Raw genomic sequence first — 89,235 nt, 5'->3', positions numbered from 1 at the left:
GGATGCCGTTTTCCTCTTGGACTACGGGGGTCTGCAATGGTTTTTAATTGATCTATGAGGGTCATGGGTTGATGGTTGAATATGGTTTATCAACCCATCCTCATTTTTCTCTGTTGACATTGAAACCACCCTGCCCGGAATTCGGGGGGTTGGGGGTATCTGTATTACAAGGGACGATAAACTCGATAGTTAATTTCGGGGAAGATGTTGTCAATTTCCTCGACTTTTTCTAACCACCCGCTGTCGATTTTACCGATGTTGATGTCATCGTAGAGCTTGTTGAAGCGCATGAGATGCGATCGCGTTCTTCGCACCGCATACGGTACCATCGTCCCAGTACGCATAATAAACGCCCAGTCAGAAGATTGCGCCAGCAGCAATTCTCGCGCCGCTTGATTCAGCGCTTTCCACTCCAGTTCATCAGCAGGTTCTCGCCGTCCTAACTCAATCATCCGTTCTGCTGCTTTGTGCAAATGCGGATAAATCCAAGCATTAGTCTCATTCAACCAATACTCATGGAAACCTTTGTAACCCCAACTCGACTGAGAAGGACGACAGACTTGCTGCGTCGGGTTGGCGCGTAAATAATCTGCCAAATGCGTCATCTGATACGTACTTTGGTCATACCAAGACTTGCGGAACAGATAATCTATAAACCAGGGGCCTTCATACCACCAGTGGCCAAATAACTCTGCATCGTAGGGCGAGACGATAATTGGCGGACGCTCCATAATGTGGTGCAAGTGTTCAACTTGCCGCTCCCGATTATACGTAAAGTTGGCGGCGTGTTCAGCAGCCTTTTCCCGCGCCCAGTAAGGGTCATAAAGTTGCTTATCGCCCAACCCTAAACCACGCCCGGTAATCTTGTGATATTTGATGCCCGTATTCTTCCGCTGGCCATTGGGCATGATGTAGGGCTTGATGTATTCATATTCTGCTTCCCAGCCCAAATCCTTGTAAAATTCCCGATATTCCGCCGCACCGGGATAGCCTACTTCCGAAGACCAAACCTGCTGGGAAGACTCATGATCTCGACCGAAGGCAGCAACTCCGGTTTCTGTAAAGATGGGGGCGTAGGAGCCAAAGCGGGGGCGAGGACGGGCGTAGAGAATGCCATGCCCATCAGTGAGGAAGTAGCGCAAGCCCGCATCGGCTAACATCCGCTCTAATCCTTCATAGTAGGCGCATTCTGGCAACCAAATCCCTTTGGGAGGACGGCCAAAGGTTTGCTCGTAGTGTTCTACCGCTACCTGAATTTGCGCCCAGACTGCTTGGGGATACATCTTCATCAGCGGCATATACCCGTGAGTTGCGCCGCAGGTGATGATTTCCAAGTTGTTACTATCTAAGAATTGTTTAAACGCCGTCACTAAGTCCCGGTCGTGGCGTTCCCATGTCTGACGAATGGTGTGAAATTCACTCGTGTAGTGTTCCGCGAGGTAGCGGATATGACCGTTATTCTTGTTATGCTCAACTTCTAGTTGAGCTAGTTCTTCCAGTTGGGCTAAGTGTTCGTCGTAGCGCTCTTGTAGCAGAGGATCGCGTAGCATTGACACCAAAGGCGGTGTCATACTCATGGTGATTTTGAAGTCAATGCCGTCCCGCTTTAAGCCCTCAAATACGTGCAGCAGAGGAATATAGGTTTCGGTGATGGCCTCAAACAGCCACTCTTCTTCCAGAACATAGTCACTTTCAGGATGGCGGACGAAGGGCAGGTGAGCGTGGAGGACTAGGGCGAGGTAGCCGATGGGCATAATAACTTTGGGGGTTTGGGATAGATGTGGAATCGAGGCAGAGACGAATTTTAAATTATTTTAAGATTTTACGGCTAAAGGTAATAAGTATAAGGGCGGTTTAGTTTATTAGGGGCTAGAAGCTAAAAGGCATAACGATAAAAGGCAAAATATAAGAGGCAAGAAATAGGTAATGGAAGACTGAGGGCTTGGGGCAAGATATTTCATAGCAACCGTTGCCAGCAATCTGGTGAAACGGGATCTGGAGCATCGTCTAGATCGCTTTTGGCTGTCTATCCTGATAAATAAGGATCAACCAAGTGAGAGCAAATGCCCAAAAATCCTTTGAGTTTATGTTTGTTGACCAGCACCCTTTGGTTTGGTGCTTCGATTGCTACTATTGCCCAAGCGCCTATCCCAGAACCAGCCCAAGAAGCACCTGCTCAAGCGCCTACTCCAGCGCCAGCGTCGTCTAATATAAAATTGACGCTGGAAGATTTGCCTGCTGGCTTCCAAGAATTACCGCCAGAAGTAGCAGCTGCTATTGCCTCAAATTTAGAAGTTCTTAGACAACAGCTGACTCAGGCGAACATCAAGCCGGAGAATTTCTTTGCTTTTGTCAATCAAGAGAACTTCCAAATCGTCTTGGGATTCACGGGAAATATGCCCTCAGAGCCGGATCGGGCAAAATTTGATGCTAGTCTGCAAGAAATGCAGAACCCGGAAGCACAGCAAAAAATGTTGAGCCTACTGCGGGAAAGACTAAAAGGATACCAGGGACTAGAGGTTGTGGAATACAAATCGCTTCCAGAACTGAATAGCCTGGGGAATGCCTCCTCCGGCATGAGCTTGGCTCTTAAGCTGCAACAGCAGCCTGTGCGGATGGATGTAGCGGCTTTTCGCCGCAATCAGGTAGGGGCATTAACAGCGGTGATTTATACAAATGGTAAACAACCATTAGTGCCAGTGGGGGATGTGGTTCGCAAGTTAGACGGGCGAATTTTGCAAGTGTCTCCTGCTGCTAATCTTCCGGGTTCAGTGAGGTAGAAAAAGCGATCGCGCTCAAATTAATTGAGGCTGATGTGCGATGTTAAACTCAATTTATTAATTCTCAAAGGTTGTGGTGGGCTTTTGCCCACCCTACCTAATTAATCTGATGATTGCTTAAATTTAACAACTTGACTTAACTTCGCTATGACCTAATGGAGATTGTCAGGAGTGAAGAAAGGGCGATCGCGTTTTAGTTTGTTTGAGTTATGCGATCGCTCACCTACATCCACTTTGCGTTAGGGAAGCTTACCCAAGGTATCGCGCCTTGAAGTAACAAGATTTAAGCCCTATAAACACTCAATAAACCAAGGTAACTTTAGAATAGGGGACTGTAAGCTCTATCCATAGGTTGCCTATGCCTGCCCTAGACATCTATCACGATGCTGTGAAGAATGCACTCGTCAAAGATGGTTGGACAATTTCTCATGATCCGTTTCATTTGCGATGGGGCAAAAAGGATATGTATGTCGATCTTGGCGCACGGCAACTTTTGGCAGCAGAACGGGAGGAACGCAAAATTGCAGTAGAGATCAAGAGCTTTGTCGGTGCTTCCGAATTGGAAGACCTTAAAAATGCAGTCGGTCAGTTTGTTCTTTACCGGGCTGTAATGCGTCAAACCAATCCAAATTGGATTTTATATCTGGCAGTTCGCGACATAACGTTTAACTCTCTTTTTGAGGAACCAATTGGTCAACTCTTGATTGCTGATGAAAATCTGAACCTAATCGTATTTGAAGCTCAGAAGGAGGTAATTGTGCAATGGATACCTTAGAGAACTATCGAAAGATTATTAAGAGTGTTCTTGAACCCTACACTAAAATTCCATACGCGCATGGAGAACTTACTTGTAAAGCAGTTTTTGATGAAGTAGCTGATAGCTATTTATTGATTACTCTCGGTTGGGATGCGGCAAGGCGTGTTCATGGAGGTCTTGTTCATCTTGATATTATTGAGGGCAAGGTTTGGGTGCAACGAGATGATACAGAAGATGGCGTAACTCAGGAACTGGTTGCTGCGGGAATTCCTAAAGATAAAATAGTTTTGGGGTTTCATCCACCAGATGTGAGGCAGTACACAGGATATGCTGTTGCTTAGCGATCGCGTTTTAGTCTGTTTGAGTTATGCGATCGCTTTCAATGTGTTTATCAAGGATAATTTCTAGCTTCCTTCTACCGATGCGGAAGAAAGATGATTGTAAGAAGAAAGCATATGTAATACACTATAATACAATAGGTTTAATGAAACTACAGCTAGTTATGGATAGTAACCAAGTTAGAGATTTTGCCGAGCGTGTTAAAAATTTTTATTACTACAGAGCTTTGCTTTGTGAGAAATTAATTAACAGTGAGGTAATCATAAGAGGAAATATCCTAGATATGCCTTCTCCAGAGTTTAACCCTTTTCAAAATCTTTCTGTTGAAGCTTACGTGGTAGGCGTTGCCGCTCTCGATGGTTTATCGTCTGTATGGCAGGCACTCAGCACACCAACAACAGAAACAATCCGCAACCAACAAAGATTTGTCTCTTTTTTGCTGAATGTAAAGGCAGAGAAGTATTTAGATCGTGTGAGTACCCCTTTCCTGAATTACTTTTTGAAAATAGATAAAATTGAGGAACCTTTCAGGCAAGAAATTCAAAATAAATGGGTCAACAACAGAAAGCAGAATGAATCCCATAGAGTTTACTGCGATCCTACAATTGATCAACTTAAGGATTTATATATAAACTGCCATAAACACAACACTATTCCTCGCGAACAAATGATCAAGGATATAGATGCTGTACTTACCAAGTTTACATATGCCGCGCTTATATACAAATTATATCGATGTCCATTTGTTCATGAATTCCGCGCCTCTCAATATGCTGCTTGTTTCAACCGAGGACAGCACATCTCTGTTAGAGAGTTTGAATCTGACATATTACCATCTGGAAAAGCGATCCCTCGTGATGAGGTTAAACCTCAGTTAGATGTTGGTATTGGTGTCTTAACAGAAAGTATTAAGAAAGGTGCAGATATTGTCTATGACCTGATAGTAGAAAAACAGTTAACAGATATTCCCTACGGCTCTAGTGATGAGATTGGGATAACAAAAAAAGTTAAGAGGTCGAAGGGCGAGCGCCCTTAGCATATTCATTGCCAAAAATACGCTCACCCTTCGCATAAGATACATTAGATCCACCTTAAGATACCCAAGGTAGTCAATCCCTCAATTCTTTATAGAATGAAGAGCTTTAAATGGTGCTGTTAAAATTCCTAAAATCTGACTTATTTCATTAATAAAATAGTCTCTTTTATCAATCCAGATGGTTTTATCAGTCAACTTAAGAAACTTCCAATCCGTTCCCGTAGTTACGGCTCCATAGATACTTTCGATTGGGTCTGCATTTCGTTGATTAAATAATTGGGCTGCAAACATTTCAGCAATACACTGTCCTAAGCCAGATTTAATACTTTCATTTTTAGCCTCTGTCAAGGTTACAACTGGAGTCCGAATTTCATAGGATTCTTTTGAAGCAGTAAGAATATAATCGCAATATCCGCTCAAACCTGCCTGCAAATCGACATTAAACTCGGAGCCAGAGAAAAACCCGATTTGAAAATTAAGTATTCGCCTAACCTCTAATAAAACCGGGGCAATAATTAACTCCGCACGCGCCTTTTCTGTATTAATTGCAGTTGCTAAAAAGACATTCTCATTTAATGTGGTCTGAAGATAAGAACTTGGCAAAATTTCTGGAGTACCAGTAAATAAATCAATAGATTCTTCTACGGTTAACCCAAAGGCTTCTCTGACTTTAGTTAAGGTTGTAAAATCACTATATGCCATAAGCTAGAACTCTATAAATTAAATTAATTACAATAGGGAAAGTTTATCAGTATAGCGATCGCTGTACTCGTTAAATATAAAAAACACTCTAATTCTTATAGCCATCAGAAATAAGGAAAGAGTAATTAGCTGGAAGGAGCAGCTAGGGCGCGATCGCGCATGGCGAATCTAACGCGGTTTATTTTCTGCTGCTACCGCAAGCGATCGCATACTTTTTACAGTTTATTAGTTAGGGCTTACTAACCAATTACTTATTACCAAACTTAAAAAATTACTATATATGAGCGCACAGATTCCCATTATATAAATATACCAATTAAACCAATAGTTGTCTAGTACCAATGGCGAAAATTTTAGAGTTATTTAATTAAACTAAAGGTGCGTTAAGGGAAATTACTAACGTACCGATAAATTCGCCTTACTTTTGTGATGTAGGATTGCCGTATTTGATGAGAAGCGCGATCGCTATACTCACCGCAAAAATCAACACCATACTCAAAGACGAGCCAAATCCCCAGTTTTGAGTTGCGCCTAAAAACTGGTTATAAATTAAGCGAGATACCGTCATACTAGAAGCACCGCCCAGCAATTCCGGATCTACAAAATCTCCCAAAGTGCTAATAAATACCAGCAAAGAACCAGCGGCAATTCCTGGCATAGTTTGGGGGACAGTTACCTTCCAAAAAGTTTCAATCGGATTCGCGCCTAAATCAGCAGATGCTTCCAACAAACGGCGATCGAGTTTTTCTACAGAAGCGTAGAGAATCAAAACCATGTAGGGCAAAAAGCTGTAACCCATGCCAATAAAAACTGCTGAACTTTGGTTAAGCAACTCCAAAGCAGGTAGCCCTAAAGTAGTTAACACCGTGTTGAGAACACCCGTAGGACGCAAAATCGTAATCCAGGCGTAGGAACGCAGCAGCGATGATGTCCACAAAGGTAAGACAAAGCCCAATAGCAGGAGGTTTCGCCACTTTGGGGGTGCCATTTGACCAATCCAGTAGGCAACGGGGAATCCTAGCAAAAGACAAACTATTGTAGTGCCAAAGGCAAAGAATAGCGATCGCGCTATCACCTGCAAGTAAACTGGCTGAAATACTAAAGCATAATTATCAAGGCCGCTGGGATTAACGACATCCCCTGGTCGAATTCCTGGGACTAAACTCAGCTCAAAAATCACCAAAGTTGGCAGCACCAGCAACAAAGCTAACCAGATACCAGATGGCAAAAGCAACGCCACTGGTTCCAACCAATTTAAGCCTGGGCGTGTTTTGCTGCCCATCAGAACTGGCGATTCCGGAACTCCATCAGATGGAGTGGGATTGGGGATAGAAGAAGGGGAAGTTGGGGTAGACACAATCTGATTTTGGATTTTGGATTGAATAGTGAAATAATATTTTGGATTTTAGATTTTTATAAATTTAAGCATTGCACTGTTAAAACCAAATACTATAGCAATCCTATACTTTTAAAGGAACCGCCGAGGCGCAACCGGAGCAGGAAAGAAATAAGTTCATTAATGAGTTGGGATTGCTATATCAGAAGTACAACGTGCCTGACTAGACTAATAACTCTTTAATCCAAAATATAAAATTGGTTACGCACTTGTTAATCGAGTCCAGTAGGCTTCATAAACTTCGGCAACTTTTCCAATAGGTGCTACACCTTCGCAATTTTCTAGCCGCGATTCTGGGGGAAACAAAATCGGATTATTGCGGACTTCTTCTGGTAAGAGGTCGATAGCAGCTTGATTGGGTGTTGCGAAGCTTAAGCGTTCGCAAATTTGGGCGGCAACATCGGGTTGTAACAAAAAGTTCATCCAGGCATAAGCGCCTTCTGGATTGGGCGCTGTGACGGGAATTACTAACGTATCCGTCCACAGTGAAGAACCACTTTTGGGAATTACATATTCTAAGTTTTTGTTTTCTGGGATGACTTCATTAGCATCTGCCGAAAAACACATGGCTAGGAGCAAATCATTTGTTAAAATTTGAGTTTTCCAAGCATCAGTCGTGAAGGAAGCGATCGCAGGTTTCAGAATTACTAATTTTTCATAGGCCTGTTTAATCTGCTGAGGGTCTGTTGAGTTGTAAGGATATCCCATCATTTTCAAGACAGCACCCATCACTTCCCGAACATCAGAAAGTAACGTCATTCGATTTGAGAGTGTCTGCTTGTTGTCCCAGAGATAGTTCCAATCTTCAGGTGGCTGCTTCAACTTCTGTGTATTGTAAATCAGTCCCGTTGTTCCCCAGCTCAAAGGTATGCTGTAACGGTTTCCTGGGTCATAAATTGGATTCTGGAATCGGGGAACAAGCCGATCTAGACCAACTAAACGCGATCGCTCTAATTCCTTGAGCAAACCCAAATCCACCATCTTCCTCACCGTATAGTCAGATGGGTAAATAATGCTATATTCCCCACCTCCCAACGCCTGAAGTCTGGCTAACATCGCTTCGTTGGAATCAAAGACATCTGCAATGACCTTGATTCCCGTCTCCTTAGTAAAGCGATTTAGCAAATTATCATCTGTGTAACCAGCCCAAGTGTAGATATACAACAACTTGCTGGAACCTTCTGAATTAGCTGGTGCTGAGCGCACTTTGGCAAGCGTCCAGCCGCAACCGGACAAGCCTAGTCCGAGGCTAGCAGCAGCCGAGGTCTGTAAAAATTTCCGTCGTGTTATACCATTTTGAATTTGGATTTTGAAGCGATTTTTGGGGAGATTAATTCTTCCCAAATCGCGTAATTTCGGATTCTGGATTTTAAAAGCCTTGGCAATCACTCGCTTTAAAGATCCATGTGTCGAAAACATTTTCCAAAAAGGTTTTAGTTGCCTTGGAAATTTTGGTAGAGCAGTTGGAGGCACAGGAGTTAATAGCAAAAAGGAACAATAAAGAAACGGGAATGAAGCAATTTTTAATTTTTAATTACTGCATTCATTGCCAAACAATCTGTAGTAGACCAGTGGGCATAAACAGGAGTGTTGAGGGCAACTTCGGCTCCTACTGTGTTCGGTTGCCTTACCGTCAAGCAATCGCCTGACAATAATTCCACCACATAATGAACGTGAGTTCCCATGTACATCATGTGCTTCAGCCGCCCTTCAAAGCAATTGCCCAGACTAGCTGGAGGATACAGACTTAGCTGAATCTTCTCTGGACGCACGCTTACCACAACCTCCTGATGCGTACCACTGGTATTCCAAGGCTCAGGAGGCTGCACTACAATCTTCTGTCCACTGTTAGTCACAATATTGATGGTCGAATAATCAGACGCTTCGATGCGCCCCTCAAACAGATTTGTATCGCCAATGAAATCTGCCACAAACGGTGTCCGGGGACACTCGTAAATTTCGCTAGGGCTGCCAATTTGCTCAACCTTACCCCCGCGCATCACAGCAATCCGGTCAGAAAGGCTCAACGCCTCCTCTTGGTCGTGCGTCACCATTACAAAAGTTAAGCCCAAGTCTTGATGTAAATTGGACAACTCCACCTGCATTTGTTTACGCAGCTTCAAATCGAGTGCGCCCAAAGGTTCATCCAGCAAAATCACCGCCGGACGATTCACCAACGCCCGCGCTAAAGCTACTCGTTGCTGCTGTCCGCCAGACATTTGTCCTGGGTAACGGTTAGCGTAGGATTCCATTTTTACTAGCTTGAGAGCTTCTTGAACGCGGTCGGCAATTTCTGCTTTTGACAGCTTTTTAATCCGCAACCCAAAGGCGATATTTTCCCAAACATTCAAATGGCTAAACAGGGCATAGCTTTGAAAAACAGTGTTCACCGGACGACGGTAGGGCGGTACGTGATTCATTGACTGTCCCTGAATCAGCACCTCTCCCGCCGAGGGAGTCTCAAACCCAGCCATTAAGCGCAAGGTTGTAGTTTTTCCACAGCCAGAGGGGCCGAGAATACTAAAAAATTCTCCCCGGTGGATGTCTAAGTCAACTCCACGAACTGCTGTTTCTCCATTGAATACCTTAAAAACCTTGCGGAGTTCGACATCCAGTTCATCTGTAGTCTCCGGAGAGCGTTGTTCTTTGACAGAAGTTTGAGACATAGTAATGTTTCCCAGCAGCGAGGTTCCACAGAGTTTGCAGTTTTGTGAAGGCTTTGATTAGGGATGCTCAATTGAAAATAGAGCTATGACTTTGGTTTATTTTAGCTGTCGCGCCATGCCGATCAGCTATTAGATTCAAATTTTGCTATTCTGCTCACCGGGTAGTGGGGATTAGGGAGGGGAGGAGGGGATTGAGTGTGAGTGAAAAAAATTCTCCCTTGTCGCCTTTTGCCCGCCTGCGCCGTCTCGTTTAGTAAGGCGTGGCGATAAACTATGTAGAGGCGATCGCTACTGGAAACTACTCCAAACTACAATAATTCATTCGTTTCCCTTTTAAAGTTAATAAACTGACATCTTGCTGCTATGACCTTAATCCAGCCTTCCTCAATTGGGCGTCAATCAACCACCCGTTCTGTGGGCAGACAATTTCAGTCTGTCATTATTATGCTGTTCGTTACCACGCTCTTAGCGGGTGGAATTGGCTCTCGTTTGGTGTATTTGCAGATGGTTGAGGGCGATCGCAATCGCGCCCTGGCAGAAAACAACCGGATTCGTCTGATTCCCAAACAGCCAGCACGGGGAACGATTTTCGACCGCAAGGGTAGAATCTTGGCAAGTAGCCGACTGTCTCACTCAGTTTTTCTGTGGCCTATTGCCCAAAAAGAGAAACCGTGGACTGAGAGCCGCAAGAGGCTCTCCGAGCTTTTAAATATTCCTGAGAGCGAAATTCAAAAGCAGGTGGAAAAAGCAGGCTATAACTCTACCTCACTGCTACGGATTGCCCGCGACATCAATCCGGCACAAATCACAGCCCTAGAAGAGTACAGAAGCACACTACAGGGGGTAGAGGTGGATATTGAAGGGGTACGGAACTACCCCAACAAGGAAGTAGCCGCTCACATCTTAGGCTACACGGGTGAAATGAACGATGAAGAACTGCAAGGGCGCAGAGATGAAGGCTATCGCCTGGGTGATGTGATTGGTCAGATGGGCGTGGAGGCGGCTTTTGAGAAAGAGCTGCGAGGAGAATGGGGCGGCCAGCAGGTTGAGGTGGATGGTGCGGGTCATGTACAGCGGATTTTGGGGCAGAAAAAAGCCAAAGCTGGGAAGGATGTGCAGTTAACGCTGGATCTGGATGTTCAGAAGGCAGCTGAGAAGGCGCTAGGCGATCGCAAAGGCGCGATCGTAGCAATGGACCCGAACAATGGTGCTATCTTGGCGATGGTCAGCCGCCCAGCCTTCGACCCCAATGTTTTCTCTAAGCGGATCACGCCTGAGACGTGGAAGAAAGTGCAAAGTAGGGGCAACCCCTTCGTTAACCGCGCTTTACGAGTCTTTCCCCCAGCAAGTACCTTCAAGATTGTCACGGCTACTGCTGCTATCGAATCGGGCAAGTATTCTCCAAATACAGTATTGGCAACCTATCCTTACCTAACCGTTGGCGGGATTCGGTTTGGTGAATGGAACCATGCCGGATTTGGCCCATTGGGATTTGTCGGCGCACTTGCCATGAGTAGCGATACCTTCTTTTACCAGATTGGCAAAGGTATAGGCGGCCCAACCTTGATTGACTGGACTCGGCAGTATGGCTTTGGTGAAAAAACCGGGATTGAGTTAGGGACAGAAGAATTACCGGGACTGGTTGCGGATGATACCTGGAAGCAGAAGCGATTAAAGCAGGAATGGACAATTGGAGACACGGTGAATATGTCTATCGGTCAGGGGTTCTTGCAAACGACACCGCTACAAGTTGCTGTGATGTTTGCCGTTCCTGCTAATGGTGGTTATCGGGTTAAGCCTCACGTCCTCAAGGATAATGAAGAGTCCAAAAATTGGCGAAAATCTTTGAACATGAAACCCGAAACGCTGCGGGTACTACGTCAAGGACTGCGGCAGGTGGTAACTAGCGGCACTGGTAAAGGAGTGAATGTGCCAGAACTTCCCCCAATTGCGGGTAAGAGTGGTACAGCAGAGGCTCCACCGGGATTGTCTCATGCTTGGTTTGGTGCCTATGGGCCTGCGGACAAGCCGACTATTTTGGTTGTTGCCTTTGCAGAACACTCTGGCGGCGGCGGCGGCAAGGTGGCAGCCCCGATGGTACGACAAGTTTTAGAGGCTTATTTCAAGGTGAAGAAGCCAAAGAAGTAGGGATTGGGGATTGGGGATTGGGGATTGGGGATTGGGAATTGGGGATTGGAAGGACTCTTACCCAGCCCCTAACTCGTAGCCCCCAGCCCCTAGTCACCAGTCCCCAGTTCCCAGCCTCCAGCCCCTATTCTCGAAATTGTTCCACTTCAACGATACCGTTGGGTTTAAATACCACCTGGAATTGGGCCAGAGGTTCTTGGGTGAGGGTTGCGGCGCTTTGGTTGGGGTTGACTAAGTTAGGGAGCGGAGTTTGCTTGACATAATCATAGCCAGGCTGATTGTACGGTTCGTAGTCAGCGATCGCGCCGTCTTTGTTCACAGCAACTCGATAGACTAAGTTACGCGGAAAGGCGACACTTTCTTTCTTCCAGTTGCCGTTGATTTGACTTTCTAGCTGAGTTTTTAAACTCTCCAGTTGGGTCGGATCGGTAATTTGTGGCCCTAAGCTGGGTTCGCCTGTGTAGCCACGCCAAGGACTGACTTGCAGAACGCCTGTTCTGGTAAACACAACTTTGAACTGACCGATAGGATCGCTGCTTGTCGTGCTTCCTCCGGCTGGGATGTAAAGCAATTCTGGCAGTGGCGTGTCAGAAGCGCGATCGCGTGCTGCTACATTGACTGGTTTATAACCGACAATCGCTCCATCTTGTCCCACGCCGACGCGATAAATTAACTGTTCGCTAAATCGGCGGCGCTTGCCAGACCACGTCTGGGCAATTTTGTCATACAGTCTCCGTTCCAAAGCCCGCAGCTGGGTAGGATCGGTAATTTCTGGCACTGATGTCAGCAGAGATTCCAGATTAGTCGCATCAGCGCTTACTGGTGTCGGACTTATAGTGGGCTTCTGCGAAGCTAAGGGACTAGCAGGCGTTGTGGCGCTGGCATTCGACTGGAGGGAGGGATCTTTAGGTGGCTCGACGTTGGGAGGCGGTATCACAAAGAATGCGATCGCTGCCACCCCCAAAATCGATACCCCTACTGCTGCTGGTGCCGCGCGTTGTGCCACTGGCACTTCCGCCTTAGCATACCGCTTAGGAACAGGCGCAATTGACAGGTTTATGTCTGGTAGTGTCCTGCTATCCGCCAAGAACTGATCTACCGCATCCACCAAATCAAACAGCTGCACCGTGGTCAAATCTACTTGCCTTGCCGAGTTAGGAGTTGAGACACCTGCTGTGTTCGAGTCGCCAGCACTTCCTGGCATCTCAACACTTAACCTGTGCAGATGGTCATTAACTCTATGCAACTGCACTGTTGTCGGCTTGTCCTGAAGGTTGTGCCAGTGAGGAACCCCACTCAAAAATTCTTGTGCATAGTTACTCACTGCAATCACCAAACTTTCAAAAAAGTCGCGTCCCCCGGTTAACGGCTTCTCCTGACCAGCAAAACGGCACTCAGCATTAACCAGGATAGACATTAATGGTCGGGCATCCACCTGACCGGATGTGCTATCGCTCAACCCTTCTAGGATTAGCGTGCAGTTAGGCAGACTGTACGGACGTCGAATAGTCATCTTTAGTTGTTAGTTGTTAGTTAAAGTATTGCTAATTGTTCAATATCCATTAGCCATTAGCCATTAGCCATTAGCTAATGACTAATGGCTAATCACACTTCGCCATCAAACAGACTGCTCCAAAAGCGTTGCATTCCAGACGTTCCCGTACAGAATAGCAGTTCGCTCAACAGCTCCATTGCCAACTCGTTCAACTTGTCATCAGAATTGTAAATGGCAACAGCAGCACGCCGCGGATTCATCCGACTCCGGAAGTGGGCGCGGAACCGTTCCAGATACTCAGACAAGCGATAATGATGTTCCAAGGGCAGCTGCTTTTCCCGGAGTTGTTGATAGGCAAATAGCATCTGTCGGATCAAGACGGTCAACCGCCGCGCCAAGTGGCAGGCAATGACTACCAACGCCTTAGCTTCAACAAACGTCAGCAAACGTCGAGTATAAGAGCGTCGCAGGGGGTTGGTGCTACGCAATCGCCAGAGGTTCACCCGATTTTGGATAACTCTCTGGAGTTCCAGATCCTGGGATATTTTTAGCATTGCTTCAGAACCCCCCAGTTCCAGGGCTTCTATTGCCAGTAAAATCAGGTCAATCTTAGTCCTTGTTCGACGCGGACACACACTAGACGCGATTGGTGGGTCAGGGAGACTTTCCAGAATCAGTGGCATTGACTCTTGCAAAGGACTATTTAATGGCATTACGCTCACAGAACGATTCATTCCAAATAGCAGGGCTGTTGAACTGGTTGATGGCTTGCACCAATCTAAAACAAATTGGACGCTTGAACTCAATGACTTCTAGCTGTTAAGTTTGTGTCCATCGGCTACCCAGTAATTCATATGCACAGCCCAATTTTACAGAAATCAGGATCTCTTAATCCTAAATTTGGAGTCACCGGGTCGGGCCGTTGGATGGCTGTCTTTGGCTGTAATTGAATCAAACAGCTACCACTGAGAAACTCAATAACTGCCGCAAGCGTGTTTTGAGTGTTAAAAATGCTCCGAAACCGTGCAACCTTCTAGTGTACGATTTTCCAGGTAGATAGTTGCACATCCTGGATATAGTTTCTCTGGGAATGGCAACGATGACGAAAGTTACCCACACCCTTTTTTTAGAGCTGCTATGGATCTCAAGTCTCTGATTCGCGACATTCCAGATTTTCCCAAGCCAGGAATTTTGTTTCGAGATATAACTACGCTGCTGCGAGATCCGGAGGGATTGCGCTTTACTATTGACTCTTTAACGGAAAAGTGCGCCCAGTTTTCCCCGGATTATATCGTTGGGATGGAGTCGCGGGGTTTCATTTTTGGCGCACCTTTAGCATACAAACTGGGAGCTGGGTTTATCCCTGTCCGAAAGCGGGGGAAGCTACCTGCTGCTGTTCATGCGATTGAGTATGAATTGGAATATGGGATGGATCGCTTGGAGGTGCATCAAGATGCGCTTTTACCTGGAAGCCGGGTTTTGATTGTGGACGATCTGATGGCGACTGGTGGAACTGCGAGTGCTACGGCCGAATTGGTGCAGAAAACGGGCTGCACGTTGGTGGGATTTGGCTTTATCATCGAGCTAAGGGATTTGAATGGGCGGCAACGACTTCCTGATGCGCCAATTGTGACGTTGGTTGAATATTAGTAATTAGCTGATTGAAGTATTGCTAATTGTTTAAAAGCCATTAGCCATTAGCCAAACTTGGTGTTACATGACTTCTACTAGAGATTCTTCAAGAGAAAATAGGTTGCATGCTAGTTTAAATTGGCTCAAAAGGCTGCTTGCTGGTGAAACTTTTCTCTACGTGGTGAAGCGGCTGTTACAGGCACTTTTGACTTTGTTGCTGGCATCAGCTTTAAGTTTTGCAATTATTCAGCTGGCTCCTGGGGATTATTTAGATACTCTGAGGCAAAATCCCAAAATTTCGCCAGAACGAATTGAGGAATTAAGACAACAGTTTGGTTTGGATAAACCAGCAATTGAGCAGTATCGGCGTTGGTTGTGGCAAATTGTGCGCTATGGAAATTTTGGCACCAGTTTTGTCTATCAGCGTTCGGTAGCATCGCTGTTGTGGGAACGCATCCAAGCGACTTTGGAGTTGGCGATCGCTTCTGTAATTTTGACATGGGCGATCGCTATCCCTCTGGGGATCGTCGGCGCTGTTAACCAAAATCGGACAAGCGATCGCATTCTGCAAGTCCTCAGCTACGCCGGACAGGGATTTCCCAGCTTCATCACTGCTTTGTTGCTGCTGCTTCTGGCGCAGTACACTTCCCCCCTCTTCCCTGTCGGTGGTAGAACCAGCATCAATCACGCTGACTTGTCCTGGTTTGGCAAAATTTTAGATATCGGCTGGCACATGATTTTACCGACTTTGGCGCTCTCTATCACCAGCTTTGCTGGTTTGCAGCGAATTACCAGAGGGGAATTACTCGATGTTCTTCGCCAAGATTACATCCAAACGGCTCGCGCTAAAGGACTCCCCGAAAATCGAGTCATTTATGTTCACGCCCTCCGCAATGCTATTAATCCTTTGGTAACACTATTGGGATTTGAATTTGCCGGTTTGTTAAGCGGTGCTTTTATTGCGGAATTTTTCTTCAACTGGCCTGGATTAGGGCGTTTGATTTTGTCAGCAGTTACCGCCCAAGACCTCTATTTAGTAATGGCAAGTTTGATTATGGGCGCTTTTATGCTCATTATTGGCAACTTGTTCGCTGACTTGCTGCTCAAAGCCGTTGATCCCCGAATCAAGTTGGAAAATCTTAAATAAGCTAATGGCTAATTGTTGATGACTATTAACAATTAGCCATTAGCAATTAGCCATTAGCAATTGATATGTTTTCCCAAATTTATTACCTAATCCGTTCCAAAGTTGACGGGCAATATATTGCCGCCAAACCAGATCAAACTGCAACTGGAGCGGGTTACTTGTTGATGTTTAACGAAGACTTTGACGCTTTAAGCTATCTCAACACCCACGCTCCGGATGTGGCAAATCGTTTCGCTATCGAATCAATCTCTGGAAGTCAGATAAAAGGTTTACTCCAACGGTGGGGTTTTACTGGAATTGGTGTAGTGGAAGATCCTTTATTACCCAAAATTCAGTTTTTATTGCCGAGTTGAAGGTGAATATTGCCTTTGATTGCCTTTTATAAAGATTTATTGCATCTATACCTACCTATAGATGTCAAAAGCTCCATAATTTGAGCAAATAATAGATGGCGTTCAGGCAGTTACTTCGTCTGAACTGGTTAACAACCTTAATGCTTGCTAATTTCAACAAATTGGGAGAGAGGTACTGTATGAAATCGATCCGCTTCAACCTATCTGCCTGGGTACGTCCAGTGCGTTTGGTAATAGCTGCCGTTGCGTGCGCGTTTCTAGTATTTTCCTATGCGACACCAGCTTTGTGCGCCACCAAGAATAACCCGCCTACCGGAATCAGTGGCACCCAAAGTAAACCCTCAGATGGAGAAGCAAATCTGCTGGACATTGAGCTGAAATCTCAAGAGGCGGTTCTGTCAAAACCCTACTCGCTGGAAGAAACCCAGAAGGAAGCAAGTAAGGGTCTGAATGAAATTCAAGGGGACTCTGATATTGAGAATATGAAGCGCCCTGAAAATACCCAAGGCGTTGACTCAATTGAACAAAAGATCGAGAAAGCTCTGGAAGCCGTTACGGGCAAAAACTAGAGTTAGAATCACGACTCGGTGCGCTAGTATCCGTTGAGTGCGGGTGTGTGGCGTTATAACGAGGATACTTACTCAAGGCTTGTTGTTAATTTGTTATATCAAGTCTGTGGAATTACCCATAAGAAAAGGGCCTCTAGCGAGATTTTGACTTCCCCAAAGTCGCCTCTTCCCTATTTGGGGTGAGGTTCCTTTGCTATAGGGGTAATTTACCGGACATGATAAAAAGAGGCAGATTTTTATATCCGCCTCTTTTTGTACATCAATTGATTAGATGGTAGCGATCGCGCCCACTATACCCTGAGCTAATGGGAAAAGCGCGATCGCTCTTGAGCCGCTAAAATACTGTCGTTTTTTTCCACCGACAACTCAAAAAGCGGGTAGCGAGAATCGAACTCGCATCATCAGCTTGGAAGGCTGAGGTTTTACCACTAAACTACACCCGCAAAAGATGTATGTTGCCATACTTAAACTAGATTACCATAAATTCTCGGTAGTTGCGCGAACAATTCAACATTTTTTCATCTAGAGAGAGGGGAAACTCTGATAGACACATCCAATAAGCTTTGGACGGGTTGACCCTCGGAGATAGCGGGGTTAAATTTCCAATCTTGGATTATACCTCTAACAAACTGGTCAGCGGCGAAATTTCCGCTACCTTGCACAACGTTCGTGGATATAACTTCCGCTTGTCCGTTCTCAGAAATTAACAATCTTACTTCCAAGACTAAAGGCTCCCTTGGAGTCTGTCCAGTTGCCGGATAATTCAGATCAGAAAACTGTTTTTGCGATCGCTGTGGCTCAGCTAGCTGGCTAGGCTCATCCCTGCCACCGTTACCAGAACGGACGTTGATAAAGGAGGCAACAACGCCTGCACCTTGGCTGGACTCCCCAGGCGACGAGTTGCCTGGGTTAGGTGGGGGTGGTGCTGATGGTATAGGATTTGGTGAAGCGGGGGCTGGAGGACTTGTGGAGGCAGGAGCCGGGGGCGGTGTTGTTCTTTCTGGCGGTTGGGGGGCGGGAACAGGCGATTGTTGCTCGTTCGCCGGATATGGCGTACTTCTGGGTGCTGGCGTTGTTGTTGCGACTGGACGATCGGCGGGGAATGGCGATCGCTGCTGGGGTTCCACATTAGGGTTCCGTGTAGGTTCTATCGGTCTGGTGCTGACATCAGGACGAACCACATCCTGCTGTCTTTGCTGGCTAGAAGGCACAGCAGCGTCGGAATTTTGAGTTGGTGGAGAATCTAAAGGCGGGTTTTGCTCGGTAGCGGTATTTGAGGGGGCGGATGGAGAACGATTAGCTGTTAGGCGACGCTGGCGCTGGCGTAGTGGGCGGCGATCGGCTTGTGGCTGCAAGGAAGCTTCAGAAGCTGTTATTAACTCAATGGGAATAGGCGCTTTACTCACCTCAAAAAATGCAGATAGCGCCGTCATCCGCTGCAATATCCAGATTGCCAGCACATGAACAAAAATAGAACCCAGGATGAAATTTACCCACAACATTAGTGGTTCGGAGTGCTGCCGATTGTTCGTCTGAGTAGGAGTATTAGGGTTGATTGGTTGTGCCATTCTCAAAAGCAGAACTGTATTTTTAGAATCATGGGCAAAACAATTATTACCCTGCGATCGCACCAAAAACGCCCGAAGGGAGGAGCGAGCCTCCGCCACAGAGAAAAATCACAGAGAATGTGAGGCTTCCGCCTGACGCGATCGCATTCCGAAGCTCAGCTGGGGAACGAGAAAAACTTCTACCTCGCCTCCTAACTTTTGACTCCTAACTTAACACTGACAACTCTAAGCCTCAGGACTTTTTTGCGGATTGACGGCAAAGCTGAGAACAGTTTCATCAATGCCTTTGAGGGTGAGTGGACTTTGCTTGGTCATTTCATCTTCGTCTAGGTAATCAGCAACGGCGGCAGAAACCAGGATGCTATTGGGTTGGGCGGCTTCTTGAAGGCGAGAGGCGATATTGACACTAGGGCCAACAGCAGTGTAGTCGGATCGTTCGGCACCGCCAAACATTCCTACCACTGCGGTTCCCTGGTGGATGCCGCAGCGAAACTGTACAGGGTTGCGTCCGTTAGTGCCAACCAGACCATCTTCGATCCATTTTTGGTTAAGCACCTCTAGAGAAGCGTGCATTTGTCGTGCAGATGCGATCGCTCGTCGTACCTGTTCGTTGGGTGTTAGTTCCTCTGGCGCTCCAAACAAAGCTAACACGGCATCTCCGACAAACTTATCTACTGTGCCGCCGTTATCAAATACAGCTTTGGTCATAGCTTCCAGATACTCATTGAGCAATTCTGCCACCTTGCGCGATCGCAAGTTGTTTGCCAGCTGAGTAAAGCCCACAATGTCACTAAACAAAACGGTAATCAATTTGGGTTCCGGACTCAAATCCAGCTTTAGTTCCCCTTTTGCCGCCTTCTGCACCATTGATGGTGGTAAAAAGCGCTTCAATACCGACTCTGTTAAGTAACTATTTAGCTCTAAAACCCGGCGCTCATTTTCCTTGAGAGCCAGTAAATTGCGTACCGAGGATAACAATTCCCGGTCATTAAACGGCTTGGCTAGATAGGCATCTGCCCCTCTACTGGTGCCTTCGATTCGAGTTTCTTCGTCCACCTTAGCGGTGAGCAAGATAATCGGTGTCCCTTTCAATTCCTCCTGTTCGCGGATCATCCGAATCATATCCAGACCCGACACCAAAGGCATCATCAAATCCGTCACAATCAGGTCAGGACGACGATTTCTAGTTACGGTGAATCCTTCGTCCCCGTTGCGTGCTGTCCAGACTTGATAGCCTTCATTTAGCAGAATGCGAGATACATAGGTTCGCAGATCCGGATTGTCGTCCACCACCAAAATAGAGGAGATGTGGGAGGAGTGATGAGTTAGGAGTGATAAGTTAGGAGTTGAAGATTCTTTTAACTCCTCAGCGTTAACTATTAACTCCTCACTCTCAAGAGCTTCTTCTTCTATCTCTAGGTCGGCTAATTCTACCGCAGCGCGATTGAACTGCACTTCGGTTGGCACTTCCAACACTTGATCTAAAGGTAGGTGAGCTGTACCAGTTTGCAACCAAACGGTAAAGGTGCTGCCTTGTGTGTAAACTGAGCCTATGGAAATTTGACCGCCGTGCAGTTCTACCAGTTCTTTTACCAGCGCCAAACCTAAACCACTGCCTTCGTAGGATCGGTTAACTGACCCTTCCGCCTGCCGAAATCGCTCAAAAAGATGGGGAATTTGCTCTGGGCGAATGCCAATGCCAGTGTCTGCAATCTGTACTCGGACGTGATCCCCAGCAGATTCAACCGTGACGGTAATTGTACCCCCCACGGGAGTAAATTTCATGGCGTTGGACAGAAGGTTGTAAAGTACCTTGTCAAATCTTTCTAAATCTAAGTAAACCGGAAGACATGGACTGGTGTAGGTTAGCAGATTCAAGCCTTTTTTCTCGCAGTAGGGGCGAAAGGCTTCGACAATTGTCTCGACAAATTCCACCAAGTTACAGGGGCGGAAACTAGCTTGCATCTTTCCGGCATCAAGTCTTTGGATGTCAAGCAGTTGATTTACCAGTCGCAGCAGGCGGCGGGAGTTGCGGAGAGCGATCGCAGCTTGATCGTAAGGTAAATCTTGATGCTGGTTGACAGCTGACTCCAAGGGCCCCAACATCAGAGTTAGAGGTGTCCGGAACTCGTGAGAAACGTTTTGGAAAAATTCGGTTTTCTGACGGTCTAATTCCAATAATCGCTCTGCCTGTTGCCTAGTTTTTTGGTAGAGTCGGGACTGTTGAACTGCGATCGCTGCCTGCGCTGCCACAGCTTGAGCTAATTCAATCTCCGATGCGTGCCACCGTCTCGGTTTGTGCGTTTGGCGCAGCGTAATACTGCCAATAATCCGGCCATCCGAGAGTAACGGCACCACCAACAGCGCCCGCGCCGGACTCCGCAAAGGCAGATCAAACCCATTCATTTCTGGTTGTTGACCCAAATCGTCAATTACCACTGGTTGTTGCGTAGAGAGTAGTTGCTGCAAAACCGGATTACCAGCAATGGGTACCACTGACTGGGGTAATTGAGAATTCTTAGCTTCATGTTTTGAGTTTTGATTTGTCGAGGCAGCGCCTGTGAAAAGCTTTGAATTATAAGTTAAAAATTCTGGCTTTTGAAGCTCGATAACCGACTCCGCGCCCATAGCGTCGTCCATCACACGGATCTCTGCTCCGTCATACAAGCCGACGCACTGGACAAACTCATCTTCCTCCCTCCAAAGAGACAAAGCACAACCATCTACCTGCAAAGCTTGTCCCAGCTGTTGAGTAATCGCCGCAAAAATATCCTGCGGGTCAAGACTGGAGCGGATAGCCGTGGTAATGGTATTGACAAGCGCCTCTCGACGTGCTAAGTAGGAAACTTGCTCATAAGCCCGCGCCTGAGAAAGAGCTAAAGCGGCTTGATCCGCCACCATTACCACCAGCTGAATTTCATCATCCTGCCATGCACGCGGCTCCCCACACTGATGTAGTGCCATCACTGCCATCAATTCCAGTTGGCAATACAGCGGCACCACCAGGCTAGAGTGAATGTCCTGCTTTCGCATAGCCTCAAGCCGTTGCCTAATTTCCGGGGTATGAGCGCTTAATCGCTCATCAGTTTCAACATCATTAATTACTTCCACATCCTGCGTTTCCCACACCAACTGACCTAGACCTGAGTTGGTGTCTTCGTCTTGCTGCTCTCTATGTGAATCTAGAGAAGAAAAGGACGCAGGTATGAGGACAGAGGACGCACTGGTGTATTCTTCCAGCGTCCTAGCTCCTAAATCCTCACTTTTGCCTTGTGCCTCAGTTTTTAATCCAGAAGTCAACAGTCCTGATAATCGCCCTTTTCCGTTTGCCTCTTGCCTTTCATAAATAAACCCTTCATCTGCCATCTGGTTTTCTTGGAAGGGACGCAGAATACAAACACTCACCTCCAACATATGACCGACTGTTTCTACAATCGTCTGGAGGACTTGCCGCAGAGGGGAACCACCCCCGCCTCGGTACTGGGCATTGCGAATTGTGTTGGTGACTGTATTCAGCAGCGATTCTCGGCGCAGCGTCCGGCAAAGTTCCTCAGTGCGAACCTTCAGGACGTTGTGGGTATCCATTGCCTGCTGCACCAGCGCTTTTAGCTCAGCAGCGTCCCAAGGTTTTGTGACGTATTTGAAGACCTTGCCAGCGTTGATGGCTTCCACCAAGTCTTCGACATCGGTGTAACCTGTCAAAATAATTCGGATAATGTCTGGGTACTGAGTAGCAGTGAGGCTCAAAAACTCAGTACCGCTCATTAAAGGCATACGCTGATCCGAGATGATCACCGCAACATCGCCCTCGGATGCCAGAATTTCCAGGGCAGCTGGGCCGTTGTCTGCCCTGAGTACCTTATAGTCTCGATGGAATGTTCGGTAAAGCAGGTCGAGGTTGTCTGGTTCGTCATCGACAACCAGAATTTTCGGCTTTTTGCTGCCTTGGGATTTCATGCCCCGCTCTCCTGCTGTTGTAGCGCGTAGCTCGTACATACGCCCATGCGGTTTAAAAATAGTATCCTCATGCACAGATTCTTCCAGGGATCAAGATGGCTTACGGACGTAAGAGGAAGACGAATTATATATATATAAAGCTACTATCCCCATATGACTGTTTCCGCCTCCGGAAGCTGTGGCCAAGCCAGGCGATGCACCCCAATTGATCTTAAGTTTTTAGGTTCACTTTTGCCGCGTCCTCGGCTGTTCTGAGAAAAACACCCTAATGCTACCTTATGCTCCCCGATATTATATTGGGCGTAGGCGACACTAGCGTATATGCCCTTAGGCGCTAGATTTTGAAAAGTCGCTTCTCTAACACCGATGCTTGTTGCGGTAGGGCAATAGCTGTTCTCTGTCGTCAGGCAACTGGCAACTAAGGTGTCCCACTCAATTAATTTAATTATTTTTAGGGGAGAAAATGCACTTCTCACTTGCTTTCTATTTAAGATACTCGCTCTGGATCAGTTTCTTTAATTTTTGTGCGGGAACCTCAGTTATAACTGGTTTAACCCACACTTTCATTATCCGGACACCAAATTGTCAGACAACAGGCTATTAGCGGAATACCTCCAAGAACGCTGCTGCTCCGGATATAAGCCTACTCTGCCTAGTCTATGACGCTGCCTGTACTCCACGCGGTCAATGCACTCCTTGTACAATAGTATCCTTGCTGGAATAAAAGCTGCTCTTGAAAGTCAAGACGTTTCGGTAGGGCAGGTGGTTGCCAAGAAAAACGCTTGTTGGAATAGGTAAAGCTTAAGGGATGGGCGGCTTTTGGCATTTAGTCGTTGCCAAAAGCGGGAATGGCGGCGAAAAAAGCTACGCTCAAGTAAGGGCTATTTACCTCTGATGACCAATATTGAACCGCGAAAATTTGTACAAAATGATCTACGATGAAACCTGCTAGAGATCCAACTGGGCTAGCTCCTCACCACTGCTTTCCTTTAGTTTTGCACCGCCAACCCGAAAAAGACGTACAACCCAAAATTGTCTCTCACTTTATTATCCGGACGGCCCGCCAAAGCGATCTAACAGGTCTGACTGAGATCCTGGCGGATAGCTTTCACCCGCGCAATGGGATTTGGAACTGGTTCTATCCTCTTTTTCGATTAGGAATTTATGAAGATTTGCGGAATCGACTCCGCTCGGCTCCTGAGAATTACATTTGTTTAGTCGCTCTTGAGCCTGTTGGTGGCACTAATCAGGGAAATAGCGATCGCATCTACTCCCAACCCTCAGAGTTTGAACACGCTGACGATTCTGTGGTAGGCACCGTAGAAATGGCGCTCCGTCCCTCTTCCTGGCAACCTTGGGGTTCTCAATATCCTTATATCTCCAATTTGGCTGTCTACAAGGCTTGTCGGCGGCGCGGCGCAGCGCTGCAATTATTGCGCTACTGCGAGCGAATAGCTCTAGAGTGGGGTTTTGAAGATATCTACCTCCACGTTCTCGAAAACAATCATCAAGCTAGGCAGCTTTATCTGAAGGCGGGATATGAACTGCACAAGGTTGATCCCAGCTGGAGCGACTTGCTGTTTATGCGTCCCCGAAGGCTGTTTTTGCACAAACACTTGACTCCTAAGCTCCAAAACCACAACTCCTGAAAAAAGCGTGAGATTGGAAAACAATTTTCATCCCTTGAATGCGTAGGGACACGGCATTGCCGTGTCCCTACTTTGCTGATGGCTGTTGGGTGCTACTTACTTTTGTATTTCCTGACGTTGGGCCATATGCCATAAAATAAAACTGCGAGATTGCAGATTGGTAACTTATACTTACTGATGTCAAATGTTTTGTTAATGTAACTATTATTTATATAACAGATGTCTAACTGACTCTTAAGCGCTTCCTCCATCCAGAAATCACAGAATTGAAGCAAGTTTATGTGCTTCCAATTCGGATATATTTTTACCGGAAAAATCTATCAGTAAAAGTTGACATGGATAGCACAAACGAACAGAGCTACCAGGCTGCTATATACAAAGCTGATGCTAATCAAAGCCCTACCGGTGTTATTCGCGATCGTCTCTCTAATGACATGACAAACGCCACCCCGAACCCTGACGAGGAAAATTCTGAGATTCTCACTCAGATGCGTAATAAACATCTGTTGATCGTTAATAGTCGCCGTCGCAATGGCTTGATCCTCTATAAGAGCTACCATGCAGAGTTTGCAGGGCCTGGATCGGCTGTGGGTGGCTTGTTTGATGTGGATTGTAAGCAGGTGCTGCCAGTGGGCAATCTGTCGTTGGTGAGTCCTGAATCTGCCCAGGAACGACAAAATGCTTATTTGATTCGGCGGCAGTGGATTCGACTTACTAGACAAATAACGGATAATCCAGTGCCGCTGCAACGAGCGCAGAAGATAATTGAGCAGTTTAAGCAGTTTTTTGGTATAGAGACAATTGCCCAAATACCTGATGATGCTTTGGCGCTTTTGGTAGGTGTTTTGCCAGACACTATCAGCAGGGCGCGTGAGATCGATGATTGAGAATTAAAAATTAAAAAAGTTACTTTTAATTTTTAATTCTTCCTCCTTAAGAAATAGTTTTTAAGGCTGCTAGGAGATGTTGGCGCGATCGCTGATTTTCTTGTTCAGTACCTACCGTAAGACGGATGCCGCCGCCAGTGTGTCGCACCAACGTTCCCAGCTGTTTGAGTTGGTGGGCTAAGTTGGTAAGGGCTTCATCTGTAGGGGTACGCAGGTAAATAAAGTTAGAGTCGCTGTGCCAAAGTTGTAAGTTTGGTTGCTGTTTGAGAAAATCGAGTAACTTTTCGCGTTCGGTGAGAATTTCGGGAATGCAACCGAGTAGCAGTTGGCGATGGGAAAGGGCCAGCAATGCAGCGGCTTGGGTGAAGCTGGGGAGGTTGTAGGGGAGACGGACTTTTTCCAGGGCGAGGATAATTTCCGGATGTGCGATCGCGTAACCCATTCTTAAAGCTGCCAGTCGAAAGGCTTTGGAAAATGTTCGCAACACCACCCAGTTCGGACGCTGCTGTAATTCTCCGACAACAGTTGTCTGGCTAAATTCAAAATAAGCTTCGTCAATTACTACCAAAATCTCCTCTGGCAAACTCCGCAGCCATTCCAACTCAGCAGCGGTTAGGGCGTTGGCGGTAGGGGAGTTGGGATGAACCACGAACACCACCCGGATTGGCGGATTGGAGGTTTGTTCAATAGCTTTTTGGGCGGCGGTCAGGTCAATTTCAAAATTTGCTTGTTTACGCCCCACGCTGACTACAGGGATGCCCAGCGTTTTAGCGAGAATGGCGTACATGGAGAAGGTGGGATCAGCTACCAAAATCGACCCTTCTCCTCCTAAACAGGTGGCAATCAACAGAGAACGAATTAGTTCATCTGAACCGTTGCCTAGAGAAATATTAGCTGGGCTAATTAAACTTTCGCCTGCGTCCCCCTGGGTTAATACAGGGGAAATCGATTCATTGACGTATTGCGCGATCGCGTCTTTCAGTTCAGCATGACTGCCATCAGGATAGCGATTTGTCTCAATCAGCTGCTGATAAGTCCAAGCCAGCTTTTCTTTTAACTCCTTGGGCAAATCAAACGGGCATTCATTGGTATCCAGGCGGTCAATAGGAATGTCTGAGGCAACTGGACTCCCTGATGTGCCGCCTGGGTGCGGTGTATAGGCGCGTAGCCCAGATAAATCTGACCGAATGAAGGAGAACATAGATTCTTTATCTAACAACTAACAACTATTTTTAAGTAGAACAGTGCTGAGTATCTTTTAACTCAGGACTTCTAAAGCCGAGGAACTCAGCCTTACTGACTTACCAAAGTAATTGCCGTAACTTCTGGCGGACAAAACAATCGTCCCGGAAAATAGGTTCCCAATCCACGATTTACATACATCTGATTTTTTCCCACCTGATGCCATCCGGAAGCCCATTCCCAATGCTGCACGACTTTATTACATTCCTTCATAAAAGGCACCAAAGCTTGCATCGGCTGGGGAATAATGTCGCGCAGGTGTTGCAGCAATCTAGCCGCCGGGCCAAACCCTGGAATCACCACTTGACCGCCGTGAGTATGACCTGAGAGTTGCAAATCAACCCGCCATTGTTGCAAAATTTCGGCGGTATCTGGGTTATGAGATAAGACGATACGGGGGGTATTCGGGTCGAGTTGATTCATTACGGGGGCGGGGTTAAATTCCCGCGACCAAAAATCAGCGAGTCCGACTATAGGTAATGCTTTGCCCAGTGGATAAGCGATTTCGTTCTCAAGGACGCGAATGCCGATGCTAGTCAGGGCATTTTGCACCTCTTGTTTTGAATGGCGGTAATAATTATCGTGGTTGCCGAGTACGGCATAGACACCAAAACGACTTTCCAGGTGTTTTAGCGATCGCACTAACTTATGAATCGGGGTTGGATCGTCGGTTACGTAGTCGCCTGTCAATAAAACCAGGTCTGGTTCAAGTTGATTGCTGGCTGCAATTGCTTGTGCTAACAGTTCATCGGACAGCCGCAGACCATCGTAGTGCAAATCGGACAGCTGCACCAACTTTGTTTTGTGCAAAGATGTCGGCATTGCGATCGCTACTTTCACATTTTCTACACTTAATGGCCCAGATAATATCCAGTACATTCTGTCAACTCAGGCTTAACTGGCGATTCCAGCATAGCGTAGAGATGCGATTTGTCGCCTTCCTGCCTGATTGAGGGGCGAATGCAAAAGAATTTATTAAATCTTTTCAAGATCGCTTGGCTTGGCTGGTTTATCGGCTTCCCTAGTGGCTACGTCCTCGCGATAAATACAAAAGCGATCGCTGAATTGTTCTTTTTTCGAGAGTCCAACGCATTTGTCTGTGAATTTACTTAGTTTTTGGCTAATAACAGATAAATAGTCAATACAAATACGGTTTTATAATAATTAAAAACATCCTATGTTGACTTTAAATAAATTTATAGTTTAGTCTATACTTACGCAATAATAGTTTTTCAAACCAAATAAATTAGCGAATCTATACAACCCATTTGTAGCAGATAAAAACAGGTTTTATATTAATTCACCAAAACTATTAAATTACCAATATTCATTAAAGTCCGCATCTTATGAATGAAAAGACGGAATTAGCCGCGTCTCTACAATCCTCTTCCAGAAAAGCCGGTATTATTGCCACCCTAATTGGCTGTGTTGTTTTATTGGGCTGGATATTAGATATTACAGCCCTTAAAAGCATTTTGCCAGGGCTGGTAAGTATGAAAGCTAACACAAGCATAGCCTTTATTCTGAGTGGCTTATCTTTGTGCTTGTGGCATGATAAAGACAGAAGGAAAGAGGCAAAATCCAACCGAAAAAAGTCTTCATTTGACCTTTCTCAAGCGCTGGCAATTCTCGTCATTTTAATCGGTTTATTGACACTCATTGAGTATGGATTTGGGTGGAATCTAGGGATTGACGAACTGCTGTTTAAAGACCCAGCAGGCGCTGTTGGCACCTCTGCTCCAGGGCGAATATCTCCCAATAGTGCCTTGAGCTTTTTCATGCTTGGCTCTGCCCTTCTGTTGTTATCTAAAAGAGCGTACCATCCGGCTCAATGCTTTAGCTTAGGCGGATTTTTGATTGGTTGTCTGGGTCTTTTGGGCTATATCTACGGCATCACCTCGTTGTACGGCAAGAGTTACAACACAGGTGTGGCGTTGCACACGGCGATCGCATTCATCCTGCTTTCCATCGGCATCCTGTTTGCTTGTCCAGATCGAGGACTAATGACAGTTGTTACAAGCGACAAAGCAGGCGGATTAATGGTGCGGCGGATGTCGCCAGCCGCGATTGGCATTCCCTCAGTGTTGGGCTGGTTCATTTTATGCGGCTATCAATCTCAGATTTATGAAAGCGAACTTGGGCTGGCTCTTTTTGGCGTATTCAACGTAGTTATTTTTGCCTTTCTAATTTGGTGGAATGCCAGATTCCTGAATGCGGTTGACAGCCAGCGCCACCGAGCAGAAGCAGCACTAAAACAGGTGAATCAAGAGCTAGAAGATAGAGTTGAGGAGCGCACGATCGAGCTGAGTCAACTGAACAAGCAATTACACCAGCGAATTGCCGAACACCAGCAGACAGAGGAGGCGCTCCAAGCGAGCTATAACCTCTTGAATGCAGTCATTGAAGGAACGACTGATATCATTTTTATCAAGGATCTTCAGGGTCGCTACTTAATGATCAACTCCACTGGTGCCAACCTCCTTGGCAAGTCTGTAGAGGAGATGATTGGTAAGGATGACTCCGAGGTATTTCCACCTGAGGTTGCCCCTCAACTTATGGAGACTGACCGCAGAATTATGGCTTCTGGGAGAACTCAGACGTTAGAGGAAATCGTCTATATCAATGACATCGCGGTGACGTATCTCTCAACAAAAAATATCTACCGCGATCCCCAAGGAAAGGTTATCGGTTTGATTGGGATGTCGCGAGACATTAGCGATCGCAAGGCGTTGGAAAAAGAATTAGCGCGGCGCGAGCAGCTTTTGAACTCATTTATTAGCGTTGCCCCGATCGGACTCTCTATTCTTGACGACCAGATGCGGTATCTGCAAATCAACGAAGCGTTAGCACAGATCAATGGCGTGTCTGTAGAAGAACATTTAGGAAGATCCCTGGCTGAAGTCTTGCCCGACGTTGCACAAGAGATTGAATCGACGTTACGCAGGGTACTAACGACAGGCGAAGCGATTCTCAACATGGAAGGGTGCGGTGAATTACCTAGCAATCCAGGCGTCCAGATGCACTGGTTGACTTCTCAATTTCCGATACCTGGAGAAGACGGCAAGCCGATGGGTCTTGGTGTCACCGTGATGGATATTACCGCTCGCAAACAAGCTGAGGAAGCCCGTCGGGAGAAAGAAGTTCAGTTAAAAGAAAAAAATCAGCAGCTAGAACATACTCTCCAAGAACTCCAACGCACTCAAGGTCAACTAATCCAAAGCGAAAAAATGTCCAGTTTAGGACAATTGGTTGCAGGGATTGCTCACGAAATTAATAACCCAGTTAACTTTATCTTTGGGAATCTCACCCATGTCAGAGAATACACCCAAGATTTATTAAATCTATTGCGGCTCTATCATCAGCAATACCCGAATTCAACGCCAGAAATTCAGGAAGAGATAGAAGCGATTGACCTGGATTTTATGATGGAAGATTTTCCTAACCTATTGTCATCAATGAAGGTGGGGGCAGATCGCATCCGGGAGATTGTTCTTAGCTTGCGGAATTTTTCGCGAATTGACGAAGCTGAAATGAAGGCGGTTGATATTCACGAAGGAATTGATAGTACCTTAATGATTCTGCATAACCGCCTGAAAGCAAAACCGGATCATCCCAACATTCAGATGATTAAGGAGTACGGTCACTTACCTAAAGTCGAGTGCTACGCAGGACAGCTCAATCAAGTGTTTATGAATTTGCTAGCGAATGCCATTGATGCGTTGGATGAGTATAACAAACAGCGATCGCTTTCCGAAATCAAGGCAAATCCCAGCTGGATCAAAATTCGCACTGAGGTACTAGAGTGCGATCGCGTCGTTATCAAAATTGCGGATAATGGCTCTGGAATGACAGAAGCGGTGAGACAACAGCTATTTAATCCTTTTTTTACTACCAAAGCCATTGGCAAAGGCACTGGACTGGGTTTGGCAATTAGCTACCAGATTGTTGTAGAAAAGCACAATGGTAAATTGGAATGTCTCTCAGCACCGGGAGGGGGAGCGGAGTTTATTATTGAGATTCCACTTAGGCAGATAGTTTAGGCACATCTAAACTTCAGAAAAAGTAGGAGCGATCGCGCTCTGGACTAGAGAAAATGAGGAAGCGATCGCCTTTGCATTAGCCTACTAATATAAGCGCCAAACTTTCTTGAGAACGCCGAGCAGATTTTTCTGCCGCGCCTCAATGACTTCGGGTGTCCATTCCTGTTCCATTAGCACTTGAGTTGTTAGCGCAAAAGGAGAAACACCTTTTTTAGTGGTGAAATACTTTTGCTTTTTCACATCAAAGTCATAGTTTTGCGCTTCGCTGTTTTTATAACAAGGGAGTAAAGCCAAATTTCCTAAACGATGCACATATTTTTCGCGTTCTTCCAAGCTTTTAAAGCACTTCACCCACAGACTATTATGGGCAGGATTTTGCGGTAATATATGCTCGACAGTAATGGTGGAGAAGTTGTATGATGCTTCACCTTCTGACAGAGCCGTATCTAGACGCAGCAATACAAATAAACGAATTTTTTGAGTCAGGTAGAGGTCGCCATCCAACATTTTGAGAATATCATTCTTTTCTTCTGATGTAATTTGGAGTGGTGAATCGGGTGTATACAAATCTTCCTCATGCTCAATGGCAGTTAGCAAGCGACGATAGCGTTCAATCCGTTCGTTAATATTTGCCCGTTTAATCATCAAACCCGCCGCAAGACGTTCTAATTCAGTAAAGAATTGCACCAATCGCTCAGGATGACTGTAGTTACGAGAGAGATAGAGAATAGCTGGAGGTATCCAGTCAGAATTATCGATATCATTTAACTGCTTAAACAGTTTATTTACTTTTTCGGCGTGTTTATCGCTTTGATAGCTTGTATTCTTAATTTCGTAGAAAGCATCAGCTAAAGGACATAAAGTTGTCTTGATAAACTCCTGAGAATTATTCCAAGGTTTAATATGTTCGCGGTATTCCTTGAGGATGCTACCAGTGAGTTTTGCCTTACGATTAATCATGCGAATGTATGAAAAAAGGTCTTCAAACGTCTCCCGACCTAGTTTCTCTTGGATATCTTCCCATTTGCAAGTGTATGCTTCCTTTTGAGCATCAGGAATTTGCCCGATAATCTCAGCTTTTAAAATATCAGGAAGTGACAGGTCTAGACCCCGACCGTTCAGCACAGAAAATATCCGATATGCAGATTCTAAGTCTGGTGTTGAAACTACTACCAGAAAACATCTTGTAATAATGAATTGCACGAGCCGAACCCGCTGAGATTCGGAAAGTTCCTCTAACTTTTTCAGGAATAACAGCGCGTTTTCTTTAATATTTTTACGACTATCTGAAAGCGCAGTAGAGGATTCCAGCTTGCTAATACCGCCTTCATCCTGAATGTATTCCTTGAAGAAATCTGCATCTCGCTTAGCCAAGGTCAGATGATAACGGTTATGGGTGCCAAGGATCGGGTTGCCTTCTTCGTAGAGCAACTTAGTTAAGGCATTGGCATACTGGGGCTGTACTAACGTCCGCAGAGCTGAAAGTAGTATAGTGAGCGTTGACAGACGTTGTTGACCATCAACAACTTGAGCGTCTGGTTTATCTGCCTTTATTAGTACAATGCTGCCCAGGAAGTAGGGATTTATATCATCAATTGGCTCGTTACCGTCACCCAAGGATACAATTAGGTCTTGAAGCAATTCTCCAGCTTGCTCAGTAGTCCAGGCATAGGGACGCTGGTACAGGGGAATGGTGAAGACAAAATCATTGCTAAATACTTTCTGAATAGGATATTCAGTAGCTTGAATTTTGACGGTACTCACGGGTAGCTCCTTGAGCGACTATGTTGGCAAATGTTTCGCTAAGGTTAGTGTTCCCTGCCGTCGCTACTAAATTGAAATGTTGCCGGATTCGTTGAGTTTTTTGATGGCTTGGCTGATTTAGGAATGAAGGGTGTGAATTTTGGCGGTCGTGGCAATAAAGCAGACGCGATCGCTTGGGATAGATCCAGAAAGCTAGAGTTGCGCTATCCTCAAGCCATCAGTTGTCGCACCATCACCGCAAGCGTTACCAAACCTAAGACACTCATCAATCCCGCAGGCATAAACTTGCGGGTTTTCGCCAAGCGGATGGCGAAGACAATTACGAGAACAGCAGTGACAACGGTTGCTAAGATCAGCCCCCAAGCTTGTCCCTGTAATTGCATCACTCCGCCGAGAATCAGTAATAGACCGGTGACAATACCAGAAATTAATGAAACTTTACTTTGCGCTTGAGAGTAGCCAATAATGCCGCCAATAATTGCTAAGATGCCGTATGCGATCGCGCTGATAATTCCCAGATTCATTAGTTAAAACCTATTTTTAGGGTCGGCAGACAATTTACCATAGCTCTCGGTAGATCACTCTGGTAATTGATGGATACTCAAGCGATCGCTTCAATCAAATTCCTGCAACGCCAAGCTGCGTCCCTATTACTCTATAAATCCGTCCTCACGGGTGAAGTGGGTACGGCTTTCCTGAATCTGCTGCAAGCCTTATGTGATGGCGACACCGATGGACTGGTGTGCCTGCAAGCTTACGGTAGCTGGTTTCAAGCTTTAGCCGCCAAAAATCAAAGCTGGGAAAACTACCTGATTACGCAAATCCTCAGAACCGATAATCCCTTTACCAGGCAAGTCCAGCAGGCATCTTTACTGTCTCCAGCTTTGGTAGCTGCTGCTCAGCATGATTTACAAGCCTTGCAGAGCCTCTACAATTGCAGTAGCGACCAGTTGAGTAGGTGGGTGCAAGCTGCCGCTAAGCTGCCTGCTGCTCCCGTTGCCTGGAACCAGCAGCAGGATGGGATAGTAGGGGCAATTCATGAGTTGCCCATCCGGGATAAATTTCAAATTTTAGAAAATTGGGCAGAGGCGCTGGAATATCTGGCAGCGCATTACCACGACTACGGCACGGGACTGTTTGCTGAGTATCGCGCTTTTCGCTGGCAATCGGGGCAACTGGTGGGAATTAGGCATCCCGATCCTGTAAAGCTTACGGAATTAGTCGGCTACGAGTCTCAGCGAGACGCTTTGCTGAAGAATACAAAATTTTTACTTGCTGGTTATCCAGCTTTGCACGTTTTGCTGTATGGCAGTCGTGGCAGTGGCAAATCTTCTTTGGTGAAGGGGTTGTTAAATGAGCCGGGTACTGGAAATTTGCGCCTTGTGGAAGTGGCGAAATCTGACTTGAGAGATTTATCAGAAATTGTGGAGCAGCTACGGGGTGTTCCTCAGAAATTCGTTATTTTTGTTGACGATCTCTCCTTTGAGGAAGATGACGACGCTTTCAAAGCGCTTAAAGTTGTGTTGGAGGGTAATTTAACTGCGCGATCGCAAAATGTCGTGGTGTATGCGACTTCCAATCGCCGCCACTTGATTCGAGAATTTTTTGGCGATCGCCCGCTCACGCGAGACAATGAAGAAATCCATGCTTGGGATACGGTGCAGGAAAAGCTTTCGTTTAGCGATCGCTTTGGTCTTACTTTAACCTTTGAACCAGCCGATCAGAACACCTATTTAAACATTATCCGACATCTTGCAGCCCAAGCCGAAATTACCCTCAGCCAGGAAGATTTAGAATATCGCGCCCTCCAGTGGGCAACTCGTCACAACGGGCGTTCTGGGCGCACAGCACGACAATTTATTGACTTTCTCAAAGCCGATTTAACCGTAAACACATAATAATGTGAAAAGTTGGAAACTGCTGACTGGAGCCAACAACAAGCAATATGCGATCGACAAAGCTAAGTAATCGAATTTTACTCTCGTCAGTTGCCTTCAGCGTAAGCTTTTTTATTGGACTTATTGCTAACCGAGACTTCGGGAAAGCGCTGCTTACAGGGGTAATTACTGTACCTGCTACTTATGCGGGAACTTTAGTTGTAGAAAATAAACAAAGGAAGCAAAAGAATTTTCTCGTAAACGAAATTCAAGCTATAGATGGAGAAAGACAAGATTTAGAGGAGCATCTTTATTATTTGCAGTCCAGTCTCAATCAACTAAATCTCCAAGTTACGGAAAGACATAACCAAAGGGATGTGCTAAATCGGGAGATAGCCAATTTAGGAGCCTACAGGCACCAGTTAGAAGATCAAGGTTTTATTCTCCAAACTCAAGTTCAAGTTCTTGAAACGCAAAAAACTGAACTAAATCAATTGCTGCTGGCTGTAACATCGGAAAAACAAAAAATAGAATTGAGTTTGAGTTCTCTACGCTCCGACCTTAGCAAAATGCAAGCTCAATTCACAGAAAATCAAAAGGAAAAGAGCGTCTTAGAGCAGGAGATAACGAACTTAAAAAAGCAAAAACGTCCTTTACAATCAGAAGCCGAAAACCTGCAAACTCAAATTCAAGCTTTTGAGATGCAGAAAACTGAGCTAAATCAATCTTTGCTGTCTTTACAATTAGAGCTTAGGCAATTACAGTTCCAAATTTACGAAATAAAACAGCCAAAGGAAAAGTCGCGTCAGAGAACGCTTTTTCGAGAAACAAAAACTAAATTAGAGGAAATACCTTCAGAATGGGCTGAGTTAAAAGCAAGACTTAGTGATGATGATATTCAAATACTCAAAGCAATTTTAGAGCAAAATAATCCAGGTGGAACAATAAAAAAGATTGCCGAAGAAAATATCACCATGCCCCAACTCTTAATTGATGCTATAAATGAGCTTGCTATGGATACAATTGGCGATCTGATTATACAGCCTGGATCGGTGTCGGTTCCGCCAGCGATCGCACAGGAATATTTAACAAAAGTTAAGAATATAATTTTGTAGGCAATGCCCTCCAATGGTGTTATTGTGGGCAATGCCCACTCTACAGAGGATGGTAAATAATTACCCATCAACTCATGTTAAATCCATGACAAAACTTAAAATTACCAAAAGAATATCTAATGCCTTAATCAGTTCAGTTGGCGCAGGAGTTGTGCCTAGAATTGGTCTGGAATATATTGCTGTAGGTAGAGAAAAAGAAGTTAAAGCTGTTTTACAGGATCTCGATAATATTGGCGAAGGTAGTGCAGCATTTCGCTTCATAGTGGGACGCTACGGTTCAGGTAAAAGCTTTATGCTGCAACTGATTCGCAACTACGCTATGGAAAAAGGTTTTGTGGTAGCTGATGCTGACTTATCTCCAGAACGCAGACTAACAGGAACTGACGGGAAAGGTGTAGCAACTTATCGGGAATTAATGCAGAATTTTTCTACTAAAATTCGTCCTGAAGGTGGCGCTTTAACACCGATTTTAGAAGGCTGGATTAATGGGATTCAAAACCAAGTCGCGCAAGATAACGGTATGCGTCCCAATGACAGCGGTTTTGACGATTTAGTAGAAACGAGAATTAGGGAAGTAGTTAAGGACGTAGAAGGCTTAGTTCATGGGTTTGATTTTGCCAATGTTATCATCGCTTATTGGCGCGGCTATCGCTTGGATGATGATGATAAAAAAGAAGCTGCACTGAGGTGGTTGCGAGGAGAATTTGGTACTAAGACTGAGGCAAAATCAGCGCTGGGTGTGCGCGTGATCATTGATGATGAAACATGGTATGATTACCTAAAATTATTTGCTAAGTTTATTTCTGACATTGGTTACAAAGGACTTTTAATTTTGCTGGATGAAGCTGTACATTTATACAAGATTACTCATACAGCTTCCCGTCAAAAAAATTACGACAAGCTGCTGGCAATGTTCAACGATACGATGCAGGGGAGAGCAGAAAATATAGGGATTTATCTGGGTGGTACGCCAGAATTTGTGGAAGACAAACGCCGGGGGTTGTATAGTGATGAAGCCTTGCGATCGCGTTTAAGCAGTCGTGTTAAAAACGGTCATAAAGATATCTCAGCACCAGTTATCCAGCTAGAAACATTAACTTCCCAAAATATATCTGAACTTTTGCATAGATTAGTTGATGTTCATGCTGCCCATTACAACTATAATAAAACTCTTAAACCCAGCGAATTGCAAGAGTTTATGCAAGAGGTTGTCAATCGTTTAGGTGCTGAAAAATTTTTGACACCCCGCGAAGTTGTCCGCGATTTCATTAGTATCTTAAACATAATGCAACAAAATCCTGACATTTCTTTTAATGAACTGATTCGCGGGGACAAATTTAAACCCACTCCTCCAAGCAAAAATTCAGATGTGGATGGGGATAACGAATTTGCAGAATTTACTTTATGAGTTAAGAGGAATGAACCGCCAAGACGCATTAGCGTAGCCATGCGCTCACTTCGCTATAGGATGCGAAGTGAAGAGAAAAAAGAGAGGAGAAACTAAAAGTCAAATATAGGTTATGAGTAAACAGCCTTTTGATAGGTTAGCGCCATTTATTCAAGAATATATCTACACTCACGATTGGACGGAATTAAGGCACGTTCAAATAGAAGCTAGTAGGGTAATTTTTGACACAGATGTTCACCTATTGCTGGCTGCGGGAACAGCTTCGGGAAAAACAGAAGCGGCTTTTTTGCCAGTTCTTACCTTGCTACATCAGAATCCATCCACAAGTATTGGCGCACTCTACATCAGTCCTATTAAAGCGCTAATTAACGACCAGTTTGAGCGTCTAAATGACATATTAAAAGAAGCCGATATTCCTGTATGGCACTGGCACGGCGATGTCTCTTCAAGTCGCAAGGAACTGCTAATCAGAGATCCTAAAGGCGTTCTACAAATTACTCCAGAATCTTTAGAAAGCCTGTTAATTAATAAAAATAAAGAACTGGTTCGTCTATTCGGAGATTTGCGCTTTATCATCATTGATGAAATCCATGCCTTTATGGGTTCCGAACGGGGTTGTCAAATTCTTTGCCAGTTAGCACGCCTATCGAAATTTGTAAAAAAACCGCCGCGTCGGATTGGTTTATCTGCGACCCTTGGCGATTATTCCATAGCTGAAGATTGGCTGCGTTCAGGAACCGAAACTCCAGTTATTACTCCTGATATCGATGGCGGACAACGGAAAGTCAACTTAGCTTTGGAACATTTTTATATTTCAGATAATGCTGATGAATCGTTTATTAATCCTTACTATAAGCATATTTTTGATAACACAAAATCCCGGAAATGTTTAATTTTCGCTAATAATCGCTCTGATACAGAATCAGTTATCGCTAATCTACGGCAGATTGCCGAAACTGAAGGATTACCAGATATTTATCACGTCCATCATGGCAGTATTTCTGCCTCCTTAAAGGAAGCTGCTGAGGACGCAATGCGCGATAAAAAAGCTCCATCTGTTACTGCTGCAACAGTCACCCTTGAGTTAGGAATTGATATAGGTCAATTACAGCGGGTAATTCAGTTAGAAGCACCTCTTTCTGTGTCTAGTTTCTTGCAGAGGTTGGGACGTTCGGGAAGGCGAGGTAGTGCAGCAGATATGCGGTTTGTTTGTGCGGAAGATGAGCCATCAGGTGAGGAATCGCTTCCGAAACAAATTCCCTGGCAACTGTTGCAATCTATCGCTATTATTCAACTTTACTTGGAAGAACGTTGGATTGAGCCAATCAAGCCTGTTAAATACCCGTTAAGCCTTCTTTATCATCAAACAATGAGCATTTTGATGGCGATGGGTGAACTCTCACCCGCTGCTCTTGCTCAGCAAGTTTTATCCTTACCACCCTTTGCTGCTATATCCAAAGATGATTTTCGGCAGTTGCTGCATCACTTGATTGAAATTGAGCATATTCAGCAGACGGAACAGGGAAACTTAATTATTGGTATGGCAGGGGAGAAAATTGTCAAAAATTTTCATTTTTATGCTGTATTTTCAGACTCTATTGAGTATGTCGTTAGGGACGACTCTATGGCAATCGGCAGTATTGTTATGGCTCCGCCTATTGGTAATTTATTTGCCTTGGCAGGCAGAACTTGGGAAGTTATAGATGTTTGTTTAAAATCAAGAAATGTTTTTGTAAAACAAGTTAAGGGTCAGTCTAGTATTTCTTGGTATGGTGGCAGTAGCAATATTCATACGAGAGTTCTGCAACGGATGCGACAGGTTCTTTTTGAAGATACTCAGTATATCTATTTAAAAAGTAATGCTAAAAAACGTTTGAATACAGTTCGCGAACTAGCTAAAAGTGCTGGATTACAAAGCAATAATATAGTTTCAATAGAAGGTAATACTTGCTGCATTTTTCCTTGGATGGGTACTGTCACCTACCGCACTTTGGAAAGGTTTTTAAATTTCTTTTGCCGAGATTCGCTGGATATTAAACGCATAGGAGGTAAGGCTCCTTATTATCTAACAGTTAAGTTAGATAAAAGCCAATCTCAAGAGCTTTGTGATGAAATCCTTTCTTTTGGCAATCAAAGGATTTCATCCCATGATTTAGTTGCTGCTGAAGAACCTTTAAAATTGCAAAAATATGATGAATTCATTCCTCAAAATCTGCTTTCTAAAGCATTTGCTATAGATTGTCTAGATGTTGAGGAATTAGAAAATATTATTAGTACATGGTAATAAAATCGATAAATGACGTTTAATTACACTCGCACAATTCGTTTTCAAGATACTGATGCGGCTGGTGTTGTTTACTTTGCTAATGTTTTAGCAATATGTCACGAAGCTTATGAGGAGTCTTTGGCGGCATCTGGGATTAATCTTAAGGTATTTTTTAGTAATTCGTCTGTTGCTATTCCTATTGTTCATGCTAGTGTAGATTTCTTTCGTCCGATGTTTTGCGGAGACGAGATATTTATTAGGTTAATGTGTAAGTATTTGAGTAGCGAGAAATTTGAAGTCGATTATCAGTTTGTTGCCGCTGATAAGATAGTCGCTAAGGCAATTACTAGGCACGTTTGTATTGATACGGTTAGTAGAAGTAGGAAAGAGTTTTCTGCGGAGATTGTGAGATGGTTGCGTGAATGGGGGGAGGAGGAATGAACCGCTGAGGTGCAGAGGACGCAGAGGGATGGGATTTAAGTTGGTGTGTTTGTTGTAGCTATTTTTTGTAGTTGTTCAAGGTTTATTTTGCCTTGAGAATTGCGTGGTAAGGTTTCTACTGGAATCCACTGTTTGGGACGCTTGAATTTACTAAGTTTATTCTTAATTGCGGTTTGCAAGGTGTTACTATAAATTTGGGGATTACTGGGGATGTAAATTGCTGTTACGATTTCTCCCCAGTGAGAATCTGGTAAGCCAATGACGCAAATATCCGCAACTAAGCCTGTGGCTCTAATTGCGGCTTCTATCTCCGAGGGAAACACGTTTTCGCCGCCTGTGATGATTTTATTGCTGTTACGTCCGATGATATTTATGTCACCTTGTTTATCAATGAAGCCTATGTCATCTACTCGGAATTGGTGGTTATTGGGGAATGTTTCTGGATAGTAACCAAGTGCTAAGGAATTAGTTTGGATGGAAATAATTCCTCTTTCGTTGATGTCTAATATTTCGTTATTGGGACTACGAATTGTTACTTTGGCATGAGGTAAAATTTGACCAGAGCTGTTGTTACCTTTGAGGAATTCTTCTGGTTTGAGGGTGGCAATTTGCGAGGCGGTTTCTGTCATGCCATAGGTGGGTGCTAGCCGGATGTTTTGGTGTCTCGCCTGTTCCAGAAGTTCCCGCCAAGCGGGTGCGCCTCCCAATAGCACTGTCTGAAAATGGGATAACCAGGCGGCTAATTCTGGATTCTGTAGGAGACGTTGTAGCTGGGTTGGTACTAAAGATATAAAAAATTCGGATGGTTCAATGTTACATTTTTCTCCTGCTTCTAATGCTTTAAATGGTTGAATTACTAATTTTCCTCCAGAGGTGAAGGAGCGCATAAATTGCATTAATCCGCTGACATGATACAGGGGTAGTACGCAGAAAGAATTGACTTGAGTTAATTGAAAATATTTTATAAAACCTTGTACGGATGCCATTAATGTTTCCCAAGTGTGAATTACAAATCTAATCTTGCCTGATGAACCACCTGTGGGAATCATGATGGAATTGGGGATTGGGGATTGGGGATTGGGGATTGGGGAATATCTTTGTTGTCTGTTGCCTGTTATATCTTGTCCTAAAATTATGTCTGGTTGGACTAAATCTATAACTTGTTGCCATTCCTGTTTTACCCAGTTGGGATTGCAGAGGAAAACTGGACAACCTGCGGCTACGGCGGCGATGAAACTGGCGATAAATTTTATTGGGTCTGGTTCTGATAGTAATATTTTAGGCTGATTTTCTTGGATTAATTGAAGAAATAAGTGTTCGGCGAGGCTGGTAAATTGGCGACTGTCTTCACCAATTAGCCAATCATCGTCAGTACGTTTTTTGAGATATTCTAAAGGCGTTTCCATAAGTCTTCAAAGGTAGTTTCTTCATCTTCGTTAAACCAGTGGTTAATGCCAAAACCAACTGCACGATTTGGAGAGGATAATTCAGCTGCTAGTTTGAGTGCGGCTTGTCTCCCAATGGTGGTTTCAAAGACTGAGGAAAAAACTGCGTCGATTTGATGTTGTTGGCAAAATTGTCGCAAATGACTGGGGGAACCAACTATGGAGGGTTTAATTACAAATATTCCTCGCCAACCGTTGCGGTAGGAAGCTTGTATTTGGTTAAGTGTGGCAATTGATTCATCTAAGGCTATGGGGGTAGAATAGCGATCGCGTAATTCCCCCATAGCAGTTTCTTCGCCAACTCTTAGCGGTTGTTCCAGAAATTCGATAATATCAACACAATCGCACTCTTTCAACCATTCGTTTGCCTGATTCCAGCTAAGTCCGCCATTGGCATCTAATCGCAATTTTGCCTCTTGCGGTAATGCTTGAATTAGCTGGTGAAAAATCTTTAGTTCTTCTTCAATTGAGGCGACACCGATTTTCCATTTGAAGGTGCGATATCCTTGGTTCCAGAGTGTCTGCCATTGATGTAAGGCAGCTTCTCCAGCTGGTAATAAGCCACTATAGAACCTCTCCTCCAAACCCTGTCCTACAAGCAGAGGGGCTTTTAATTTCTCCCCTTCGCTTGAACCGGAGGGGGGTTGGGGGGTTAGTGCCTTATCCAAAAAATGTGTATTTTCCCAAGCGGACTCGAAGCCAAATTGACAGGCGGGGAGTTCAGCAGGGAGGTTGAAAATCGCCTCAGTGGTAATTTTCTCTCCCACTTGGCGACAGAAATCTAAGGCTTGTTCTAGAGTTTCGGAACCAAACCAGGGCAAAGGGGCAACTTCGCCCCAACCGACTTGCCCATTTTCATTAGTAAGGCGAATGATGATGCCTTCGCGGATGTTCCAAGTGCCATGATTGGTAGAAAGCGATCGCGCAAATTGCCGCTGATAAGGACGAAACTCGAATCGATATTGCATCAGCTAAAATGGCAGTACAAACCCTAATCCCAACAGTAACCCACTCCAAAAATGCAGGGTTACTGCGATGAATTTGCAGTTACTGACTTTCTCTGGCTGATCGTGATTCTGCTGGACGTGAGTGCATAATTTCCAGGCAAGGGGCAAAGTCGCTAACACCAGCAACGTCCAAACGGGGAACATCTGCGAGAATACAAATATGCCTGTCAGCGCATAAATGCTACCGCAAAACCAAGGTAATAGCTGCGATCCTGTTTTGGTTCCAAGTCGGACGATAGGCGATCGCTTTCCGGCTGCCAAATCGTCAACTGCCTGGTGGAAATGGGAGCAAAACAAAATTAAACTTGTGGCAATCCCTACAATGATAGATGCGGCGAGGCTGGTCATTGACCAAGTACCTGCTTGACTATAATAAACCGCCGAGACTACCAGAGGGCCAAAGCAAATAAAGCAGATAATTTCCCCCAAACCCTGGTAGCCTAAGCGAAAGGGAGGCCCTTGATAGGTGTATGCCAATGAACAACCCAGGAGTATCAACCCGATTACTGTGGGGTCTTGTTGCCATAATGCGATCGCTAGGGTTCCCAGAATGCCCAACCCTAAAAACAGATTTGAAATCCAAAAAATCAAGGATTTGTTACCTGTCAAATTTACCAGGGAGTGGGCTTTGTTTATATCAATACCCGTCTCCGAGTCAAACACATCATTACTGCAATTCATCCATGCAATAAGTGAAATTGCTGATATTAAAAACGTGGAAAATATTCCTACATGAAACATTTTAGTTTCAGCAAAAGCAACAGCTGTCCCCACCCAAACTGGAATAATGGCAACGCTGTACATGGGCGGCTTAATTGCCGCCATCCACAACTTACTATTTGGCTGTTCTATGAAACTTGTAGTCATCAGTAGTAGCTTGATTAAATTACTAGCAGTTTACTCATCCCGGCTTTAAGGAAGTTGCGGCGCGGTACGGTGAAAATATATTTCTCACTCTCTCCAGAAAGCGCCTTTTTCGCAGTACCCTAAAAGAAGCATCTCAGTCTCCGGTAGGAGAAATTTTGGTTACAATACCCTAAGGCAGGCGGTAATCCGAGGAGTCAAAGGCTTGCGCTAGCAGGCTTACCCAGACCGGAACTGACATACATCTAGCTATAGCACGATTGAGAAATTGTTAATCAGATTTGAAAACAAACTTCAGAAAAATTTTTTACCCTGATTTGCATGACATTAACACCACTTCGTTCTAACCTCTTTCAAGACTCTAAGGAACTATACCAATTTCTGTTAAAATTTAAGCAGACCTCTCTGCCAAAGAAACAAACGAAAATCCTGAGTATTTCTCAAGAAATTCCAGCCGTCGATCCGCTGGCTGTACTTCAGGCAATAGGTTTACCAGGGCAACTACACTTTTACTTTGAAAAGCCAGGACAAGGGGAAGCGATCGCTGCTATTGACAGCGTAACATCGCTGAAATTAGAAAGTCCAGATAGATTTTACCAATCCCAACAGTTTATTCAATCTTGCCTTGCTAATACCACCAGCATCGGCGCTATCAATCTTCCTTTTTCTGGGCCTCATTTCTTCTGTAGCTTCACTTTTTATAATAACAATTTAGAACCTGATTCACCTTTTCCATCTGCAACAATATTTTTACCTCGTTGGCAAATCGCTTTTAGAAAAAACATCTCAGTAGTAGTTGCGAATATTGCCATAAATTCAGAAGTAAATCTTCAAGATTTATCGGAAAGCTTATGGCGTACCTTTCATTCAATAAAAATGGCAGGTGTAGAAAGGTTTAATAGTGCTAATTTACTAAATATAACAATTGACGGTAGAAACAAATTTATCAAACAAAATGTAACAGATGTCACTCACTTTAAATTATCTGTTATAAAGGCATTATCATCAATCGAATCCAAGAAAATTGATAAAATTGTTTTAGCTCACGCCTTTGATGTTATTTCCCCTATTCCTTTCCAGCTAATTCTTTCCCTTAACCATTTACGAATACGCCATCCTGACTGCTATATCTTTTCCACCAGTAACGGCAATGGACAAAATTTTATCGGTGCCAGCCCGGAACGGTTAATTAGTATTCATAATCATAAATTAGTAACTGATGCTTTGGCTGGTTCAGCAGCACGAGGTAAAACCACAGAGGAAGATGCCGAATTTGCGAATCAGTTACTAACAAGTGAAAAAGAAAGACGAGAGCATCGGGTTGTGATTGATTTCATTACCCAACGTTTATCTCAGCTTGGCTTGCACCCTGAAATATTATCGCAACCAAAGCTGTTACAACTGCTAAATATCCAGCATTTATGGACACCAATCCACGCGCAATTACCAGCAGACGTTAATCCCTTAGAAATTGTCGCCCAACTGCATCCCACCCCAGCAGTTGCTGGTGCGCCCACAGAGATTGCCCAAGAAGAAATTCGCCACTATGAAACTTTCAACAGATCATTATATGCCGCACCCCTCGGTTGGATAGATAGCAGAGGTGACAGCGAATTTATAGTCGGAATTCGTTCAGCATTAATAGATGGTTGTCGCGCTAGACTATACGCAGGGGCTGGTATCGTTGCTGGTTCTGATCCTGAAAAAGAATTAGCAGAAATTCAACTCAAACTCCAGGCACTTCTAAAAGCCTTAGTTTAATCAAGTTAGTCTCCCATAAGGATGCTTTATAGCAATTCTCAATTGGGTGCGATATATCTAGGGGCATGGCATTGCCATGCCCCTACCAAACGTTAGAACCGCAATATATTCCACCCAACTGAGAAACGCTATAGTTCCGTGTTATTGCTTAAGTTCAACTTTTTCAAAATGTTCAACAATTGGAAATGGATCGTAAAAATGGTGAAGAAGTTTTTTCCACTCCTGATATTCAGTAGAAGCTCTAAATCCGATTGTATGATCCTCTAAAGTCTTCCAATTAACCAGTAATAAATATTTTCCTTTAACTTCAATACATCTATGGAGTTCATGGGATAAATATCCGTTCATAGACGAGATAATTATTGATGCTTTTAAAAAAGCAATTTCAAAATCACTTTCATATCCATCTTTCACATTTAGCAGAACGGCTTCAAGAACCATAAAATTCCTAATAATTCTTTGCATCTAACATACTATTACCATAAGCTAAGAGTTTCAGGCTTGATAGTTAGAAATGTCAATTAACTTTAATAACACCAATTCTGTCTGGGCTTCAATCCTAACCGAAACCTTAAAACGACTAGGATTAACTACAGCTATTATTTGCCCTGGTTCGCGTTCCACACCCTTAACCGTTGCTTTTGCCCAACAAAATGAAGTAGAAGCAATTCCAATTTTAGATGAACGTTCTGCCGCATTTTTCGCCTTGGGAATTGCCAAAAGGACTGGGATTCCTGTAGCTTTAGTTTGCACTTCTGGAACCGCTGGCGCTAATTTTTATCCCGCTGTAATTGAAGCAAAGGAAAGCCGAATCCCGCTTGTAGTTTTAACAGCAGATCGTCCCCCAGAACTGCGAGATTGCCACTCTGGGCAGACAATAGATCAGGTAAAATTATATGGCTATTATCCCAACTGGCAAGCGGAGTTAGCGCTACCTTCTCTGGAAATGGGGATGCTGGGTTATCTGCGCCAAACGATGATTTATGCTTGGGAGCGATCGCTATTTCCTACCCCAGGCTGCGTTCATCTTAACATCCCCTTCCGCGACCCACTCGCTCCAATTCCCCAACTTGACACCGAAACCCTCAAATTGCAGTTTCAGACAGAAGATTTCTTTGCTGGAATTGCATCGGGCGGAGTATCCTCCTTATTAAGGCAGACTGGGGAAATATCCAACAAGACAATTCAAGAATGGCAGCAATGTAACCGAGGAATTATTATTGCTGGAACTGCACAACCCAGATTTCCAAAAGAGTATTGTAATGCAATTTCCAAACTCTGCCAAGGTTTAAAATTTCCTGTACTGGCTGAAGCATTATCTCCCTTAAGAAACTATGCCCAGCTCAATCCATATTTAATGTCCACCTATGACTTAATCTTACGAAATCAACAATTAGCCAAAGAACTAATACCAAAGATGGTAATTCAAATAGGAGAATTACCCACCAGTAAAGAATTGCGAAACTGGTTAAACAATACTAAAATACAACGCTGGATAATTGACCCCAGTGACCACAATTTAGACCCACTACACGGCAAAACAACACATTTACGAACATTCGTAGAATCTCTTGTAGAAACGGAACTTATCGCGTCTCCCCCAAGCGAATATCTTCATCTGTGGTGTGAAGCTGAAGCCAAACTTAGACAAAATATCGACGAAACAATGGCAACAATGGAAACCCTTTTTGAAGGAAAAGCTGCTTGGTTGCTCTCGCAGTTTTTACCACCAGAAACGCCCATATTTATTTCTAACAGTATGCCTGTAAGAGATGCGGAGTTTTTCTGGAAACCAAACAATTCTGGAATTCAACCATTTTTCAACCGGGGTGCAAATGGCATTGATGGCACTTTGTCAACTGCTTTGGGAATTGCACATCAAAATCAAAGTAGTGTGATGTTGACGGGCGATCTAGCTTTATTGCACGATACGAATGGTTTTTTACTGAGAAATAAGTTTATCGGGCATTTGACGATTATTTTAATTAATAATAATGGCGGCGGTATATTTGAAATGTTGCCGATTTCTAAGTTTGAACCGCCTTTTGAAGAGTTTTTTGCTACGCCACAAAATATTAATTTTGCTCGACTTTGTGCTACATACAATGTGGAGCATAAAGTGATTACTTCTTGGGAGCATTTGAAGCAGCGATTAAACCCGCTGCCTAGTAAGGGAATTCGGGTGTTGGAGTTGCGAACAAATCGCAAATTTGATGCAAAGTGGCGACAGGAGAATTTGAGTAAATTTGCTAGGGAATGAAGTATAAACGAACCGCTGAGGCGCTGAGGGCGCAGAGGGAAGAGAAAGCGATCGCATTCCCCCCCTGAAGAGCGCGATCGCACTACTGGTTTTCTTTTCGTTCTCGACGATGTTTTTCTAGTAACTCAGGAAAATGCTTAAGGTCATCTATTGACTGGGGAGCCGGATATATTTCTGTCGTCGGTTCAGCCGTCACCCTATCCATATAGATGCGGAAGGCTTCATCGTCGTCTCTATGTTCTCGTATGTAGGCTAGTAGTTCTTTGCGGCTCATTGCCTCAAAATTGGGTTTCATTATAAATACCTCCAGCGTCCATTGGGAAAAATAAAAATTTCTGTCTCTTCTCCAGCTAGGAAGAATACTCCTCCTGTGGGTTCATCTATCCTAATTATATAAATGGGCAGATACATTTTTGTTGCCCAATAACTCAGGATGAAGCAAGTGAATAGCTGTGCTGATGTAGGAATAATTCGCACCCCTGGTTTCTTTACGTTTCTTAGTTTACACATTACTGGTAGAGAGTTGCTGAAAAGAGCGCGATCGCTCATAAATAAAAAACCCGCCTTCGCGGGTTTTGTTTGTCTGGACGCAATTAAAAACATTGCCGTTTTAAAATGCGATCGCGCTGATTAACGTCTGTATATTCTCAGCTACGAATGCTGTTAGTTGATGAGTCCTCGGCAAGCTGTCTATTACTATCCCAGTACATAACAACATCATGTAGAGGATGGAGAATTTAAACAGCGATCGCGCCAATTGTTTATTCTCAGGTTCCTGCAATAATGCCCAAGCTTTCTTGATAAAAACGCTTCCCAAGATAGTAGCAATAATGCCATAAACTACACCTGACGCACCCAAAGGATAAACCAACAACAGCGTCATCGGCACCATAATTAAGGTGTAAATCCAGATTTGCCGGGTGGTGGCAACTTCACCCGCAACCACTGGCAGCATCGGGATGCCGACTTTGGCGTAGTCATCGCGAATCATCAACGCCAACGCCCAGAAATGGGGGGGTGTCCAAACAAATACGATGGCAAAAAGTAGCCACGCTGCCCAGCTTAAAGAACCAGTAACAGCTGCCCAACCCACTAAAGCGGGGATCGCTCCAGCTGCACCGCCAATCACAATATTTTGCGCGGTGTGACGCTTCAGCAAATGAGTGTAGATGGCCATGTAGAAGACAATGCCGGACATTGCCAACAACGCACTCAGCAGGTTAGCGCATACTGCTAGGAGGGTGAAAGATAGACAGCCAAGCGCGATCGCAAACAGCAGCGCATGGCCCGACTGCACTCGCCCGGAAGGAATCGGGCGGCGGCGGGTGCGCTCCATTGCATAATCGATATCACGGTCGTAAATGCAGTTAAGAGTTTGGGCAGATGCCGCAGCGAGGGTTCCGCCTGTCAGCGTCACCAGTAACAAAAATGGATCTACTCGTCCATCTGATGCCATCCACATACCCGCCGCTGTGGTAATCAGCAGCAGTGGGATAATTCGCGGTTTTGTTAGCTGGTAGTAGCTGTGAATTACTTGTAGGAAGTTTTGATGTTTGCGGGAGACATCGGCTCCAACCATCATTTCTTGCATTATTTATTTTCCTAATTGACCTAGCCGATTTTGGATTTTGGATTAGAGTCTGGATGATTTATTGTTCAAAACCCGATCTCCGCCCTAGTTGAAACTAGGAAACAAATCAAAAATCGTAAATCTAAAATCCTTAAGCCCCCAGTATCTACTGTGGAGTCAACCCAAAATCGTCAATCTAAAATCCAAAATCGAGTGACTTAGCTGGAGAAGGCAGAAGCAATTCCAAAGCGTCTCTAAAAGTTGTGTAGCCAGCACCCTGAACGGGTGCTGGTTGATGAAGAGTTATAGAGACGGATCTGGTACAACAACAGAAGCATTGCGATCGCGCAACGCCAAAACGGTAAAAACAACCATCGAACCTAGTAAAGCCGCTCCCACTGCCTGGTGAGCCACTGTCAGCGGTTCTACTTGCAGGTGTAAGCGGAAAGTAGCCACACCGAGAGCAATTTGCAACACCAGTAAACCACCCGCCAAGTTAGCCAGCTTTCGCAGTAGCGGATGCAGTGCGGGCGTGCGCCATGCGAAAACCACCACGGCTATTGTGGCAACGGTTGGCGGTATAACCCCAGCAATGTGACTATTCATCACCGTGCAGAGTTCTTGCGCTCCAAAACACTGATGCACCGCCCACTGAGAACCAACTAATCCACCGAGTAAACTTTGTAAATATACAAAAATGGCAGCACTTAAGCTGATCCACGGCAGTTTACTAGCGGTGCCAGTGCCTTGATAAGGTAAAAGTGCGGCACCAATTACCAGCAGAGTTGTGAAAAACAACAAAGCTGTTCCCAGGTGAGCAGTGACAATATCGAAACGTAGGAGCTGGGTTACTGTCAGTCCGCCCAATACACCCTGGAAAATCACCAAAAAAAGCGCAAAAGTCGATGCAATAGGCAACCAAGTTGGTAAAGAGCGACGATTCCACCACGAAACCGCAGTAAGCGCGATCGCGCCTAACCCAATTACAGCCGCATCCAATCTGTGAAACCACTCCAGAAATACCTGGAGATTCATCTGTGACGATGGCACTAGCTGACCGTAACACAGAGGCCAGTCTGGGCAGGCAAGCCCAGCATTCATAACTCGCGTTGCGCTACCGATTGCCATCAAAATTAAGGTAGCGATCGCCATCCTAAACACCAGGCGACGGATCTTGTCCCTGGGTTGGGAATCCTCCGGAGTGCTAACATCCTGATGAAGGACGGATTCTGTCATAGTTTTCCCAAAGCAAATTTTGCTTAATCAAATCCTGAGTATCCGCTCATCCCCAAGCTAGCATCCTAGCTGGAAAAATGACTGACTCTAGCTACCACTCTAATAACCTTGCTGCACCATCAGCTAAAGCTTTAGGAATTTCTTCCGATTGGGAGATTTGGGTATATTAGATTACATATTATTTACTAATCGTTACAATAATTAAATATTATCGGGATTCAGCGCCATAGACGCTGTACCACCTACCCATCGACAGAGCGCGATCCCAAAGAAATCTATAAAGATAGGGGAGGTTTACTGGCCAGCAAGCTCGCTTAGGCTTACCGTGGTAAGTAAGCTGAACTGATTTGGATTTCCTAAGATCGACATAGAGCTACTTATTTATCCGTTGTCGTGGGCGTTTGAAAGTTGTTAGAACCTTCTGGGGTTTCAACTGGACAACTTGACACCTCTTCCCAGACAACTGACGACTGACTAATAAATCCTGTCTGTGGCTTGAATTCCCAGATTATTTTGTTCAGCAGTTTTGCAGGAATCGAAGACATAACCGTGAACATCCCAAGTCAGATAGTAACTTTACTGGTTGGCATTGTTGTCACCCTTGTCAGCCTCTGGTACGGTCAAAATCATGGTCTTCTGCCGATAGCAGCTTCCCAGGAAGCTCCCTTGGTGGACAAGCTGTTTAACGCCATGATGACCATTTCGACAGGGCTGTTTCTGATAGTTGAAGGGATAATCGTCATTTCAGTTATTAGATTTCGCCGTCGCCCAGATGACAACACAGACGGGCCACCAGTGCATGGCAACATCCCCTTAGAAATTTTGTGGACAGCGATCCCGGCGGTGATTGTTCTGGGAATCTCTATCTACAGTTTTGAGGTTTACAGCCAGATGGGCGGAATCAGCCCAATGGATCACTCGGTTGCCCATGTCAAGAGTGATAAACATTTTGCCAGAATGCCAGGAGCCGCGATCGCTGCCACCCTGACAGATACGGAAAATCGCAATCAACAGCTGCAAGAAGAAGCCCTAGACGATCCCGCCACAGCCCTGAATCGCAAGGAACTTCCCCAAAAACGCGATGCTGAAGGACTAGGCGTAACTTCTCCCCGAATCGGCCCTACGCCTGATAAGGAAGGTCAATCTCCAGAATACGTAATCAATGTTACGGGTCTGCAATTTGCTTGGCTTTTTAACTACCCTGACACGAACGTTACCGCAGGCGAATTACACCTTCCCGTCGGGCGGGAAGTGAAACTAAACATCTCAGCTAATGATGTAATACACGCTTTCTGGGTGCCTGAGTTTCGGTTGAAGCAGGATGCAGTTCCCGGACGGCAAAGTGAACTGCGGTTCACACCTAATAAAGTGGGTGAATATCCAGTAATCTGTGCGGAACTCTGTGGTGCTTATCATGGAGTGATGAAGACAAAAGTAATTGTCGAGACACCCGAAGATTACGATAAATGGATGGGCGAACAGCAAGAAGTTGCTAGAAACGAAGCTCTAAATCAGTCTGTTGCAGTGAATCCTGTAGAACTCTCCAATGCTGAGTTTTTGGCTCCCTACGCGAGTGAGATGGGTGTCACAACCGAAACCCTACACCATCTCCACAATCATTAATCGCTAAGGTCAGGATGGCTAATGGTAAAAAAAGCCAATTAGCAATACTTCAATTAGCAATTAGCAATCTTGCGATTAGTTATGACACAAGCACAGCTTCAAGAACGTGCCAATATAGCTGCTCACGGTGACGAACCGAAGGTAACGCATTGGCGAGAATATTTTGGCTTTAGCACCGACCACAAAGTGATCGGGATTCAATACCTGGTTACAACGTTTATTTTCTATCTGATCGGTGGCGCACTGGCAACAGCAGTCCGCACGGAATTGGCAACGCCAGCATCGGATTTTGTTGCACCGGATGTTTACAACAGCTTATTTACAGTCCACGCAACGGTGATGATCTTCCTGTGGATCGTACCTGCGGGAACTGGTGGGTTTGGGAATTATCTGGTGCCTTTGCTAATTGGGGCAAGGGATATGGCGTTTCCCAGACTGAATGCGATCGCTTTCTGGATGATCCCTCCCGCTGGCATACTGCTGATGAGCAGTTTCTTCGTCGGCGCACCAGGCGCAGGTTGGACTTCATACCCCCCTTTGAGCATCGTCAGCGGTAAAGCTGGGGAAGCGATTTGGATTATGAGCGTCCTGTTGCTGGGAACCTCCTCCATCTTGGCAGGGATCAATTTTATCGTCACCATCTGGAAGATGCGGACACCAGGGATGGGGTGGAACCAAATGCCCTTATTCTGTTGGTCAATGTTCGCCACCTCCTGCTTAGCTGTCATTTCCACTCCGGTATTAGCAGGGGCATTGATTCTCCTGGCCTTTGACCTGCTGGTGGGGACTAGCTTCTTTAACCCCACGGGTGGTGGCGATCCCATCGTGTACCAGCATATGTTCTGGTTTTACTCCCACCCGGCGGTATATATCATGATCCTCCCCATGTTTGGGATGATCTCAGAAATTCTGCCAGTACACTCTCGCAAACCGATTTTTGGGTACAAGGCGATCGCATATTCCAGCCTAGCCATCAGCTTTTTGGGGCTAATTGTCTGGGCGCACCATATGTTTACCAGCGGTACCCCAGCCTGGTTGCGGATGTTCTTCATGATCACCACAATGGTAATCGCCGTACCAACTGGCATTAAAGTCTTTAGCTGGTTAGCCACAATTTGGGGCGGCAAACTGCGCCTCAACAGTGCCATGCTATTCGCTCTGGGCTTTATCTCCATGTTTGTTATCGGCGGCATCAGCGGCGTTATGTTGGCGGCTGTACCCTTCGACATCCACGTTCATGACACCTACTTTGTAGTTGCTCACCTGCACTACGTCCTCTTTGGCGGCAGCGTTTTCGGCATCTACGCCGGATTCTACCACTGGTTCCCCAAGATGACCGGGCGGATGTTGAACGAAGCTTGGGGCAAAGTTCACTTTGTCCTGATGTTTATTGGATTCAACTTGGCTTTCCTACCAATGCACAAGTTGGGTATGGAAGGCATGAATCGGCGGATTGCCGAGTATGACCCCAAATTTGCCACACTCAACCTAATTTGCAGCATTGGAGCGTATATACTCGCCGTTTCCACCATTCCCTTCATTGTCAATGCCTGCTGGAGTTGGATAGCTGGCCCCAAAGCACCCGACAACCCTTGGGACGGACTAACCCTAGAGTGGATGACGACCTCGCCCCCGCCAGTAGAAAACTTTGAGAAAGACCCAGTGTTAGCCACTGGCCCTTATGACTACGGCATGGGCGATCGCAGCACCAAGGTAGATGTCCCCCTCGACGATCCTCGAAATCCAGTCTTGTCTGCTGGCCCTGACTCCGCCTTACGTGCCGATCCAGATCCAGCTGTTGCGGCTCATCCCGATGACCGTCAAGGAGAAAGTCACAATCGTTGATAGAGATTGGGGGCTGGGGACTAGGGACTAGAGACTAGGGGGTAGGGACAGAGACTAGGGAATAGGTAAGACTTTTTCCCAATCCCCAATCCCCAATCCCCAATCCCCAATCCCCAATCCCCAATCCCCAATCCTCAATCCCCAATCCCCAATCCCCAATTCCCAATTCCCAATTCTTTATAGAGGAGATTCATGCAAGGTTCAACAATTGACCCAGCAAAAACTGCCTTAAATTATCACCACGAGCCAGAAGCAGCAGTGGAAGCCCACGGCGTAGAACATCACGATTTCCGCATCGAGGGGCTGATTGTATTTCTGGTAGCGGAAGGCATGATCTTTTTCGGCTTATTTATCGCTTATCTCGCCTTCCGAGCAGTTGCACCATCTTGGCCCCCCGAAGGAACGCCAAAACTAGAGCTATTGCTACCTGGAATCAACACCATAATTCTGATTTCTAGCAGCTTTGTGATCCACAATGCTGACACCGCCATCAAAAAGAATGATGTAAAAGGTTTGCGGACATGGTTTGCCTTAACTGGCATCATGGGCGCAATTTTCCTTTGCGGTCAGCTTTACGAATACAGCCACTTAGAATTTGGTCTTAGCACTAACTTATTTGCCAGCACCTTTTATGTTTTGACTGGCTTCCACGGGTTGCACGTATTCTTAGGACTTGGGGCAATTGGTGCTGTGTTGTGGCGCAGTCTCAAACCCGGTCACTACAGCAATGAACACCACTTTGGCGTTGAAGCCGCAGAAATTTACTGGCACTTTGTTGATATCGTGTGGATTGTTTTGTTCACAATCCTCTATCTGCTTTGAGTGTTTTTGAAGCAGTACAATAAAAAATTTGCCTCCAGTTGGGGGCTTTTTTTATTGTGATAGCTTAATCTACTGAATGAGGGAGGAAACCAAGGGGTTAATTGATGGACGCGGATGAACTATTCAGGAGATACGCAGCTGGAGAAAGAGATTTTTGTCTAGCCGAACTGTCTGATACCGACCTAAGCGGGGCAAATCTCAGCCAGGTGGATCTCAGTGGGGCAAACCTGAAGAAGGCAACCTTTAGCCGAGCCATTCTCAGCCGAGCCACTCTAGCAGGAGCCAATATGGAACTCACTGACCTGTGCGAGGCAGATTTGCGTAGAGCCGACTTGAGCGGAGCCGAGATGATTGGAGCCTACTTAATTGCAGCTAATCTGAGTTTAGCTGACTTGATTGGCACCAACCTGAGTGGTGCCAATCTGAGTTTATCCGACTTGATTGGCGCTCATTTAATTGGCGCTGAGCTGAGTAGAGCAAACTTGAGTTTAGCCGACCTGCGGGGAGCCGACATGACTGGAGCCAACCTGTGTGAGGCAAACTTGAGTTCAGCACACCTTTATGAGGCTGACTTGCGGGAGGCCAACTTACTCAAAGCCAACTTACAAAAAGCTCTCTACAACGAACAAACTAAGTTTCCTGAATGGTTTGAACCTGCCTCAGCAGGGGCGTTATTAATTGCTCCTCAAGTGTGTCTGGCAGGTATAGACCTGAGTAAAGCCAATCTCCCCGGAGTCAACCTGCGTGAAGCCAACCTCAGCGGTACTAATCTGAGTCAGGCAGATTTGGTTTGGGCAGATTTGAGGGGAGCCAACCTCACTGGAGCCAACTTACAGGGTGCAAATTTATCTCAAACCAATCTCAGGGGAGCCAACCTCAGCGGAGCTATCATGCCTGATGGCAGCATTCACGATTAAGTTATAGATATTTCCTCGCTTCTCTTCTATGAGTACGCTGGGAAACGCCAATGTTAGACGCTATACCTCAATTTGAGACTGCATTAAGCATGAGTCAATAAAAATTGACCGTTGCCGTTATATTCCCCATTACAACAAGCAAAGTTGCGAACAAACCACAGCAAATAAAACCTCCAAATCCGGCGGAATTTGGCATACTCAATGCCATAATCTAACTCTTTGTTTGTTGCCTGATTGTCATCAAAGTTCTTTAGCCAGTTAGCAAAGGTTGTAGAGTAGTTATAGCCGTTGAGATACCATCTTTCAATGGTTTTTAAGTCTTTGTTATGGCTAGGAACTGCATCGAAATTCCAGTAACGGCCATGCGGAAAAATGTATTTGTGGGTGTAAACGCTGGAGATGTTATTAGGGGTGCGGACTGTGATAATGTGAATAAAAACTTTGCCGTCCTCCTTCAAAAACGAAGCTAATTTCTGGAAGGCTTTGGTTAAATTACCCACATGGCAGAAAACGCCAATCGAGAGAATTTTGTCAAACTTTGTGTCAAAGAAGGCATCATTTAAGTCGCCTTCATACAGTGTAAATCGTCCGGAACTAAGGTAACTTTCCGGATCTTGCATTTTGCCACGCATATATTCGCATTGTTCGTGGCTCAAATTAATTCCCGTAAACTTGACATTGGGGAACTTGGAAAGAATATAATTTGGAACGCATCCCCAACCACAGCCAAAGTCTAAAATATTGTCGCCGTCTTTGATCTCTAGCTTCTCAATTACATCATCGATCATTTGCATTTGGGCTTGCTCAAGATTGGCTGCGCCTTTTTCCCACAATGCCATGCTGTATTTGGGATAAATAAGTTTCCCATCTCCTAACATTGTATTCAGCATGGCTTGTGGCAAGTCATACTGAAGTTTCATTAGGTCTCGCGAACCTTCGGCGAGATGATCGGTTTCTTTTAATACCCAGTCGTAGGGTGCTAAAAGAGAAGGAAAATATTTGAACAAAATGGGCATGAAGGTATCGAAAAGCGATCGCAGTACAGCATCAGGCACTTCAAATCCGTTAATATAAGCCTCTGCTACTGCCATTTGTGCTGCGTTAACTACCTTGACAGCCCCACGGCTGGTCTTATACGCTAATGGGGTTTTGATATTTACATCCCCGACTAAAGGGATATATTTTTCGATGTTTTCTAATACTGAAGTTGAAGTCATAGCCACCCTCGTAATCTATCTAGAGGACTGGGATAGCTGGAGCTTAAGCTGCCATTTTTTTGATTCCATCCCTCTAAAGGGGTAAAATATGTAAAGGTTTACAGTTATCTTTAAGAAATCTACTAATAGCGCGGGTTTCAGGAAAAAGGATTTTCATTTAAACTATATTTATTGATAATAAACGAAAAAATTTTTAAGCTTTTTTTAACGAAACCAAAAACCAATATATTTCTGAAGATAGTGTACAATAAGAATCTGCTAAGTTAAAATAACGGTCTTTAATTTTGGATAACCAAGTAATGATTCCTCAAGCAGAGTACGCCAAAAAATTGCGTCCTCTTCTTCCTGATGCTGCGTTTGCACCCGATCCCAATAAGTTATTCATTTTATTAATTAATGTAGCAATTCTGATATTAGGCTGGGCGATCGCATCTAAATTAGACCGCTGGTCTGTATATTTATTGTGGCTTTATTTACCACTAAGCCTGGTGATGGGCAATAGCGTCATTATCTTACTATTCAGCTCCCATGACCTCATGCACGGCAGCGCGATTAGAAATTCTCGCCTGATGCGTTTGGTTAGCTTTCTCGGATTAACGATTATGTGGATGCCACCGACGTTGTGGAAAGCAGTTCATAATCGAGTGCATCACAATAATACCAATTCCCTGAAAGATCCAGATCGAAATTACTTATATCAACAGCCTGATACTTGGGGAAAATGGATTCAAAATCTATTCGTCCCATCTACTGAAGTTAATCCGTTATGGTTCGCTGTAGGCATGACATCAGCATGGCTGGTTCATACTTTTCGCAACCTAACTTCGGTGGTGTTGTTTAATAATGAGTCTGTAGATTATGTGCCTGCGGCTTTTAAAGTGAGTGGCAAAGATAGGCAAGTGATCGCGTGGGAATTTCTATTAATATTAGGGATTCATATGAGTATCATGGCGTATCTAGACTTTAACCCCATCAAACTCCTACTCAGCTACTTCCTCCCCCTAGCAATTGGCTACGCTGGTGTCATGTTTTATATTTATACAAATCACATGATATGCGAGATGACCAGCGTTAACGATCCGCTGATGAATAGTGTTTCTCTCCGAGTTCCCAAAATCTTTGATTTGCTGCACTTAAATTTCTCCTACCATACGGAACATCATATTTTTCCGGCGCTGAACTCGGACTATTATCCAATGGTTCAAAACTTGTTAATGATACACTATCCACAACAACACAACTTATTAGATGCTGGCGAAGCTTGGCGATTATTACTGCAAACTCCCCGACATTACAAAGATGAAACTACATTCATAGATTCCTTGGGAGATCAGCCAGTTACTTGTCCTCTGGGCAAGAATTAAAAGCTTAGCGCTCCTAAATAAAGCGTAAAATTTTCTTTGTAGAGACGTTCTATAGAACGTCTCTACTCATGTGTTGGGTAGGCTGCATTATCTTAACCGAACCGTATTGCGGCTTATTTCTTTCCGGTACTGGTCATAAGCCTGATTAATTGCCTGCATTATAGCTTTAGCACTAGCAGAGGAATTAATATCAGGATGATACTGCCTTCCCAAGCGAATGTATGCACGCTTCACATCTTTAGGATAAGCACTTTTTTCCACACCCAAAACTTCCCACCATTCCCCTGATAGGACAAAGTTAGGCTGAGATTTATTCGTCTGACAGGACTGATGCCAAATTTTAATAGTGGCACCATTAGCGCCACTCACCAAGGTATTTCCATCAGCACTAAAAGCAACCGCACCACGTCCAGAAAGAGTTGCTAGCAATTCTCCAGTATGCAGGTTCCAAATTTTAACGCTGTTGGTGCTGCCACTGGCGAGAGTTTTTCCATTGGGACTAAAGGCAACAGAATTAACCCTTGATGAATGTCCTGAAAAAGTGCGAATTAATTCTCCAGTTTTGAGATTCCAGAACTTGATTGTGGTGTCTCCACTCCCACTAGCGAGAGTCTTTCCATCGGGGCTGAAGGCAACAGAATTAACCCAGCCAAAATGCCCCGCGAGAATGTTCTGCTGTTGTCCGCTAATCAAATTCCAAACCCTAATAGTTTTATCGGCACTTCCACTCGCGATAGTTTGACTATCGGGACTAATAGCAACAGACAAAACCGCATCTGAATGTCCATTAATAGTACGGATTGATTTTCCCCCATACCCATTCCAAAGCCTGATAGTTTTATCGGCACTTCCACTAGCAATAATTTTTCCATCCGGGCTGAAGGCAACCGAGTAAACAAAGCCGGAATGACTGTAGGGTGAGTTTAAATAAAAGAAGGTGCGGATAAATTCATTTCTTCGCAAATTCCAGCTAGTAATTTTTTGATCAAAACTGCCGCTGACAAGAGTCTTACTATCTGGACTAATTGCCACTGAATAAACTTCCTGTGCTTGCCCAATAAAGGTAAAAATCTTTTTTCCTGTCTTCAGATTCCACAAAGTAACTGTTCTATCATCACTCCCACTGGCAACGATTTCACCATCGGGGCTGATAGCAACGGAATTAACCGAGGCTGAGTGTCCTTTAAGAATATGTACGCATTTCCAAGATTGAGATGCCTGCGCCTCTACTCGTACCAGTTTTGCTTCAATTTCAGGAGAAGAAAACTTGCTTTTTAATGGCTGTGTCGTGGTGGCAGAAGTTTCAGGGGTTCCAAATGACTTGACATTTGGTTTAAAGAAGTTTGAATTAGTTTTTGGCTGCATTTTAGCCTTCAATTCCTCTAACTCACCCTCCAGTTCCCAATTAGCAAATTTTCTTTCTACAGCATCACCAGCTAACTTTTTTTCTAATGCTGCAAGTTCTAATTCTAAAAGTGCCTCGGTGTAAGCTTCTTGCCACAATATTTTTTCTTCCATCCGCCCAAAGGCATCTATCGCACCCATTAAACGCTCTCCAGGCTCTGGTTTGAGAGCTTTGTGCAACCCATAAATTCCCAGTCCAATTACTGCACCAACAGCAGTCATCGGAGCCATGCCAATTCCTACAGCCGTTCCTTTAAAGGCTAATCCCATGCCGCCAAAAACTGAGTAAAAACTAGCGCCACCTGCTGCGCCAATTCCTATGGCACCTAAAGCGAAAGTATCTCCTTCTCCTATCGCTGTAAAAGCTCCGTAGGCAGCAGCGCCAGCAACAGCACCCGCCGCCGTAACTGGTGCCATACCAAGCCCAACAGCTCCAAATCCTCCAACTAATCCCATCCCGCCAACGGCGGCGGAGACTCCGGCACCTGTCGCCGCGCCTGCGGTAACAAATGCTGCACCTGAGATAACACTATTTTTCTGATAATTTTGAGACATGAATTTTGCAAGGGCGACGGATGAGGTTTATGGAAGCGATCGCTTCTTTATTTCATACACCTACCATGCTCTATCTTTTTTCTGAATTCGTATTTTTACCGATTTTTTTTCTAAGATAGCAATCCTAATTTATTTATCAACCTCTCTGTTTTCTCTTCCTCTGTGTCTCAGCGGTTTCTTAATCAAATAGGATTGTTCTACAAATTATTAGAATGAATTATATAATTAAAGGAGTAAGGCTTTTCAAGAGCATAGCTTTATTACAGCCAGTTATAATTACTTTTACCAAGTAAGGGAGTAGGAGTTTTATCAATCAATGCAGTGCGAATTGTGCGAAAGAGAAATAGAAAAATTAACTGTACATCATCTAGTTCCGCGACAGAAAACTAAGCGGAAAAATGAAGATCCAGGCCCTACTACAAATATCTGTTCTGCCTGCCATCGACAGATACATACTTTGTTTGATAATACGAGATTAGCCCAAGAACTCAACTGTGTGGAAAGGCTGAAGGATGAACCTCAGATGCAGAAATTTCTGTCTTGGGTGAAGAAGCAAGATCCGACTAGGCGCGTCAAAGTGCATCGCACCAGCAACTAATTGATCCGAGTGAGCCTTAATTAGGATTTTGCGCTCTTTGCAATAATTCCTGAGAATTCCTCACCCACTGGGTGTTTCCTTGAGCAGCGTAGAGGTCTTTTGCGTATTGTAGTAATTGCTGAGCATCGCTGTATTTGCCTTGGCGCAAAAATACTAAACCCGCTGCATAGTAGGCATTGGCGTAATTAGAATTAGCTTCGGCTGCTTGGCGAAAAGCGTTTAAAGCTTCGTCTAATTTTCCCTGATTCATTAGAATTGAACCGAGATTGTAGTGAGCTTCAGGGTATTTGGGGCTGATTTTTAAGGCTTGTTGAAATGCTTTTTTAGCTTCGTTAGTTTTATTTTGCTGTAAATAAGATAAGCCCAAATGATAAGCAGGTTCTGGTGCCTTTGGACTCAACTGCATAGCTTTTTTAAAAGATGCGATCGCTTTCTCCCAATCTCCTTGCTGTTCCCTAACCAAACCCAGATTGTAATGGGCTACCCCCAACTTGGGATCGATTTCCAGCGCCCGTACTAAATAATCACCCGCCTGCTGTAAATTGTTGCCCTCCAGCAGCGCCGCGCCTAAATTGGCAAAAGCTAAGGCAAATTTGGGATCGGCTTGTGTCGCTTGGTAAAAGGCATCCGCTGATGGTTGCAATTGCCCCGCCTGCCGCAAAGCTAGACCTAAATTGTAATGCGCTGGTGCCAGTTTGGGATCGAGTTGGGTGGCGCGTTGAAAGGATGCGATCGCTTCTGATACTTTCCCCTGTTGAATCATCTGCAAACCCTGATTCACCGAATCCACCGCCTGGGGCGCTTGTGCGACTGTTATAGGCGTGGAAGTTGGTAATGCGACAACCGGGGGCATTATCCCCACCAGCGAGAGCCTAACGACTAAAGCCGTGGCTACACAAACGAAGTCCGCCAAGGCGGACTTAGAGGTTCCAGGCTTAGTTCTGTGGGGTATATTTATCCATTCCAGATGCCGATGCCTTCCCATTTTTCGAGTCACCTTTTTGTTTACAATTGTTACGCTTGTTGACTTGATATCCAGTATTTTTCTAACAAATACTTTTTAATCTGTTTCATTTATTGATAAAATTTACGCTTATTTAATAGTAATTTATCTAAGTTAATTTTTGGGTGAGTTTGCTTTAAAAGAAATTGCAACTTTCATTTCAGGGAAGTCAAACGCGCTAATCTCACAGTCAGGGATCAATAAATCCATAGGGCTAACAAGCAGTTAATGGCACCCAGAAAGGAGAGCGGGAACATCCCGCCGATTGCCAATGGTGTCAATCTGCTTCTCTCCTTTTTTTCTTGGAGGTGAATTATGAACGAAAAAGTCGTTTCCGGGACGCGAAATGTTGCAATTGTCGGCCCGTATTTAAGTGGCAAAACTACATTACTGGAAAGCTTGCTGTTCGTCAGTGGGACAATTTCCCGCAAAGGACGTACTGTAGACCGTAACACGGTGGCAGATAGTTCCCAAGAAGCACGCGATCGCCAGATGAGTGTAGAGGTATGTACTGCCAGCACAGAGTACGGCGATGTCCGCTTCACTTTTGTAGATTGTCCCGGCTCGGTAGAATTTGCACAAGAAACCTATAACGCTCTCATTGGCGTGGATGCAGCGATTGTAGTCTGCGAACCACACACCAATCGCGTCCTCACCCTCGCACCTTTATTCAAATTTCTCGACGACTGGGAAATCCCGCACCTAGTCTTCATCAACAAAATGGATCGGGCGAACAACAACTTCATGGACGTGCTAAACGCCCTGAAAACAGTTTCCAGCCGCCCGATCGTCCCACACCAGTATCCCATCGGTCAAGGCGAACAACTGACCGGATTTATCGACTTGGTGAGCGAACAAGCTTATCATTACCATCCGGGTGCGCCAGCTGACCCGGTGCCAATGCCAGAAGACTTGAAAGAACAAGAGCAAGCAGCACGCACAGAGATGCTGGAAGCATTGGCAGATTTTGACGACCACTTGCTAGAAGAACTGCTAGAGGAAATTAACCCGCCCCAAGAAGAAATTATCCAAGACTTGAAAATGGAGTTAGGGGCAGATTTAATTGTGCCTGTGTTCCTGGGGGTTGCTGAGCAAGATTATGGAGTGCGACCCCTGTTGGAAGCTTTATTGCGAGAAGCACCAGATCCCGCAACTACTGCCGAACGTCGGGGAATTGTTCTCCACGCCGATGCTCCCTTAGCGCAAGTTATTAAAACCTATTACACTCCTCAAGGTGGGAAACTCTCCCTCGTGCGGGTTTGGCAAGGTACGTTAACAGATGGAATTGTCCTGAATGGGGTTCGTGCTGGCGGATTGTACCGCTTGATGGGACAGCAACAGCAAACTGTCACACAAGCCCAAGCTGGTGAAATTGTCGCACTGGGACGCTTGGAAGCAATTAAAACAGGCGATACCCTGACAGCCGATCCACAATTGGCAACCGAATTACCGAAAGCCGAGCAGACTTCCCCAGTATACGCAATGGCGATCGCGCCCGAAAAGCGCAACGACGAAGTTAAACTCAGCAGCGCCATAGGCAAACTGCTAGAAGAAGATCCGTCCCTCGCCTGGGAACAACACGGCGATACTCACGAAGTCATCCTCTGGGGACAAGGCGACATTCACCTGCAAGTTGCTCTCGACCGACTGCGGCGCAAATACAACCTGCCGATGACAACCCATCTGCCGCGAGTTCCCTACAAAGAAACCATCCGCAAAACTGCCCCCTCAGTTCACGGGCGCTACAAGCACCAAAGCGGCGGACACGGGCAATTTGGCGACGTATACCTGGAAATAAAACCCCTACCCCGTGGCGAAGGCTTTAACTTCAATCAAACTATTGTTGGCGGTGTCGTTCCCAAGCAATATATTCCCGGTGTTGAGATGGGAGTGCGGGAATATCTCACTCATGGCCCCTTGGGTTTCCCAGTCGTCGATGTAGCAGTAACGCTGACAAATGGTTCATACCACTCAGTCGATAGTTCGGAACAGGCATTTAAACAAGCTGCCCGAATTGCCATGCAGGAAGGAATGCAAAAGTGCGAACCAACCCTGCTTGAACCGATTACCTCAGTTCAAGTATGCGCTCCCAGCGAGTTTACCTCCAAAGTCCTCCAACTGCTAAGCGGACGGCGGGGACAAATTCTCGGCTACGAAGCTAAATCAGATTGGGCAGGTTGGGATTGCGTTTCCGCGTATTTACCCCAAGCTGAGATGCACGACTTTATCGTAGAATTGCGAAGTCTTACAATGGGCGTTGGCTTCTTCCACTGGCAACACGACCATCTCCAAGAAGTCCCCGGAAAACTAGCTGAAAAAGTCTTAGCCACTAACGGCTAAAAAGACAAAAGGAAAAAGGCAAAAAGAAGAGAAAAAACACAAACTAGACAAAAAATAGAAACGTAAGTAATCTTACTCTTTTGCCTTTTTCCTTACCCTATGGTTTATTTCAAACTTTGTGATTAATTACTCTTTAAATCTCAGTAGCTAAAAAAACAATAGCCCGAATTAGCTTTCTGCTGTTTAATTACCTAACGTTAACCAGCCGGATATATCATCAAATTAAGTTGTAATTTTTCAAAGCTGATGGAGGGAAATTTATGTCTTTTATAGCTTCGCTCCTGATAACGTTAATTTCTATCCTCCTTTTCTTGAATGCTGGTAAAGTTAAGAATGAAAGAGGCCGCTTGGCGGTGCAAGCGATCGCTTCCCTAGTTGGAGCTATTGCAGGGATTTCTGCTATTTTACGCAGTGTTTTGATTATTCCCGCTGGGAATATCGGCGTTGTAGAGTCCTTGGGAAGGGTTTCCGAACGTACGCTTAATCCTGGTGTCCACTTAGTCAATCCCTTTACGGAAGTCGAGATATTTTCCACTCGGCTAAGGGATATGAAGGAAACTATAGAGGCTACATCCCAAGAAGGTTTAGCTTTCAATATCGATGTCACTCTTCAATACAAACTAGATCCGCAGAAAGCGGCGGAAGTTTATAAAAATATTGGTACTGAAGAGGGAGATATTATTACTTCCCGATTTCGCTCCCTTGTCCGCGAAATTACTGCTAGTTACCCGGCTGTAGCAATTTACTCGACCAAACGCCAAGAAGTTGCTAATCAGCTTCGCCAACGGCTAAGCGAGCAGTTATTACCTCTTGGTTTTATAGTTGAAGAAGCGCTGTTGAGGGAAGTTAAACTCCCTGATACGCTCCAAGCCGCAATTGAGCAAAAACTCCAAGTCGAGCAGCAAAGCCAGCAGATGAAATTTACTCTAGAAAAAGAGCGTCAAGAGGCTGAACGAAAACGCATTGAAGCCAGAGGTATTTCTGATTCTCAAAAAATAATTTCTCAAGGACTGAGCGACCGAATGCTGCAATTGAGGGCAATTGAAGCCACTGAAAAACTAGCTCAATCCCCCAATTCTAAAATTGTCGTGATGGGCGGTCAAGGGCAAGGCGGTTTGCCAATCCTGTTACAGCCAGACATAGGAACTTCAACCAATGCAGCCGCTCCAAAACCCTAGCAGTCTCTCTGTGTGGAATTAACTTTTACTTAAGATGACTGATTCACAAACTTGGTATATTGTCAAGCGACAACATCAAAAATGCGAAATTATCCCCAGCGATCGCGTCGAAGGAGAGGAAGAATCAGCATTTGTGGAACGCTGGGGGCCATTTAATTCCCAAGAGGAAGCGATCGCTCGTCGCATCGGCTTAATCCGCGCTGGAAAGTGCCAACCCGCATAATTTGAGATTTTAGATTTTATAGCGGTTCGCAGTTGAGTCAAATACAGGAATTACAAGGGGAGGGTAATTAGCCCCTCCCTAGAACGGGAGGGGTTGGGGAGAGGTCAGAAGTATTGAACACAAATGAGAACCGTAGATTCAACCCAAAATCAGCAGAAGTCTAGAAACTCCTTCGGCGGGAGGAAAATCTAAAATTTCTTTTCCGCCCTATTTCCTTTTTTCGCAGCAATCTCCTGATTCAGCACATCCAGCGCTTTCGAGTATTGAGGATCGTCCTGAGAGCCGATTTTATCTCGGTCAGTCTGCAACGACTTGCGCTGTTCATCCGACAGTTCCAGCACCTGATCCGGGACAATTCCCGCTTGGTTGATATCGCGACCCTTGGGAGTATAGTATTTAGCGATCGTCACCGCCAAACCCGAACCATCGCCCAGGCCCCGCACCGATTGCACCAAACCTTTACCAAAGGTCTTTGTACCCACCAAAACAGCCCGCTTGTTATCCTGCAAAGCTCCACTTAGGATTTCGCTAGCACTAGCCGATCCGCCATCCACCAGCACCACCAGCGGTTTATCAGTCAAGGCGCGATTATTAGCCGTCTCTCGATCCCTTTCTCCCTGGCGGTCGGATGTTGAGACAATTGTGCCTTCTTTGAGCCACATTTGGGCAATTTCAATACTAGAGTACAGTAAACCGCCTGGATTAGAGCGCAGATCCAGAATGTAGCCATTCACATTCTGCGCCTCTAAAGCTTTAATCGCGTCTGCCATTTCCTTAGAAGCATTAGCGCTGAACTGAGTCAGGCGAATATAGCCGATGTCGCCAGTAGGACTTGTCTTCTTGCTAAAGCGCACCGGATGGATTTCAATTCGCGCCCGTTTCAGAGGAAACATTAATTCCTTGTCCCCCCGCTGAACCGTCAGCGTCACTGAGGTTCCCGGCTGTCCCCGAATCAGCTTCACCGCGTCATTGACATCCATCCCATCGGTAGTTTTGCCATCGATTTTGGTGATGATGTCCTTAGCCAATACACCAGCCTTAGAAGCTGGCGTATCTTCAATTGGCGCAATTACCGTTAACTTCTTGGTTTTTTCATCTTGGGCAAGTTGCAGACCAACCCCTGTTAATTCCCCAGAAGTGTCAATTTGCATTGACTTGAACTCTCCTGGGTCCATGAACCGAGTATAGGGGTCATTAAGTTTCTTCAGCATTTCCCGGATAGCTTCATAAGCTTCCTCCTTGTTGCTGTAAGACTTATTGAGATACTCTTTGCGAACTGCCCGCCAATCTACCTTGTTAAAGGTGCCATCCACATAAGAGCGGTCGATGACTTGCCAAACTTCGTCTACTAGCTCCTTGGGGCTTTCGCGCAAGACTGCTAGACTTTTGGGGAGATGAATACCTACTCCGGTAATAGCGATCGCAGCCACTGTTGCTGCTGTCGCACTTAGAACAAGCCCACGTTTTGTAATTACCATTTTCCTGTCTGAGCTGGGGGGAATTACTGCCAAGGAATTACGCTAACTCTAACACAGGCAATTTCTACCCAGCATTAGAGCGCACTTCTCTATCCATCTGCACTAGGTGACAGTCCGGAATCAGAGAATTCGGAGTTATGAGTTAACAATTCCTGATTCCTCACTCTTAACTCCTAACTTTTCTTAACTTAAGGATCAATCCAGCGTCCGTCTGCCTTAATTAAATTAATCAATTCTTCAACTCCTTGCGACTCTGGTACTTTTTTTATCTCTTCTCTGCCACGATATAGCGAGATATAACCAGGTTGTTTGCCAACATAACCATAGTCAGCATCCGCCATCTCTCCAGGCCCATTGACAATGCAACCCATGACTGCTATGTCTAACCCGGTGAGGTGTTTAGTTGCTTCCCGAACTTCGTGCAGCACTTCTTCTAGGTTAAACAATGTGCGACCACAAGAAGGACAAGCGACATACTCAACCATTGTTTTCCGCAAACCCAAAGCTTGCAGAATGCTGTAACAGACGGGAATCTCTTTTTCTGGCGCTTCGGTGAGAGACACCCGGATAGTATCGCCAATTCCATCAGCTAGCAGGGGAGCAATTCCTGCCGTAGATTTGATGCGTCCATATTCGCCATCACCAGCTTCCGTGACACCCAAATGCAGAGGGTAATCCATTCCCAATTCATCCATCCGCTTCGCCATCAAGCGATATGCTGCTAACATCACCGGAACCCGCGACGCTTTGAGAGAAATTACCAGGTTGTGGAAATCTAGGGATTCGCAAATTCTGATGAATTCTATAGCCGATTCCACCATCCCTTCAGGAGTGTCGCCGTAGGAAAACAGCATTCTTTCAGCCAGGGAACCGTGATTTACCCCGATTCGCATCGCCTTACCCTGATCTCGCAAGGAAACCACCAAGGGTTCTAAAGTTTGGCGGATCTTTTCGCCAATCTCGTCAAATTCAGTTTTGGTATATTCAGTTCTATCCGCTTTTGGCTTCTCAAACACATACAACCCAGGATTAATCCGCACCTTATCAACGTGCTTGGCTACTTCCAAGGCGATTTTCATCCCGTTGTGATGCACATCGGCAACCAAAGGCACAATTTGGTAAGTTTGGATTAATTTCTGTTTAATTTCCGCCAAAGCTTTAGCGTGACCGATACTAGGCACAGTGACGCGCACAATTTCGCAGCCAATCTCGTGCAAGCGACGAATTCCGGCAACCGATCCGTCGATATCCAGGGTGTCTTCATTAATCATCGACTGCACCACCACCGGATAACCGCCGCCGATGGTGACATTTCCCACCTTTACCGGACGGGTTTTGCGGCGCTTAATGGCGGTGTCAAAAGCGGGTTCCTTAGATGCAGTGTTGGGAATTGGCAGAGTTTGCATAACCTTTTCTTTACTTTTTGCGTTCCTCTCTGTTTCTCAGGGTGCCACAGAAGGGGGCAAGTTTGGCTGATGGAATTGGAGGAACCTGACCCAAATTTGCTACGTATAGAATATACATTGTATATCCTTAAGGCGGTTTGATATGGAAACCAAGGCGCACATCGGCAAATGGGGAAATTCCTTGGCTTTTAGAATCCCCAAACATATTTCTGAATACCTAAAACTCAATGTGAATGACACTGTTATTTGCAGCGTAGACAATGGAAAACTGGTACTACAACCATTGCCAAGTTCTTCGGAATATACCTTAGATGTATCGTGCAAGAGAGGCGAGTTTTATTGGTAAATGTCCAGAGGGTTTGCTTGAGGAAGTATTGAGACGGATTAAGCCAATTTTATTTGAAGTTATGAAATTAGAATGAGCGGCATGATAAATATTATTAAAGTTGCCTAGAGGTTCGGCTACTAAGTTGTATCAGAATCAGGCGATCGCATACCATTAGAGTAATTATTATACTCGGCTACTCGTTGATTTATTACACATAGTTAATAAAACAGGAGAAAACACAGATAATGACAAATATCAGTAGTTCTAATCGGGCGATTAGGGAAAGTATGGGGGAAGTGATAGTGCAAGTAAGTCTAACAAATGCGATTGATGAAGCGTTAGTAAGTCGCGGACTGCTTAACCCAAATTTGTTGCGCGTGTATGAAACACAAGCACTTGTAGATACTGGCGCTACACGCACTGTGCTACCTATCGATATAGTGCAGCATCTTGGTTTAAGGATAAGGAGTCAACAGGTAGCTAAATATGCTGATGGTAGAGAAGAAACGGTAGGATTGACGGAACCTGTAATCATTGTCATAGAAGGTCGTGAGACTATTGAAGCAACAATGGTGACAGGGAATCAAGTGTTGATAGGTCAGACTGTATTGGAGACGTTAGATTTACTTGTAGATTGTAAAAATCAGCGCCTAGTTCCGAATCCAGCACATCCTGACTATCCAGTGTTGCGAGTATAGCAATTAATTAATAAGTCTAAGATGAGAGCGATCGCATCCACGTATAGTTAAAATACGCTTAAAATGCTGCTTACTGTAAATCGACTATGCCTATCGACGCACCTCTTCCCGTCGGGTCAGTTCTAGAAAACCGCTATTGTGTCGTGCGAGAATTGGGGCAAGGTGGCTTTGGACGTACCTATCTTGCAGAAGATACCAATCGGTACAGTGAGCATTGCGTACTTAAAGAATTTTTACCACAAGTTCAAGGCAGCAAGGAACTACAAAAAGCTGAAGAGTTGTTTATGCGGGAAGCTGGGGTTCTTTACCAGCTGCAACACCCGCAGATTCCTCGTTTCCGAGAATTGATCCGAGTCAATCTTGGCGGTACGGAATCTCTGTTTTTGGTGCAAGAGTATGTAGAGGGGCAAACCTACTGCGAATTGTTAAAAGCGGGGAAGCCGTTTGACGAGACCCAAGTAATTCAACTGCTGCGACAAATTTTACCAGTATTAGATTACATCCATTCGCTAGGAGTGGTACATCGAGATATATCCCCTGATAACTTGATTCAGCGGAGTTCCGATAAGTTGCCAGTTTTAATTGACTTTGGTGGCGTTAAGCAAGTAGCAGTAAATGCTGCCTCCCAGTTTAGCGGACAGATGCCTGCTACTCGGTTGGGTAAAGAAGGTTACGCACCAGAAGAACAAATACGCCAAGGAAATGCTTTTCCTTGTAGCGATTTGTATGCTTTGGCGGTTACAGTTTTGGTGTTGCTAACTGGCAAAGAACCCCAAAAACTTTTCAATAGTTTTCAGGCAACTTGGCGGTGGCGACAAGAGGCGAGGGTTAGTCCTATGTTAGCGATTATTTTGGATAAAATGTTAGCTTATTATCCGGACGATCGCTATCAGTCAGCTAGAGAAATTCTCCAAGCCCTCCCCTCTGGAAATCCCCTTTTTTCTCAAGTTCCTACTATGAACGTTGTAGGTAGCCCCGCCTATCCAATTCCTCCAACAACTATCAGTCAAAAAAGTAAAAGTCCCGGTGTTTCCATTCCTAACCCAATTCACAAGCTGAGTTGGTTAAAATTTTGGAAAACAGGAATTAGTGTAAGTCTGATTTTGGCAGTCGGGATGGGGGCTTGGACTTTAATAAAATCCCGTTTATCGTCCTTTCCTCCAGCAATATCTTCGCCATTACCTGCCGATGGTTCCCTAAGTAAAAAAGAGCAGGATTTTGTAGCGGAAATAACTAAGCGTCGCCAAGCTTTGAAGATTTCCGAAACGGTTTTTATTCGTCAAGTTGATGAAATTTTTTATCAGAAGTACCCAGAATTAAAGCAACGTAGTTTGACAACTAAGCCAGAAGATGCACGTTTCCGAAATGATTGGTATCAAATTGCTGATGACGAATTAAATAAGTTAGAAAAAGGCGCTCAATTATAGCAGTCTTATTTGAGTTGCGAAAGGCGTAGAAACAGGGTTTCTGCCTAATTGGAATCACAACTCAAACAGGATTGCTGTGTGATGCAATTTAGTTCGCTACGACTGTTTTTAACTTTCAAGCCAAAATTTTTATTAAGGAAAGTCAGGAATCACCCATTGGGGAGGCTGCATAGCTTTTTTTCTGCGCGCTTCGTCAGCAATTTCCAGCATTCTATCTAAAGAAGTCTCTTTGATGAAGTTTGACGCAGACGCTGCATTTTCCTTATTGGGGCATTTGTCACCCAAAATGCAGCCGTTAACGCAGGCTTCAGCGCAGTTTACTGTAGCTTCCATTGTGTTTACTCTCTCTCATGGTCTTTGATGCTAGGCAGACTGATTCAAGCTTTGTCACTTTCAAAGCGAAAACGTCTACTTAAATTCTCCTTCTACAAATTGTACGGATATCTGTGAAAATTTCCAGCGTCTTGAGCGATCGCTTTCTTTACTCTTGCTATCAAACTGAATTAGCCCAATTTTTCGCCCAGTCTAAGGTCTGATAAACCTGCTTGAGAGTTGGTGCTTCGCAGTACAGTCGCAAAACGGGTTCCGTACCGCTGAAGCGAATCATCAACCAACTGTCATTGGCTAAACGGAACTTATAACCATCAATTGTCAGACAGTCTGTTACTGACTGACCAGCAATTTCAGTCAAAGGCGATTTTTGCAGTTGTTCGAGTAAACGCGATCGCACGTCCATACTCGCTAAAGGTAAGTCAATGCGATCATAAGCTGAGGTAAAACTTGTTTTTTCCTGCAAGCGTTGGTAAAGTTCGCTTAAGTCTAGTCCTGACTGGGCGATCGCTTCCAACAAATACAGTGCTGACAGCAGCCCATCCCGCTCTGGGATATGATTGCCGTAGCCAATGCCTCCAGACTCTTCGCCGCCTACTAACACCTGAGTTGACAACATCCGGTCGGCGATGTACTTATAGCCTATCGGTGTCTCATACACTGGCAGATTGTACAGAGATGCTACGCGGGGAAACAAATCGGAACCGCTGACTGTTTTTACAACTTCCCCCATCAGTCCCCGCCGTGATGCCATGTGTTCAATTAAAATCGGGATGAGTATTTGGGAACTGAGGAAATTTCCTTGCCCATCGACAGCAGCAATGCGATCGCTATCTCCATCAAACACAAATCCTACTGCCAACCCCTCACCACTGCTGCGGCGGTGAGTCCGCATCTGCCGGAACATCTGGGAAAGGTAACGCGGTAAAGGTTCCGGCGCACTTCCACCAAATAAAGGATCGCGAGAACTATTAATTTCCTGAATTGGCGTCGCCAGCAATTTGTCAAGTCCGGATGCCGCCGCACCGTGCATCACATCGGCAAAAACACTGAGTTTCTTTTGCGCGATCGCATCCTGAATGCAGCCAATATCCACTTTAGCCCGTAGCGCTTCGCAATAATTAGCCCACGGGTCGAACCTCTCCAAACTTCCAGGCTTTCCTTTGACTGGCGACGATTCCTTAGCCAACAGCGCTTCTATCTGTTGCGTAATTTCTGGGGGAACCGAACCCCCAAATGCACCCTTGACTTTTAACCCTGAATATGCGCCTGGATTATGACTTGCCGTAATCACTAAAGCCCCTAGAGCCTTTCGTTGATAAGCCGCCCAGCTAAATGCTGGTGTTGGGGCATAACAATCGCTCAACAGCACATCAAATCCCGCAGATTGTACTGCAAGAGCCGTCTCAAAAGCAAAAGTTTCCGACATAAAGCGCCGATCGTAGCCCACAATAATCGTGCGCTGACTTGTCGCCTCACCATAGACATCTGCCAGGACTTGTGCCGCCAACGGTGCCACAAGCGTTAAACGATCGAAGGTGAAATCTGCGGCGATGATACCTCGCCAGCCATCTGTACCAAATTTAATCGGATTAACAGCAAGCGGCATAAAAGCAGGGGGGTGTTGCAATGATAACGGTCGGATCTTAACATTTGTGGAGTCATTAGTCACTTAAAAGTTGTCAAGTTGAAACCCTCCCCAACCAAAGCTTACCGAAAAGTTGGGTCTAAAGCCTCGTCCTTCTAAAACGGCTTTTGTTTTTCTAAGGAGCTAAGAAACTCCCGAAGAATGTCCGTCTTAGTTCGCTTCGTATCGAGAGCATATCGCTCAAGTGCTTTCATCTCATGCTTTTGAAACTCTAACGTGTAACTGTTTTTGGGCCATTTTGTGTACCGATATGAGACACTAATTATAGTGGAAAGGTAATCAACCACTTTAAAAACCTAGCGATTCGTAAGATAAAGCGCTGAACCTTGAAAATTGAATCTATGCGGTTCTAATGCATTTTTCTAGTTTCCTCCTAGCAGTAGGTAAAAGATTCATAGGAGCTAGACGAACAGCATTTTGGGGTATATTGCCTCAAATTAAACAGGACTTGCAGTAATGCAACTAGGGTAGGGCATACCCGAAGTAACTCTTGGGGAGAATCCCACCTCTGGGCTAGACGACGCAAGGAATCTAGTTTAAGTGGTTTCGTTGAGCCAAGAATCCTCGTGCGTTTACGCTGAGGAGTGTCAAAAACTAAGGACTACCGCCATCGTCCTCTGGAGAGCCTGACTCGTGCTTGAGAGTTGGGGAATTGCCATTTGAAGGTGACAGATGTTCGAGAAGCGATCGCAGCCTCATGCGCTCAATGTAAGGCCAGCCGCCAGCTTCTTCCATATCTTTCAACAGATTGTATAGAGCTTGACGATTATCCGGTAAAGAAGTCTGAAATACACCTTCCCGAATCTCGCGGTGCAAATCCTCTAATGCGCGAAGCATTGCCAACAAAGCCAGAGTATCTCCCTGACAAGCCTTTGCCAAAGACCGAACAGAAATAGCGATCGCTTCCAATTCTGACCCAAAAAGCCCCGACTCAACATCTTTGTTACTGTTCATGCGGGTGATTTGTCTGTCCATGCTGTTTTCAACTTTAACGGAGTGTTTTCTTAACTAGAGCGATCGCTGCACAATCGACTTATTGGTAAATTGGTGTGGTGTGTAAGCACGGCATGGGTCTAAATCCCTATTAGGGATGGAAATAAAGGGATTGAAATAATTTACCCGCAGCTTCAGGATAAAGGCAACACAAAGCCTTGTAAAATTCACTTTAGAGATTCTAAGCCGAACGATTCCGAGCAAAATTAAGAATTTCACTTTTGTCCCCTGTCACTTAAACCCCACCCCAGATTTTACTGGTAGGGATTCCTAAATTAGATATTGAGGTTGACCATGAGGTATCGCGCTTTCATTGTTGCCTTCCTGGCATTGTGCTTGGGGGTACTAACTGCTTGTAGTGAAGGTCCAGCCAACGCGACTTCCACTCCAACTCCACTCACCTACGACCAGATCCGAGGCACGGGTCTGGCAAATAGCTGCCCTCAACTCTCTGAAACGACTCGCAGTTCCATTCCCATCGATCCTAGCCAGACATATAAAGTTACTAACCTGTGCTTACAGCCGACCAGCTTCTTTGTCAAAGAAGAATCTGCCAACAAACGGCAAGCCGCCCAATTCGTTCCCGGCAAGTTGTTGACACGGTATACATCTAGCATCGACCAGGTGCTAGGTGAACTGAAAGTTGATGAAAATAAGCGTCTAAGCTTGGTTGAAGAGGATGGTCTCGACTTCCAAGCCACAACTGTTCAGCTGCCTGGTGGCGAACGAGTACCCTTCCTGTTCACGATTAAAAACCTGGTTGCCAGAAGTCAGCCCGGAATGGACAGCATTAACACCTCGACCGACTTTGAGGGCGAGTTTAACGTTCCTTCCTATCGGGGGGCAACTTTCCTCGATCCTAAAGGTCGCGGTGTAGCCAGTGGCTATGATAATGCAGTAGGACTCCCAGCCCAATCCGATGCTCAGGAACTGACTCGTGCTAATGTCAAGCGTGTAGACACCTTGAAGGGTAGCATTTCCCTGCAAGTCGCCAAGGTGGATAACGTCACTGGTGAAATTGCCGGAACCTTTGAAAGCGAACAGCCTTCTGACACGGATCTAGGAGCTGGCGAAGTTAAAGAAGTTAAAATTCGCGGCATTTTTTATGCGCGGGTTGCACCAGATCAGGCTTAAATCTGCTATTTAGCACTGATTGCTTAATTTAGCGGATCGGGAAAAGGGGCTGGTGAAGCCCCTTTTTTTATGCCTTAGAAGTCCAAAGTTAAAAGTGAGGACTTCTAAGGTTTACTCATTTAAAGCTTTTAACTACACACTGACAGTGCCTGTTTCCGGTAGAAAATCATTTCTCCGTGAAAATGCTATTGTAATTAACTGGCCAAAAAGAATAAACTTATGATCAAGCCTGAAAAAGCAGGTAATTAGGAAAATTCACCAAAAATGCTTGATTAGTTTTACTTTTCTGAAGGGCAGTTCCCCGGAGCCTACTTAATAGCTCTATCCTCCAGCGTCTATGTTTTAAATCACAGCATCTACTTAAAAAGCAGAATAAAACCAAAATTAGCGTCTCTACTGGGGACAATCTACCAAGCGAACTTCTTTATGTATACCAACGTCACTCCCGAAATTAAACTGGAGAGCTTGCAACTGTTACGAGAGTACCAGCACAATCGTACAGATGCTATCCGGAATCATCTGGTAAAACTGAATTTTGGACTGGTGAGAAAAGAAGCACATCACTGGGTTAATCAGTGTACTGAGAACTATGAGGACTTGCTTCAGGTTGGCTGTTTAGGATTAATTCGAGCTATTGAACGCTTTGACCTGTCCAAGGGACACGCCTTCAGTTCCTTCGCCATCCCCTACATTCGCGGCGAAATTCAGCACTATCTACGAGATAAAGGCTGCTCGTTCCGCCTACCTCGGCGCTGGCAGGCTCTGCGGTATCAGGCAGCCTCTGTAACGCGGGAGTTCCAACAGAAATACAACCGACCACCTACCCATTCAGAGGTGGCAGCGGCGCTGGAAATTTCTGCTTCAGAATGGCAGGAAATTCAGTTAGCGTTTCAAAACCGGGAATTGCTAAGTTTAGATTTACCAGTGGGAGATGCTGAGGAAGGTTCGACTTGCTTAGGCGAACTTGTACCAGACCCCCAATATCGCAGTTTTCAGTTAGCCCAAGAAGACCAGATTCGCCTACAACTGGCTCTCGTGCAACTAGAAAAGCGCACTCGCGAAATTCTAGAATTCGTTTTTTTACACGATTTAACGCAAAAAGAGGTCGCAGAACGCTTAGACATCAGTGTGGTGACAGTCTCCCGGCGTGTCAAAAAAGGATTAGAGTCGCTCAAAAAGCTAATGGTAGGGCCGGAGAATTAACCAAGAAGTTCGTGGGAAGGGAAGAGTAGTTAAGTTGAATTGGCAAGGTGTGAGAACCTTCCCCCCTTTCAACCTTCTTTCGGTCAACGGGAAACGGACAAAAACTAAAAATTGAATAAAGTAACACAAATGCTACGCTTTTATCTATGTATTTTAAACTTGTAATAGAGGGGTGCGATCGCATCCATCTATTAAAGGTATAACCCGCCTCAAAGAAATTTGAACAGAAAATCTCTTGTGGCGGATGCTATTAAGGGATTTGGGAACTGCAAAATGCGTCAACATTCATGGATTGCGTTTGTCGGGATATTTGCTCTGGTAGGGGCTGGCTGTGCGCCAGCAGAGGAAACTGCTGTAGCTCCTAGTCCTATTGTTTCTCCGGCGGCTGATCCGGCGGCGGTTCCGACTACTTCACCAATAGCACAGGCACCCGCAGGGGCAAAGCCGTTTAATACGCCAACTGTTCCTCAACAAACAGCGAACGTTCCGGGAGTTCCCGGCTTGATTCCATCCACAAATTCGGATGTGCGATCGCGTAATATTCCTCAAGGTAGACAAGACCCCTTTGAGAATGTTCCCTTGAACCCGCAAGTGACTGTGGTGCCTCCAGAGCCTGGTTCGGTTCCTCCGCCTCCGATTCCAGTTTCTCCTGCTCCGGGTGTAGCACCGCAGCGTTCTATCCCAGTGCCGCCGCCTCTGCCCCAAGTACGCAATCCCAGAGTAAGAAGTAGTAACGCTGGTAACAACGGTGGTAGAGCAGTTCCACGCACAAGGTATACACCGCCGCGTCCCCCCCAGGTTAGAACAACAACACCGAGAAATCAGGCACCTAGAACCGCACCAAATTCAGCTCCTATTGCTAGAACAAATACGCTTCCCCCTGCTCCCCCGTTGCTGCCAAAACTGCCACCGCTACCAGAACCAACTCTGGCGAGAAATGTAGAAGTTACAGGAGTGGTGCAAGTAGGTAGCGAGCCTCAAGCAATTGTAAAAGTGCCGAATGAGCCGAGCCGCTACGTAGGAGTTGGGCAACGTTTATCTAATGGGCAGGTGCTAGTTAAGCGGATTGAAGTGAATAATGGTGGCAGTCCGATTGTGATTTTAGAGCAATATGGCAGAGAGGTTGCCAGACGAATTGGAGAAAAACCAGAGGCGAATCCTGATGGCGCACCTACGGCTGCTGCTCCTGGTTCTCCTCAAGCCTAGATACGATTTACTTGTTGTAGGAGTTTAAAGGGTGCAGACTACTGGAGGAGAACCGCTGCGAATTGAAATAAGCTTGCCTGGGTTGCCCTTAGCAGTTTATCGGGAATTAGCTGCCCATTTGCGGCAGGTGGAAGGAGTGGAAGCGGATCTGATTCCCCAAAATTCGCAGCAGTTTGACTACCATCAAAGCCAGGTTGGGGGCTTGTGGATTCAATATGTACAAGATGCCAATCCAGCTAGTCGGCAACAAGTAGACCAGATTTTAGAGTATTATAGTCAGCGCTACAGCCCCTAGTAGGAAATTTTTCCAAACCCGTAATATTCGGTGGGGCTTTTTGGGCAATCTGGCAAAAGCTAACGAAAATTCATGGGCATCATTCAAGCTTTACGGGGAACGCGGGACATTCTGCCCGAAGAAGTTGGCTATTGGCAATGGGTAGAATCGGTAGCGCGAGACATTCTCAACGTAGCCGCTTATCAAGAAATTCGTACTCCGATTTTTGAGCTGACTGCACTATTTGAGCGGGGAATTGGCGAAGCGACAGACGTGGTGGGGAAGGAAATGTACACCTTCAACAGCCGGGGGGAAAACCCTTATTCCATCACCCTACGTCCTGAAGGTACAGCGGGGGTGGTGCGCTCTTACATTGAAAACCATCTCGATGTAAAAGGTGGGATTCAGCGCCTTTGGTATATGGGGCCGATGTTTCGTTACGAAGCTCCCCAGGCGGGACGACAGCGGCAATTTCACCAACTGGGCGTAGAAGTGTTGGGTAGTGCTGACTCCAGGGCGGATACGGAGTTGATTGCGATCGCTACCGACATCCTGCAAACCCTCGGTCTGAAAAATCTGCACCTCTACATTAACTCCGTGGGTTCCCTAGAGGATCGACAGCTTTATCGGCAAGCACTGGTGGACTATCTGACTCCCTATAAAGAAGAGTTAGATCCAGACTCGCAGGTGCGTTTGGATCGCAATCCCTTACGAATTTTGGATAGCAAGGATAAGCGGACGCAGGCAATTGTTGAAGATGCCCCCAGCATTTTAAATTATCTGGGTACAGAGTCACGCCGTTACTTTGAGCAAGTAAAAGCAAAGCTGACTGATTTGGGAATTGCTTACGAACTAAATCCGCGTCTGGTGCGCGGTTTGGATTATTATACTCATCTGGCCTTTGAAATTGTCTCCGACGACTTGGGAGCGCAGGCGACTGTCTGTGGCGGCGGTCGCTATGATGGGCTAGTAGCAGAACTGGGCGGGCCAAGTACGCCTGCGGTGGGTTGGGCGATGGGTTTGGAGCGCTTGATTATCTTGCTACAACAGCTGCAACAGCCACCAGCAAAGGTGCTGGATTTCTATGTAGTTTCACGGGGGGAAGCAGCAGAGGGTCAAGCACTTAAACTGGCTACGCAACTGCGAAGAATTGGGTTTAGTGTGGAATTAGATTTGAGTGGCAGTGCCTTTAAAAAGCAGTTCGCCAGAGCAGATAAGAGCGGTGCCGTTGCTTGCTTAATTTTAGGGGATGAGGAGGCAGCAAACCAAACCGTCAAGCTCAAGTGGATGGCAACCAAAGAGCAAAATGCGATCGCTCAAGCGGAATTATTGGCTAAAACAGACGAACTGCGTCGCCATTTGGATACCGCAGGGAGTTATAAGTTATGAATTATGAGTTTTAAATTAATTCATAACTTATAACTCAAAATTCAAAATTTTTCCTAGCCGCCGATGGAATACTGGGAATTTCTGATCCAAAAAGAAGGCGATCGCTCTTGGCTCTCTCTAAAGAAGCCAAGTTTGGAAATCTTAGAAGGTCGGTATCGGGTGGTTGCTCACTCAAACCGACCAAACACTGATGTGGAAATTCGCATCACGCATGACAGCACCGAGGAAGTTCCCCCCAGGCGGCGCTCACAGAAGCGATCGCGTCGCACCAATGCCCAAGGGTTAATGGTGGTGATTCCCTTTACCTACTTTAAGCCGGGGATATGGGATTTGCGTTGCTCTGGGGATATCATGTCCGATTTCCTGGGCAATACTTGGCAGCAAACGATTAAGTTTCAGGTTTTACCACAAGCCGTAGAAACTTCCACAGATAGCGATTCAGCTGAAGAAGATATTTCGCCGGAAATTTTTCATCCCCATTCAGCAGAGATGCCGGAAACGTCTCTACCTCCAACGGAGGCTGAGTCCCAAAGGTGGAAGGCGGCGTCAATGCCTGTCAGCGACCTTATGGAACACTCGCTACAGATGGTAGACGAAATTTTACACGAAGTTGTCGATCCACTCTGGCAAGCGTTTGAGCCGATACCTGCTGCGCCACCGCAGCGGTTGTTTACCCTAGACTCAGAGCTGCCAAGAGAGGAATTGCCTGAGTTTCAGAGTGCTATTGATTCACCAGATATTGCAACAGATATCACCCAACCGCAAGTAGAGGCAACTCCTGAAACGTTTCTAAGACTGATTCTCGACCAGGAAAATTTTGTAGCGCGTCGGGGAGAGCCGATTATTTTTTCTGGGGAAGTTGAAGTTTTGGACACTTCCAGTTCTCACAACTGTGTCCAGGGTGGAACGCTGAGAGTGGAAATGCGCGATCCGCAAAACTCAAAAATTCTGGTAGATGTAGAGCAACCGCTACCCGAACAGGTGTCAAGCTTTGCCTTTAGATGTAATCTTGAGCTGCCCGAAGAGTGCAAAACTCGGTTAATTTTGGGAGAAGTCACGCTAATAGACGAGACGCAGACAGTCTTGGCGACTCAATCATTTACTGTAACAGCAGATTTAGAAGATTTACTGGGCGCGATCGCTAACGATAGAGAAGCTGAAAATTTATTGAACCCGCCGTTAGGATCTCTTTTGGCAGAGACACCACCTCTAGATTCATCTTTTCTGGATTTGGTGCAACAACCGAAAGAGAATCAGTCCCTACGTCTAGAACCGTTACCAAATCAGCCTTTACCTCCGCAAATTACCCGAAGCGACCCGGCAAAGGAGACAGCACTTAAAGCTCCCAAACTGCCTGCGATCGCTTCTGATACAGATGCAACCGATAGCGAGGGCAAAACATCTGTTACTCCTCCACCCCCGCCGTTGGGATCTCTACCACCCAAAATTTATCGCCCCGATCCTGCCAATCCAGTTAATAAAACGCTCAAACTCCCTCTAATTTCAGGCTCTGCTTCTGTTACAGAGGTAGAAGCAATAATCGATTCATCTAGCGAGCTTGAACCTCCCACGGTGGAGAACGCTGCTCAAGAGCAGGCTGCATCAGATGTGGAGCAGTTAGTTGATAATTTGTTGAATAACTTAGCTGATAGCTGGCAGCGTCCAGAGATACCATCAGCTGAAGATGACAGCGATGATGCTGATACAACGGCTAATGAGGATGTAGCTGTCGAAGAACCTTCTGACACTCCAGAATCAGATAATCCTGCTGAAGATAGCGATCCCACATCGACTGTAGACACAGCCTTTGCTACTTTGAAGCTGAAAGACCGTTTTTTGTCACGGTTAAACGACCTGGCAAACGATGAGGAATTGGCTCAATTGCTACAACCTGAGGAAGAGTTGCCTGCAACTGAGCCAGAGTTAACAGAATCAGAGTTGTCTGCACCAGACGTGACCCAGGAAGATAGGGAAAATACTGGTGTGGTTGATGGAACTGAAACGGCGGCAATACAACAGTCGTCGGAAACCGACTCTGAAGCCCCGCCAGAGAGTATGGCTCCAGATTGGGAGTTAGTGGCTCAACTGCTAGATCAACAACCCCCGCTACCAGAATTTGACGAAGAAGATGCCGCTATTTCCAGCGACGCACCCAGTAATTCTCAAGTGGTGGCGGAAAGTCCCCTGACTATTACTCAGAACCATACCAATGGGTTCTCGGCAGCAAACTCCAGTGGAAATTGGGCAGATCAAGAGATTGTTGTGGACGATGACCCCTTTGAGGAGCCTCTGGGCAGAAGCGATCGCATATCCCCTTTCCCTCCTAGCCATTATCCCCAACCACAGCCATCAGCCCTAGACGAGGAGCCTGTGCCAGCGCCGGAGTTAATTTTGCCAGAAGGCGAACTGATTGCAGGGCAATTGCTCTTGCTCCGCGTGAAATTAAACTCTGAGTTGAGCCGCATCTATGTCAAGCTGTGGGTTCACGATCGACAAACGCGATCGCTGCTGGATGGCCCTCGTTGGCTTGTAGATTTTTCGCCCAATGCCTTTGGTGTCTTGGAAACAATGACTCAGTTAACTGTGCCGTTTGGGAGTATGTCCATCCGATTTGAAGCGGTTACAGTAGATACTTATACCCAAAGAGAGAGCCATAAAGTGACACTTGACCGTACTGTTATTCCCCCTGACTTGCCCAACTGGTCGCTGGATGAGTTTGCGGATTGATTAGTTGTTAAAAATTTTTATAATTCGGATCTTTGGGCCAAATTCACTGTAGATTCGATTAGAAGAATTGTTTCATAACAATAGGAAATTTAGCGATGGCAGCTTCATTCTTACCTTCAATTTTGGTTCCTCTAACTGGCTTGGTCTTCCCAGCCATAGCAATGGCTTTCTTCTTTCTTTACATTGAACATGAAGACCCAACTGGAATTTAACAGCTACAAATTAAAAAACCGCCCTTCCGGTTAGGACGGGCGGTTTTTCTAAAGGATGTAGAAGCTTCTACATCCTTCTTTGTTTATGCTTACAAAGAGGAGCCTAAACCAGCGTAGGCACCATAGAAGAAAGTACCTAATACGGCGATAACACCTAAACCAGCGACTGTCGCTACAATCCACAATGGGATTCTTCCACTTCCAGACACAGCTTTTTCCTCCTAATTAAACTCGAACTAGCTTTATTTAATCAAACCCAGTTAGGCGAAGCACTCACTGTTATAGGGCTTTCGCACTATGACAGAAGCTTCCAGTTTCACCCGCCGTTGCCTCCCTATACGAATGTATAGTCTGGTTTTACACAGCGTCCGGAGGTTTTGCTTAGGTTTCCCTAGCACTGACTCCCGTACTACTCGCGTAGTACCCTGGCAGACACCCGCCTCCCGCAGGCACAATTTCTGTTGTTACACGGCTTGGTTTTCGCTTATCCCGAAGACCCGCTATACCTAGCTGGTATAGCGGAATTCTGCGATTTTAGTTAAAGAAATAACTGGAAAACAAAATTCCCAAAACGAAGACAAGTAGCAATCCTAAGAACAGAGAAGTTCTGTTTAACTCAACTGGCTGATTATTAGGATTGGGAAGACGATCCGGCATCGGTTTCTCCTATCGTTGAATAAATTGCATGGAAGCGATCGCGCCCAAGAAAAAGACTGTTGGCACAGCCAGAGTGTGGACAGCAAGCCATCTAACGGTAAAAATCGGATAAGAAACTGGTTGATTTGCTGGAGTATTGCTAGTCATGATTTGCCACCACTTTTAAACTACTTACTTGATAAATTGGTCTATTTGATCTTTTGATTCAATACGATCTTGCACAATTGGCACTTCCGTCCGATTTGGAGTGAAATACTCATTAGGGCGGGGTGTTCCAAACGCATCGTATGCCAATCCAGTTTGAACAAATAGCCAACCAGCAATAAACAATGCTGGGATGGTGATGCTGTGAATCACCCAGTAACGTACGCTCGTAATAATGTCACCAAACGGACGCTCTCCAGTAGTACCAGCCATTCAGATTCCTCCTCTAACAACAGTTTTAAGCTTTGTTTATATGATACGAAATTCGGTAGATGACAAGCAAGAAAATAGTTGCAAACAGCTTATTTTCTGCTTATTACTACCACCTGACGGCGACGATAGTCTCTTCAAGCCGCAGACGATGAACCCTCGTATTTCAGCAAAACACCACGCTGACCAATAATAAATCCTCGCTCGGGCGTTACAAACTTAATTTTGTACAAATTCGAGGGTATATTCTCCATCTCGCGATCTTTTTCCCAGGTTTTACCACCATCCGGGCTGCGGAGTAAATTGCCACTTCCCCCCGTCACCCAAATTTCCTCTGGTGTGCGATATGCCAAATCGAGTAAACCCCAACTGGTAGATATCTCTGGATATTGTGCCTCTTCCCACTCATCGTGCTTTTCAGGGTCGCTAAATTGCAGCTGACCGCCCCGCGCGACCATCCACAACCGGCCATCTTGTGCAAAACCCATATTTTCAACACGTCGGGAACTATTGCGGTTGTGGGATACCCACGCTTCCTGACCTGGTTCCCAAGTTGAGTAGAAGTTTCCTTTTGCTGACACTGCTACATATTTACCATCTTCAGAGCGGGAAATGTTGCGGACAACGCCCACTGCTTCTTGCACCATCGCTTTCCAGTTTTGTCCAGCGTCTTGAGTGCGATAAATTGCGCCTACGTTGGTAGTCATCTCAGCGGAGTTGGGCCCTAGTGCCAAAATTGTGTTGGGTGCGCCCGGTAATTTATTACTCAGCGAGATGCGCGTCCAAGATTTTCCGGCATCGGTGGTGTGCAGTAAGATAGCAGGTTCTCCTGTAATCCAACCCTCAGAACCAGCAAAACTCACACCTGTAAAGCGGTATTTCTGATCGCCAAGGGACAAGTTTCGAGGCTCCCAGGTTTTGCCGCCATCGGTTGTTTCCAAAATTGTAGAGTCACTGCCCACAAGCCAGCCGCGATCGCGGTCGTCAGTAAAGGCAATATCCTGAATATTAGCTGTTGTTGGCAGCTCAATGACTTGCCAAGGGTTGTTGCTCACCGAAGGGACGCTACTACAACTGGCACAAAACAGGGCGACTACCAGCAATATTACAATTTGTTTCAGTGTTCTCACAAAAAAGTTCATAACGTCCAGCACTGGTGGATAGAATCTGACCTACGGCAGGTATCAAGAGCCGAGTTTAGTTTTAATGCAAACTGTAAAGACTGAGAAAAAACAAAAAACCTAAAGCCAAGGCACCAAAAATGAGCAGATTCTTCTGTCCTGGGGTTAAAGTGTTTACCCCCAGACCGAAACCTAGATTTTCCTTAAATCCAGACGGCGCACCTGCAACGCCAATATTTTGAAACTGCGTTTTCCGCACTCCACAGACGGGACAGCGCCAAGAGAGGGGTAATTCTTCAAACGATGTTCCTGCGGGGATATCACCCTTACTATCGCCCTTAAGTGGCTCATAAACATAGCCACAGGCGCGACATTCGTGGCGATCCATGATGGCATCAACGGCTTGATCGCTCATAGCTCAGAAAGTAGTTGAGAAGCCAACCTTAAAATCTATGTTAAAAATTATGCCATAAGTGTAGGACTTCCTTAGCATTTTCTAGTTCTGGTGGGCGCAAAGGGCGATCGCTAGATATAAAATTTGTTTAGTTAGACTTATGTGTGCTATACGTAATCGCTCTCGAAAGCCGCCCGCGTCACGCTGTAAAGGTAGTCACTCTATAATGTATATGTAAAGAAGTAATAACTCGCGTTGTTTCATCTGAGTGGTAGTTAACTATCGTGTTTGTCCTTAGTGGGTATGAGTATTTTTTAGGATTCCTACTGGCTTGCAGCTTGGTGCCTTTTTTAGCACTGTCTGCTGCTAAGCTTCTGCGCCCCAGCGGTAGTAGTCCAGAGCGACGCACCACCTATGAATCTGGGATGGAGCCGATTGGGGGAGCTTGGATTCAGTTCAACATCCGCTACTATATGTTTGCGCTTGTCTTCGTGATTTTTGATGTTGAAACTGTTTTCTTGTTTCCGTGGGCTGTTGCCTTCCACCGCTTGGGAGTTTTGGCTTTCATTGAAGCCCTGATCTTTATTGCAATTCTTGTGGTTGCTCTTGTTTACGCTTGGCGCAAAGGAGCTTTGGAATGGTCATGAAATCTAACCAGGCAAATGAATATGCTGCCCTAGAACAGCAGCAGAAAGAACGCATTTTCAGTCCAGTTGAGCGACCCAAGGTCACTCAAGAGCTTTCGGAAAATGTCATCCTGACCACAGTTGATGACCTGTACAACTGGGCGCGGCTTTCCAGCGTATGGCCTTTGTTGTTTGGCACCGCCTGCTGCTTCATTGAAGTTGCGGCGATGATTGGTTCCCGGTTTGACTTTGACCGATTTGGACTGGTTCCCCGTTCCAGCCCCAGACAAGCAGATTTAATCATTACTGCTGGAACCATCAATATGAAGATGGCACCTGCTTTGGTACGTCTTTACGAACAGATGCCAGACCCCAAGTATGTGATTGCGATGGGAGCTTGCACAATCACTGGCGGGATGTTCAGTGCTGACTCCCCGACAGCGGTGCGCGGAGTGGATAAGTTGATTCCTGTGGATGTATACCTGCCTGGGTGTCCACCACGTCCAGAAGCAATCATGGATGCGATCATTAAACTCCGGAAGAAAATCGCGAATGATTCGATTCAGGAACGCGATCAAATGAAGCAAACGCATCGCTACTACAGCACTACCCACAAACTCAAAGGTGTAGACCCCATCCTGACAGGGAAATATCTACAGTCAGGCACTCGCCAAAGCCCACCACCGGAGTTGGCAGCAGCTATGGGTATGCCTGTATCACCAGCCGTGTTGACGGCTCAAAAACAGGAGGAAGGTCGTGGCTGAAGCAGAATCCCAAATCGTAGCCAGTAAGGTTTCTGGCTGGTTGACGGAAAACGACTTTGAGCATGAGGCTCTAGAGCAAGATCATCAAGGCGTTGAGATCATAAAAGTTGACCGGGACTTTTTGATTCCTATCGCCACAGCCCTCTATGCCTATGGCTTTAATTACTTGCAATGTCAAGGTGGCTATGATGCAGGGCCGGGTGAGGATTTGGTCAGCTTCTATCATCTGATTAAGCTGAGTGACAATGCTGACCGACCCGAAGAAGTGCGTCTGAAGGTGTTTTTGCCGCGAGATGACGCTAGAGTGCCTTCGCTGTACTGGATTTGGAAGACAGCAGATTGGCAAGAGCGGGAATCTTACGATATGTTCGGTATTGTCTACGAAGGACACCCGAACTTGAAGCGGCTTTTGATGCCGGAAGATTGGGTAGGTTATCCTTTGCGGAAGGATTATATTTCGCCTGACTTCTACGAATTGCAAGAGGCTTTCTGATTAAGCATTGCCCTTAATTAGGAAATTTTGCGTGAAAGCACTCACTTATTGTAAGTGGGTGCTTATTTTTTTAGATAGCTTTTGCTACAAAATAAATTCTCCTCACAATCGATTTTGTTTGAATTTCAGCTAGTAGGTTGTGCCTTGGAAAGGAAACCCAACTTACGACTTATGAGATAAGTCCAGGGAACTTGTGATTAACTCAAAACTCATAACTTATAACTATTTAGTCATCCCGGTTGAGGGTTAATTTAATCATTCCATAGGGAGGTCGCGGATCGCAGTACACTTTTATTTTAGAATCTGCATCTGATACAAATGCGGTGTCCCAAAGTCGATTTTCAGCTGCAAAGGAAACTTCTGCCATTTGTGGGAAGCGTTGTAGTAGGCGCACACCCATCTCATAAACGAGATGTTGGATTGATTTGCTGACAAATTCATGAAAGACAACTTGCACGAAATCGCGCACTTGTTCAGCAGGGATGTAATGTGATAAATCAGACGCGATCGCATTCTCTACGTCAGCGTATTTCCAGTAAACATCGAGATAAATAAATAAGGGGCGATCGCTCATTTCTGGTAGCGTGGTATACTCATCGCGGGCAAAGTTGGCAAACAAGCTGCCAGTAACTTTGATTAGCTGAAATCCTACTCTTCCACAACTATGAGCAACGATTTTTGTAGCATCTCCCTCACGCTCAAAATCCAGCACTGTAACTGCATAGTCATTCCGCGAACGGCTGAACAAAACTTCGCTATTGGTATTTCCCCCATCGGGGTGAGGTAAACGTGCCGCAGCAAATGGTTGTTCTCTACCTGTAACTCGCAGCGATCGCATTTGGGGATAAGTATTTAAAAACTCCTGTCCCAGGAAATTTATAAAACCTTCTAAGGTTGAGCCATCGAATGCGATCGCTTTCTTCAAAACAAAGTTTTTCATGGTGTCGGTAGCCACCACCTCTGTATTGATTCCCTCAGTGTAGGCGGCTATAAAATTGTTACCAAATACCTCGACATCAACATCGACAGCAAACAGGATGTTTTCTCTACCACTAAACTCTGATTCTGGAATTTGTGTCAACCCCATCATCGGTTTTGCATATGTGCGGTACAGGGTAATATTTCCTTTGCCATAGCTGATTTCTGCGCTCACGCCTTGCTCCTTGTCCTACTATTTTGGGTTTTGTATTGAGGAAACCTTGTTATTAGCTATTTTTATAAATTTTAGGGTTGCATTATTCAAGGAAACTTATAATCATATTATTAGTCTCGCGTTACGCCGACGAAACTTTGTGCAAGGAGAGAATTATATTCGCCAGTATTTTTAGAAAGTGCCGGAAGCGGAACGTTTTTGAAACTGACCTTTACCTTTGTGACCCAGCCAGCGATCGCCATCTACAATCAACTCCCCACGTAAGAAAACTTTCTCTACTTTCCCAGTAATAGCTCGCCCTTCAAATAAGCTATAGTCTACGTTAGAATGATGAGTTTCCGCACTCAAAATATGTTCTTTATTTGGGTCGAATAAAACTATATCGGCATCACTTCCCACAGCAATTGTCCCTTTTTTAGGAAACAATCCAAACATTTTAGCGGGAGCAGTTGCAGTTAACTGTACCAACCTATTCAGCGAAATTTTACCCGTTCTAACACCGCCATCATATAGTAGAGTTAATCGCAATTCTACCCCAGGCGTACCGTTAGGAATTTTAGAGAAATCCTCTTTTCCTATTTGTTTGGAACGGTGCCAACCAGAGGAAGTTTCTTTAAAACAAAATGGACAATGATCGGTAGCAACTATCTGGAGATCGTCAAACTTTAACCCTCGCCACAATGCCTGTTGACAGTGATGTTCTCGTAACGGCGGAGTCATCACATATTTAGCCGCTTCAAAACCTGGTTTGTCATACTCCTCAATGTTTAAGAAAAGGTAATGAGGACAAGTTTCTGCAAAGGCATAAATACCGCGATCGCGTGCTTCAACTACTACATCTAATGCTTCTTTTGCTGACAGATGAACAATATATACAGGGATTTCCGCCAACTCTGCAATCCGAATTGCTCTATGAGTAGCTTCTGCCTCCATAATTGTTGGTCTTGTTAAAGCATGATATTTTGGAGAAGTATTTCCCTGAGCCAATGCTTCTTCAATTAATACTTGAATTACGCTACCATTTTCTGCGTGTAAATTCACCATGCCGCCATGAGAACCTACCGCCCGCATCGTTTTAAATATAGAGGCATCATCTACCATTAAAATTTCTGGATAAGCCATGAACATTTTAAAGCTAGATACCCCATCGTAATTAATTAAATCGGGTAATTCTTTTAAAACTTCTGGATTAATATCTGTCAAAATTAGGTGAAAACTATAATCTACACAAACTTGCGGTTCTGCCAATGCTAGACGATTATCAAGGGCAAGTATTGCGCTTTCTCCTTTGCTTTGTTGAGCATAATCGATAATAGTAGTCGTGCCACCAAAGGCAGCGGATCGCGTTCCTGACTCATACGTATCGCAAGTTTCGGCAATGCCTTGACGGGACTCCATGTGCGTGTGAACGTCAACACCACCAGGAAATACAAGTAATCCTGAAGCTTGATATTTTTGGGCTGATGGTACTTCTAATTTTCGAGCGATCGCTTCAATTTTTCCATCGCGAATTAAAATATCTCCTACATAGTCATCGACTGCTGTAACAATGCGTCCGCCAGTTATTAGTACGTCTGTCATTTTTGCTAATTAAAATGCGATAAAACGAACCACTTTAGCCATGAATAACCCAAAAGTATAAAGACGTTGTATACAATGGCTGGAAAATGAAATAGTCCTACTTTTTGAGCTGGTTTGGGGGTATCTGCACAACTTAAGTAGAAGCTTTTTTATAAGCTGCCCAACCTCCAAGATGAGAAATATCAGTCCATTGATATTTTTCTACCAATTCACGCGGGTAAAGCATAGCAGTAACTTCCTCTCCATCTTCTAAAACTACGTTTTTAGGATACAAGTTAGGCGGTTCTGTAGACAGCAAATATTCATATTGTTCAGCAGTCAACTCGTAAACTTCACCTGGAATAGAAATACCTCCCAATGCAACTTCATAAATACCAGGATGCCAGCCATTCTCTACAGCGTGCATTCGATAATTGGGACGAGTAACTGCCTCTTTAATGAATTTTGCTGATTGCAGATTCTTGTGATCCGGTTGCCCCCGTAAGGCAGAACCGCAAATAAAAAATTGCTTTGATTTTGATTTACTTTCCATCTTGTATCGCTCTTTCAAATTGTAAATACTCTATCTTATCCAAAACTAAATTTTGCTATAGATTGCATCAGATTTTACCTGAAAATAAAATTTCCAATTTTTCATTCATAATTATGTATAAATTTTCATAAAAAATAAAAAAATACCGTAACGATTGTTACTGAATTTTAGCGCTGGCTAACCGCTAATAAAGCAATATACAACTTTAAAGGTTAAAAGTCCGTACTTGTGGGCGGCATGGAAGGATGAAGTATAAGCTGTCTGAACTGAACCAAATGAGTCAGGAAGCTTTTGTAGATGCTTTGGGGTGGGTTTTTGAGGATTCGCCTTGGGTAGCGCAAAAGACGTGGATGAAACGACCTTTTGCCGACGTTACATCATTGCATGAAACTATGATAAAAGTGGTTCAAGAAGCCAGCTTAGATAAACAACTCACCTTAATTTGCGCTCATCCCGACTTAGCAACCAAGGCGATGTGCAACTTTTCAAATATGAAAATCCCACTGTATGCTTCTGATCATCAATTGCTTAGAAGCATAGGGTGGGACAAATGTTTTCTACTGAAGAGTTTATCATTGCCG

Annotated in this window: 83 protein-coding genes and 1 tRNA gene; 44 read left to right on the top strand and 40 right to left on the bottom strand. The window is 45.2% G+C overall.

The window, feature by feature from the left end; genetic code table 11:
* Nucleotides 1-164: 164 nt before the first annotated feature.
* Nucleotides 165-1,754, bottom strand: a complete 1,590-nt coding sequence (locus tag H6F74_RS11825) for a glycoside hydrolase family 57 protein (protein ID WP_190441041.1) — start codon at nucleotides 1,752-1,754, stop codon at nucleotides 165-167.
* Between the two features lie 309 nt (nucleotides 1,755-2,063).
* Between H6F74_RS11825 and H6F74_RS11820 the strand changes: the two genes are divergently transcribed.
* From H6F74_RS11820 to H6F74_RS11805, 4 genes are all read left to right on the top strand, one after another.
* Nucleotides 2,064-2,780 (top strand): hypothetical protein, encoded by a 717-nt coding sequence (locus H6F74_RS11820; protein WP_190441039.1) that lies wholly within the window; start codon nucleotides 2,064-2,066, stop codon nucleotides 2,778-2,780.
* Between the two features lie 358 nt (nucleotides 2,781-3,138).
* On the top strand, nucleotides 3,139-3,555 hold the full coding sequence (locus tag H6F74_RS11815) for an element excision factor XisH family protein (RefSeq protein WP_190441037.1): 417 nt from the start codon (nucleotides 3,139-3,141) through the stop codon (nucleotides 3,553-3,555).
* A complete protein-coding gene (locus H6F74_RS11810) occupies nucleotides 3,543-3,878 on the top strand; it encodes a XisI protein (protein ID WP_190441035.1) in 336 nt (111 codons plus the stop codon). Before H6F74_RS11815 ends, H6F74_RS11810 begins: the two co-directional genes overlap by 13 nt.
* Before the next feature lie 80 nt (nucleotides 3,879-3,958).
* Nucleotides 3,959-4,912 carry a hypothetical protein gene (locus tag H6F74_RS11805; protein WP_190441032.1) on the top strand — a complete coding sequence of 318 codons (954 nt, stop codon included), beginning with the start codon at nucleotides 3,959-3,961 and terminating at the stop codon, nucleotides 4,910-4,912.
* 81 nt (nucleotides 4,913-4,993) lie between these two features.
* On the opposite strand, the gene H6F74_RS11800 is transcribed toward H6F74_RS11805, so the two are convergent.
* The 4 genes from H6F74_RS11800 to H6F74_RS11785 all read right to left on the bottom strand — a co-directional run bounded on the left by H6F74_RS11800 (nucleotide 4,994) and on the right by H6F74_RS11785 (nucleotide 9,676).
* Nucleotides 4,994-5,614: a hypothetical protein gene (locus H6F74_RS11800; RefSeq protein WP_190441029.1), complete on the bottom strand. Its 621-nt coding sequence runs from the start codon at nucleotides 5,612-5,614 to the stop codon at nucleotides 4,994-4,996.
* 418 nt (nucleotides 5,615-6,032) lie between these two features.
* Nucleotides 6,033-6,896, bottom strand: a complete 864-nt coding sequence (locus H6F74_RS11795; RefSeq protein ID WP_190441057.1) for an ABC transporter permease — start codon at nucleotides 6,894-6,896, stop codon at nucleotides 6,033-6,035.
* A gap of 315 nt (nucleotides 6,897-7,211) precedes the next feature.
* The gene (locus H6F74_RS11790) at nucleotides 7,212-8,429 is read right to left on the bottom strand and encodes an extracellular solute-binding protein (protein ID WP_190441026.1); all 1,218 of its coding nucleotides are present in this window, start codon (nucleotides 8,427-8,429) and stop codon (nucleotides 7,212-7,214) included.
* A gap of 104 nt (nucleotides 8,430-8,533) precedes the next feature.
* Nucleotides 8,534-9,676: an ABC transporter ATP-binding protein gene (locus H6F74_RS11785; protein ID WP_190441024.1), complete on the bottom strand. Its 1,143-nt coding sequence runs from the start codon at nucleotides 9,674-9,676 to the stop codon at nucleotides 8,534-8,536.
* Between the two features lie 363 nt (nucleotides 9,677-10,039).
* On the opposite strand from H6F74_RS11785, the gene mrdA reads away from it, so the two are divergent.
* Nucleotides 10,040-11,824, top strand: coding sequence for a penicillin-binding protein 2 (gene mrdA, locus H6F74_RS11780; RefSeq protein ID WP_190441021.1), 1,785 nt, complete (start codon nucleotides 10,040-10,042; stop codon nucleotides 11,822-11,824).
* Nucleotides 11,825-11,948: 124 nt separating this feature from the next.
* Here the strand turns inward: mrdA and H6F74_RS11775 are convergent, their stop codons facing one another.
* Both H6F74_RS11775 and H6F74_RS11770 read right to left on the bottom strand, forming a co-directional pair.
* Nucleotides 11,949-13,337 carry a DUF4335 domain-containing protein gene (locus H6F74_RS11775; protein WP_190441019.1) on the bottom strand — a complete coding sequence of 463 codons (1,389 nt, stop codon included), beginning with the start codon at nucleotides 13,335-13,337 and terminating at the stop codon, nucleotides 11,949-11,951.
* 92 nt (nucleotides 13,338-13,429) lie between these two features.
* The gene (locus tag H6F74_RS11770) at nucleotides 13,430-14,053 is read right to left on the bottom strand and encodes a DUF3038 domain-containing protein (protein ID WP_190441016.1); all 624 of its coding nucleotides are present in this window, start codon (nucleotides 14,051-14,053) and stop codon (nucleotides 13,430-13,432) included.
* A gap of 403 nt (nucleotides 14,054-14,456) precedes the next feature.
* On the opposite strand from H6F74_RS11770, the gene H6F74_RS11765 reads away from it, so the two are divergent.
* The 4 genes from H6F74_RS11765 (at nucleotide 14,457) to H6F74_RS11750 (ending at nucleotide 17,020) form a co-directional block, all read left to right on the top strand.
* On the top strand, nucleotides 14,457-14,969 hold the full coding sequence (locus tag H6F74_RS11765) for an adenine phosphoribosyltransferase (protein WP_190441013.1): 513 nt from the start codon (nucleotides 14,457-14,459) through the stop codon (nucleotides 14,967-14,969).
* A 67-nt stretch (nucleotides 14,970-15,036) separates the two neighbouring features.
* Entirely contained in the window at nucleotides 15,037-16,098 is a 1,062-nt protein-coding gene (locus H6F74_RS11760) for an ABC transporter permease (RefSeq protein ID WP_190441010.1), read from the top strand.
* Nucleotides 16,099-16,163: 65 nt separating this feature from the next.
* Nucleotides 16,164-16,451, top strand: coding sequence for a hypothetical protein (locus H6F74_RS11755; protein ID WP_190441008.1), 288 nt, complete (start codon nucleotides 16,164-16,166; stop codon nucleotides 16,449-16,451).
* 179 nt (nucleotides 16,452-16,630) lie between these two features.
* Complete coding sequence (locus H6F74_RS11750) at nucleotides 16,631-17,020, top strand: low temperature-induced protein (protein WP_190441006.1); 390 nt, start codon at nucleotides 16,631-16,633, stop codon at nucleotides 17,018-17,020.
* A 372-nt stretch (nucleotides 17,021-17,392) separates the two neighbouring features.
* Here the strand turns inward: H6F74_RS11750 and H6F74_RS11745 are convergent.
* The 3 genes from H6F74_RS11745 to H6F74_RS11735 form a co-directional block, all read right to left on the bottom strand.
* Nucleotides 17,393-17,463, bottom strand: a tRNA-Gly gene (locus H6F74_RS11745).
* 75 nt (nucleotides 17,464-17,538) lie between these two features.
* Nucleotides 17,539-18,687, bottom strand: coding sequence for an energy transducer TonB (locus H6F74_RS11740; protein WP_190441004.1), 1,149 nt, complete (start codon nucleotides 18,685-18,687; stop codon nucleotides 17,539-17,541).
* A 126-nt stretch (nucleotides 18,688-18,813) separates the two neighbouring features.
* Complete coding sequence (locus H6F74_RS11735; RefSeq protein ID WP_190441054.1) at nucleotides 18,814-22,545, bottom strand: response regulator; 3,732 nt, start codon at nucleotides 22,543-22,545, stop codon at nucleotides 18,814-18,816.
* Between the two features lie 938 nt (nucleotides 22,546-23,483).
* Between H6F74_RS11735 and H6F74_RS11730 the strand changes: the two genes are divergently transcribed.
* Complete coding sequence (locus H6F74_RS11730; protein WP_190441002.1) at nucleotides 23,484-24,194, top strand: GNAT family N-acetyltransferase; 711 nt, start codon at nucleotides 23,484-23,486, stop codon at nucleotides 24,192-24,194.
* A gap of 335 nt (nucleotides 24,195-24,529) precedes the next feature.
* Complete coding sequence (locus H6F74_RS11725; RefSeq protein ID WP_190441001.1) at nucleotides 24,530-25,081, top strand: hypothetical protein; 552 nt, start codon at nucleotides 24,530-24,532, stop codon at nucleotides 25,079-25,081.
* 46 nt (nucleotides 25,082-25,127) lie between these two features.
* On the opposite strand, the gene H6F74_RS11720 is transcribed toward H6F74_RS11725, so the two are convergent.
* On the bottom strand, nucleotides 25,128-26,282 hold the full coding sequence (locus H6F74_RS11720) for a histidinol-phosphate transaminase (protein WP_190441000.1): 1,155 nt from the start codon (nucleotides 26,280-26,282) through the stop codon (nucleotides 25,128-25,130).
* Between the two features lie 92 nt (nucleotides 26,283-26,374).
* The gene (locus H6F74_RS11715; protein WP_190440999.1) at nucleotides 26,375-27,202 is read right to left on the bottom strand and encodes a metallophosphoesterase; all 828 of its coding nucleotides are present in this window, start codon (nucleotides 27,200-27,202) and stop codon (nucleotides 26,375-26,377) included.
* An 81-nt stretch (nucleotides 27,203-27,283) separates the two neighbouring features.
* Here H6F74_RS11715 and H6F74_RS11710 point away from each other — a divergent pair, with 81 nt between their 5' ends.
* Complete coding sequence (locus H6F74_RS11710; protein WP_190440997.1) at nucleotides 27,284-27,436, top strand: hypothetical protein; 153 nt, start codon at nucleotides 27,284-27,286, stop codon at nucleotides 27,434-27,436.
* 233 nt (nucleotides 27,437-27,669) lie between these two features.
* Complete coding sequence (locus H6F74_RS11705; RefSeq protein ID WP_190440995.1) at nucleotides 27,670-30,363, top strand: PAS domain-containing protein; 2,694 nt, start codon at nucleotides 27,670-27,672, stop codon at nucleotides 30,361-30,363.
* Between the two features lie 84 nt (nucleotides 30,364-30,447).
* Here the strand turns inward: H6F74_RS11705 and H6F74_RS31000 are convergent, their stop codons facing one another.
* Together H6F74_RS31000 and H6F74_RS11695 are read right to left on the bottom strand one after the other, a co-directional pair.
* A complete protein-coding gene (locus H6F74_RS31000) occupies nucleotides 30,448-32,127 on the bottom strand; it encodes a DUF262 domain-containing protein (RefSeq protein WP_190440979.1) in 1,680 nt (559 codons plus the stop codon).
* Nucleotides 32,128-32,336: 209 nt separating this feature from the next.
* A complete protein-coding gene (locus tag H6F74_RS11695; protein WP_190440977.1) occupies nucleotides 32,337-32,651 on the bottom strand; it encodes a TMEM14 family protein in 315 nt (104 codons plus the stop codon).
* A 69-nt stretch (nucleotides 32,652-32,720) separates the two neighbouring features.
* Here H6F74_RS11695 and H6F74_RS11690 point away from each other — a divergent pair, with 69 nt between their 5' ends.
* The 5 genes from H6F74_RS11690 to H6F74_RS11670 all read left to right on the top strand — a co-directional run bounded on the left by H6F74_RS11690 (nucleotide 32,721) and on the right by H6F74_RS11670 (nucleotide 39,234).
* A complete protein-coding gene (locus H6F74_RS11690) occupies nucleotides 32,721-34,025 on the top strand; it encodes an ATP-binding protein (RefSeq protein ID WP_190440974.1) in 1,305 nt (434 codons plus the stop codon).
* A 47-nt stretch (nucleotides 34,026-34,072) separates the two neighbouring features.
* Nucleotides 34,073-35,119: a tellurite resistance TerB C-terminal domain-containing protein gene (locus H6F74_RS11685; RefSeq protein ID WP_190440969.1), complete on the top strand. Its 1,047-nt coding sequence runs from the start codon at nucleotides 34,073-34,075 to the stop codon at nucleotides 35,117-35,119.
* Between the two features lie 85 nt (nucleotides 35,120-35,204).
* Nucleotides 35,205-36,527 (top strand): ATP-binding protein, encoded by a 1,323-nt coding sequence (locus H6F74_RS11680; protein ID WP_190440967.1) that lies wholly within the window; start codon nucleotides 35,205-35,207, stop codon nucleotides 36,525-36,527.
* A gap of 112 nt (nucleotides 36,528-36,639) precedes the next feature.
* Nucleotides 36,640-38,811 (top strand): DEAD/DEAH box helicase, encoded by a 2,172-nt coding sequence (locus H6F74_RS11675; RefSeq protein WP_190440963.1) that lies wholly within the window; start codon nucleotides 36,640-36,642, stop codon nucleotides 38,809-38,811.
* A gap of 12 nt (nucleotides 38,812-38,823) precedes the next feature.
* Nucleotides 38,824-39,234, top strand: a complete 411-nt coding sequence (locus H6F74_RS11670; RefSeq protein ID WP_190440961.1) for a thioesterase family protein — start codon at nucleotides 38,824-38,826, stop codon at nucleotides 39,232-39,234.
* Nucleotides 39,235-39,269: 35 nt separating this feature from the next.
* Here H6F74_RS11670 and H6F74_RS11665 read toward each other — a convergent pair whose 3' ends face one another.
* Genes H6F74_RS11665 through menA form a run of 3 tightly spaced genes read right to left on the bottom strand, consistent with a single transcriptional unit; the run spans nucleotide 39,270 to nucleotide 42,553 of the window.
* On the bottom strand, nucleotides 39,270-40,640 hold the full coding sequence (locus H6F74_RS11665) for a 2-succinylbenzoate--CoA ligase (RefSeq protein WP_190440957.1): 1,371 nt from the start codon (nucleotides 40,638-40,640) through the stop codon (nucleotides 39,270-39,272).
* Complete coding sequence (locus H6F74_RS11660; protein ID WP_190440955.1) at nucleotides 40,625-41,647, bottom strand: o-succinylbenzoate synthase; 1,023 nt, start codon at nucleotides 41,645-41,647, stop codon at nucleotides 40,625-40,627. The genes H6F74_RS11665 and H6F74_RS11660 overlap by 16 nt, the downstream gene beginning before the upstream one ends.
* Before the next feature lie 3 nt (nucleotides 41,648-41,650).
* Nucleotides 41,651-42,553 carry a 2-carboxy-1,4-naphthoquinone phytyltransferase gene (menA, locus tag H6F74_RS11655; protein WP_190440952.1) on the bottom strand — a complete coding sequence of 301 codons (903 nt, stop codon included), beginning with the start codon at nucleotides 42,551-42,553 and terminating at the stop codon, nucleotides 41,651-41,653.
* Between the two features lie 318 nt (nucleotides 42,554-42,871).
* Between menA and H6F74_RS11650 the strand changes: the two genes are divergently transcribed.
* Nucleotides 42,872-44,311 carry an isochorismate synthase gene (locus tag H6F74_RS11650; protein WP_190440949.1) on the top strand — a complete coding sequence of 480 codons (1,440 nt, stop codon included), beginning with the start codon at nucleotides 42,872-42,874 and terminating at the stop codon, nucleotides 44,309-44,311.
* Between the two features lie 141 nt (nucleotides 44,312-44,452).
* Here the strand turns inward: H6F74_RS11650 and H6F74_RS11645 are convergent, their stop codons facing one another.
* Nucleotides 44,453-44,752 carry an antibiotic biosynthesis monooxygenase gene (locus H6F74_RS11645; RefSeq protein WP_190423172.1) on the bottom strand — a complete coding sequence of 100 codons (300 nt, stop codon included), beginning with the start codon at nucleotides 44,750-44,752 and terminating at the stop codon, nucleotides 44,453-44,455.
* A 73-nt stretch (nucleotides 44,753-44,825) separates the two neighbouring features.
* Between H6F74_RS11645 and menD the strand changes: the two genes are divergently transcribed.
* Entirely contained in the window at nucleotides 44,826-46,571 is a 1,746-nt protein-coding gene (gene menD, locus H6F74_RS11640) for a 2-succinyl-5-enolpyruvyl-6-hydroxy-3-cyclohexene-1-carboxylic-acid synthase (protein ID WP_190440945.1), read from the top strand.
* An 82-nt stretch (nucleotides 46,572-46,653) separates the two neighbouring features.
* Here menD and H6F74_RS11635 read toward each other — a convergent pair whose 3' ends face one another.
* On the bottom strand, nucleotides 46,654-46,869 hold the full coding sequence (locus H6F74_RS11635) for a hypothetical protein (RefSeq protein WP_190441052.1): 216 nt from the start codon (nucleotides 46,867-46,869) through the stop codon (nucleotides 46,654-46,656).
* A 135-nt stretch (nucleotides 46,870-47,004) separates the two neighbouring features.
* On the opposite strand from H6F74_RS11635, the gene H6F74_RS11630 reads away from it, so the two are divergent.
* Entirely contained in the window at nucleotides 47,005-47,205 is a 201-nt protein-coding gene (locus tag H6F74_RS11630) for a hypothetical protein (protein WP_190440942.1), read from the top strand.
* On the opposite strand, the gene H6F74_RS11625 is transcribed toward H6F74_RS11630, so the two are convergent.
* From H6F74_RS11625 to H6F74_RS11615, 3 genes are all read right to left on the bottom strand, one after another.
* Complete coding sequence (locus H6F74_RS11625; RefSeq protein ID WP_190441048.1) at nucleotides 47,182-48,150, bottom strand: heme o synthase; 969 nt, start codon at nucleotides 48,148-48,150, stop codon at nucleotides 47,182-47,184. The two genes, H6F74_RS11630 and H6F74_RS11625, sit on opposite strands and share 24 nt — an antisense overlap.
* Before the next feature lie 294 nt (nucleotides 48,151-48,444).
* Nucleotides 48,445-49,377, bottom strand: coding sequence for a heme A synthase (locus H6F74_RS11620; protein ID WP_190440938.1), 933 nt, complete (start codon nucleotides 49,375-49,377; stop codon nucleotides 48,445-48,447).
* Between the two features lie 377 nt (nucleotides 49,378-49,754).
* A complete protein-coding gene (locus H6F74_RS11615) occupies nucleotides 49,755-49,922 on the bottom strand; it encodes a hypothetical protein (protein ID WP_190440935.1) in 168 nt (55 codons plus the stop codon).
* Nucleotides 49,923-49,926: 4 nt separating this feature from the next.
* Between H6F74_RS11615 and H6F74_RS11610 the strand changes: the two genes are divergently transcribed.
* Nucleotides 49,927-51,000 carry a cytochrome c oxidase subunit II gene (locus tag H6F74_RS11610; RefSeq protein WP_190440933.1) on the top strand — a complete coding sequence of 358 codons (1,074 nt, stop codon included), beginning with the start codon at nucleotides 49,927-49,929 and terminating at the stop codon, nucleotides 50,998-51,000.
* 81 nt (nucleotides 51,001-51,081) lie between these two features.
* Nucleotides 51,082-52,845 carry a cytochrome c oxidase subunit I gene (gene ctaD / locus H6F74_RS11605; RefSeq protein ID WP_190440930.1) on the top strand — a complete coding sequence of 588 codons (1,764 nt, stop codon included), beginning with the start codon at nucleotides 51,082-51,084 and terminating at the stop codon, nucleotides 52,843-52,845.
* Between the two features lie 34 nt (nucleotides 52,846-52,879).
* Here the strand turns inward: ctaD and H6F74_RS30530 are convergent, their stop codons facing one another.
* On the bottom strand, nucleotides 52,880-53,011 hold the full coding sequence (locus tag H6F74_RS30530; RefSeq protein WP_277875796.1) for a hypothetical protein: 132 nt from the start codon (nucleotides 53,009-53,011) through the stop codon (nucleotides 52,880-52,882).
* Between the two features lie 26 nt (nucleotides 53,012-53,037).
* On the opposite strand from H6F74_RS30530, the gene H6F74_RS11600 reads away from it, so the two are divergent.
* Both H6F74_RS11600 and H6F74_RS11595 read left to right on the top strand, forming a co-directional pair.
* Nucleotides 53,038-53,667, top strand: a complete 630-nt coding sequence (locus H6F74_RS11600; protein ID WP_190423158.1) for a heme-copper oxidase subunit III — start codon at nucleotides 53,038-53,040, stop codon at nucleotides 53,665-53,667.
* 104 nt (nucleotides 53,668-53,771) lie between these two features.
* A complete protein-coding gene (locus tag H6F74_RS11595) occupies nucleotides 53,772-54,584 on the top strand; it encodes a pentapeptide repeat-containing protein (protein WP_190440928.1) in 813 nt (270 codons plus the stop codon).
* A gap of 83 nt (nucleotides 54,585-54,667) precedes the next feature.
* Here the strand turns inward: H6F74_RS11595 and H6F74_RS11590 are convergent, their stop codons facing one another.
* Nucleotides 54,668-55,801, bottom strand: coding sequence for a class I SAM-dependent methyltransferase (locus H6F74_RS11590; RefSeq protein ID WP_190440926.1), 1,134 nt, complete (start codon nucleotides 55,799-55,801; stop codon nucleotides 54,668-54,670).
* A 299-nt stretch (nucleotides 55,802-56,100) separates the two neighbouring features.
* Here H6F74_RS11590 and H6F74_RS11585 point away from each other — a divergent pair, with 299 nt between their 5' ends.
* The gene (locus H6F74_RS11585) at nucleotides 56,101-57,165 is read left to right on the top strand and encodes a fatty acid desaturase (RefSeq protein ID WP_190440923.1); all 1,065 of its coding nucleotides are present in this window, start codon (nucleotides 56,101-56,103) and stop codon (nucleotides 57,163-57,165) included.
* 87 nt (nucleotides 57,166-57,252) lie between these two features.
* Here the strand turns inward: H6F74_RS11585 and H6F74_RS11580 are convergent, their stop codons facing one another.
* The gene (locus H6F74_RS11580; RefSeq protein WP_190440920.1) at nucleotides 57,253-59,124 is read right to left on the bottom strand and encodes a DnaJ domain-containing protein; all 1,872 of its coding nucleotides are present in this window, start codon (nucleotides 59,122-59,124) and stop codon (nucleotides 57,253-57,255) included.
* A 316-nt stretch (nucleotides 59,125-59,440) separates the two neighbouring features.
* Between H6F74_RS11580 and H6F74_RS11575 the strand changes: the two genes are divergently transcribed.
* Entirely contained in the window at nucleotides 59,441-59,722 is a 282-nt protein-coding gene (locus H6F74_RS11575) for an HNH endonuclease (RefSeq protein WP_190440903.1), read from the top strand.
* Nucleotides 59,723-59,738: 16 nt separating this feature from the next.
* Here the strand turns inward: H6F74_RS11575 and H6F74_RS11570 are convergent, their stop codons facing one another.
* Entirely contained in the window at nucleotides 59,739-60,575 is an 837-nt protein-coding gene (locus H6F74_RS11570; protein ID WP_190441045.1) for a tetratricopeptide repeat protein, read from the bottom strand.
* A 465-nt stretch (nucleotides 60,576-61,040) separates the two neighbouring features.
* Between H6F74_RS11570 and H6F74_RS11565 the strand changes: the two genes are divergently transcribed.
* The 3 genes from H6F74_RS11565 to H6F74_RS11555 all read left to right on the top strand — a co-directional run bounded on the left by H6F74_RS11565 (nucleotide 61,041) and on the right by H6F74_RS11555 (nucleotide 64,466).
* A complete protein-coding gene (locus H6F74_RS11565; protein WP_190440896.1) occupies nucleotides 61,041-63,065 on the top strand; it encodes an elongation factor G in 2,025 nt (674 codons plus the stop codon).
* 260 nt (nucleotides 63,066-63,325) lie between these two features.
* Nucleotides 63,326-64,243 (top strand): prohibitin family protein, encoded by a 918-nt coding sequence (locus H6F74_RS11560; RefSeq protein WP_190440895.1) that lies wholly within the window; start codon nucleotides 63,326-63,328, stop codon nucleotides 64,241-64,243.
* Between the two features lie 34 nt (nucleotides 64,244-64,277).
* Entirely contained in the window at nucleotides 64,278-64,466 is a 189-nt protein-coding gene (locus tag H6F74_RS11555) for a transposase (protein WP_190440892.1), read from the top strand.
* A 188-nt stretch (nucleotides 64,467-64,654) separates the two neighbouring features.
* Here H6F74_RS11555 and ctpC read toward each other — a convergent pair whose 3' ends face one another.
* Nucleotides 64,655-65,944, bottom strand: coding sequence for a carboxyl-terminal processing protease CtpC (ctpC, locus tag H6F74_RS11550; RefSeq protein ID WP_190440889.1), 1,290 nt, complete (start codon nucleotides 65,942-65,944; stop codon nucleotides 64,655-64,657).
* A 188-nt stretch (nucleotides 65,945-66,132) separates the two neighbouring features.
* Nucleotides 66,133-67,350, bottom strand: coding sequence for a (E)-4-hydroxy-3-methylbut-2-enyl-diphosphate synthase (gene ispG / locus H6F74_RS11545; protein WP_190440888.1), 1,218 nt, complete (start codon nucleotides 67,348-67,350; stop codon nucleotides 66,133-66,135).
* A 142-nt stretch (nucleotides 67,351-67,492) separates the two neighbouring features.
* Between ispG and H6F74_RS30995 the strand changes: the two genes are divergently transcribed.
* The 3 genes from H6F74_RS30995 (at nucleotide 67,493) to H6F74_RS11530 (ending at nucleotide 69,803) form a co-directional block, all read left to right on the top strand.
* On the top strand, nucleotides 67,493-67,696 hold the full coding sequence (locus tag H6F74_RS30995) for an AbrB/MazE/SpoVT family DNA-binding domain-containing protein (protein ID WP_199301103.1): 204 nt from the start codon (nucleotides 67,493-67,495) through the stop codon (nucleotides 67,694-67,696).
* A 227-nt stretch (nucleotides 67,697-67,923) separates the two neighbouring features.
* A complete protein-coding gene (locus H6F74_RS11535) occupies nucleotides 67,924-68,376 on the top strand; it encodes a retroviral-like aspartic protease family protein (protein ID WP_190440886.1) in 453 nt (150 codons plus the stop codon).
* Between the two features lie 86 nt (nucleotides 68,377-68,462).
* Nucleotides 68,463-69,803 carry a serine/threonine-protein kinase gene (locus H6F74_RS11530; RefSeq protein ID WP_190440884.1) on the top strand — a complete coding sequence of 447 codons (1,341 nt, stop codon included), beginning with the start codon at nucleotides 68,463-68,465 and terminating at the stop codon, nucleotides 69,801-69,803.
* A gap of 132 nt (nucleotides 69,804-69,935) precedes the next feature.
* Here the strand turns inward: H6F74_RS11530 and H6F74_RS11525 are convergent, their stop codons facing one another.
* From H6F74_RS11525 to H6F74_RS11515, 3 genes are all read right to left on the bottom strand, one after another.
* A complete protein-coding gene (locus tag H6F74_RS11525) occupies nucleotides 69,936-70,136 on the bottom strand; it encodes a hypothetical protein (RefSeq protein WP_190440882.1) in 201 nt (66 codons plus the stop codon).
* A 160-nt stretch (nucleotides 70,137-70,296) separates the two neighbouring features.
* Entirely contained in the window at nucleotides 70,297-71,742 is a 1,446-nt protein-coding gene (locus H6F74_RS11520) for a phosphoglucomutase/phosphomannomutase family protein (protein WP_190440881.1), read from the bottom strand.
* Between the two features lie 633 nt (nucleotides 71,743-72,375).
* Nucleotides 72,376-72,735 carry a hypothetical protein gene (locus H6F74_RS11515; RefSeq protein ID WP_190441044.1) on the bottom strand — a complete coding sequence of 120 codons (360 nt, stop codon included), beginning with the start codon at nucleotides 72,733-72,735 and terminating at the stop codon, nucleotides 72,376-72,378.
* Nucleotides 72,736-73,068: 333 nt separating this feature from the next.
* Between H6F74_RS11515 and H6F74_RS11510 the strand changes: the two genes are divergently transcribed.
* The 7 genes from H6F74_RS11510 (at nucleotide 73,069) to psaI (ending at nucleotide 80,919) form a co-directional block, all read left to right on the top strand.
* Complete coding sequence (locus H6F74_RS11510; protein WP_190440878.1) at nucleotides 73,069-73,908, top strand: photosystem II manganese-stabilizing polypeptide; 840 nt, start codon at nucleotides 73,069-73,071, stop codon at nucleotides 73,906-73,908.
* A gap of 426 nt (nucleotides 73,909-74,334) precedes the next feature.
* Nucleotides 74,335-75,111 (top strand): RNA polymerase sigma factor SigF, encoded by a 777-nt coding sequence (locus H6F74_RS11505; RefSeq protein ID WP_190440876.1) that lies wholly within the window; start codon nucleotides 74,335-74,337, stop codon nucleotides 75,109-75,111.
* A gap of 273 nt (nucleotides 75,112-75,384) precedes the next feature.
* A complete protein-coding gene (locus H6F74_RS11500; RefSeq protein WP_190440874.1) occupies nucleotides 75,385-76,317 on the top strand; it encodes a hypothetical protein in 933 nt (310 codons plus the stop codon).
* 31 nt (nucleotides 76,318-76,348) lie between these two features.
* Nucleotides 76,349-76,612 (top strand): hypothetical protein, encoded by a 264-nt coding sequence (locus H6F74_RS11495; RefSeq protein WP_190440871.1) that lies wholly within the window; start codon nucleotides 76,349-76,351, stop codon nucleotides 76,610-76,612.
* A gap of 72 nt (nucleotides 76,613-76,684) precedes the next feature.
* Nucleotides 76,685-77,980, top strand: a complete 1,296-nt coding sequence (gene hisS / locus H6F74_RS11490) for a histidine--tRNA ligase (RefSeq protein WP_190440868.1) — start codon at nucleotides 76,685-76,687, stop codon at nucleotides 77,978-77,980.
* 63 nt (nucleotides 77,981-78,043) lie between these two features.
* Entirely contained in the window at nucleotides 78,044-80,707 is a 2,664-nt protein-coding gene (locus H6F74_RS11485; protein ID WP_190440865.1) for a hypothetical protein, read from the top strand.
* Nucleotides 80,708-80,802: 95 nt separating this feature from the next.
* Entirely contained in the window at nucleotides 80,803-80,919 is a 117-nt protein-coding gene (gene psaI, locus H6F74_RS11480; protein ID WP_190440863.1) for a photosystem I reaction center subunit VIII, read from the top strand.
* 89 nt (nucleotides 80,920-81,008) lie between these two features.
* On the opposite strand, the gene H6F74_RS11475 is transcribed toward psaI, so the two are convergent.
* The 6 genes from H6F74_RS11475 to H6F74_RS11450 form a co-directional block, all read right to left on the bottom strand.
* The gene (locus H6F74_RS11475; RefSeq protein WP_190440860.1) at nucleotides 81,009-81,128 is read right to left on the bottom strand and encodes a photosystem II reaction center protein J; all 120 of its coding nucleotides are present in this window, start codon (nucleotides 81,126-81,128) and stop codon (nucleotides 81,009-81,011) included.
* Nucleotides 81,129-81,453: 325 nt separating this feature from the next.
* On the bottom strand, nucleotides 81,454-81,576 hold the full coding sequence (locus tag H6F74_RS11470; RefSeq protein ID WP_190427172.1) for a photosystem II reaction center protein L: 123 nt from the start codon (nucleotides 81,574-81,576) through the stop codon (nucleotides 81,454-81,456).
* Between the two features lie 9 nt (nucleotides 81,577-81,585).
* The gene (psbF, locus tag H6F74_RS11465) at nucleotides 81,586-81,723 is read right to left on the bottom strand and encodes a cytochrome b559 subunit beta (RefSeq protein WP_190427167.1); all 138 of its coding nucleotides are present in this window, start codon (nucleotides 81,721-81,723) and stop codon (nucleotides 81,586-81,588) included.
* Between the two features lie 24 nt (nucleotides 81,724-81,747).
* Nucleotides 81,748-81,993 carry a cytochrome b559 subunit alpha gene (gene psbE, locus H6F74_RS11460; RefSeq protein ID WP_190440858.1) on the bottom strand — a complete coding sequence of 82 codons (246 nt, stop codon included), beginning with the start codon at nucleotides 81,991-81,993 and terminating at the stop codon, nucleotides 81,748-81,750.
* Nucleotides 81,994-82,127: 134 nt separating this feature from the next.
* Complete coding sequence (locus H6F74_RS11455) at nucleotides 82,128-83,132, bottom strand: photosynthesis system II assembly factor Ycf48 (RefSeq protein ID WP_190440855.1); 1,005 nt, start codon at nucleotides 83,130-83,132, stop codon at nucleotides 82,128-82,130.
* Between the two features lie 61 nt (nucleotides 83,133-83,193).
* Nucleotides 83,194-83,526 carry a rubredoxin gene (locus H6F74_RS11450; protein WP_190427158.1) on the bottom strand — a complete coding sequence of 111 codons (333 nt, stop codon included), beginning with the start codon at nucleotides 83,524-83,526 and terminating at the stop codon, nucleotides 83,194-83,196.
* 263 nt (nucleotides 83,527-83,789) lie between these two features.
* Here H6F74_RS11450 and ndhC point away from each other — a divergent pair, with 263 nt between their 5' ends.
* The 3 genes from ndhC to H6F74_RS11435 are packed head-to-tail and all read left to right on the top strand — an operon-like array spanning nucleotide 83,790 to nucleotide 85,388.
* On the top strand, nucleotides 83,790-84,152 hold the full coding sequence (gene ndhC / locus H6F74_RS11445) for a photosynthetic/respiratory NAD(P)H-quinone oxidoreductase subunit C (protein WP_190427156.1): 363 nt from the start codon (nucleotides 83,790-83,792) through the stop codon (nucleotides 84,150-84,152).
* Nucleotides 84,143-84,895, top strand: coding sequence for an NADH dehydrogenase subunit K (locus tag H6F74_RS11440; RefSeq protein WP_190440852.1), 753 nt, complete (start codon nucleotides 84,143-84,145; stop codon nucleotides 84,893-84,895). Before ndhC ends, H6F74_RS11440 begins: the two co-directional genes overlap by 10 nt.
* 13 nt (nucleotides 84,896-84,908) lie before the next feature.
* Complete coding sequence (locus H6F74_RS11435; RefSeq protein WP_347269505.1) at nucleotides 84,909-85,388, top strand: NAD(P)H-quinone oxidoreductase subunit J; 480 nt, start codon at nucleotides 84,909-84,911, stop codon at nucleotides 85,386-85,388.
* Nucleotides 85,389-85,614: 226 nt separating this feature from the next.
* On the opposite strand, the gene pucL is transcribed toward H6F74_RS11435, so the two are convergent.
* The 3 genes from pucL to H6F74_RS11420 all read right to left on the bottom strand — a co-directional run bounded on the left by pucL (nucleotide 85,615) and on the right by H6F74_RS11420 (nucleotide 88,654).
* The gene (pucL, locus tag H6F74_RS11430) at nucleotides 85,615-86,541 is read right to left on the bottom strand and encodes a factor-independent urate hydroxylase (RefSeq protein ID WP_190440846.1); all 927 of its coding nucleotides are present in this window, start codon (nucleotides 86,539-86,541) and stop codon (nucleotides 85,615-85,617) included.
* A 171-nt stretch (nucleotides 86,542-86,712) separates the two neighbouring features.
* Nucleotides 86,713-88,122: a dihydropyrimidinase gene (gene hydA / locus H6F74_RS11425; protein WP_190440842.1), complete on the bottom strand. Its 1,410-nt coding sequence runs from the start codon at nucleotides 88,120-88,122 to the stop codon at nucleotides 86,713-86,715.
* Between the two features lie 133 nt (nucleotides 88,123-88,255).
* Nucleotides 88,256-88,654 (bottom strand): gamma-glutamylcyclotransferase, encoded by a 399-nt coding sequence (locus H6F74_RS11420; protein WP_190440839.1) that lies wholly within the window; start codon nucleotides 88,652-88,654, stop codon nucleotides 88,256-88,258.
* Nucleotides 88,655-88,929: 275 nt separating this feature from the next.
* On the opposite strand from H6F74_RS11420, the gene H6F74_RS11415 reads away from it, so the two are divergent.
* The coding region (locus H6F74_RS11415) for a 2-oxo-4-hydroxy-4-carboxy-5-ureidoimidazoline decarboxylase (RefSeq protein WP_277875795.1) at nucleotides 88,930-89,235 on the top strand (306 nt) is incomplete at its 3' end.

This window comes from Trichocoleus sp. FACHB-90, assembly GCF_014695505.1.
Taxonomy (GTDB): domain Bacteria; phylum Cyanobacteriota; class Cyanobacteriia; order Cyanobacteriales; family FACHB-T130; genus Funiculus; species Funiculus sociatus.
Note: the sequence above shows the minus strand (reverse complement) of the source record. Positions and strands in the feature narration are given on the sequence as shown.

Coding starts and splice junctions, on each gene's coding strand:
- H6F74_RS11825 (WP_190441041.1), bottom strand. CDS start 1,754: ATGCCCATCGGCTACCTCGCCCTAGTCCTCCACGCTCACCTGCCCTTC.
- H6F74_RS11820 (WP_190441039.1), top strand. CDS start 2,064: ATGCCCAAAAATCCTTTGAGTTTATGTTTGTTGACCAGCACCCTTTGG.
- H6F74_RS11815 (WP_190441037.1), top strand. CDS start 3,139: ATGCCTGCCCTAGACATCTATCACGATGCTGTGAAGAATGCACTCGTC.
- H6F74_RS11810 (WP_190441035.1), top strand. CDS start 3,543: ATGGATACCTTAGAGAACTATCGAAAGATTATTAAGAGTGTTCTTGAA.
- H6F74_RS11805 (WP_190441032.1), top strand. CDS start 3,959: ATGCGGAAGAAAGATGATTGTAAGAAGAAAGCATATGTAATACACTAT.
- H6F74_RS11800 (WP_190441029.1), bottom strand. CDS start 5,614: ATGGCATATAGTGATTTTACAACCTTAACTAAAGTCAGAGAAGCCTTT.
- H6F74_RS11795 (WP_190441057.1), bottom strand. CDS start 6,896: ATGGGCAGCAAAACACGCCCAGGCTTAAATTGGTTGGAACCAGTGGCG.
- H6F74_RS11790 (WP_190441026.1), bottom strand. CDS start 8,429: ATGTTTTCGACACATGGATCTTTAAAGCGAGTGATTGCCAAGGCTTTT.
- H6F74_RS11785 (WP_190441024.1), bottom strand. CDS start 9,676: ATGTCTCAAACTTCTGTCAAAGAACAACGCTCTCCGGAGACTACAGAT.
- mrdA (WP_190441021.1), top strand. CDS start 10,040: ATGACCTTAATCCAGCCTTCCTCAATTGGGCGTCAATCAACCACCCGT.
- H6F74_RS11775 (WP_190441019.1), bottom strand. CDS start 13,337: ATGACTATTCGACGTCCGTACAGTCTGCCTAACTGCACGCTAATCCTA.
- H6F74_RS11770 (WP_190441016.1), bottom strand. CDS start 14,053: ATGAATCGTTCTGTGAGCGTAATGCCATTAAATAGTCCTTTGCAAGAG.
- H6F74_RS11765 (WP_190441013.1), top strand. CDS start 14,457: ATGGATCTCAAGTCTCTGATTCGCGACATTCCAGATTTTCCCAAGCCA.
- H6F74_RS11760 (WP_190441010.1), top strand. CDS start 15,037: ATGACTTCTACTAGAGATTCTTCAAGAGAAAATAGGTTGCATGCTAGT.
- H6F74_RS11755 (WP_190441008.1), top strand. CDS start 16,164: ATGTTTTCCCAAATTTATTACCTAATCCGTTCCAAAGTTGACGGGCAA.
- H6F74_RS11750 (WP_190441006.1), top strand. CDS start 16,631: ATGAAATCGATCCGCTTCAACCTATCTGCCTGGGTACGTCCAGTGCGT.
- H6F74_RS11735 (WP_190441054.1), bottom strand. CDS start 22,545: ATGAAATCCCAAGGCAGCAAAAAGCCGAAAATTCTGGTTGTCGATGAC.
- H6F74_RS11730 (WP_190441002.1), top strand. CDS start 23,484: ATGAAACCTGCTAGAGATCCAACTGGGCTAGCTCCTCACCACTGCTTT.
- H6F74_RS11725 (WP_190441001.1), top strand. CDS start 24,530: ATGGATAGCACAAACGAACAGAGCTACCAGGCTGCTATATACAAAGCT.
- H6F74_RS11720 (WP_190441000.1), bottom strand. CDS start 26,282: ATGTTCTCCTTCATTCGGTCAGATTTATCTGGGCTACGCGCCTATACA.
- H6F74_RS11715 (WP_190440999.1), bottom strand. CDS start 27,202: ATGTACTGGATATTATCTGGGCCATTAAGTGTAGAAAATGTGAAAGTA.
- H6F74_RS11710 (WP_190440997.1), top strand. CDS start 27,284: ATGCAAAAGAATTTATTAAATCTTTTCAAGATCGCTTGGCTTGGCTGG.
- H6F74_RS11705 (WP_190440995.1), top strand. CDS start 27,670: ATGAATGAAAAGACGGAATTAGCCGCGTCTCTACAATCCTCTTCCAGA.
- H6F74_RS11695 (WP_190440977.1), bottom strand. CDS start 32,651: ATGAATCTGGGAATTATCAGCGCGATCGCATACGGCATCTTAGCAATT.
- H6F74_RS11690 (WP_190440974.1), top strand. CDS start 32,721: ATGGATACTCAAGCGATCGCTTCAATCAAATTCCTGCAACGCCAAGCT.
- H6F74_RS11685 (WP_190440969.1), top strand. CDS start 34,073: ATGCGATCGACAAAGCTAAGTAATCGAATTTTACTCTCGTCAGTTGCC.
- H6F74_RS11680 (WP_190440967.1), top strand. CDS start 35,205: ATGACAAAACTTAAAATTACCAAAAGAATATCTAATGCCTTAATCAGT.
- H6F74_RS11675 (WP_190440963.1), top strand. CDS start 36,640: ATGAGTAAACAGCCTTTTGATAGGTTAGCGCCATTTATTCAAGAATAT.
- H6F74_RS11670 (WP_190440961.1), top strand. CDS start 38,824: ATGACGTTTAATTACACTCGCACAATTCGTTTTCAAGATACTGATGCG.
- H6F74_RS11665 (WP_190440957.1), bottom strand. CDS start 40,640: ATGGAAACGCCTTTAGAATATCTCAAAAAACGTACTGACGATGATTGG.
- H6F74_RS11660 (WP_190440955.1), bottom strand. CDS start 41,647: ATGCAATATCGATTCGAGTTTCGTCCTTATCAGCGGCAATTTGCGCGA.
- menA (WP_190440952.1), bottom strand. CDS start 42,553: ATGACTACAAGTTTCATAGAACAGCCAAATAGTAAGTTGTGGATGGCG.
- H6F74_RS11650 (WP_190440949.1), top strand. CDS start 42,872: ATGACATTAACACCACTTCGTTCTAACCTCTTTCAAGACTCTAAGGAA.
- H6F74_RS11645 (WP_190423172.1), bottom strand. CDS start 44,752: ATGGTTCTTGAAGCCGTTCTGCTAAATGTGAAAGATGGATATGAAAGT.
- menD (WP_190440945.1), top strand. CDS start 44,826: ATGTCAATTAACTTTAATAACACCAATTCTGTCTGGGCTTCAATCCTA.
- H6F74_RS11630 (WP_190440942.1), top strand. CDS start 47,005: ATGAAGCAAGTGAATAGCTGTGCTGATGTAGGAATAATTCGCACCCCT.
- H6F74_RS11625 (WP_190441048.1), bottom strand. CDS start 48,150: ATGGTTGGAGCCGATGTCTCCCGCAAACATCAAAACTTCCTACAAGTA.
- H6F74_RS11620 (WP_190440938.1), bottom strand. CDS start 49,377: ATGACAGAATCCGTCCTTCATCAGGATGTTAGCACTCCGGAGGATTCC.
- H6F74_RS11615 (WP_190440935.1), bottom strand. CDS start 49,922: ATGTCTTCGATTCCTGCAAAACTGCTGAACAAAATAATCTGGGAATTC.
- ctaD (WP_190440930.1), top strand. CDS start 51,082: ATGACACAAGCACAGCTTCAAGAACGTGCCAATATAGCTGCTCACGGT.
- H6F74_RS11600 (WP_190423158.1), top strand. CDS start 53,038: ATGCAAGGTTCAACAATTGACCCAGCAAAAACTGCCTTAAATTATCAC.
- H6F74_RS11595 (WP_190440928.1), top strand. CDS start 53,772: ATGGACGCGGATGAACTATTCAGGAGATACGCAGCTGGAGAAAGAGAT.
- H6F74_RS11590 (WP_190440926.1), bottom strand. CDS start 55,801: ATGACTTCAACTTCAGTATTAGAAAACATCGAAAAATATATCCCTTTA.
- H6F74_RS11585 (WP_190440923.1), top strand. CDS start 56,101: ATGATTCCTCAAGCAGAGTACGCCAAAAAATTGCGTCCTCTTCTTCCT.
- H6F74_RS11580 (WP_190440920.1), bottom strand. CDS start 59,124: ATGTCTCAAAATTATCAGAAAAATAGTGTTATCTCAGGTGCAGCATTT.
- H6F74_RS11575 (WP_190440903.1), top strand. CDS start 59,441: ATGCAGTGCGAATTGTGCGAAAGAGAAATAGAAAAATTAACTGTACAT.
- H6F74_RS11570 (WP_190441045.1), bottom strand. CDS start 60,575: ATGCCCCCGGTTGTCGCATTACCAACTTCCACGCCTATAACAGTCGCA.
- H6F74_RS11565 (WP_190440896.1), top strand. CDS start 61,041: ATGAACGAAAAAGTCGTTTCCGGGACGCGAAATGTTGCAATTGTCGGC.
- H6F74_RS11560 (WP_190440895.1), top strand. CDS start 63,326: ATGTCTTTTATAGCTTCGCTCCTGATAACGTTAATTTCTATCCTCCTT.
- H6F74_RS11555 (WP_190440892.1), top strand. CDS start 64,278: ATGACTGATTCACAAACTTGGTATATTGTCAAGCGACAACATCAAAAA.
- ctpC (WP_190440889.1), bottom strand. CDS start 65,944: ATGGTAATTACAAAACGTGGGCTTGTTCTAAGTGCGACAGCAGCAACA.
- ispG (WP_190440888.1), bottom strand. CDS start 67,350: ATGCAAACTCTGCCAATTCCCAACACTGCATCTAAGGAACCCGCTTTT.
- H6F74_RS30995 (WP_199301103.1), top strand. CDS start 67,493: ATGGAAACCAAGGCGCACATCGGCAAATGGGGAAATTCCTTGGCTTTT.
- H6F74_RS11535 (WP_190440886.1), top strand. CDS start 67,924: ATGACAAATATCAGTAGTTCTAATCGGGCGATTAGGGAAAGTATGGGG.
- H6F74_RS11530 (WP_190440884.1), top strand. CDS start 68,463: ATGCCTATCGACGCACCTCTTCCCGTCGGGTCAGTTCTAGAAAACCGC.
- H6F74_RS11525 (WP_190440882.1), bottom strand. CDS start 70,136: ATGGAAGCTACAGTAAACTGCGCTGAAGCCTGCGTTAACGGCTGCATT.
- H6F74_RS11520 (WP_190440881.1), bottom strand. CDS start 71,742: ATGCCGCTTGCTGTTAATCCGATTAAATTTGGTACAGATGGCTGGCGA.
- H6F74_RS11515 (WP_190441044.1), bottom strand. CDS start 72,735: ATGAACAGTAACAAAGATGTTGAGTCGGGGCTTTTTGGGTCAGAATTG.
- H6F74_RS11510 (WP_190440878.1), top strand. CDS start 73,069: ATGAGGTATCGCGCTTTCATTGTTGCCTTCCTGGCATTGTGCTTGGGG.
- H6F74_RS11505 (WP_190440876.1), top strand. CDS start 74,335: ATGTATACCAACGTCACTCCCGAAATTAAACTGGAGAGCTTGCAACTG.
- H6F74_RS11500 (WP_190440874.1), top strand. CDS start 75,385: ATGCGTCAACATTCATGGATTGCGTTTGTCGGGATATTTGCTCTGGTA.
- hisS (WP_190440868.1), top strand. CDS start 76,685: ATGGGCATCATTCAAGCTTTACGGGGAACGCGGGACATTCTGCCCGAA.
- H6F74_RS11485 (WP_190440865.1), top strand. CDS start 78,044: ATGGAATACTGGGAATTTCTGATCCAAAAAGAAGGCGATCGCTCTTGG.
- psaI (WP_190440863.1), top strand. CDS start 80,803: ATGGCAGCTTCATTCTTACCTTCAATTTTGGTTCCTCTAACTGGCTTG.
- H6F74_RS11470 (WP_190427172.1), bottom strand. CDS start 81,576: ATGCCGGATCGTCTTCCCAATCCTAATAATCAGCCAGTTGAGTTAAAC.
- psbF (WP_190427167.1), bottom strand. CDS start 81,723: ATGACTAGCAATACTCCAGCAAATCAACCAGTTTCTTATCCGATTTTT.
- psbE (WP_190440858.1), bottom strand. CDS start 81,993: ATGGCTGGTACTACTGGAGAGCGTCCGTTTGGTGACATTATTACGAGC.
- H6F74_RS11455 (WP_190440855.1), bottom strand. CDS start 83,132: ATGAACTTTTTTGTGAGAACACTGAAACAAATTGTAATATTGCTGGTA.
- H6F74_RS11450 (WP_190427158.1), bottom strand. CDS start 83,526: ATGAGCGATCAAGCCGTTGATGCCATCATGGATCGCCACGAATGTCGC.
- H6F74_RS11440 (WP_190440852.1), top strand. CDS start 84,143: ATGGTCATGAAATCTAACCAGGCAAATGAATATGCTGCCCTAGAACAG.
- hydA (WP_190440842.1), bottom strand. CDS start 88,122: ATGACAGACGTACTAATAACTGGCGGACGCATTGTTACAGCAGTCGAT.
- H6F74_RS11420 (WP_190440839.1), bottom strand. CDS start 88,654: ATGGAAAGTAAATCAAAATCAAAGCAATTTTTTATTTGCGGTTCTGCC.